We start from the raw sequence: 109,985 nt of genomic DNA on the forward strand, positions 1-109,985 counted from the left end.
CTTGGCTTCCTTGAACTCGACATGCTTGCGCACGACGGGATCGTACTTGCGGAAGCTCATCTTCTCGGTCTGGTTGCGCGGGTTCTTCTTGGTGACATAGAAGAAGCCGGTATCAGCGGTGCTGACGAGCTTGATCTTGACGGTAGTCGGCTTGGCCATCGCCCGGGTCCTGATATTATCTAAAACGAATAAAGCGGCCGCGCGCTGGCAGACCGCTGTCAGGGGTGGGCGCATGCCGCCTTGTCACGCGAATGTCAAGGCTAAGTGGCCGTTAGCCGCCTGTTAACCATCTTGCCGCACGCTGGCGCTATGACGTGATACAGGCGGCGGAGACGGACATGGCAACGGGGCGGAACTGGGTGCTGGCGGGCGAACTCAACCAGCGAATCGATTCGATCGCCGCGCGCGCCGCACGGGCAGCCACTGCCGACCTTGCCGCCGACCTCGATACGATCCGCGTCCTTGCCACGGCGAACGGCATCACCCCTGCCCTTCCCGTCGTTCATGCGCTCGAATCCGCGCTGGCGGCGGGACAGCGTGGTCCGATGATTGCCGATGGTCTCTCGCTGCTGCGCGACGCGGTCGCCTGCGGGCGCACCGATTCGCGGACCGGCGCGGCCTTTGCCGCCGCCTGTTCGATCCGACTCGCCGGCTGACCGAGTGGAAGCAGCGGTCCCAGCCTTCATCGCCGCGCTGCTGACGCAGATCGGCGACCGGTCGCCATGGCTCGTCGCCATCTTGGCGGACCGCTATGGACGACCCTTTACCGTCGCGTTCGCCGCGCTGCTTGCACAGGGTGCGGGCAATGCCATCGCCGCGGTCGGCGGCGCGCTGATCGGCCCGATCCTGACCCCCAATGCCAAACAACTATTGCTCGCGCTTGCGCTGATCTTTGCGGCGATGGGTGCGCTGTGGCGGCTCAAGGCGCCCGACCGGCTGGAGGGATGGCGCCTGGGGTCGTTCGTCACCGCGTTGTTCGGCGTATTCGTGCTCGCTCTCGGCGACACCACGCAATTCTTCACCCTCGCCTTCTCGGTCCGCGCCCCATCCCCCTGGTTCGCGTTGGTCGGAGCCTGCACTGCGGTCCTGATCGTCAACCTCGCCGCGGCGCTGATGGGCGAACTCAGTTGGCGCCAATTGCCGATCCGCAATTTTCGCATCGTCTTCGGGCTGCTCACGCTTCTGGCCGGCGTGATCGTGGGCGCCGCCGCGTTGCGGTTGATCTAGCCGCTCGATCAATCTGATCTGACAATTGCAACGACGCCGCGGGACCCCAAATGCTAGGGAGTCGTTTCATCACCGACTCAATCACCAGCAAAGGGATCCCACCATGGCCGACACCGATGCCGCCCTGAAGACTCCGACCGACCTCAGCCGCAACGACACCAAGACCGTGGCGGACGCGCTGAACGGCATCCTGGCGGACAGTTACGCGCTGTACCTCAAGACCAAGAATTTCCACTGGCACGTCTCCGGCCCGCATTTTCGCGACTATCACCTGATGCTCGACGATCAGGCGACGCAGATCCTCGCGACGACCGACGCGATCGCCGAGCGCGTGCGCAAGACCGGCAACACGACGCTGCGCTCGATCGGCGACATCGCCCGCCGCCAAACGATCAAGGACAATGACGCCGAGTTCGTCAGCCCCGACAAGATGCTGGCCGAACTGCGCGAGGACAATCTCGCGCTGGTCGAACTGCTGCGCGAGGCGAAGGACATCGTCGACGAGGCCAAGGACAATGCGACCAGCGGGATCCTCGACGACTGGACCGATCAGGCCGAGGAGCGCGCCTGGTTCCTGTTCGAGGCCAGCCGCAAGGGTTGAACGGGTCGGGACGGGATCGGACCGCGGGGTCAGTCCCCCTTGGCGATCTCGTCCCAATCCTCGTTCGCGCGCCGGACCAGATAGGCGTGGATCGCTTCGGTATCGCCCTGCGACAGCACGTCGGCGAAGCTGACCATGCCTTTTTCGATCCGCGTTCCCTTGAGCACGATGTCGTTGAACTCGGCATGCGTCGCCGCGCTCATGCGGCGCAGGTCCTTTACCCCGCCGCGCGCGCGCTCGGCGTGGCAGCCGGAGCAGTTCTGGGCATAGAGTTCTTCGCCCCGTGCAATGACCTCGGCGCTCGCGCCGGACTCGGCAGGGCGTTCGAGCTTTGGCGCGGCTTCCGCCATCGCCGGTAGCCTCGCCTTCCCGTCGAGCTTGAACACGAGCAGGCGCGGCGTCGCCAGCGGAAAGCCGAATGCCTTGGCGCTGGCGGCATGGCCGAGGCCCCCGCCCCATCCGGCATTGACTGCGATATATTGGACACCGCCGACCATATAGCTGATCGGCGCAGCGATCGGCACCTGCTGCACCGGCATGTCCCACACCTTCTCGCCGGTATCGGCACGATAGGCGGCGAAGGTGCCGTACACGGTACCCTGGAACACGAGGTTGCCCGCGGTGGCGAGGATGCCGCCGCTCCCGCGCAGCGGATAGGGCACCCGCCACCGCTCCTTCTGCGCGACCGGATCCCAGGCGGTGAGCCAGAACCTGTTGTTCTTCGCCGCGAAATCGGCGGCGGCCTTGCGCGTCAGCTCATAGCCGGTGGTCGAGATGCCGAGCTGTCCCATATTGCCGGGCGACTGTTTGAACTCCGGGTTGATCGAGAACGCCATGTACATCTCGGTCACCGGAAAATAGGCAAGGCCCGTCTGCGGGCTGTACGCCATCGGGTGCCAGTTGTGCCCGCCCCCGGGACCCGGCGTGAGCAGCACCGGCACCGCGCCATAGCGCGCCTCGGGATTGACCTTCGGCCGCCCCGTAGCCTTGTCGATCCCGCTCGCCCAGTTCATCGCGACATAGGGCTCGGCCGAGATCAGCTCGCCGGTCGCGCGGTCGAGCACGTAGAAGAAGCCGTTCTTCGGTGCCTGCATCAGCACCTTGCGCGGCTTCCCGTCGATCGTCAGGTCGGCGAGGATCATCGACTGGGTCGCGGTATAGTCCCACTGCTCGCCCGGCGTGGTCTGATAGTGCCAGACATATTCCCCGGTATCGGCGCGCAGCGCTACGATTGAGGAGAGGAACAGATTGTCGCCGCCGCCGGGGCTGCGATAGGCCTGCGGCCACGGCCCGCCATTGCCTACGCCGATATAGATCAGCTTGAACTCGGGATCGTAGACGATCGAATCCCACACCGTGCCGCCGCCGCCGCGCTTCCACCATTCGCCCGTCCAGGTCTTGGCGGCCATCTCCAGCGCCTTGTTCTCATGCGGCTTGGCGGGATCGCCAGGAACGGTGTAGAAGCGCCACAGCTTCTTCCCCGTCTGCGCGTCATAAGTCGTGACATAGCCGCGCGCCGCACCTTCGGCGCCCGAATTGCCGATGATCACCTTGCCGTCGAACACGCGCGGCGCGCCGGTGATGGTATAGGGCCAGACCGGGTCGAGCGTGTCGACGCTCCACGCCTGCCGCCCGGTCTTCGCATCGATCGCGATTAGCCGCCCGTCGAGCGTCGCGATGATCACCCGGCCCTTCCACGCCGCCAGCCCGCGCGTGACGATGTCGCAACAGGCGAGCCGCCCCTTCTCGCGATCGACCTTCGGATCGAAGCGCCACAGCTGCTTGCCGGTCACCGCGTCATAGGCCGTGGTCACGTTCCACGGCTCGATATTGTAGAGCACGCCGTCGATCATCAGCGGCGACGCTTCGACCCCGCGATCCACCGCGATATCGGCATACCAGGCCAAGCCGAGCCTGGCAGCATTATCGGCGTTGATCTGGTCGAGCGGGCTGAAACGCTGCTCGCCATAGGTGCGGCCCGGCGCCATCCACTGTCCCGGCTCGCGATCGGCAGCAGACAGTCGCGCGTGATCCACGGTCCGTGACGACTGGCCGAGCCCCTGCCCGGCCAGCGCCAGGCAGCCGAGCGCGAGCGCCCATCGCGGGAAGGTGAACGCCATATGCTACTCCTTGTCGAGCGCGCGGCGCTCGATCGTTCGGGCCGGTGATAAAGGGTTGGGCGCGGTCATCAATCGCCGGTGCAGCGCCATCAGGTCGCGGCGGTTCGCCACCCCCAGCTTGCCATAGGCGCGGCGGCGATAGGTGATGACCGTGGTCGCCGACAGTTGCTTTGCTGCGGCGATCCGGTCCTGCGTCTCGCCGAGCATCAGCGCCGCGACGATTTCCGCCTCGCGCGCACTCAAGCCGTAGTCGAGCGTCGCCAGTCGTCCCGCCAGCGATGTCTCGTCGCCGACCGGCCGCGCCGCTTGCTCCGCGCGGAGATGCTGGCGCAGCGCAGCGATCAGCAGCCCGGCATGCAGTTCGAGCCGCGCGAAATCCTGCGCGGAGAAAGGCCGGCTTCCCCTAGTGCGATAGCCGTTCACCGCGAAGCACGGATGGCCGGGCGACAGGATAGAGACCCGCTCCGCCACGCCTGCCCGGTCATAACAGGCCGCGCGATAGGCGGGGTCGGCGATGTCGCAGGCGCGGCGACGGGTCACCACCGGCACACCCGGCGGCGCATGCGCGAGCTGCGCCAGCTGCCGGTCGGATCGCCAATAGCTGCGGGCATAGGCATGCGACGCACGAAGGGGAAAGCCGGGGGCATCGGGCAATTCGCCATGTGCGAAGATCAGTTCGACATGCTCCCCCCGGTCGCGCAGGAACACCGAGCATAATTCGACCCCCGCCAGCGTCCGCAACGCATCGAGCAGGGCATTGGGAAATGCCGGGCCTCCGATCGCCGCAACCAGATCGGCCAGCGCGCGTGCGGTCAAGCGCGCGTCGTCGGTCCCGCCCGCCCCCGTCGCCGGACGATCGCGCGGGCGCACCGCATCGATCTGCCCGGCGCTGCTCACGGCGCGAGCAGGCCCTTGCGCCGGCTCCACCCGATCACCGAATCGATGCATTGGGCGAGCAGCTCGGGCTGGCCGAGATAATAATGCGTCGCGCCTTCCAGCCGGACATATTCCTTGTCCGGCGTCGCGAGCGCCGCAAAGATCGCCGGGTTATGCGTCGAGGGTACCGCTTCGTCGGCGGTGTTCTCGATCAGCAACACCGGCGTCTGGTGGATCTTCGCCGCGTTGAGCGGCCCCTTGGCGTTCGACTTGTCGTAGCTCCACTGGCTCAGCCACGAGCGCAGCGTGGTGTAGCGCGCCAGCCCGACCGGCCCGACATTCACCGCGCGCGGATCGCCCATATAGGACCAGCCGACCCGGCGGTCGGAGGGATCGACCGCCGGATCGAACCAGCGCACGTCGCACATCGTGCGGTGGACGACGAAGGCGCGCTCCTGCTCGACCCCGCCCGCCGCCTTGAGCTCGGCCAGCTTGTCGAGCGCCCATTGCGTGATGCGCCGGTTGCGCGCGACCTGCGCGGCGCGGAAACGCGCGACGAACTCGGCGCTGTAGGGCGGCTGGTTGGGGCAATCGGGCGAATAGATGTCGAGCTCGGGGTCGCGATTGTCCGGGTCCATCTCGTCGGTCACCGACGGGTCGAGCCACTCGGTCAGCGTCTCGGCGCGCGAGAGATGCGCGGCGATGAAGATCACCCCGTCCGCCGGCTGCAGCTCGGCGCCGACCAGATCGACCGGATCGCCCGCGGGGGTGTGCGTGATCGTCGGCGTCTCCGCCTGCGCCTGGTAGAAGAGCGAGAGCGATCCGCCGCCCGACCAGCCGAGCAGCACGACCTTGTCATAACCCAGCTCGGTTCGCGCATGCGCGATCCATTTGCCGAGGTCGATCGCGACCTTTTCCTGGATCAGCGCGGCGTCGTTGCGCGGATAGCGGCTCGCCGCGCACAGCACGTCGAGCCCGGCATCGGCGAGCGCGACCGGCATCGGCAACAAATGCAGCACCGACGTCGGGTGCATGAAGATATAGACGGTGCGCGCGGTCGAATCCGGGCGCCGCATCAGCTGCCCCTCGAGGTTCACATGCCCCGAATTGCCGGCAAAGCCATAGGTCTCGGTGAAGTTGGGATTGTCGGGAAAGGACAGGATCAGCGGCGTGCGCGTCCATTGCCCCTTCGCGGAACCGGCGACCATCTCGAACTCCTGCAACTCGGTCATGCGGCCTCCAGCGGGACCCGCGTGGGATCATATTCGAACAGCCAGGAATAGCGTTCGACCACCTGGTCGGGCGCCCATTGCGCGTCGACGTAACGCTGCGCGCCTTCCGGGTCCGCCAGCGTCGGGTTGTGGAAGCGCTCGGCATTGGCGTTCGCGCCTTCGACCGCGCGGGTGGTGCGCGGGATACGCATCCGCTGATAGCTCTCGAGCGCTTCGTCGATCGTATCGAATTCCTCGAACGCGCGGGCGAGGATGCACGCATCCTCCAGCGCCATCACCGCCCCCTGCGCCAGGAAGGGGAGCGAGGGGTGGCACGCGTCGCCGAGCAAAGCGACCTTGCCGTTCACCCAGTTCTGCATCGGTGGGCGCGCGATCAGCGCCCATTTGAACGGCTGCGGGATCGCCGCGATATAGGCGTGCACATCGGCGTGCCAGCCGGGATAATCGTCATGATATTCCTGGTTGGTGCCGGCCGAGGTCCAGCTTTCGGTCTTCCAGTCCTGCCGCTCGATCACGCTGGTGAAGTTGATCAGTTCGCCGCGCCGGATCGGATAATGGATCACATGCCCGCCCGGGCCGATCCAGTTGGTGCCGATCGGACGCGTCAGCCGCTCGGGCAACCGCTCGGCCGGGATCACCCCGCGCCACGCGACGATCCCCGTGAACTTGGCCGGCCCCGCCCCGAACAACAGCTCGCGCATCTTCGAATGCACGCCGTCGGCGCCGATCACCACGTCGAACGTCGCATTGGGTTTGTCGTGGAACGACAGCGTGACCTGTCCGTCGCGCTGCGCGACCCCGGTGAAGCGATGGTCGAGCCGGATCGTGCCCGGCGACGCCGCCTCGACCGCCTTGACCAGCACCTGATGCAGGTCGTTGCGGTGCACGGTGATATAGGGGACGCCATAGCGCGCCTGCGATTCGACGCCGAGGTCGAACAGCTTCCACGTGTCGCCCGTATTCCACAGGCGGATTTCCTTGCCCTCGGGCTCGAAGCAGATCGCGCGGATCTCCGCCTCCAGCCCCAGGTCGAACAGCACGCGGCAGCCATTTGGGCTGATCTGCAGCCCCGCCCCGACTTCCTGCAATTGCGCCGCCTGTTCGAACACGGTCACGTCGTGCCCCTTGCGCAGCAGCGCAAGCGCCGCCGTCAACCCGCCGATGCCCCCACCGACGATGCCGATCCCCGGATCGTGTCTCAAAGTCTTGCCCCCTTGCTGCGCGCCAGTCGACAATGATGAACGGCGTTCATCCAATTTGCCGTGTGCACGCGATTATGTGTCGTCATCGTCTCGTCCATCCGTCTGAAGTCCCGGCCGCAGCTCAGATCGCGATCGCAACCGCCTTGGTCTCGGTATAGGCGTCGATCCCCTCGCGCCCGTTCTCGCGGCCCCAGCCCGATTGCTTGAACCCGCCAAAGGGGAGGGCCGGATCGAGCCCGCCGCCATTGACGCGCACCGTCCCGGCTTTCAGCTTGCGCGCGAGCAGGTGAGCGGCGGACAGTTTGTTGGTCCACACCACCGCGCCCAGCCCATAGTCGGTCGCGTTCGCCTCCGCCGCGATCCGATCGAGGTCTTCATCGGCGAACGACATCGCGCACAGCACCGGACCGAAAATCTCCTCGCGCCGCACCGACATCTCGGCGGTCGTCCCGGTGAGTACCGACGGGGCGACGAAATAGCCCTCGCCCGCGACCTCGCGCACGCCCGCGCGCAGTGCCGCGCCAGCCTCGGTTCCCTGGCGCACATAGCCGCGCACGCGGTCGCGCTGCGCGGCGGAGATCACCGGCCCCATCTCCGTCTCGGCGTCGAAGCCCGATCCCAGCGTGATCGAGTCGGCGATCCGCGACACCCCCTCGACCACCTCGTCGAACAGCCGCTCATGCACGAACAGGCGCGAGCCGGCGTTGCACACCTGCCCGGCATTGGTGAAGATCGCGCGCGCCGCGCCCTCGATCGCTTTGGCCGGATCGGCATCGGGCAGCACGATCACCGGGGTCTTGCCCCCCAGTTCGAGCGTCACGCGTTTGAAATTGCCCGCCGCCGCGCGCAAGATCAGCCGCCCGACCTCGGTCGACCCGGTGAACGTCACCTTGTCCACCCCCGGATGCGCGGTCAGCGCCGCGCCCGCGGTCTCGCCGTCACCGGTGAGCAGATTGAACACGCCGTCGGGGAAACCGATCTCGGCGACCAGATGCGCCAGCCGCAGCGCGGTCAGCGACGTCTCTTCGGCCGGCTTCAGGATCACCGCGCATCCGGCGGCGAGCGCGGGCGCGATCTTCGCCGCCGCCATCGCCAGCGGCGCGTTCCACGGCACGATCTGCGCCACCACGCCGACCGGCTCCTTCAGCGTATAGGCGTGCCAGTCGCCCATGCCCGACAGCGCGATCGTCTCGCCATTGAGCTTGGTCGCCCAGCCGGCATTGTAGCGCAGCACCTCGATCGCATGCGGAATGTGGAAGAAGCGCGCGTCGCGCTGCGGCATGCCGTTGTCGAGCGTTTCGAGCGCCGCGAACTCATCGATATTGGCTTCCAGCGCATCGGCCAGCCGGTACAGCAGCCGCGCACGCACCGCGGGCTTCATTCCGGTCCATTCGGGGTTGTCCATCGCCCCGCGCGCGGCGCGCACCGCCGCATCGGCATCCTCGGCGCCAGCCTCGGCGATCCGGCCGAGGCTCAGCGTCGTCGCGGGGTCGAACGTCTCGAAGCTGCGCCCTTCGGCCGGGTCGATCCAGCGCCCGCCGATGAACAGCTGATGTCGCGCTCCGGCAAAGGCGCGTGCCCTGTCCACTGCCGACAGTTCCGCCGGTTCGATAATCGCCGCGCCAGCCATGCCCAAACCCCTCTCCAACCTGCCCGCGCACCCGTTTCGGTACGCCCGACAACATGCATCATAACCAACGGCATTATATCTTGTCGAATGCTATTTGACATGCGACAACGCAAGCCTTCGCAGCACGGGACGAAAAATGCGCGGAATCGGAGAGGGATCGGCGCCGCTGCCGGTCAAAGCGACGCATGGCTGACCCGATACAGGCGTTCGATTATGTGATCGTCGGCGCGGGATCGGCCGGTTGCGTGCTCGCCAACCGGCTGAGTGAGAGCGGGCGTGATTCGGTGCTGCTCATCGAAGCCGGCGGCGCGGACGACAATTGGTTGTTCCGCATGCCGCTCGGCTTCATGATGACCGCCGCCAATCCCGATTATGACTGGGGCTATGCCAGCGAGCCCGATGCCAAGCTCGCCGGCCGCTCGCTGCCGGTCCCTCGCGGCCGCGTGCTCGGCGGCTGCTCCTCAATCAACGGCATGATCTACATGCGCGGCCATTCGCGCGACTATGACGAATGGCGCCAGCTGGGCGCAGCCGGCTGGAGCCATGCCGACGTGCTCCCCTATTTCCGGCGGATGGAAACGAGCTGGCGCGGCGCCGGTCCGCATCATGGCGGCGACGGCCCGCTCGCGGTGACGCAGGTGCCCGGCGCGCATCTCCTCACCGATCCGATCCGCAGGTCCGTGCTCGCCGCCGGTTTCGCCGAAAGCGACGATCTGAGTGGCGCGGCGCAGGAGGGGTTTTCCCCCTGCGAAGTCACCGTCGACGCACGCGGTCGCCGCGCCAGCACCGCCGCCGCCTATCTCCGACCCGCGCTGCGCCGCCCCAACCTCACCGTGCTCACCCATGCCCAGGCCCGACGCGTGATCTTCGAACACGGCCATGCCGTCGGCATCGACTATCTCCGCAACGGCCAGGCGGGCGAAATCCGCGCGCGCAAGGAAGTGATCCTGAGCGGCGGGGCCTATAATTCGCCCCAGCTGCTGATGCTCTCAGGGATCGGCCCCGCCGATCATCTGACCGAGCATGGCATTCCCGTCCGCGTCGACGCCCCCGGCGTCGGCCGCGATCTTGCCGAGCATCCGCTCGTCTACATGAGCTACGACGCGCGCGCGCCGACCACCTTCCTGCGCGCGCTCCGCTCCGACCGGGCGGCGCGCTCGGTCGTGCGCTGGGCGCTGACCGGCAAAGGCGCCTTCGCCAGCCAGATCACCAGCGGCGTGCTGATGCTGCGCACCCGCCCCGAACTCGAACGCCCCGATATCCAGCTGGTGTTCCTGCCCGTCCGGCTCGACGCCAAGCTTTGGCACCCGTTCGGGCCGCAGCAGTCGCACGTCATTTCGGTGATGGTGATGCAGCTCCATCCCGAAAGCCGCGGCAGCGTCACGCTGCGCTCCGCCGATCCGCGCGACAAGCCGCGCATCGACCTCAACCTGCTCTCGACCGACCGCGACTTCGCCGACATTCGCGGCGGGATCGAAGCGGTACGCCGCATCTTCGAACAGGCACCGCTGCGCGACATGGTCAGCGGCGAGCGCGCACCGGGCAGCGCCGCCGACCTCGATACCTTCATCCGCAACAACCTCAAGATCACCCAGCACCCCGCCGGCACCTGCCGCATGGGCGAGGACCAGCACGCCGTGCTCGACAGCGAGTTGCGGGTGAAGGGCGTCACCGGCCTGCGCGTGGTCGACGCGTCAGTGATGCCGAGCGTCCCCGGCGCCAACATCAACGCTGCCGTCATCATGGTCGCCGAACGCGCGTCGGACCTGATCCGCGGGCGCGCGCCGCTGCCGCGCGCCGACTGACGCTCAGCCTTCCTGCCGGTTGACCAAGTCAAGCAGCATGCGCGACGCCGTGACCGACGCGGGCCAGGAGGAATAGAAAGCAAGGTGCAACAGCGCCTCGCCCAGCTCCTCCTGGGTCACCCCGTTCTTGAGCGCGAGCGCGAGATGCGCCTCGAGCTGCTGGTGCCGGTTCGCGGTCATCAGCGCCGCGACGGTCAGCAGCGATCGGTCGCGCTTGGACAGCCCCTCGCGCTCCCACACCTCGCCATACAGGACACGGTCGGTCATCTCGACAAAGGCGGGGACGACGCTGGCGAGCTCGTCGCCCTTGGCCGCGCTGGGTCGCTTCATCGCCTCACTCCCCGTCGCGCTTGTAGTTGCCGAGCCCCGGCTTGTAGGTCTTTTCGTCGAGGAACTGGACCATGCCCTTCTCGCGGCCCTTTTCCTTGTCGACGAAGGTCGTCTGGTCGCCCTTGGCGGTCAGATATTCGGCGGCCAGCTCCCAATTCATCTCGCGCGCATATTTATACGCCATCCGTGCCTGACGCAGCGTGGTCGGGTTCTTCTCGAGCAGCACCTTGGCCAGCTCGCGCGTGCGGTCCTTCAGACGCTCGGCGGGCACCGCTTCGTTGACGAGGCCCAGTTCCTTGGCGCGCGCGCCGTCGAACTTCTCGCCGGTCATCACATAATAGAGCGCTTCGCGATCGCCCATCAGCGTCGAGATCGCCTTCGACACCACCCCGCCCGGGATGATGCCCCAGTTGATCTCGCTGAGGCCGAACGTCGCCGCCTGGTCGGTGATCGCGAGGTCGCAGCAGATCAGCGGGGTGAACGCGCCGCCGAAGCACCAGCCATTGACCATCGCGATCGTCGGCTTGGCGTAATACATCAGCGTCCGCCACTGCCACGCGCGCGTCTCGCGATAGGCGCGGTGCCGCTCGACATCGCTCACCGCGTCCGACGCGCGGAAAAAGCCCTGCAGGTCCATGCCCGCCGAAAACGCCTCGCCGCTGCCGGTCAGCACGATCACGCCGCAGCGATCGTCCAGCTCGAGCGCGTCGAGCACCTGATTCATCTCGCGCGCCAGCTCGATGCTCATCGCATTGCGCTTGTCTGGGCGGTTGAGATGGACCCAGGCGATGCCGTCCTCGAATTCCACCAGCACGGTGTTGCCGCCCGGGATCGGCTTGTCCTGCGTCGCTGCCATCGTCTGTTCCATCCTGTGTCCTTCGATTATGCGCCGGTGACGATCAGCGCGTCGAGCGCGACCGCGCCCTCGCCTGCCGCCATCACCATCAGCGGGTTGATGTCGATTTCCGCGATGCCGAGCCCGGCGCGCATCGCGCCGCCGATGCGGACCACGACGTCCGCCACCGCCTCCACATCGCGCGCCGGCCGCCCGCGAAAGTCGCCGAGCAGCTTCGCGCCGCGCAGTCCGTGGATCCGCTCCACCGCGCGCGCATGCGAAATATCGGCGGGCAGCAATTCGGCCGCGTCCAGCGCCTCGATCAGCACGCCGCCCAGGCCGACCATCACCGATGCGCCCCATTCGGGGTGGTGGCGCGCGCCGACCACCAGCTCGAGCCCCGGCGCGGACATCTGCTCGACCAGCACGCCGTCGATCGCCGCGCCGTTCAAATTCGCCATCAGCCGCGTCCAGCCGTCGCGCAGCGCAGCCGCGTCGCGCAGGTTCAGGATCACCCCGCCGATGTCGCTCTTGTGGCTGAACGCCGCAGCCTGCACCTTGATCACCACCGGAAAGCCGATGCGGTCGGCGATCGCCAGCGCCTCGTCCACCGTCGCCGCCAGCCCGCCCTCGGGCACGCGCACGCCGATCTCGCGCAGGAACTGCTTGCCGACGAACTCGGTCTTGACCCCCGGCTCCGCCCATCCGGTCAGGCCGGTGGCGGCGGGGCTGCGGTCGGCGACGCTGGCCAGCGCATTGGCATAGCGCCGCGCCGCGCCGAACGCGCGCATCGCGCGCTCGGGCGAGCGGAACAGCGGCGTCTCGCTGTCGCGCATCGCGGCAACGAAATCCGGGTCGAGCGGCGAGGTATCGCCGGTAATCGCGACGACGACCGGCTTGTGCGAGCCCAGCGCCTCGGGGATGATCGCCTCGCCCTTCGCACGTTGTTGCGACGGCCCGCCGCCCGCCATCGGCAGCAGCACGCCGCCCACCGCCGGATCGGCGAGCATCGCCGCGGTCGACAGCCCGAAGATATCCGCCTTGGCAAACCCGGTGGTGCCGACGTCGAGCGGGTTGTCGATCTCCATCCCCGCCGGCAGCAGCGCGCCGAGCCGTTCCAGCGTCGCATCGGACACGGTCGCGATCGGCAGCCCGATATCCTCGGCAAAGTCGAACGCGGTGCCGCGCAATGCGCCCGAATTTGTGACGACGCCCAACTCGCCGGTAACCGGCTTGGGGAAACGATGGAGGATGGCAACCGCGTCGAACAGCTCGTCCATCGTATCGACCATCACAACGGCCTCGTTCTCGACCGCAACGCGCATCAGCGCATAGTCGCCGACCATGGCGCCGGTATGCGATTGCGCCGCCTCCTGCCCCCGCTTGCTGCGGCCGGGATGCAATACGACGACCGGGATGCCGGCTTCACGCGCACGGCGGGCCGCAGCGAGAAAGGCGATCGGATCGCGGATCTGCTCGATATAGAGTGCGATGGCGTTCGCCCGGCCTTCGTCGACGATGAAGTCGACCATGTCGGCGGCGCGCATCACCGCCTCGTTGCCGGTCGCCGCCTGCAGCGCCACGGAGATGCCGCGCCCCTGCATCGCCGCGCGGATGCTCGACGCCATCGCCCCGCTCTGCGCGACCACCGCGACGCTGCGCCGCGCGCCGAGCGACTGGGGATGCGCCGGTTCGAAGGTCAGTGCCATGCCGCCCGCGTAATTCACATAGCCCATGCAATTGGGCCCCATCAGCGCCATGTCCGCATCGCGGCAGATGGCAGCGATAGCCTCCTGCTCGACGCGCCCGTCCTCGCCCGCCTCGGCGAAGCCGGAGGCAAAGACGATGACCCCGCCCACGCCGCGCCGCGCCGCCGCCTCGACCGCGGGCAGGATCGCCGCGCGCGGCACGTTGAGGACCAGCGCATCGACCCCCGCGGGCAGGTCGTCCACCGATTTGACGCAGGGGCGCCCGCCGATCTCGTCGCGCGTCGGACTGATCAGGTGCAGCGCGCCGGCAAAGCCGAACCGCTCGCAATTGGCAAGGATCGTGCCGCCCATCGTCGCCGGATCGGGCGATGCCCCGGCGATCGCCACCGATCGCGGATCGAGCAGGCGCGCCAGCGCCGGACGGACTGGTTCCACGCTCGCCACGTCTTCGTCGCGCGCCTCGATGCCCTGCGCCAACCCGATCCTCCCCGCTCGACTAATATCAGCTTGCCTGCTATCTTGCCGCAGTCGGGCGGCAGGTCCAATGCCTATTTTGCCACGCTACGATAGGATCACGATATGGGTCGCTTTCGCCGCGATCGATATCCTGGCGGCATCGGTCGGCCGACGACAAGGAATTAGACGCGGGACGCGCTGCGATCCTAGACGTCGCAAAAGGCCGCGGATCGACCAGCGGCGAAGGAGAGCCGATGTACGGGCGCAACGACCTGAGAGCCAGCCTCGCCCCCAAGGCGACCAAACCGGCACCCACCGCCTTCAAGAAGGCGAGCTACGAACCCTTTTACGATGCGCCGCCCCAGCAAAGCTCCGACCTCGCGCGCACCTGGCTCGCGCGCGGCCAGACGCTGATCGTCGCCTATAGCGAGGTAGAGCCCGGCGCCGTGTTCGAACGCACCGGCCAGGTCGACGAATATGCCGTCGTGCTGCCCGAGGACGGCGCCGAGATCGAGATCGAGATCGCCGAGGGCAGCACGGTCGCGCGCGACAAGAGCGTCGCTTTCGTCCCGCCGGGCGACAGCAAGGTGACGGTGGTCAAGGGCGGCCGCATCCTGCGCCTGTTCACCGTCAGGTCCGAAGACCTCGCCGCGCAGTGCAGCAACGCCGACACCTATGCGCAGCCTGATCCCAATGTCGCGCCGTTCGAAGCCTGGCCCGACCCCGTCGGCGGGCGCAAGGTGCGCGTCTATTCGGGCAATGTCGCGCCGCAGCAGGGGCGCTTCGGCCGCATCTATCGCGGATCGACGGTGATGGTGAATTTCGGCGACGGTCGCGTCGGACCGCGCGCCGCGGACAATCTCTCGCCGCACCACCATGACGATTTCGAGCAATACTCGATCGCGCTCGACGGCGACTATATCCACCACCTGCGCTGGCCATGGATCAGCGATTCGACGCAGTGGATCGACGACGATCACGAACGCATCGCCGCTCCCTCGGTCGCAGTGATCCCGCCCCCCGCCACGCACACCTCGCAGGGCGTGGGCGAAGGGCTCAACCGCCTGCTCGACACCTTCTGCCCGCCGCGCTTCGACTTCTCGGCCAAGCCCGGCTGGGTGCTCAACGCCGACGATTACCCGATGCCCGCCCCCAAGGATGAAGCACCATGAGCGACCGGATCACGCAGCTGCTGAAAGGCGCGATCGACCTGCATTGCCATAGCGGCCCGTCGGTGATGCCGCGCCGCCTCAACCATGTCGAGGCGATCAAGGAGGGCGAACAAGCCGGCCTGCGCGCGATCCTGTTCAAGGATCACTATTATTCGGTCACCCCGGTCGCGGCGCTGCTCGACGAGATCATGCCGGGCACGGTCAAGCTGCTCACCGGCGTGCCGTGCAACAACACCACCGGCGGCATCAATCCCTATGCGGTGGAGCACGGCTTCAAACTCGGCGCGCGCCTCGTGTGGATGCCGACCTTCTCGGCGGCCAACCATATCCGCCATTCGCACCGCAAGCAGTTCCTGCCGACCAAGGACAAGATGCTCGATCCCACGATGCTGACCGTCATCGACGAGCGCGGCAAGCTGAAGGACGAGGTGTTCCAGGTGCTCGACCTGATCGCCGAATATGACGCGGTCCTGTCGGCCGGGCACCTCCACATCAGCGAGATCTGGCCGCTGTTCACCGAAGCCAAGGCGCGCGGAATCACCCGCCTGCTGGTCAACCATCCGACCTTCCTGATCGGCTGCACCCCGCCCGACATGGCCGAACTCGCAAAAATGGGCGCCTATCTCGAACATAGCTGCTGCATGTGGGCCGGCGTTCAGGGCAAGAATTACAGCCATGACAGCCTCAAAATGTGTATCGAGGCTGGCGGCGTTCCCAACACGATCATCGGTTCGGATCTCGGCCAGGTCGGCAACCCGACCCCGGTCGAGGGGCTGCGCTACGTCATCCAGATGCTCATCGACCTCGACTATAGCGACGACGACATCCGCGCGATGATCGGCGGCAATGCGACGACGCTGATGGGGCTGGACGATGCGCCGGGCGCGATGGCGATGGCGTCCGAGGCGCTGACCGTATGACCGAACGCGCCTATCACCTGCTGATCGACGGCGCGCTGCATCCCGGCGCCGCGACGTTCGACGTCATCAACCCGGCCACCGCCAAGCCCTTCGCGCAATGCCCCAAGGCGGACGTCGCGCTGCTCGAGACCGCAGTAGCGGCGGCGAAGCGCGCCTTTCCCGGCTGGGCGGTGACGCCCGCTGCCGAGCGTGCGGCGCTGGTCGGGAAGCTCGCCGACGCTCTCGACGCGCGCGCCGAGGAATTCGCCGCGCTGCTCACCGCCGAACAGGGCAAGCCGCTCGACCAGGCGGTCAAGGAAATCCGCGGCTCGGTCTTCGTGCTGCGCACCTTCGCCGGCATGACGCTCGAACCGCGCGTGTTGCGCGACGAACCCGGCAACCGGGTCGAGGAGCGGCGCATGCCGCTCGGCGTCGTCGGCGCGATCACGCCGTGGAACTTCCCGCTCATCCTGCTGGTGAACAAGGTCGGCCCCGCGCTCGTCGCGGGTAATACGATGGTGTGCAAGCCCGCGCCGACCACCCCGCTCACCACCTGCCTGTTCGGCGAGCTGTGCGCCGACATCCTGCCCCCCGGCGTGCTCAACGTGATCTGCGACGAGAACGAGCTCGGCCCCGCGCTGACCTCGCATCCCGACATCGCCAAGATCTCGTTCACCGGCTCCACCGGCACCGGCAAGCGCGTGATGGCGAGCGCCGCCGACACGCTCAAGCGCGTGACGCTCGAACTGGGGGGCAACGACGCCGCGATCGTGCTCGACGATGTCGATCCAGTGCCGATCGCGGCCAAGGTGTTCGAAGGCGCGATGCGCAACGCCGGGCAGATCTGCGTCGCGGTCAAGCGCGCCTATGTCCCCGCCGCCTTCTACGACGAATTCTGCGACGAGCTCGCCCGGCTCGCGCGCGAGATGGTGGTCGACGACGGCGCCAATCAGGGCGCGCAGATCGGCCCGGTCCAGAACCGCCAGCAATTTGAGAAGGTCGCCGCGCTGATCGCGGAGAGCGGCGCCGACGGCACCGTGATCGCGGGCGGCGCGCCGCTCGACCGTCCGGGCTATTTCATCCCGCCGACGATCGTGCGCGACATCGCCGACGACGCGGCGCTGGTGCGCGAGGAGCAGTTCGGCCCGGTGCTGCCGGTGCTGAAATATGACGATCTCGACGATCTGATCGATCGCGTGAACGGCACCGACTATGGCCTCGGCGGCACCGTCTGGGGCCGCGACCTCGACCGCGCCTCCGCCGTCGCCCGGCGCGTGGTGACCGGCACGGTCTGGGTCAACCAGCTGATGGCGATCGACCCGCGCATCCCGTTCCGCGGCCTGCGCCAGTCGGGCATGGGCACCGAAATGGGGCAGGAAGGCCTCGAGGAATATACCCAGGCCCAGGTCGTCAACGCCGTCCCGCTCGCCTGAGCCGCTTTGCGGCGCCGGTCCGTTGGGGAACGGGCCGCCGACGCAATTCTAGAAGAAGTAGAAGCGCAACGCCGCATCGGACATCGCCCGGCGCGTCGCCGCATCGGGAACGATGCGATAGAAGGTTTCCAGCGTCTGCGCATAGCTGACGCGATCCTCCGCCCCGACGAACGGCGCGTCGCTGCCCCAGAACAGCCGCTCCGCCCCCGCCTCGCCCAGCAGCCGCGTAGCATAGCCCGCCAGCTCGGCCTCGGGCAGCCGGAACCCCGCAGACACCTTGACCCAGGTTTGTCCGAGCGCGAGCGAGCGCAGCAGCGCGACAAAGCCGGGACCCGCCATGCCGCCCTCGCTGCGCAGCAATCCGAAATGATCGACCACCACCGGCACGCCGTGATCGGCGAGCGCGGGCAGCATCTGCGCCAGCTGGTCGCCGCCAAGGTTCAGCTCGAGATGCATCCCCGCGTCCGCGAGCCGCGTGACGAACCGCCGGAAGCGATAGCCGCCGAGGTCGGGCAGCTCCGCCGCGAGCGGGATCTGATACCGCACCCCGCACACCCCCTGCGCGCGCAGCGCTGCCAGCTCGGCCGGCCCGGTATCGGGATCGAGCATCACCGTCGCGCGCAACCGCTGGTGCTGCGCCAATGCCGCAAGCGTATAGTCGTTATATTCGCCGAACAGGCTCGCCGCGGTCACCACCCCGAACGAAACGCCATGCGCGTCGAGATCGGCGAGATAGGCCTCGACCGGATAGTCATAGTTCGGCCGCGTCCACGCGGTGTCGGTGAACGGCATCGCGCGGGTGAAGATATGCGCGTGCGCGTCGATCACCGGCGGCTCGGGCGCCGCGCTCATGGCTTCAATCGGTCGCCGAACAGCCGCGCGCCATTGTCGTGCAGCACCTTCATCCGGTCGGCATCGCTCAGCTGCGCGGTCGCCGCGATCGCCTGCTCGACCATCTCGGCATAGCTGTTCTGCGTGTTGCCGTAATCGGACCCCCACATCACGCGATCCGCGCCATAGGTGTCGACCAGCAGCTTGACGAACGCCGCCGCATCGAGCCCCGTCTCGGCAAAGCGGTTGAAGTTGATCTGCGTGAACTTGAAGTGGATGTTGGGCACATCGACCAGCTCGCGATGCTCCGCACCGATCGTCCCGGCGACGCCGCCCTCGACGCCCGGCCAGCCGCAATGATCGAGCGCGATCACGGTATCCGGATAGCGCTTCGCCAGCGCAACGATCCGCCGCAGCGCCGCAAAGGACGGCTTGCCCGGCGCGTACATGACGATCATGTGCAGCCCCAGCTCGGCGGCGACGTCCCAGGTCCTGAGCGCCGCCTCCGAATCGAGCCAAGGATAATTGCCGGCGTCATCGGGATAGCCGAACAGCCGCAGCCCGCTCACGTGATGTGCCGTCGCCAGCGCACGGAGCTTCGCCGGCGTCCCGGGATCGTGCGCCCGCAGGATCAGCACCGCCGACACGCGGTCGTGATGCGCGTCGGCGACATCGACCGTGTAGCTGTTATCGGTCTTGTACACCGTATTGTACTGCACCGCCGCGCCGCCGGTGACGCCGCAGTCGTCCCACAGCGCCAGCACCCGCGCCGCGGTCGAGGGATCGCGCTCCAGCCGCGCCGTCAGCGCCTCGGGCGTCTCGCGCGCGCCGGTCAGGTCGACCGGATAGCGTGCGGTATCGTTGGTGAAGAAATGGGCATGGGTATCGAACAGGCTAGCGCGCGGGTTCGGCATTCAACTCTCCAGCGGGGATTTCGCTCGCAGCGTGCGGCGTGCGCGCCGCGATGCGATAGGCATAGTACATGGTGACCACGGGAATGACCGCGATCGCCGAGAACACGAAATAGGTGTCCATCCGGCCGAGCCCGGCGCTCAACAGGAAGCCTCCGATCATCGGCCCGGCAATCGCGCCGATCCGGCCGAAGCCGACGACGAAGCCGACCCCCGAATTCTGCATTGCGGGGGGGTACATGACCACCGCGACCAGGAAGAGGCCGGTATAGGCTCCGACGACGAAGAAGGTGGTCAGCCCGGCCATCGCCAGCAGGCCGATCGGATTAGGCGGCTGAAGCCCGAAGATCACCAGCGTGACCGCGGCTGCCGCAAAGAAGATCGTCGTCAGGCGGCCTTCGCCGACCTGGCGCCCCCAGAAGCCCATTGCCAGATGACCCAGCGTCCCGCAGGCGCCTGTGATGATCCCGCTCGCCGCTGCCAGCGAAGGGCTTAGACCCGCATTGGCCAGGATCGTCGGCTTCCAGTTCATCAGAAAATATCCGACGATCGCATAGGTCGCAGACGCAACCCAGATCAGGATGGTTTGCGACCGCAATTCAGGGGCCAGCATCGACCGGATTGCCGCGCCGCGCAGCTTGGCCGCGGGTTTTGGCGGCATCGCCGACAGCTCGGGAATCTGCATACGCCGGTGCAGCCGGTTCAGTCGCTCCAGATCGCCCGGCGCCTGACGACGCACCAGGAACTCGCGCGATTCGCCCAGGAGGAACAGGCTGAGCGTAAAGGTCACGACATTCAGCACACCGGCGGCGATAAACACCACGCGCCAGCCCGATGTCTCCAGCGCAAGCGCCGCGATGCCGCTGCCCAGCATCATGCCTACGGTGAATCCGATATGCAGGATCGCAAGCGCCATGTTGCGCGCCTTGTCGCTGGCATATTCGGCAACAGTGGTATTGAGGCACACGACCAACGTGCCGAGGCCCACCCCGGTGATGGTGCGCAGCACGAACAGCTGCTGGATGTTCTGCGCAATTCCGCTCAGCAGCAGCATCGCCGCCAGCGTCGCCAGTGCGCCCAGCATGATCGGTCGGCGGCCGAACTTGTCGGCCATCGGCCCGATGACGAACGCGCCGACCACCAGCCCCACCGCCGAGGCGCTGAACATCGATCCCAGCACCGCCGGATCGAGCTGCCAGTCCTTCGACAATACGGGCGCGCTGACCGCGAGCGAGACGACATCGAATCCGTCGGCGATGTTGATGAGACAACACAGGCCAACGACGAGGAACTGGTACAAGCTCATGCCCGTCGGCGCGTCCAGCACCCGCTCCCGATCCACCGTCGCCGCCACCATCGCTCTCCTCGTACGCGTCGCCGGCGCTGACTTGCCGTCCGACGATTCGCATGCGTTTATATCTAACGTCATTCAGCGATATCTGATTTTTCGCTTGCCGCCTAGCTGCGATCTGCGCAAATTGCAGACCAGAACGACGCATTGACGTTGAAGGAGAGTCGCGTGCCCCGGATCAAATCAATCTTTGTCGCAGGTGCGATCGCGACGCCGTTGCTGGCACTGGGGGCGCATGCCGCAGGCGGTAGCCCGCCGCCCGCGACCGCGCCCGCCGCGGCGCAGCAGCCGGCCGCATTCGCTCAGTGCAAGGCGTGCCACAGCGTCGATGCGGGCGGCAAATCGGGGGTCGGCCCCAACCTGTTCGCGGTTGGCGGAAAAATCGCCGGAACGAAGCCGGGCTACACCTATTCCCCGGCGATGAAGGCATCGCGCAAACGCTGGGACCGCGCCAATCTCGACGCCTATCTCGCCAACCCCAAGGCGGTGGTACCGGGCACGAAGATGATGGTCCCTGGCGTGTCGGACGCCCAAAAGCGGAAAGAGCTGGTCGATTATCTGATGGCGCTGAACTAGGCTTTTAATAGATGATACGCCAGCTTGTGATCGCCGCGACCCTGTGCACCGCGCCCGTTGCGACCGGCCAGACCGCCCGCCCTGTGCTCGACTATGCCAGCGCCGCGACGATCCGTGACACCTGTCTCGCCTGGGCTACGAAGCGCGGCCTGAAAATCGCGGTCTTCGTTCTCGACCCGCGCGCCATGCCGGTGACGCTCGCGCATATGGACGGCGTCTCGACGGCAGGGGGCGAGATCGCGCAGTGGAAGGCTGTTTCCGCCGCGAAATTCGGTCGCGCCACGGCGGACCTCGCGGCGATGAACCCGCCGGCAGGCATGCCCAATGTCGCGGTGATGGCGGGTGGCGTGCCGATCTATACCGCCAATGGCGTGCTGCTTGGCGGGGCCGGCGTCTCTGGCGGAAAACCTGCGGAGGACGCCGCCTGCGCCGCCGCGGGGATCGAGGCGGCGGGCCTCAGGCCCGCGCGCCCCGCGCCGCCCGCTCAATAGGCGTCGATTTCCTTCAGCGCCTCGGCCGCCAGGCCCCAGCTTTCCACGCCCCCGGCCACGCCGATATACAGCGTCGTCTGCAGCAGCGTCTCGCGGATATCCTCCTTGGTCGCGCCGTTCTGCACCGCACATTTGACCAGCCGCTTGAGCGGGACGTGGCGGTTGAGCGCCGCGCAGATCGCCATGGTGATCAGGCTGCGCTCGCGCAATGTCAGGCCGGGACGCGTCCAGGTCTCGCCGAAACAGGCCGAGGTCACGTAATTCTCCAGCGGCTCGTGGAAATCGTCCGCCGCGTCGAGTCGGGCGATGCTGCCCTCGCCGAACAATTCCTTGCGCATTTCGCGGCCCGCTTCGAATGCGGGGTCGCCGGTCTTGAGTGCCATGATCTCGTCCTTGATTAGGGGTGAGTGGATTGAAGAAGCGTGCGGAATGCGGCGCCCAGCCATTGCATCTCCGCGCGCGCGGGTGCCGAGAAATGCTGGGCGCGCAGGAAACCGTGGCACATTCCGGGCGACGAACGCGTCTCGACCACCACGCCGGCGGCGCGCAAGGCGGCAGCGAACTCATCCCCCTCCGCGCGCATCGGATCATGTTCCGCCGCAAGGAGAATGGCGGGAGGAAGCCCTGCGAGCTCGGCGTTGAGCGGCGCGCGAACGATCGTCGCATCTCGCGCGGCGCAGTCCTGCCAGGTCGCGATCATCGCGTCGATCACCGCACGCGGCAGCCCCGGATCGTGCGCGCGTGCATAGGCCTCGCGCTTAGGATCGAGGGCATAGACGCCATAGCAAAGCAGCTGTCCGATCAATGCCGGACCGTCGCCGTCGCGCGCGCGCATCGCGACATGGGTCGCAAGGCACGCGCCCGCGCTGTCGCCCGCAACCGCGATCCGCGCGGGATCGATCGTCAGCCGGTCCGCCATCCGCGCGATCCAGCGCAGCACGCCATGGCATTGCGCGATCGTTGCACCCGGGGTCGATTCGGGCAGCCGCGCATAGTGCACGCTGACCACCACCGCGCCGCACGCCTTCGCGAGCGCGGCGGCAAGACAGTCATAGGTTTCGATGCTGCCGATCGTGAACCCGCCGCCGTGTAGATACAGGACGGCGGGCAGCGCCCCATCTCCGGCCGGGCGATAGATGCGAACAGCCGTCTCGATCGCGACATCGGGGACATAGCTGTCGGTCACCCGCATACCGGCGGGGCGCGGACCCGCGATCCGATGCGCATCGCGATCCGCGATCAGCCGGGCCGCCTCCAGCGAAACCGCGGCTTCGGGCGGTCGGCGGACCGCATCCAGATAGTCCGCAATCCCCTCCGCCAGCATCGGTGCGTCAGCCATGATCGGTTCCAAGGCTCCGCACCCATCCTCCTGTCGTGCCGCGTCCCGGCATTTGCTATCAATGTTTAGCTTGACGAGATCGGGTGCCATGCTGAATGGCGTTTGTAAATAGCAAGTGACGGAGAGGTGCCCGGTGTTCAATTCGGCGGTAAAGCGCAAGCTGGAAGCGGGGGAGACGGTCTTCGGCAGCTTCTTCAAGGTGGATTCCCCGGCAATCGCCGAACTCTATGGCCTAGCCGGGTTCGATTTCCTGATCGTCGACGCCGAACATGGCTGCTTCACCCATGGCCAGATCGAAAACCTGATCCGCACCTGCGAGCGGATGGGGATGAGCAGCGTGATCCGCACGCCAGATGCGGAGGAAGCGAACATCCTCCATGTGCTCGACAGCGGCGCGAGCGGCATCCAGGTCCCCTCGCTCAAGTCCGCCGCCGAAGTCCGCGACCTGATCCGCAAGGCCAAATACTGGCCGCTGGGCGAGCGCGGCTCGGCCCGCGCTTGCCGCGCCGCCGGCTATGGCACCGTCCCCGACTATGAAGCGCGCGCCAATGCCGAGACCTTGGTCAGCGTGCATGTCGAGAACAAGGAGATGGTCGCGGATATCGAGGCGCTGTGCGACATCCCCGAACTCGACGTCGTGTTCATCGGCCCGGGCGATCTCAGTGCCTCGCTCGGCCATCCCGGCAATGCGAGCCACCCCGACGTCGTCGCCGCGATCGACCGGGTGATCGAGGTCGCGGCGGGGCGCAAGCATATCGGCACCGTCGTCGGCAACGCCAAGGCGCTCGAATCCTACGTCGCGCGCGGCGTGCACTATATCGCCTGGCTGTCCGACCTCGGCATGATCCGCGGCGCGCTCAACGGCGCCGCCGCCAATTTCGCGCCCTATCGCGCAGCGGGAGACACGAAATGAAGCGCCCCTCGGGCGGCCGCGGCCGCGAACTGGCCAGCGTCGCGCCGCTGCTCGACGAACTGACCCAGGACATTCTCTACGACAAGGTGTGGGAACGCGGCGAGCTCTCGCCCCGCGACCGCAGCCTGATCACCATCACCTGCCTGATCGCGCTCGATCGCGCGCAGGCGCAGGGGCATATGGAGCTCGGCCTCGAAAACGGCCTGACCGTCGAGGAACTGGGCGAAGCGATCGCGCACATCGCCTTCTACGCCGGCTGGCCGGTCGCGGTCAGCGCCGCGCGCAAGCTCAAGACGCTGGTGGAGGCTCAGGGGACGGGCCAGCCATAAGCCCCTCCCCTTCAGGGGAGGGGTTAGGGTGGGGCTTGGCCGTCTCACCGAGACCGACATGGCCGAGACACTACCTCTTTCCTGAAGGGGGCGGCTAACCTAACCCCGCCCCAGGAACGGGATCTTGTTCTGCACCACCAGCGCCTCGTAGAAATTGAGGTGGTCGGGCAGGTCGGCCATGTGCACGATCACGTCCGCCGCATCCTCGGGCTGCGCGACCAGATCGTCGGGCAGGCTGCTGATCCCGCCGCCCAGCTCGGTCGCGACGATGCCCGGGTGGAACACCGACACCGCGACATTGTCCGCGCGGCAGTCGATCGCCAGCGACCGCGTCAGTCCGTCCAGCCCCCATTTGCTCGCGCTATAGGCCGGGCTGTTAGCACGCGGCACCTTGGCCGAGATCGACCCGACATTGATGATCCGCCCATGCCCCTGCCGCTTCATGATCGGGATCGCCGCCCGCGCGCACAGGAAGGCGGAGGTGAGGTTGGTGTCGATCACCCGCCACCACAGCTCGAGCGACGTCTCCTCGGCGGGCGTGCTGTCGGCGATGCCGGCGTTGTTGACCAGCACGTCGACCCGCCCGAACCGCGCCATCGCCGCGTCGAACAGCGCGCCGACCGCATCCGCATCGGTCACGTCGGTCGCCACCGCCAGCGCCTCGCCGCCCGCCGCGCCCAGCCGGCTCACCAGCGCATCGAGCCGCTCCGCCCGCCGTGCGGCGAGCACCACCTTCGCCCCCTTCGCGACAAAGGCCAGCGCGCTCGCCTCGCCGATGCCCGAGCTCGCGCCGGTGATCACGACGACCCGCCCCAGCAGGATGCTCATCGCGCGGCTTTCTCCGCCTGGCCCGATACCAGCGCCAGCGGATCGTCCGCGACCACCGCCAGCCCGCCGCCGCGATCGGAGCGGGTGTTCTCGAACGTTCCCGCTTCCTTCTTGCGCAGGCCATAGGAGCGCACCGGCTCGATATCCTCCTGCGCGATCGGCGCCATGCGCGGCTTCCGCGCCAGCGCCGCATCGATATAGGGGGCCAGCTCGGTCTGCTTCTTCGCCAGCCGCGAATCCTCGTCGACCTTCAGACGCGGCATCACCTTGTCCGCGAACAACTGCAGCGATTCGCAGATATGGTCGTGATTGGCGGGGCCGGTCTGCTGGACGAAGATGATTTGGTCGACGCCGACATCCGCATAGGCCTTGCAGTGTTCATAGACCTGCTCGGGCGTCCCGATGCCGCCATTGCCGTGATTGTCCTCGATCCCCGCCTCGGCCTTCTTGAAGCCCTCCCACACATTGGAATGGCCCGGCACATGCTTGCCGAACGCCGCGTAGAAGCCCAGCGAATAGCCAAAATATTTGAACCCCTCGGTCCCACGCGCGATCGCTTCCTGCTCGTCCTCGTTGACCGACAGCGCGGTGACGATCGCGAAATTGGCGTTCACCGCATGGCCGATCGGCACGCATTCGTCGGAGCGGATGATGTCGTAATATTCCTGCACCCATTTGCCCGCCTGCTCGGGCGCGGCGAAGCCGAACACCAGCGCCCCCATCCCGTTGCGCGCGGCGTGCAGGATCGTGTCGCGCCGCGAACACGCGACCCACAAGGGCGGGTGCGGTCCCTGCAGCGGCTTGGGCACGATGTTGCGCGTCGGCATCGAGAAATGCTCGCCTTCGAACCCCGGATAGGGGGTCATCGCCAGCATGTTCGCGGTCTGCTCGGTCGCTTCGCGCCACATCCCCTTCTTCTCGTCGGGATGCACGCCGAACCCTTCCAGCTCGACCGCCGTGCCGCTCTCGCCGGTGCCCCATTCGACGCGACCGTTGGACAGCAGGTCGAGCGTCGCGATCCGCTCGGCGACGCGCGCTGGGTGGTTGATCTTGGGCGGCATCACGCAAATGCCATGGCCCAGCCGCATCCGCTTGGTCCGCTGGCTCAGCGCGCCTAGGAACACTTCCGGCGCGGAGCTGTGCGAATATTCCTCGAGGAAGTGGTGCTCGACCAGCCAGGCGTAATCATAGCCGAGCCTGTCGGCGAGTTCGAGCTCGTCCAGCGCGTTGTGAAAGATCACGCGATCCTTCTCCGCAGTGAACGGGGCCGGCGACTGATGCTCATAGAACAGGCCGAACTGCATGGCGCTTTCCTCCGCTTCCTCTCCCGCCCGGACGTGCGCCGGCGCGGTCTTGAATGACAGCTAGGCTTATAACACTGCGCCGCGGAAAACGAAAGAAGAAAGCAGCCAGGCTGATAATCAGTCGGGCTATAGCGGCATCGCCCGCGCATAGCCGCCGTCGAGATAGATCAGCGGATCGACATCGCCCGCGACGTCGACGCTCAACACTTCGCCGATCACCACCGCGTGCGTGCCGTGCTCGACATGCTTTTCGTAGCGACAGAAGAAGCTCGCCTGCGCGTCGCGCAGATAGGGGGTGCCATCCTCCCCTGAACCCCAATCGCCCAGTTCGAACCGCGCCTCGCCTTTGAGCTTACCCGCGCACGCATTGGACACCTCAAGCTGATCGCAATGCAGGATGTTGACGCAAAAGCTCGCGCCCGCGGTCAGCGGCCCGTGCAAGCTCGCACTCTTGTTCACGCACACGAGCAGCGAGGGCGGATCCATGCTCAGCTCGCTCACCGCCGTCGCGGTCATCGCCCAGCGGCGCGCGTCATGCCATGCGGTGATCACCACCACCGCCTTGCCCAGCCGCCGCAATCCGTTGCGCAGCTGCTCGGCAACCGTCGGCAACGCCGTATCTGCCACCACCGTCTCAGACATCGCCGCCCAATCCTTCCCTGCCGATGATCTTCAACCCATAGCCCTCAATGCCCGACAGCCGCGCCTCGCTGTCGGTCAGCAGCACGATGTCCCGCACCCCCAGGTCGAGCAGGATCTGCGCGCCCACGCCATAGTCGCGGATGCGCTGTTCGCTGGTCGGGGTAAGCCCGTTGGCGCGCCGCTCCGAAACCGCGCTCACCGACGGGTCGCGGATGAACACGATCACGCCGGCGCCGTCATGGTCGCCGATCCGGGTGAGCGCGCGCTGCACATATTCGCGCCGGTCGGTCGGGGGGCCCAGCATGTCGGATACGAAGTCGAGCCGGTGCATCCGCACCAATGTGGGCAGGTCCGGCGCGATGCGTCCGCGCCACAATGCGACATGCTCGACCTGGTCGATCATGCTGCGGAACACCGACAGGCGAAACCCTTCGCCATAGACGGTCTCGAATGCTTCCTCGTGCACGCGCGTGACGCAGCGTTCGGTGCGGCGACGATAGGCGATCAGGTCGGCGATCGTCCCGATCTTCAGGCCATGGAGCTGCGCAAACGCAACCAGCTCCGGCAACCGCGCCATCGACCCGTCGTCGTTCATGATCTCGCAGATCACGCCCGACGGCATCAGCCCGGCGAGCCGCGACACATCCACCGCCGCCTCGGTATGCCCCGCGCGCACCAGCACCCCGCCCGGCTTCGCCACCAGCGGAAAGACATGGCCGGGGGAGACGATGTCGTCGCAATCCTTGGTCGCGTCGATCGCCACCGCGATGGTGTGCGACCGGTCCTGCGCGGAGATGCCCGTCGTCACCCCCTCGCGCGCCTCGATCGAGACGGTGAAGGCAGTGCGGTGGCCGCTATTATTGTCGGCGACCATCGGCGGCAGGCGCAGCTTCTTCGCGCGCTCCTCGGTCATCGCAAGGCAGATTAGTCCGCGTGCGTGCCGCGCCATGAAGTTGATCTGCGCGGGCGTCGCGAACTGGGCGGGGATGATGACGTCGCCCTCATTCTCCCGGTCCTCGGCATCGACCAGGATATAGGGCTGGCCGTCGCGCGCCGCCTCGATGATCTCCTCGATTGGGGAGATCGCATTGTGCAGGTCGTCCGCGTGCATCGTCGACTCAATATGCACCGGCGGCCTTCAACGCTTCGCGGGCATGGCGCCAGCTGTCCGATCCCGCGGGCAGGCCGACATAGATGGTGGCGTGGAGCAGGATCTCGCGGATCTCCTCCTTGGTCACGCCGTTCGCCAGCGCGCCGTTGATGTGATTCTTGAGCTGGTCGGGTCGCGATTGGCCGATCAGCAGGGCGATCGTCAGCATCGACCGCGTCTTGCGGTCGAGCTCCGGCCGGCTCCACACATCGCCGAAGCACAGCCGCGTCACCAGATCCTGCAACGGCTCGTTGAAATCATCGGTGTTGTCGAGCGTTGCGACCCCCGGCTCGCCGAACATCTCGAAGCGCATCGCGCGGCCCCGGTCGTAGCTGTCGTCCTTCTTCATTCGCTCAATCCTTCGATGATGGCGCGCGCCGCGTCCGCCGCGCGCGCAAGTTCGGCGCGGGCGGCGGCCGTCACGCCGATGGCCCTCAGAAATCCGTGGATCATGCCCGGCGCCACCAGAAGCTCTGTCGCGACCCCGGCGCGCACCAGCCGGTCGACCAGTTCCTCCGCCTCCTCGCGCAGCGGATCGAGCTGCGCCGCGACGACCAGTGTCGGCGGCAATCCGGCCAGGTCCGCGCGGTCGACCGGCGCGGGCTGGCGGAACAGCCCACCCCGACTTCGGAACAGCGCGATATAGCTGCGCACGCGGGCCTCGGTCAGCATCGGATCGCGGCTCCGCGCATAAGCGGGCCGCTCCGGGTCCATCGCGAAGGTGCCATAGAACAGCAGCTGGAACGCCGGGGCAACGCCGCCCGCATCGCGCAGGTTGGCGGCGCAGGCGAGCGCCAGCAGCGCGCCAGCACTGTCCCCCGCCACGCCCGCGCGGCGCGGATCGATGCGCAGTGCTTCGGCCTGCCGCACCATCCAGGCGAATGCCTTGTCGCAATCGTCCTGTGCGGCCGCGTAATCGGCCTCGGGCAGGCGGCGATAGTGGACGCTCACCACCACCGCGCCGATCGCCTCGGCCAATGCGGCACAGGCGATGTCGAAGCTCGCGACGCTGCCCATGGCAAAGCCGCCGCCATGGAAATAGCAGATCGCCGGACGCGCGCCCTCCCCGCCCGGATCGAAGACGCGCACCGGGATTTCACGGCCGACCGCCGGAATATAGCTGTCGAAGCGCGACACCTTCGGCGAGACGCTCTGTGCGAACCGCCCCGCGGTCAGGTCGCCATACAGTCGCATCGTCTCCAGGTCGGACGCCGGCGGCTGCTCGCGGCACAGCGCGACATAGTCGGCGATCCCGTCGGCGGGCACGGGCGGATGCGCGGCGACGAGACCCTCGGGCTCAGCCAACCGCCTCATAGCGCACCTCGACCGGAAGTTCGGGCAGTTCCGCCAGCCGCGGCGCGACCTCGCGCGCCACCAATGTCAGATTGTCGGCGGTGTCGCGATGATCCAGCTCGCCCGCCTGCCCCATCATCAGCAGGTTGCCGAACCCGCCGGTCTCGCCATGGAACCGGGCAAGCTGGTCATAGACCTCGTCCGGCGTGCCGACGAAGAAGAGACCTGCGTCCATATATTGCTCGATCGACCCGTCGACCGGCAGCGGCTGGCCATTGCGCATGCGCGGGCGCATCGCGGCCGGCCCCGCCTGAAGCATCCGCACATTCGCCTCGACGGCGTTGAAGCCCCACGGATTGCGGAACTGCGGATCGAGCCGCGCGGCCGTGGTGAAATAGCTCTTCATCGCCTCGGCGCGCTTGAACGCGGTCGCCGTGTCGTCGGCGCAGGCGACCAGCGCCAGATAGGCGAGCTTGTCGTTGGTGGCCTCGCGGCCATGCGCCTCGGAATAGGCCTCGCGATAGCCGGCAAACACCGAGCGCGCGACCGCACCCGACAGGAAGGTGGCGCAGGTATAGTCGCGCCGCCCATATTCGCGCGCACTCGACGCGCTCGACGCGGTGCCCCACATCGGCGGGCGCGGCTGCTGGATCGGGCGCGGCCACAGGCTGGCGGTGCGATAGTGGAAATGCTCGCCTTCCCACGAAAAATTCTCGCCTTCATTGCCGAGCGCGTCGAGGATCAGGTCGTGCGCTTCCCAGAACCGGTCCATGAATCCGGTCGGCTGGCGGTTCGACATGAACAGCTCGTACGCCGCGCCCTTGACCAGTCCGACCTCCAGCCGCCCTCCGGACAGGCAGTCGACCATCGCGATTTCCTCGGCGACGCGCAGCGGGTTGGAACGGTTGGCGAGCGGGATGCCGAGCGCGAGCAGCCGCGCCTTGCTGGTCTGCCGCGCGAGGATCGCAAGCGTCGTCATGCACGATGTCGACATGCAGGTGGCCGCGGCATGGTGCTCGTTGACCATGATATTCAGGCCAAGCTCGTCGGCGAGCAGATATTCGTCGAGATAGCGGTTGAGCAACTGCCCCGCCTCGACCGGATTGCAATGATGCTGCGGCAGCGTAACCCGCATCGACCCCGGCACCCCGAATGCGGGGTGATAGGCCTGTTCGCTGAATTGCCAGATCTTCATCTCTTGTCTCCGGGCGGGCGGTCAGCGGGCGGCGAATGCGGCGACGCGCGCGGCCAGCGCGGCCGGTTGGTCGGCATGGACGCGATGCCCCGCCTCCGCGATCGTCTCGATCTCCGCCTGCGGCAGTGCGGTCCGCCAGCGCTCGCGATAGGCGGCGCTGACGATCGCGTCGGAATCGCCCCACAGCATCAGCGTGGGCGTCGAAATGCGGTGGAGCCGGTCGGCGAGCTTGGGGTTCGACATATAGGGCGTCCAGCCATAGAGGCTCGCCGCCTCGTCGTTGCGCATCAAGCGACGGACGCGCGCCTCGGGCAATTTGGTCAGCACCGCCATGTCGCTACCCGGCTCGGGAGCGCCGACCTGCATCCGCTTGCCCATTTCCTGGCGCGACAGCATGAAGATGTCCGCGACATGCTGCTCGCGCCGGTCGGCCGTCGGCAGCCCCAGCGGCGATATCAGCACCAGCTGCGCCGCGCGTGCGGGTTCTTTGGTCAGCGTCTCCGCGGCAACCCAGCCGCCGAACGACGTACCGACCACGACCGGCCGGTCGAGCGCCAGCTTGGCGATCAGGTCGAGGTAGAAATAGCCAAGGTCGTCGACCCGATCGAGCCGCGCGGGCCGCTGCGAATTGCCGAATCCGGGGTGCGAAGGGGCATATACCGTGAAGCTCTGCGCCAGTTCGCGCAGCACTGCAGCCGAACCCTCCAGCCCGTCGATGCCGTGCAGGAACAACAGCGGCGCGCCGCTCCCGGCGGTGAACATCTCAACCCCGGTCCCCAGCAGGTCGACGGTGGACAGCGTGCCGAAGTCCAGTTCATCCAGGCAGGCCGTCTCCATCGCTCTCCACTCACACTCGCTTTTGGTGCGGCCAGAGTGTTGGCGGAGGACTGATACGTCCAATTCTTTGTTCTTGAGCGATCGATGCCCCGCAAGTATGAGTTGTGCATGGAGCTGCGCCATCTTCGCTATTTTCGAGCGATCGGCCGCGAGGAGCATTTCGGCCGCGCGGCGGTCGCGCTGCGCGTCGCGCAGCCCGCATTGACGCGCCAGATCCGCGATCTCGAAACCGAGCTCGGCGTCGAATTGTTCGAGCGCCTTCCGCGCGGCGTCCGCCTGTCCAGCGCCGGCCGCGTGTTCCTCGACGAGGTCGAGGAAATCCTGAAGCAGGTCGATCGCGCCGTCGATCGCGCGCGCCGCATGGGCAGCGGCCATCTCGGCACGATCCGCGTGGGCCTGTCCGAAATCATGGCCGCCTACGACTTCATCTCGCGCGGCTTGTTCGACTTTCGCGAAAACGAACCCTCGGTCGTGCTCGACCTGCGCTCGACCGGCTCGCTGGCACAGATCGCCGCGCTCAAGGACGGCACGCTCGACGTCGGCATGGTCTATGACGCGCATATCGACGACCGCGATCGTGAAACGCTCGACTGCGCTCCCATCGGCACCGGCGAAACGATGCTCGCCGTGCATGGAAGCCATCCCTTCGCCACGCGCACGTCGGTAACGATGGCGGAAATCGCCGAGGAACCGGTACTCGGTCCCGCGCGCACGCTGGCGCCGGGCTATTACGACCGCGTGATGGCCGCCTGCATCGCCAGTGGCAGCGCGCCGCGCTTCGTGCAGGAATGCACCACCAACTCGATCCTGTTCAGCCTGGTCGCGGTCGGCATGGGCGTCGGCATCGTTACGACCGCCGGCCCGGATTCGCCCAGCCGCAATATCCGCCTGGTTCCGATCGCCGATCTCGGCCTCAAATTCCGGGTGATGCTGGTGTGGCGCGCGCGCGACGGATCGGCGGCGCTGCGCCGCTTCCTCGACATGATGCTGGAGCACGCGGCCAAGGCTGCCTGACCCGCCCCGCTGTCCTCCCGCCGGGGGGACAAGGCGTGCGACACGCTTCTGCTATACGGTGGGCGAAGAGGAGCCTGTGATGACCGACCCGCGCCCGCTGAACGGCCTGTATCATTTCGCCTATCCCTGCCGCGACGCCGAGGAGACGCGGCATTTCTACGAGGACATTCTCGGTCTGCCGCTGGTCAACTGCATGCTGTCCGAACGCGTGCCGAGCACCGGCGAGGAACAGCCCTATGTCCATTTCTTCTTCCAGCTCGGCGACGGCTCCTACATCGCCTTTTTCGATCTCGGCGGCGACGAGAAGCCCGCGCCCTCGCCCAACACGCCGGACTGGGTGCAGCATTTCGCGATTGAGACTGATTCGGTGGAGAATGTCGAAGCGATGCGCGAGCGGCTCGCAGCACATGGCGTAAAGACGACCCCGCTGGTCGATCATGAATTCGTCCGCTCGATCTATTTCTTCGACCCCAACGGACTGCGCCTCGAAATCGCCGCGCGCACCGAAGCCCCCGGCTTCCTCGAGCAAGCGGCGAGCGAAGCGCATGCGACGCTCGCGACCTGGAACCGCCGCAAGCACGGGTAGGGCCAGACGGGACCGGACCCGCGTCAAACGCGCGTGGACAGGACGGCCCTCGCTTGGCAAGGATGAACGCCGAGAACAAACGAGGCGTTCGAGGGGCCCGATGGCAGATACAGAGCAATCCCGGCGGCGGGTCCAGTCGATCGAGGTCGGGTTTCGCGTGCTGCGCGTGCTGCGCATGGCCGAAGGGCCGCTGCCGCTGCGCGAAATCGCCGCGCGCGCCGGCATGCCGCCCAGCAAGGTGCATCTCTACCTCGTCAGCTTCGTGCGCGAGAACATGGCGTTTCAGGATCCGCAGAACGGCCATTACGGCCTAGGCTCCTTCGCGATCCAGCTCGGCCTCGCTGCGGTCCGCCAGCTCGATGTCGTCTCGCTCGCGGCCGAGGCGCTGACCGACCTTCGCGACAAGACCGATTGCGCGGTCTATCTTTCGCTATGGGGCGACCGCGGCCCGTGCATCGTCGCCAAGGCGGACGGGACGCTCCAGGGCGCCTTCTCGTTGCGTCTCGGCTATATCCTGCCGCTCACGACCAGCGCTACGGGCCTCGTCTTCCTCGCACATCTGCCGAACTACGAAACCGATCGTGCCCTCGCCGCGCTCGCCGCCTATGAGGCCGAACGCAATCCGCGCACGCCCTCCGATCCCGAGATCGCGGAGAGTGTCGAACAGGTCCACAAGCTCGGTTACGCCTCCACCGTCGGCAACCTGAACCGCAACTTCGCCGGCATCGCCGCGCCGATCTTCGATTACAGCAACCAGATCGCCGCATCGCTGACCATCCTCGGCCCGAGCGAATATATGAGCCGCACGCGCCAGAAGGAATTCGTCAAGCTGCTGCTAAAGGCGACGCACAGCGTGTCCGAACGGATGGGCGCGTTCGGCACGCACGAAGACGCGTAGCGCTTACTCGGCCACGAAGTCGGGCGCTCGCACGCCCTGGTCTGCGGCGTCGAGCCGCAACCGAAGCGCTTCGGCCCGCTTCTCGGCGTCGAGCCACGATCGCTCATGGCCCCATAGGCTGGGCCCGTGAACGCATTCGAACGGCTCCCAGCGCGCCGGATCGATCGATCGACCGCCCCAGCCATATTCGACCATGAACCCCGATGGCGTGCGCGCATAGAAGGAAGTCATATGGTCGTTCGAATGACGCCCCAGCGTCACGGCGACCCGCTGCTCCTCCAATTGCGCCAGGTCATAACCCTGGCCGACATCGTCGAGCGACTGCAACTCGACCATCAGGTGGTGGAACCCGTCCACCCCGGTCTCGATCGCGGCGAAGCTGTGGTGCCGGCTGTTGAGGTGGAAGAAAGAGGCCCTGAACGGCCGCAGCGCATAGTCGCTCAGCCGAAAGCCGAGCAGGTCAGTGTAGAAGGGAAGCAGGGTATCCAGCGACCGTGCTGTCAGCACGACATGACCGAGTCCCAGTGCGCCGGTGCGAAACCCGCTGATCGCACGGCCAGCCCTGAAGGGCGCCGGGGCATCGATCGCCCCGTGAAAGAGTTCGACCCGATTGCCTGCCGGATCGTGGGTGACGATCAGCGCGGCGACCCGGCGCTGCTCAGCTTCCAGCGCACTCCCGGCCCGCACGTCGCATCCCGCATTGACGAGCCGCTTCGCCAGCGTCGCCAGCGCCTCCCCATCGGCGACCTCCCAGCCCATCGCGCTGACCCGGTCGGCACTTCCGCGCTCGACGAACAGGCGACCCGCGCGCGCATCGGTCCGCAATGAAAAGCCGTGTGCGTGCTGATCCGCGATCTGCATACCGAGCAATCGGGTGGCGAACTCCGCCCACGCTTCATCCGCGCGGGTCGCGACCACGATATAGCCAAGCGACCGAAGCAGCATGCGCGCAATTCCACAGGAACGAATCGCGCTCAATGATAACGAATAGAAGGCCGGGTGTCAGCTACAGGCGTTGTACGCCCGCGCGGCGATATTCGGGGGTCAATTCTTCGATGTCGTCGCCGTCTGCCGGCTCGTCGCCACCAAGGCTGAGCGAATCGAGCAGCCGCACGAGATAGCCGCGCAGCTCGGCCTGCTCCGCCGCGTCGAGCGGGCTCAGCAGCTGGCGCTCCAGAGCTCGGGTATCCTTCTGCAACTGCTTGAGCGTTGCGGCGCCGGTCTCGGTCAGTCGCACCTCGAGCAAGCGCTTGTTGGCTTCGCTTACCCGCCGTTCGATCAACTCCTTGGCCTCGAGCAATGCGATCTGCTTGATCATCGTCTGCGGCTTGACGTCGTACAGCCGCGCCAGCTCTGCGGAGGACATGTCGGGCCGGGTCGATAGCGTCGTGAGGATACGAAACTGCACCGCCGTCACGTCGAACGGACTGAGCACCGCCTCCAGCCGGACATAGGCCTTGTACTGCACCTGCTTGACCAGGTGGAGGATCGAATGTGCATTGACCCCGGATGCCGGGCGAACCGCTTTCCCCATACCACTTAGTGTCCGATCCCCAACCGCCTGTCCAGCACCCCGCTCGCGGGCGGGAAATCCGGCTCCTCAAGCTCATACCGAAACTGCTCTGGACGTGTGTATGATTCTAAGCCAAGCTTACATCAAATTCATCTTGTCGTTTGCATATATCAAATGGCATATGATATTCACTATCGAGACGGGCGGCGTTGCCAGCTGCTCCACGGGGAGAGGATTGAGATGGCGACGACCGGCCGAGCGATCGACGTGGACAGCTTCCTCGACGGGCTCAAGTTCAACCGCTTTCACCTCACCATCCTGATCCTCTGCACGGTCCTCACCGCGATCGACGGCTATGAACTCTATATCGTCGGATGGGTCCTGCCCGATCTGGCGCGCGATTTCGGTGTGTCGCGCACTGCGATCACGTCCGCGATGGTCGCGCAGCAAGTGGGGATGCTGGTCGGCGCCTTCGTCATCCCGCCCCTGGCCGACCGCATTGGCCGGCCCCGGTTGTTGTTCTTCTGCTATTCGGGCATGGCGCTCAGCGCCTGCGCAATCCTGTTCACCTCCTCGCTGGTGCCGTTCGCGATCTGCCGCTTCGTCGCGGGCTTTTGCGGCACGGCGATGATCCCGATCCTCGTCTCGCTGGCCTCGGAAACCGCGCCGCAGCGGCTGCGCTCGACGATGAGCACGATTACCGTCAGCGGCACGATGATCGGCGCGCTGCTCGGCGCGCTGATGCAGGGCTTCGTGCTGGAGCCGTTCGGCTGGCGCGGGGGCTTCTGGATCGCCGTGGCACTGCCCACGATCATGCTGCCCTTCATCTATTTCCTTCTCCCCGAATCGCTCCGCTCGCTCGCCGCGCGCAACCCCGGCGATCCGAAGATCCAGACGCTCGCGCGCCGCATGGACCCGACGCGCGACGAGCCGGTGCTGCTGGTCGCCCCGCCCAAGCCCGAACGCGCGGCGGGTGCCGTGCTGTTCGCCGACGTGCTGGGCCCGGATCAGCGAGTGAAAACCTTTCTGATGTGGGCGATTACCATCTCCAGCTTCGTGTTCATTACCGCGGGCGTGTGGAAGACGACGATCTTCAAGGACGTCGTCGGTCTCCCCTGGTCGCAGGTCGCACTCATTAACGGGGTCAACACCGTCGCCGGGTTCATCGGCATGCTGACGATCGGCTTCTTCATCGACCGGTTCGGGTTCAAGCGGGTAATGGGATCGACCTTTATCCTTGCGGCCGCGTTCTCGGTGCTGATCGGCCTGACCGCGCCGACGATCGGCATGTTCGTCGCGGTCGCGCTGATGGCGATGTTCCAGCATGGCGGACAGGCGAGCATCCCCGCGCTCGCGGCCGCGCTCTATCCGCCGCGCAGTCGCGCGACCGGCATCGGCTGGGCCTATGGCGCGGCGCGCGTCGCATCGATCTTCGCGCCGCTGTTCGGCGCGTTCGTGCTGGGCGAAGGGTTCGGGGCGATCACCATCTTTGCACTGCTCGGCGTTCCGCTGGCGTCGGCCGGCATCTTCACCTTTTGGCTGATGAGCCTCAAGGGCGCACCCAAGCCGGTGCGCGCCGGTCATGGCCACTGAGGGACAGGCGCCCGCGGTCGACGCGCACGCCCATGTCTTCACCCGCGCGATGCCGTTTGCGGCGGACGCGCATTCGCGGCCCGATTACGATTATGGCGTCGATGCCTGGCTCGCCGATCTCGACCGGTACGGCATCGCGCATGGCGTGATCGCGGCGGCGAGCCTGTTCGACGACGGCAATGCCTATACGCTTGCCGCGCTTGCCGCGGACCCGCGCCGCCTGCGCGGAACGGTGATCGTCCCGCCCGAAACGGATGCCGAGACATTGCGCGCGATGGCCGATCTCGGTGTTGTCGGCGTACGTCTCGCCTGGCGTCGCGTGGACGAGCTCCCCGATCTGAAGAGCGATCCTTGGCGCGGCTTCCTGCGCCGCATCGCTGACAGCGGACTGCATGTCGAACTGCTCAGCCGCAGCGTCAGCCTGCCGCACCTGCTTCCCGCGCTCGACGCGACTGGGGTCGATCTCGTCATCGACCATTTCGGGGTGCCCGCGCGCGACCCCATGGAGCGGCATGCGGCCACCGACGCGCTGTGCCGCGCGATCGACCGCGGGCGCACTTGGGTCAAGCTGTCGGCCGGGTTTCGCATGCCGTTCGAGATCGCAGCCGAAGTCACCGGCCGCCTGCTCGCCCATGCCGGCGCACAGCGCCTGCTATGGGGCAGCGACGCGCCCTTCGTGAACCACGAGGGCGATACGCGCTTCGCCGACACGATCGTTCTGTACCGCCGGCTCGTTCCAGATCCCGCCATGCGGGCCGCGATCGATCGGACCGCACTCGCCCTGTTCTTCGATAAGGAAAGCTCCGCATGACCCGCCCGATGACACGCCGCGAGCGCGCCGCCGCCACCGCCGAACTCGAAATGGGGCTCGCCGATTTCTGGCACGACGTCGACACCAACTGGGGCCGCAACGCGGGCGACTATTATGCGCCCGAAGGTGTCTACAGCTCGGGCCGGCTCAATCTCGAGGGCCGTCAAGCGATCCAGGGCTTCTACAGCTGGCGCGAGGATCGCGGCGAGCGCGTGGCGGTCCATGCCTACAGCAATTTCCGCGCGGAGTTCGACGATCAGGGCGGCGCCGTTGCCAACTGGTACATGCTGCTCTGGGCCGCCGACGGCGCCGCGCCGCAGGAAAGCACCGCGCCCACCCGCATCAGCCGCGCCACCGAAACCTTCCGCTGGGACGAGGGCGAACAGCGCTGGCTGTGCACCCGCCGCGAACTGGTCAACCTGTTCAAGGGCGGGGCACAGCTGAACTTCAGCGGCTGATCGGGCGAGCCACGATTCAATTCGCGCGACGAAAAAGGGGCATCCGACGGACGCCCCTTCCCCCTTTTTGCGGTGACGTAGGTCAGAAGCGCACGCGGGCGCCGATCATGAAATTGCGTCCGACCTTGTCGTAATATTGTCCGTTCGTCGGGAAGTTGAGGATCGTGTAGGGGGTCGGCGGCGGATCCTTGTCGAGCAGGTTGTTGATCGCCCAGAACATCTCGTACTGCCGGTTCTCGCCCACGAAGATCTTTCCGAACAGGTTGAGATAGGCCACCGCCGGGACATCGTTATCGTTGATCGTGTTGGTCGGCAGCGTGTTGTACGTCACGTCCTGCTTGCCGGCGCTGATGAAGATCGTCTGCAGCGTCAGTTCCCAGGCGCGCGTGCCGATCGTCTGCGACAGGTTGCCGCGGAAGCGCGGGATCGAGCCCAGGTTCGACCAGCCATTCTCGCCCGCGCGATCAACCACGGCATTGGCGGCGCCGGTGCCCGAATCGACGATCGCGCTGAGGATGTAGGTCCCGCTCGCCGACATCGAATAGCGGCCGCCATCGCCCAGGAAATCGGCGCTGGTGCCGTAGTTCAGCGTGACGTCGATCCCTTCCTGTTCGAACGCGCCGACGTTCAGCGATCCTGCGACCAGCCCCGTATGGATGCGGTCGTTGGGATCGGGGGTCGACGTGTCGGGTCCATAGGTGAACAGGCTGCAGAAATAGGCGTCGCCATTGCTGCACAGATTGGCGATGTTCACCGTCGACAGGTTGGTGATCGCGTCCTTGATCTTGATATTGTAATAGTCGACCGAGATGCCGAAGCCGCGCAGCGCGCCGGTTCCGCGATAGGCGATCCCGGCGGTCAGCGTGTCGCCATATTCGGGCCCGACATCGGGATTGCCCTGGCTGGTGTTCTGCGGAATGTTTGCCGCCTTGGTCACGCCGTCGACCACCAGCGACACGCTGTTGCGCACATTGCTGCCCGGGCTGAACAATTCGTTGATCGCGGGCGCGCGGATGTCGCGCGACCGTGCGACGCGGACGTTCAGCCCCTCGACCGGTTCCCAGGTACCCCCGACCTTCCACGCCTGCTGCCCGCCGACCGTGCTGTAATCGGCGTAGCGGAACGCGCCGTTGAGGCTGAGACTGTGGAGGAAGGGCATGTCCTTGGCCAGCGGGGCGGTCGCCTCGATATAGCCCTCCTTGACGCTGAACTCGCCGCTATAGGGGACGGCGTTACCGGCGGTCAGGAACCCGTTGGCCGACCCTACCTCATCTGCCGTCAACGATGATGTTTCGCGGCGATATTCCCCGCCGAACGCGACCACGACTGGCCCTGCCCAGGTCGAGAAGGGTTCGCCGACGATGTTGGCGGCGGCCGTGAACTGGTCGTATTTCACCTTCGACCACGCCTGCCCGGTGATATAGTCGCGCGCCGCCGTGCTCGCATTGCCTTCGCCGAACAGGTTGAGCGGCTGGCAGCCTGCTGCCGCGGCATTGCCCTGCAGGACCGCTCGACATACCGGCGCGCCCGTCACCGGGTCGGCCACCGCATCGATCGCAAATGCCAGATTCGCCGACACCGGGTTATTGTACGTGATCGACGAATAGTTGTTCACGCCATAGGACGCGTGCACGTCCCATTTCCAGCCGCCCCCCAGCCGGCCTTCGAGGCCGATCGTGCCGTGCGGGGTCTCGTTGGTGATCTCGTAGTAGTTCTTGCCGAGATCATAGGCGATGCGGCTGATGTTGAACGACTGCGTCGTCGCCGGCAGCAGCGCGCGCACCGCGGTCGGGATGAACACGTTGTCGCGCCGAATCGCCTGGCTGGCGAGGCGGATCGCGATGCCGTCGAGGAAGCCGACCGAGCGCGAGAAGCCGCCCTCGATATAGCCGGTCACCGAGTCCGAAAAATCGAAGTACACGCTGCCATAGGTAGTGAAGCGGCGCACGTCGGGCATCTGCGCGACGCCCTTGATGATCGACTGACCCTCGCCGCCGATCATCACCTGCCCACCGAAAATCTCCCCCTTGTCGAACGGGCGGATCGACCCGTCGGGGTTGAAGGTCATGTTGGTCAGGCCGGGGATATTGCTGATGATCACCCCGCCCGCGCCCAGGCTGTTGTGCACATTGGGCGAAAGGATCAGCGCTGGCTGCCCGAAGCCGGGCGTGCCCGGCACGGTGCGCTGGGAGTTGCTGACGATCATATATTCGTCGCGACCCCAGTCGCGGCTGTAAATGTCACCCATCCCTTCATTGTTCGAATAATCGGCGCTGATCACGACATTGCCGCGGCCATCGGCAAAGCTGGTCCCTGCGATCGCGCCGATGCGCTGCGTGGCATAGTCCCCGCGCTGCGAGATACCGGCCTGGCCGGTGACTTCGACGCCGCTGAACTTTTTCTTCATGATGATGTTGACGACGCCCGACACGGCATCGGATCCGTACAGCGCCGATGCGCCGCCGGTCACCACTTCGACCCGCTCGATCATATTGGTCGGAAACAGGTTGAGGTCGGTCGTGGTCGGCACGCCCAGGTTGCTGGCCGGAGCGAACGGAACGACGCGCGACTGGTTGACGAGCACCAGCGTCCGCTGTCCGCCGAGCGCGCGCAGGTCTGCGGTCGCCTGCGCCGGGCTGGAGGTATTGGTCGCGTTCGCGCCGGGCGAGCGGGTCGCCTTGAACGCCGGGTTCTGGTTGAGCACTTCCATGACGGTGGTTACCGCCTGCCGCTCGAGCACCTCGACCCCCACCACCTGCGTCGGGGTCGGCGCCTGAAGTCCATTGGTCGCGGTGCGCGATGCGGTGATGATCACCTCGTCCGCGGGCCGCGCGGCGGTCTCGGTCTCGGCCTCCGGCGCGGCGGGCGCTTCCTGCGCCGTTGCCGCCTGCGCGGCGATGGCAGTTGCGGTCAGTGCCGTCGACGCCAGCATCCGATGCAGCCACGACGCGGTACGACGATCGATTGAGCCTGTCATGTTGGCCTCCCCTCTCCCAGCGGATGGGGCCGGCTTTGCGCCGCTCTCCCACCGGTTTGTTTCGTCTGGTCCGCCGATTGCGCCGTTCCTGTAGACGATTCGTCGACAGGGACGCGACCGGCAACGATTATTCTAAATTAACGAACGCCGATTGTTTATGACAGATAAGCCAGGCTGACAACCCACAATATCACAATGCCGAACGGTATTCGCTTTGATACAATCAGCTAGCGTTGGCGCGCCTCCGCCAGGACCGCCGGATCGATCAGGGTCGCCAGCGCCGCGCGAGACCGGGATGCGCGACCATCCTGTACGGCGAGCCAGCGCTCCTCAGCCTCCAGCATATCGAGCAGGTCGCCCGGAAGCGCAGCAGTGAAGGCAAGCGTCGGCCACGCCTGCGCCACCTCTTCGTCGGTGAAGCCGCCGGTCGCGGCGACCAGTTCGCGCGCCGGCCCTGCATCGCGCGCGATCGCCTCCGACGCGTCGATGATCGCGCGCACGAAGGCGACGATGCGCCCGCGCCTGACCGGATCGGCGAGATTGGCGGCGGTGGTGTTGAGGTTGAACAGCTCCCGATAGACGCCGTCGCCCGGAAACTCGATGCGGTCGTCGCCCAATGCGCGGGCGGCGTTGCCGGCATGTGGCTCCCAGATCGCGACCGCGTCGACCTCGCGCCGCGCGAGCGCATCGGCCATCCCCTCGATCGGCGAGATGCGGACCGGCACGATATCGGCAAAGTCGAGCTTCGCCTGCGCGAGCATCCGCGCGAGAAAGAACCCCGCCGAGGTATTGGCGAGCGTCGCGATCCGCTTGCCCTTGAGATCCGCCAGGCTGGCAATCCCCGCGGAGCGGCGCGCGATGATGCGATAGCGCCCCTCGGTCACCGTCAGGATGATGCGGAGTTCGGGATTGGCGACCGAGTAGCGCAACGCCTGAGTCTCCGCATGCGTCGCGACATCGGCGGGTCCCTCGTCCCCCAGTCCTGCCACCCGCGCCGCGCCGACCAGATTGCCGATGCCGCCGTTCCGCACTTCCGCGCCCGCGGGATAATGGTCGCGTGCGGCAAGCAGCACTGGCGCGATCTCCAGTGTCGCCGTGCTGCCACGCACCGCGAGCGGCCCGGGGCGTGTGCCCCGGCGCGCGCAGCCACCCAGCCATAGCGCGGGCAGCCCGAGCAATGCGGCGACCGCGTCCCGCCTATTCGCCATCCCGTCCTCCCCTATTTGTCAGCCAGGGTAATACACCGCCCGCTTGCGCCACGCCCGCCAATATGAGGGGGCGACATCGCGGCGGTCCGGTCCGGCTAGAGCGTGTCGCGGACCAGTGCAGCCCCCGCCACCATCGCCTCCATCTTCGCATAGGCGATGTCGCGTGACACATATTTGAAGCCGCAATCCGGGGCGACGATGATCTTTTCGGCCGGCACCTCGGTCATCGCGCGACGGATGCGCGCGGCGACCGTTTCTGGCGTCTCGACTGCAGGGTCGTTGAGGTCGATCGTGCCGACCATGATGTACTTGTTGCGCAGAGGGCGCAGTTCGGCGGGATCGAGATTGGGCTGGGCGGTCTCGACCGAAATCTGGTCGACCCGCGTCCCGGCGAGCTCGCCCAGATAGTCATAGCCGTGCGGCCGATCGCCATGGATGATTGCCGCATAGCCGAAGCACAGGTGCAGCGCGGTCACGCCGTCGACGTTGCGCAGCGCGCGATCGATCGCGGCGGGGCCATAGGCGCGCGCCTTGTCGGGCCGCGCCTGCAGATAGGGTTCGTCGATCTGGACGATATCCGCGCCGGCCGCGAACAGGTCGCGAATCTCGTCATTGACCGCCGCGGCATAGTCGAGTGCGAGTTCCTCCTCGCTCTCGTAGAAATCATTCTGCGCCTGCTGGGTCATTGTGAACGGGCCCGGCACGGTGATCTTGATCTTGCGATCGGTATGGCGGCGCAGAAATTCCACGTCGCGCACTTGCACGGCATGCTTGCGCCTGATCTTGCCGGTGATGCGCGGCACCGGATTGGGATGGCCGCTGCGATCGAGCGCGGTTCCGGGATTGTCCAGATCCACTCCCTCGAGCGCGGTGGCGAAGCGGTTCGAATAGCTTTCGCGCCGCATCTCGCCATCGGTGACGATGTCGATCCCCGCGCGCTCCTGCATATGGATCGCGACGATGGTCGCGTCGTCCTGCGCCTCGTCCAGAAACTCCGCCGCCGGGCGCCACAGTTCGCGCGCGCGCACCCGCGGTGGAAAGCGCCCGGCCAGCCGCGCGCGATCGATCAGCCATTCGGGCATCGCATAGGAACCCACCAACGTGGTGGGGAGCAGCTTGTCCATCGTCGTCCTCTCCCGAGCAGACCTGCGCCCGCCACACTTACACAAATACGAATGCTTTTAGATAATGACGAATATAAGCGATGCTGGGAAGGCACATTCGGCTCCAGTCGCATACCGGCCTGTTATCAAAGTCCAGCCGATAAAGAATTGGACTGTTCGTCATAAGCGAACACAATATGATAAATACAAAAGATAATGCGATGGAGGGGACTGATGGCAATCGATTCGATCCTGCAGCACAGCATGCTGCGTTCGGCGCGGGCAAAGGATCCGCTGGCGACGTTGTCGCGCCGTGCCCGCGCGCGGGCTCGTCCGCTTCACGCAACCGCCCTGGTCGCGCTGCTCGCCGGAATGCCAGCGCTGCTCGTTCCCGGTCTCGCACACGCGCAGGAGGCTGCGCCCGTCCCGGAGGAATCCGCACCGGCCCAGCAGTCCCCCGAAGATGTGGAAGCAATTACCGTCACCGGCACGCGCATCAGCGGCTTCACCGCCCCCACGCCCCTGACCACGCTGCGCAGCGAGGATATCGAGCTCAAGGCGGCGAGTACCGTCGCCGACCTGCTCGACGACGTGCCCCAGCTGCGCGTGAACCAGAATATCGGCAAGTCGAGCGAGCCGATCGGCGCTTCCAACGCCGATCTGCGTGGCCTCGGCAGCCAGCGCACGCTGGTGCTGATCGATGGCCGCCGCGTGGCCTTCACCGACCCAGCCGGCACGATCGACACCAATATCATTCCGGTTTCGCTGATCAGCACCGCCGAGATCGTCACCGGCGGCGCGTCGGCTGCCTATGGCTCGGACGCGGTCGCGGGCGTCGTCAACTTCGTGCTCGACAAGAACCTCCAGGGGCTCAAGCTCGACGTCTCCTATGGCCAGACGATCTATGACGACCATCGCCGCCCATCGGTCAGTGCCGCCTATGGGACCAAGCTCCTCGACGACCGGCTACAGCTGACCTTCGCGGGCGACTATCTGCGCAACAGCGGCCAGACCTCGCAGGCGGCGCGCCCCTGGGGCGACAATCAGACCGCTCTGCTCACCAACCCGGCCTACACCCCGACCAATGGCCAGCCGCGCCTGATCATCTCCGATAACGCCCGCTTCACACAGATGACCGCCGGCGGCGTCATTACCCGCACCAACAGCAACCCGAATGCCACCGGCCCATCGCTCGCGCAGCGGCTCGGGTTCGCACCGGGCAGCGGCGTGCAGTTCGATGCCAACGGCAACCCGATCCCCTTTACCTACGGGACCAATATCGGCGGCACCTTCATGACCGGCGGCGACGGCGCACAGGTCACCGACGACGGCAATATCATGCCGCAGATCGAACGCATCACCGGCTATGGCGGGCTCCGCTTCGACCTGAGCGACAGCGTCACCTTCTTCACCGACTTCCTGTATTCGCGCGTCGATACGCTGTCCGACCTCACGCCCAATCCGGACAATGGCGGCATCACCATCCGCAGCGACAATGCGTATCTCGCGACGTCGGTGCGCAACGCGATGACCGCGGCGGGCATCACCAGCTTCACCATGGGTCGGATGAACTATGAGGACGGCTATTCGCTGTTCGACAGCCGCACCGAAAGCCGCCGCTTCACCTTCGGGGTCGAGGGACGGTTCGGCAACGGCTGGACCTGGGACGTGTCGGGGCAGATCAGCCGCAACGATTATGAGCAGCTGAGCTACAACAACCGCATCAACGCCCGCTGGTTCCTGGGCCTGGACAGCGTGATCAACCCGGCGACCAACCAGCCGATCTGCCGTGCGCTGCTCAACAATCCCAATCCGACCGCGGCGCAGGATCCCTATGGCGATATCCGCTCCTGCGTGCCGATCGACCCGTTCGGCGCGGGGGCGGTCAGCGATGCCGCGCTCGCTTATTATCGCGGCACATCGGTCACCCGCGCGAGTCAGCATCAGGACGTGTTCGCCGCGAACCTGTCGGGCAGCCCCTTCGCCACGTGGGCGGGCGAGGTGAAGATCGCGGTCGGCGCCGAATATCGCCGGGAAAAGACCACGCTGACCTCCGACCCCGATTCATCGGCGCGGCGCTGGCGGTCGGTCAATTCCCAGCCGTTCAGCGGCGAGTTCGACGTCAAGGAAGGCTATGCCGAGATCGTCGTCCCATTGGCGAAGGACGCGCCCTTCGCCGACAATCTCGATATCAACGGCGCGATCCGCTATACCGACTACGAACTGAGCGGCGGCGTCACGACGTGGAAGGTCGGCGCCAATTATTCGCCGATCCCCGATGTCCGCTTTCGCGCAACGCTCTCCCGCGACATCCGCGCGCCGAACAACTGGGAGCTGTTCTCGCGCGGCAACCAGGTGATCAATGCGATCATCGATCCGCGCACCAACATCTCGCGCCAGACGGTTCAGATCACCAGCGGCAATCCCGCACTGGAGCCGGAGAAAGCCGATACCTTCACCGGCGGCGTGGTGTTCCAGCCCGGCTTCCTCCCCGGGTTCAGCGCTTCGGTCGATTATTACCGGATCAAGATCAACGGGGCGATCGCAACCGTGGCGCCACAGAACATCGTCAACTTCTGTGAGGAAGGGCGGACCGAATTCTGCGCGGGCGTGATCCGCGATCCGGTCACCGGCATCATCACCCAGGTCAATGTTACTCCGTTCAATGCGGATTCGCTCAAGACCAGCGGCGTCGATGTCGAACTGCAATATCGCTTCGATCTGGGTGGCGGGCGGCTCAGCCTGCGCGGCCTCGCCAACTATGTCGCCGAAATCTCGACCACGTCGAACGGCGTGACCAACGACTATGTCGGTCTTGCCGGCATTTCGCCGCCGCCGCAGGGACTGCCTGAATGGCGCGTCAATATCGACGCCAACTATTCGATCGGGGGGCTCCGGCTGGGCGCCAGCTATCGCTATGTCGACGGCGGCAAGTTCGATACGCGGTTCAACACCACCGTGCTCGACATCGCCGACAACACCGTTTCCGGACGCAGCTATGTCGATCTGTCGGCGGCGTACAAGCTGACCTCGGCGGTCGAGATTTACGGCCGGGTCGAAAACCTCTTCAACACCTACCCGCCGGTGACCCCCAACGGCATCACCCAGCCGACGATCGCCAACTCGCAATTCTTCGACCGGCGCGGCACCTTCTTCGTGGTCGGCGGTCGCCTGCGGCTCTGACCTACGTCACCTGCGTCGCGGCGTCGAAGCGATAATCCGCTCGAACGCCGCGACCTGCATGTCGGTATCGAGCACGCCGTCGAGCCCTTGCTCGACGGCGTAGCCATATCGGTCCCGTCCGCGCTCGACGATCGCCTCCTCCAGCACGTCTCCCCGTGCCCATAGCCTGTCGCGCTTGGCACGCGACAGGCGGCCCAGCGCCTTGAACATGCGAGCACAATGGAACCGCCGGCACGTCCAAGGTGCGCGGCCGTGAATCGCACAGCCGCTTTCGCGCAGATAGACGCAATGGCCTGTGCGCGGATCGCGCTTGAGCGCCGGAACGCGCTGGCCGGGATAGAGCGCGCTTTCGATATATTCGAGATCGTAAAAGGACAGATCGTCCCCGGCTTCCGGGCGCAGAATGACCTGGTCGGTCTTGCAGCATTCGGTGCAGCCGTCGCAGGGAATTGCGTTCTGGTCGGACACTTGGTCTTTCATTCTACTGCTCCGGTGTCGCGCGCATTCATGCCCGCCTGCTATCCGATCCCCTCACAATCGGCATTAGATTGTTCGCCATTGGCGAATATAGTTTGTTGATAGCTAATTTTATTGCGCACAAAAAGCGGTTCGACAAGAAATCGCGCGTTAGCGGCGAGAGCCGATCCAGGGGGAGGAACGATGACCAAGGCTCGCCGGAATTCGACTCGTCATGCCATAAGCGGCCTGACGTCCACCGCATCGCTCGCCGTTGCGCTCGCCTTTGCGGCTCCGGCAGTCGCGCAGGACGCCGCTATGCCGGAAGCCGCGGACGCGACCGAGGCGCCTGGCGAGATCACCATCACCGGCACGCGCATTTCCGGCTTCACCGCACCGACGCCGGTGACCACCGTCAGTGAGCTCGAGCTGCAGGACAAGGGCGTTCGTAACCTTGCCGACCTGATCTCCGATATCCCAGCGCTCAAGGCGAACCAGAACACGGGCACCTCCAGCCAGCCGATTGGCGCCAGCAATCTCGACCTGCGCGGACTTGGTCCGAATCGTACATTGCTGCTGGTCGACGGGCGCCGCTTCGCAGCCACCGACCCGTCGGGAGGCATCGATATCAACGTGATCCCGGTCGGGCTCATTCGGCGAATCGATATCGTCACGGGCGGCGCATCTGCCGCCTACGGGTCCGACGCGGTATCGGGGGTCGTCAACATCGTCCTCGACAACCGCTTCGAAGGGTTCAAGGGCGATGTCCAGTACGGCGTGTCGACCTATGGCGATGTCGAGACCCCCGGCGCTTCGCTCACCGCAGGGCGCGCCTTTGCCGACGGACGGCTGCACGTCGTCGCCTCCGCCGATTATTTCCGCAACAGCGGCCAACTCGCGCAGGACAGCCGCCCCTGGGCGCGGGGCGACTATGCCGTGCTCACCAACCCCGCCTATCCCGGCACGCCCGGCGCACCCCGCCAGCTGATCCTGCCCAATGCGCGCTTTTCGCAGATGACGTTCGGCGGCGTCACGGCACGCAACAGCCACCCGTCGCTGCGCGGCATCCAGTTCGGACCCGGGGGCACCGTGCTTCCGTTCAATTACGGCACGACCGTCGGCAACGTGTACATGTCCGGCGGCGACGGCGCCTCGCTCGCGGCGACGTCCAACATCCTCCCGGTGCTCGAACGCATCTCCGGCTATGGCCGCATCACCTTCGATGTCAGCGACGCGATCAGCATCTATGCCGACGCGCTGGTATCGCGCGCCGACATCTTCTCCGACGGCACGACGGCGACCGATAATGGCAATCTCGTCATTCGCCGCGACAATGCCTTCCTGCCCTCCACGATCCGCGACATCCTGATCGCCAACAATCTCACCCAGTTCAGCATCGGCCGCGTCGCCGGCGAGGACGGCGCGTTCACCAACAGCGTCGACAACACCGTGCAGCGCTACGGCTTCGGCGTCGACGGCAAGATCGGCGCGAACTGGAAGTGGAATGCCTTCGTCCAGCTCAGCCGCAACGACTATTATCGCGAGGACGGCAACAACCGCGACGAGGACCGCTTCTTTCTCGGGATCGACAGCGTCATCAACCCGGCGACCGGGCAACCGATCTGTCGCGCGTTGCTGAACAATCCCAACCCCACTGCCGCGCAGGACCCCTATGGGAACATCCGCGAATGCATCCCGGTCAATCCCTTCGGCGCGGGATCGATCAGCCAGGCGGCGCTCGATTACTATAAGGGCACCGCGGTGCTGATGGCTCGCCAGCGGCAGGATGTCTATGCGGTCAGCCTGGAAGGATCGGTCTTCGATACCTGGGCGGGTACGGTCTCGCTGGCGGTGGGCGCCGAATATCGCTCCGAAACGGTGCGCGCCGATGTCGACGAGGTTTCGGTGCGCCGTCGCTGGAAGACCGTCAACCCGCAACCGCTGAGTGGCGAACTCGACGTCAAGGAAGCCTTCGCCGAGGCGGTGGTGCCGCTGCTGCGCGACTCCGCGATCGGCAGGCACCTCGACATCAACGGGGCTGTCCGCGTCACCGACTATTCGACGAGCGGCAGCGTGACGACGTGGAAGGTCGGCGCGAACTACACGCCGTTCGACGACCTGCGGCTGCGCGCCACCTATTCGCGAGACATCCGCGCGGCGAACATCAACGAGCTGTTCTCCGGCCAGTCGCAATTCTTCAACAACATCACGAACCCCGATACAAACCTCGTCCGCAACACGCTGCAATTGACCGGCGGCAATCCTGACCTGTCGCCGGAACGGGCGAAAGCCTTCACGGCCGGCGCGGTGTATCAACCCTCCTGGGCGCCGGGCCTGCGGCTCGCGGTCGACTATTATTCGATCGATATCGACAATGCGATCGCATCGCTGACCGGACAGCAGATCGTCGATGGCTGCCTGATCCGCAATCAGACTGATCTGTGCGCCGCGATCACGTTCAACGGCAATGTTATCGAAGCGGTCGAGGCCACTCTTATCAACGCCGCAGGCGCCAGAAGCAGCGGCGTGGATGTCGAAGCCAGCTATACCATGCCCCTCGGCGCCGGTCGGCTGGAGACCCGCGCGCTGGTCAATTATGTCGCCGAACTGTCGACCACCGTAAACGGTGTCACCGTGGACTATGCGGGCCAGACCGGCAGCACCGGCACGATCGGCCCGGCGGGCGGCATCCCCGAATGGCGCGGGATCCTTTCCACCACCTATCGCGACGATCGCGCATCTGTCGGTGTCGCCCTCCGCTATGTCGGCGGCGGCATCCTCAACGTCAGCTTCGTCGAGGGGGTGGATATCGACGACAATGACGTGCCGGCGCGCGCCTATGTCGACCTCAACGCGTCCTATCGTATCACGCCGGGCGTCCAGCTTTTCGGCAGCATCGACAATCTGCTCAACCAGAAGCCGCCGCTCACGCCGAACGCGATCACCGCGCCGAGCTATGCCTCGTCGGTGTTCTACGATCGCGTCGGTCGGTTCATGACCGTGGGGGCTCGCTTCAGCTTCTGATCCCGGCCTCGACCAGAAGGGAGCGGTCGATCAGACGCTCCAGTTCCGGGCGGGTGCGCGGCGTGCGCCCGTCCTGAGCCGCCAGCCAACGCTCCTCTGCGACCATCGTGTCGAGCAGAGCGGGTGCCAGCGTCGCCGGAAAGCGATGGTGCGGCCAGCCCGCGGCCACCAAGTCCTCGGGAAACCCGCCGCTGGCGGCGACCAACGGCCATATTTCGGCCGGGCGCTCAGCACTGATCCGGCATGCGTGGGCGAGCGCGCGCATGTACCGCACCAGCGCCGCGCGCCGCGCTGGATCGGCCAGGACGGCAGTCGTGGTGTTGAGATTGTAGAACTCGCGATACACATCGGGGTCGGCAAAGGTGACGGCGTCCTCACCCAGCACGCGCACCGCCCGTTCGCTCTCCGGCTCCCAGATCGCGATCGCATCGACCCGCTGCTCGACCATCGCCTTCGCCATGTCCTGCGGCCGCAGTGGAATGCGGACGATGTCGGCGTCACCCAGTCCGGCCTGCTCGAGCATGCGGTGCAGGAAGAAGGCGGCGGAGGTCCGCTCGAAAATGCCCACGCGCCGACCTGCCAAATCGGCGATACGGGCAATTCCGGCGGACCGCCGTGCGACGATCCGGTAGATGCCCTCGGTCACCGTCATGACGATACGCAGCTCGGGATTGGCAACCGAAAGGCGCAGGAGCTGCGTCTCGGCTTGCCCGGCCGCATCCGCACGGCCGGGGAAGCGGTCGATCGCTCCCGCGACCGGTCCGGCGATCAGGTTGGGAACACCGCCGCCGGATACGATTATCCGGTTCGCTCCCAGCGCTTTGGATGCGTGAAGGATCGGACCGACTTCGAACACGTCCGGGCGTGCCGCGATCCGCAGCACTGCGTTTGCGGCGCCGCGGGATGTTCGGCCATGCGGCACGCATCCCGCGGCTAGCGCCCCCACGCCCGCCAGCGATGCGCGAGTGACCGATCTGCGCGTCCACATGCGGGGTCGCATGCCCACACCTGCCTCCATCACCCTTTATCACGTCCTGCCATGTTCATAGCACACGCTGTTCGACAATGTCGAACGAATGGGCGTGCGGCCTGAGCTTCGCTCCGGCTCGCCCAATGGGCAAACGTCGCATGATTTTTTGCTAGCGACGGGCCACATCTCTCTGAAAATCCTAGTTGGATTCACACAGACAATTATTTGAAAATTACGCTGTGCGGCCCGTATAAGCCACAAACCACGATTCGAGTTTGTGAATCGCTCGGTCAGCGCGCGTTTCGATCATTATTTCAATCCCGCAATTTTCTGGAGAGCGATTATGGAACCATTTGTTGGTCAGATCATGATGTTCGGCGGCAATTTCGCCCCGCGCGGCTGGGCGTTCTGCAACGGGCAGTTGCTGAGCATTCAGTCGAATACCGCGCTGTTCGCGATCCTCGGTACGACCTATGGGGGTAACGGCCAGACCACGTTCGGTCTCCCAAATCTTCAGGGACGCGTGCCGATGCATGCCGGAACGGGGCCGGGCCTCCCGCCGGTCGCACTGGGCCAGATGGCCGGATCGCCGACGCACACGCTCACGGTGGCCGAAATGCCCTCCCACAATCATACCATGCACGGTGAGTTGGCTCCTGCGGACAAGCCGACGCCGCAAGGCAACATGCTCGGCCTCACGCCGAACACACCGATCTACACCGCGCCCGTTCCCGCCCAGGATCGGACGTTCGCAGCAACCTCGATCGGTATGGCCGGCGGCAACCAGCCTTTCGATCTGCACAGCCCCTATCTCGCGGTGAACTTCATCATCGCGCTGGTCGGCATCTTCCCCTCGCGGAACTGATCCATGCGGACCGCCCGGTCGATCGCGGCCGGGCGGTATCGCCGGGGAAACCACCCGCTCGCGACACCACCGGGCGGCGGAGAGCGATTTCGCCGATATGGCAAGTCGGCGCACCCGGCATGAAAGCTATCGGCACGCAGATCATTGGGAAATCGAAGTGCGCGCTGCCGCTCGGCGGTTCGTGCGCCCAAGGCCATCTGGACTGACGGGTCGCCGGTCCAGCAGGCGATCGAATGACCATGCGCCCCCGCCACGACACATCAATGGCAGCAGGATCGCTGCCCAGCTGAGATGAGTCGGCCACGCATCGGGATAGACGAAGATCTGGATCGTCAGTGTCATCATGAACAGCGCGAGCGCGGAGACGCGCGTCGCCAGCCCGATGACGAGCAGGATCGGAAAGAGATGCTCCGCCCAGGTCGCCGCCACCGCCGCGATCTCGGGCGGGATCAGCGGCAGCACATATTCGGTGCGGAACAGCGCATAGGTGCCCTCGGTGATCGTCAGCCAGCCCTCGACCTTGGTCCGGGCGGACATGAAGAACACCCCCGCGATGCCGAGGCGCGCGATGAGCAGCAGGAACGCATCGGGGATCAGCGCCGAGGCGCCGTCGGCGATACGGCGACAGGTCGCGGCGATGGCAAGCATGATCGTCTCCAGAAGGGGAGCCGGAGCGCGGGCGACACGCTCCGGCACCGGGTTTAGGCCTTGGGGGTCAGCGAGCCATAGCCCTTGGGGGTCTTGATGCTCGTGCAGGTGCCGGCCTTGACCAGCTTCCAGGCATTGCCCTGATAATCGACCTTCGACGTGCCCGCGCAGCTTGTGCCCGCACCCGCCTTGCAGTCATTCTTGCCGGCAAGGCTGACGCCGTAGCATTTTTCCATCGGGGTCTCGGCCGAGGCGGCGGTGGAGAACGCCGTGCCCGCTGCGGCGAGCGCGAGGGTGGCGGCCAGTGTGGCATGAGTCGAACGCATGGGTCTTCCTTCGATTGCTGCGCCCTCTGCGCGCGGCTCCGCCAAGGGGGAGGCGGAGCCGCGCGGTGTCCCGGGGGAGAGGGCTGACGCCGGGTCACGCTGCCAGTTCGGCGCGGCCGCCCGAACGGTTACAGACAAAAACATGCGACCCTGCGTGCAGATGCTGTAACCATCTTCGCTCTCGCGACGAACCATCCTCCAGGGAGCGCGAATGCGAGCGAGCGAGGAAGAATTGCGCAGATTGATGATCGGTGGGCTCGACGGCAACGCCGTCGACCACGCCGCCTTGCTGCGCCTGCTGGCGCCGTTGCTCCGCGCCTTTTGCCGGCGCCGCTGCGGCGAGGACGATGTCGAGGATCTGGTGCAGGAAACGCTGATCGCGGTGCACACCCGCCGCGGCACCTATGACCGCGACCGGCCCTTTACGGCATGGCTGTTCTCGATCGCGCGCTACAAGATGATCGACCATTTCCGCCGCACCCGGCGGTATCGGCCGATCGAGGGACTGGAAGAGATTTTGATCGCCGAAGGATTCGAGGAGTCGTCGATCGCGCGCATGGATGTCGAGGATCTGCTCGAGACGCTGCCGCCCAAACAGGCGCGGATGATCCGCGCGACGCGGATCGAGGGCATGAGCATGGCGGAGGCTGCGAACGCGGACGGGATCAGCGAATCCGACGCGAAGGTTTCGGTCCATCGCGGGCTGAAGACATTGATGACGAAAATTCAGGGAGGCCGGCGATGAATACCGACGACCTCATCAACAGCCTCTCCGCCGATGTGGCGCCGGTACGGCGCGGCACGGTCGGTCGGCGGATCGCGCTCGGGCTCGCCGTGGGTGCCCTGATTTCAGGCGCCTGGGTCGTGCTGCGCTTCGGCGTGCGCCCCGATCTGGGCGTGGCGATGCAGGGCTTCCCGTTCTGGATGAAATGGGCCTACACGATCTCGCTGTCGCTGGCGGCGCTGTTCATGACCGCGCAGCTGGCGCGGCCGGACTCGCAAAGACTGCGCGGGCTGTGGCTGATCGCGATCCCCGCGGTGCTGCTCGCAGCGGTCGGCGCGACCGAGCTGATCCGCACGCCCCAGACCGAATGGCTGGCGATGTGGCTGGGACATAGCTGGCAACAATGCCCGTGGCGGGTGCTCGGCCTTGCGATGCCGATCTTCGCCGGGCTGCTCTGGTCGTTCCGGCGGCTGGCGCCCACCCGGTTGCGGGCGGCGGGCGCAGCGGCGGGGCTGGCGGCGGGGGCGTTCGCGGCGACGGTCTATTGCCTCCATTGTCCCGAGGTTTCGGCGATCTTCGTGCTGACCTGGTATTCGCTCGGCATCCTGCTCGCGACGGCGCTCGGCGCGCTGATCGGGCCGCGGCTGCTGCGCTGGTAATTTTTCACCGCGTGTAACCGGCGCGGCGGGCGGAGCGAACTGGGGGAGCCATTCAGGCTCATACCCAAACGGAGTTTCCCCACATGACCATCCTCAGCACCGGCGTCAGCTTCGCCTCCGCCGCCGCCGTCATCGCGATGAGCACCGCCACGCCGACCTATGCCGCTCCCGCCAAATCGACCGGCGCCAAGGTCCATTGCTATGGCGTCAACACGTGCAAGGGCACGTCGGACTGCAAGACCGCGTCGAACGACTGCCGGGGCCTGAATGACTGCAAGGGCACGGGCTTCAAGGAAATGACCGTCCGCGCCTGCAAGGCAGCCGGCGGCAGCACGACCGAGCCGAAGTGAGCCGCTCCGGCCCGGCCGCATCCGATAGCGGCCGGGCCGGACATCGATAAGGACCCAGCGATGACCGGCACCATCCGCAGCTTTGGCCTCGGCCTGCGCAAGCCGCATTATGCCGATGTCCTCGAAACCCGCATCGCGGTCGACTTCCTCGAGGTGATCTCGGAGAATTTCATGGTCGATGGCGGCCGACCGCGCCAGATTTTGCGCGACGTCCGCGATCGCTATCCGGTGGCGCTGCACGGCGTGTCGATGTCGCTCGGCTCGGCCGACGGGCTCGACGGCGCCTATCTCGCCCGGCTGCGCGCACTGGTCGATGAAATCGACCCGCTGTTCGTGTCGGATCATCTCAGCTGGTCGCGGATCGAGGGGTTCAATTCGCACGACCTGCTGCCCCTGCCCTACACGCAGGAGGCACTCGATCTGGTCTGTGCAAACATCGCGCGCGCGCAGGATGTGCTCGGCCGCACGATGCTGATCGAGAACCCTTCGACCTATATCGACTTTGCCGGTGCCGACATGACCGAGTGGCAGTTCATCGCCGCGATGTGCGAACGGACCGGCTGCGGGCTGCTGCTCGACGTCAATAACGTGTTCGTAAGCGCCGCCAATCACGGCTTCGATCCGCGCGCTTATCTCGATGGCATCCCCGCCAACCGTGTCCGCCAGATCCATCTCGCCGGGCATAGCCAGGGCGCCGAGCTGCTCATCGACACGCATGACCAGCCCGTGCCGGCATCGGTCTGGAACCTGTACGCGCACATCCTTCCCCGACTGGGCCCGGTGGCGACGATGATCGAACGCGACGACGCGATCCCGCCGCTGCACGAACTGCTCGCAGAACTGGCCACCGCGCGGGCGATCGGCGAACGGACACTCATGGCTGCGGCATGACTTTGCTCGCAATGCAGCGCGATATGCGCGCCTGGCTCACCGCCGAAAGCGAAACCGCCGCCGCGAACCTGGGCGCGGACGCCGCCCCCGGCCTGCGCATCCATCTCAACAATTACCGTGCGCAGTTGATCGCGTGCCTCGCGGAAAGCTTCGAACGCACGCGCGACTGGATCGGCGGGGCGGCGTTCGAAGCGGCGGCGGCGACGCATATCGATCGCGTGCCCCCCAGCGCCTGGACGCTCGACGCCTATCCGCGCGATTTCCCCGCGACCCTCTCCGATCTTTATCCCGCCGATCCCGAAGTTGCGGAACTGGCCTGGCTTGAATGCGCGCTGGGCGAGGCCTTTGTCGCGCCCGATGCAGCCACGATCACGCCCGCCGACATCACCGCCGTTGACTGGGACAGCGCCGTCCTGTCCTTCACCCCGACGCTCGACCTCGGCGCGCTGACCAGCAATGCGCCGGCGATCTGGTCGGCGCTGAGCGAAGGCGCAGTGCCCCCTGCTGCCGAATGCCTGACGGAGCCGGGCGCGCTGCTGGTCTGGCGACAGGGACAGCTATCCCGCTTCCGCGCGATCGATCAGCTCGAGATGCAGGCCCTGCTCCACGCGCGCGGCGGAATGGCGTTCGCCGGGCTGTGCGAGCAGTTGGTGCTGGCACTCGGCGAAGCCGAAGGGGTCGCGCGCGCCGGAGCGTATCTTGGAACATGGATCGCGGACGGGCTGATTGCGGACGCATCGGATTGATCGCCAGGCTGCGACCGGTATCGGCTATGGCCTCGTCCATTCCGTAACCGGTCTGGCGGCAATCGACCCATTTCCTGCCGCTGCTGGTAGCGGACTCTTCCTTGTCGGCTTGATTTTGGCGCACCCGACAGGATTCGAACCTGTGGCCTCTGCCTTCGGAGGGCAGCGCTCTATCCAGCTGAGCTACGGGTGCGTGGCGAACGCGCCTAGCAAAGCGCGATGCGGGACGCCAGCCTAAACGGCGGCGGCTTTCGACCCTTTTGGCGGGGGCGTCTTCGGCTTGTAGGCGCACAGATCCGCGACCGGGCAACGCCAGCATTCGGGCGTGCGCGCCTTGCAGATATAGCGGCCGTGCAGGATCAGCCAGTGGTGCGCATGCAGCCGAAACGGCTGTGGCACCACTTTTTCCAGCTTCTTCTCGACCGCGAGCGGCGTCTTGCCCCGCGCAAGGCCGGTGCGGTTGCCGACGCGGAACAGGTGCGTATCGACCGCGAACGTCTCATGCCCGAATGCGACGTTCATCACCACATTCGCAGTCTTGCGCCCGACGCCCGGCAGCTTCTCAAGCGCGTCGCGATCCTCCGGCACGTGGCTGTCATGCTGCGCGATCAGCGCTTCGCTGAGCGCGATGACGTTCTTGGCCTTGCTGTTGAACAGGCCGATCGTTTTGATGTGCTGCTTGAGGCCATCCTCGCCCAGCGCGACCATCTTCTCGGGCGTGTCCACCTCGGCGAACAGGCGGCGGGTCGCCTTGTTCACCCCCGCGTCGGTCGCCTGCGCCGACAGCACCACCGCGACGAGCAACGTGTAGTCGTTGACCGATTCGAGCTCGGTCTCGGGATGCGGATTGGCCGCGGCCAAGCGTTCGAAAAAAGCGAATATGTCCGCCTTTTTCAAAGCCCGAGTACCGCGTCCATCGTGTAGCGCCCGGCGGGCTGGTCGGCGAGCCACAGCGCCGCACGCACCGCGCCGCGCGCGAAGATCGCGCGATCCTCCGCGCGATGGGCCAGCTCGATCCGCTCGCCTTCGGTTGCCAGCATCACGCTGTGATCGCCGACGATGCTCCCGCCGCGCAGCGAGGCGAAGCCGATCGTGCCCTCCGCGCGCGCCCCGGACAGGCCCGCGCGATCGGCGACCCTTACCTCACCCAGCGACACGCCGCGTCCGGCGGCGGCGGCTTCGCCCAGCATCAGTGCCGTGCCCGACGGCGCATCGAGCTTGTGCCGGTGGTGCGCCTCGACGATTTCGATGTCCCAGTCGGCGCCGAGCCGCGTCGCCGCCTCGCGCACCAGCCGGGTGAGCAACACGACGCCGAGCGAGGTATTGCCGGTCTGGAGCACCGCGATGTCGCGCGCGGCGTCGTCGATCAGCGCATGGTCGGCGGCGGAAAGGCCAGTCGTCCCGATCACGATCGGCGTCCCGGCGTCGCGCGCAGCGGCAAGATGCGCCGGAAGCGCCGACGCGGTCGAGAAATCGACCAGCGCGTCGGCGGCGCGCGCCAGCTCCGCCGGATCGTCGCCCGCATCGGCCCCGCCGGCCAGGCGCACGCCCTGCACGGCCAGAATGTCGCGGATCGCGGTCCCCATGCGGCCGAGGCTGCCGTAGATGCCGATGCTGGTCATGCCCGGTGCTTGGCGACGGACGGCGCGGACTGCAACAGCGGATTTGACGCCCACCCGTCCGTCGCGCTCGACCCCGCTGTTTTTCGCTTGCGAACAAGGCACTTGGCGGCGACACATCAGCGATGTTCGTCCGTCTCGCGGCGCTGGCCGCCACTGCCCTGCTGGCTACCGCCGCCACCGACTCCCCGCCCTGGCCGCAATTGTTCGACGATGTTCGCATCCTCGCGGCCGACGATATGGAGGGACGGCTGGTCGGATCCCCCGGTTCCGCCCGAGCGCGCGCCTACTTGGTGCAGCGGATGCGGGCAATCGGCCTCGAACCGGCATTCGCAACCTTCGAACAGCCGTTCGCGGCCGATCATGACGGCGCGACGCTGAACGGCGTCAATCTGGTCGGCCGTATCCGCGGCTCGGGCAAGAGTGATCGCGTGCTGCTGATCGGTGCGCATTACGATCATTTCGGCGTGCGCGACGGCAAGGTGATGAACGGCGCCGACGACAATGCCTCGGGCGTCGCGGTGCTGCTGTCGATCGCTGAATCCTTCGCGCGCGATCGGCCGGACCATGACGTGATCTTCGCGCTCTGGGATGCCGAGGAGCAGGGACTTTACGGCGCCAAGGCGTTCGCCAACGCGCCCCCGATCCCGCTGTCGCGCATTGCGCTGAACCTCAATCTCGACATGATGAGCCGCGGCGACCGCAACGAACTGTGGCTGGCGGGCGCGCATCATTACCCGTTCCTGCGCACGCGCTTCGAACGCCTCGTCAGCGAGGCACCGGTGACGCTCAAGCTCGGGCATGACGGCCCGCCCTGGAAGGGCGCCGACGACTGGACCGACGGCTCGGACCACGCGGTGTTTCACGATAAGGGCATCCCCTTCGCCTATTTCGGCGTCGAGGATTATGCGGAATATCACCAGCCCGGGGACGATTTTACGGCGGTTCCGCTGGACTTTTTCGCCCGATCCGCCGCGACCGCGCTACAGGCAGCGCGGCTGTTCGACCGCGAGCTGGACGAAATTGCGCGGGAGGCCGGGCGGGCCGATTGATCGGCCGATACCTCCCGGCTCCCGTTCAGGCGCCCTGCAATGCCTTTTGCCGCCGGCGCTGGACCGAACTGCCGATCCCCATCGATTCGCGATATTTGGCAACGGTGCGCCGCGCGATGTCGAAGCCCTTGGCGTTGAGCAGTTCGACCAGCGTATCGTCGGACAGGATCTTCTTGGGGTCCTCGGCCTGGATCAGCGCGCGGATCGCGCTCTTCACCGCTTCGGCCGACACCGCATCGCCGCCTTCGGACGACTGGATCGCCGAGGTGAAGAAATATTTGAGCTCGAACAGGCCGCGCGCGCAGCTGAGATATTTGTTGCTCGTCACGCGGCTGACCGTCGATTCGTGCATCTCTATCGCGTCGGCGATCTGGCGCAGAGTCAGCGGGCGCAGATGGCTGACGCCGTGGCGGAAGAACGCCTCCTGCTGCTTCACGATCTCGCCCGCCACCTTGATGATCGTGCGCTGGCGCTGGTCTAGCGCCTTGACCAGCCAGTTGGCGCTGGCGAGCATGTCGGACAGCCACGCCTTGCTCGACTTGTCCTGCGGCCCGGTCGACACCTCCGAATAATAAGCGCGATTGACCAGCACGCGGGGCAGCGTCGCACTGTTGAGCTCGACCGCCCACCCGGCCCCGCGCTGCGCGACGAAGATGTCGGGCGTCACCGCCTGCATCGGATCGCCGCCATAGCGGCAGCCCGGCTTGGGATCGTAGCTGCGCAGTTCGCGGATCATGTCCGCCATATCCTCGTCGTCGACGCCGCAGATGCGCTTGAGCCGCCCGAGCTCGCCGCGCGCCAGCAGGTCGAGATTGGCGATCAGCGCCGCCATGCACGGGTCGTAGCGGTCCGCCTCCTTCGCCTGCAGCGCAAGGCATTCGGCCAGATCGCGCGCACCAACCCCGGTCGGGTCAAGCGTCTGGATCACCGCCAGCACCGCCTCCACCCGCGCCAGCGGCACGCCGAGCCGCGTCGCGATATCGAGCAGCGACGCGCTGAGATAGCCGCACTCGTTGATCTGATCGATCAGATGCTGCGCGATGAACAGGTCCGCGCCATCGATCACCGCGCCGATCTGCGCCGTCAGATGGTCGGCCAGATTGAGGTCGGGCGCGGAGAAGCTGTCGAAATCCGCCCCATCCTCCGATCCGCCCGCGCCGATCCCGCTCATCCCCAGCCCGCCGTCGAGCCCCCCGACCGAGTCCGACGGGCTGTCATGGTGAAAGGTTTCGGCGGTCAGGTCGACATCGAGCGCGGCCTCCCCCGTCGCGTCGCCCGCCGCGATCAATTCGCTCGAGTCCGCCGGGCTGTCGCGCTCGATGACCGGGTCGGACGGCTCGGGCGCGTCGATCTCGCCGCGCTCGTCGTCGCTCCGGCTCGCCTCGAGCAGCGGGTTCTTCTCCAGCTCCTCGGCGATGAAGGTCTCGATCTCCAGATTGGACAGCGCCAGCAGCTTGATCGCCTGCTGCAGCTGCGGCGTCATCACCAGCGATTGCGACTGGCGCAGATCGAGGCGAGGGGCGAGCGACATGGCTTAGAGCGAGAACCCCTCGCCCAGATAGAGGCGCCGGACATTGGCGTCCGCGACCAGATCGGCCGGCGATCCTGCGAACAGCACGCGCCCGTCATAGATGATCGACGCGCGATCGACGATATCGAGCGTCTCGCGCACGTTATGGTCGGTGATCAGCACGCCGATATTGCGCGTCTTCAGCTCCTTCACCAGGTCGCGGATGTCGGCGATCGAGATCGGGTCGATCCCCGCGAAGGGCTCGTCGAGCAGCATGATCGACGGGTCGGCCGCCAGCGCGCGCGCGATCTCGGCACGGCGGCGCTCACCGCCCGACAGCGCCATCGCCGGCGCATCGCGCAGCCGGGTGAGGCCGAATTCGTCGAGCAGCTTTTCCAGCTTGCCCTCACGCGCCGCCTTGTCCGGCTCGGCCAGTTCGAGCACCGCGGAAATATTCTTGGCGACCGTCAGCCCGCGAAAGATCGACGTTTCCTGCGGGAGATAGCCAAGGCCCAGGATCGCGCGGCGATACATCGGCAGCGGCGTGATATCCACGCCGTCGAGCATGATGCGCCCCGCATCGGGCTTCACCAGCCCCATCACCGAATAGAAGCAGGTCGTCTTGCCCGCGCCGTTCGGCCCCAGCAGGCCGACGACCTCGCCCCGCCCGACCGAGAGCGACACGTCGGACAGCACCACGCGCTTGTCATAGGATTTTGCGATCGAAACGACCGCAAGCCCCGACGTTGGCGGGCTGCCGACTTCAACGGCGACCGGTTCCAGCGTTTCGACGTCAGCCATGTTACCCTTTCCGTTGGCGCGCCTTATCTAGCGAATCCCGCGCCGGTCGTCACTTGGCAAGTTTCGTGCATGTATGCCGAATGCGCCGACCCGCAAGGATCGCGGGTCACGCGGTGGCGCGATCAGTTGCGGTCGGGGACCGTGAACCGCCCGGTGACGCGCCCGCCGGATTTGACGACGCTGCCGTCCGGCGCCCGGGTCGTGCCGACGCCCGATCCGTCGATCGACGCACGGCCGGTGTCGAGATCGATCGTCAGCCGTCCGCCGCTCACCGTGTTGCTCCCCTGCGTCAGCGTCACTGCGCCGAGCATCGTGATGACCCGCCGGTTGATGTCGTACACGCCATATTGCGCGCGCGCGGTCTGGTCCGGGCGCCGCACGGTCACCCCGCCCGCCGCGTCGAATCGCGACACCGATGGCGATCCGTCGATGACCTGGCCGGTATAGCTGACGGTCACGCGCGCCGCCGTCAGCGTCATGTTCGCCTGCTTGATCGTCACCCCGCCCGACAGGATCGCGCGATTCGCCCGGTCCTGAAGCTCGATGCTCTGCGCGTCGAAATCGATCGGCGCGTTCGAATCATGGCGCGACTGGCCGAGCGCGGCGCCCCCGATCGCGATGGTCGTGGCGAGCGCGGCAGTCGCGGCGATCAGGACAGGGCGGGTAGGCGCTGCGGGCATGATGTCACCTATTTGCGCGCTTGGGATCGATCCGCAAGCGTGCATTGCCTTCGATCTTCACCGTCCGCTTGTCGAGGTCGGCGGTCATCTTGTCCCCGCTGAAATTGCCGAGCGGCGTGCTGCCCGAAACGGCGCCGGTTCCGGTGAGCTGGCGCGACTTGAGGTCGAGCGTCGAATCGCGCGTGTCGAGGCGATAGCCGTCGGACGTGCGAAACCGGATCGGCCCGTCGACCGCGACCTGTTCGGTCTCCATGTCGTAGCGCCCGCGCTCCGCCTTCACCTCGGCAGGCCCCTCCGGCAGGCGGATGCCCGCGGTCAGGTCGTTGAGCTGGACCACCGGCTCGGCCGAACTCTTCTGGACGGCCGAGCCCGCCCGGAGCACGAACGGCTGGCCCTTGGCGTCGGCACCGCGATAGCGGGCCGACTGAATGCGCAACCGCTCGCTCGCGACATCGACCTTGTTCTTGTCGAGCATGAACGACACGTCGCCGCCCATGAACAGCGGCGCCATCACCAGGAACGCGCCCAACACGCCGATCCCCGCCGGAAGCACCGCGAGCAGCGTCTTGACGATCCGGTCATGGCTGCTGCCCGGACGCGCCCAGCGCTTGCGCCGCGATCGTTCCTGGACGGCGATTTCAGACATGGTTGTCACCTGCGGTGGAGCGGTACCGGCCCGCTGAACCAAACTCACGCATGCGCGAAGATATCCGTCTCCGGCCATCCGGCCAGATCGAGGTCGGCGCGGTGCGGCAGGAAGTCGAAACAGGCCTGCGCCAGCACCGTCCGCCCCTCGCGCGCCAGCCGGCGGTCCAGTTCCGCACGCATCGCGTGGAGATAGCGTACGTCCGACGCGGCATAGTCCTTCTGCGCGTCGCTCAGCACCGGCCCGCCCCAGTCGGACGATTGCTGCTGCTTGCTGATCTCCTGCCCCAGCAACTCGCGCACCAGGTCCTTCAGCCCATGGCGGTCGGTATAGGTGCGCACCAGCCGCGAGGCGATCTTGGTGCAATAGACCGGCGCCGCGACGACGCCCAGATAATGGCGGATCGCGGCCAGATCGAAGCGCGCGAAATGATAGAGCTTCACCCGGTCCGGATCGGCGAGCAGCGCGCGCAGGTTCGGCGCGGCATAGTCGCTGCCCGGCCCGAACCGCACCAGATGCTCGTCCGCGCCCCCATCCGACAGCTGGACGAGGCACAGCCGGTCGCGCGGCGTGATGAGGCCCATCGTCTCGGTGTCGACGGCGATATCGGCCCCGGGCGCGAATACGTCCGCGGGCAGGTCTTCTTCGTGCAGGTAAACGGCCATCGCCTGCGCCTAGCCGCTTATCCCTGAACTCACAATAACGCGCCGATCATTCGCCGGAGGCGGCCGCCTTCTTTTCCGCCCGGCGGCGTGCCGCCATGTTCAGCATCTCGACCGTCGCCGAGAATGCCATCGCCGCGTAGATATAGCCCTTGGGCACGTGCACGCCGAACCCGTCGGCGATCAGCACCGCGCCGATCATCAGCAGGAAGCCGAGTGCCAGCATCACGACGGTCGGGTTGCGCTTGATGAAGTTGGCCAGCGGGTCGGCGGCGAACAGCATGATGCCCACGGTGACGATCACCGCAACGAACATGATCGCGATCTCGTCGGTCATCCCCACCGCGGTCAGGATCGAATCGACCGAGAACACCATGTCGAGCAGGATGATCTGGAAGATGGCCGATCCGAAATTCATCGTCGCGACCTTCTTCTTGTCCAGCACGGCATTGTCGGTCGGCACCGGATCGATCGTGTGATGGATTTCCTTGGTCGCCTTCCACAGCAGGAACAGGCCGCCGGCGATCAGGATCAGGTCGCGCCACGAGAACGCGGTCTCGAAGCTGGGCTCGCCATGCGCCCCCGTCGCGCCCTGGATGCCGAGATCGAACACCGGCGTGGTCAGCGATACGATGACGAAGATCATCGACAGCAGGATCAGCCGCATGACCAGCGCCAGCCCGATGCCGATGCGCCGGGCCTTTTGCTGTTGGTGTTCGGGCAGCTTGTTGGTCAGAATCGAGATGAAGATCAGATTGTCGATCCCCAGCACGACCTCCATCACGATGAGGGTAATCAGCGCGGCCCAGGCGGCCGGATCGACGATCAAAGAGGCGATATCCATGGCGCGATCTGTGCCCGCGGATGATGAGGCGCGCAAGTATCTGACGGGACGATGGCTAAAACGCGACGAAATCGTTCGCGCATTGTGCCGTTCTGGTCTATGAGTCGAATCCATAGGCGTGTCGCAAACGCCGGGATACCCACGTCGTCGCCCGGCGTAGGTCTTCGAATTTGAGTTGGGCGAACCGGGAAGACGAACAGGGCAATGAGTTTCGATCGAGGGCGCCGCGGCGAGCGCGGCGGACGTGGCAGGGACAAGCGCGAAGGCTTCGGCGACGATAATTTTTACGGCGGCGGTGGCGGATTCGAGGATCGCGGCGGTTTCGGCGGTGGCGGTGATCGCTTCGGCGGCGGTGGCGGACGCGGCGGCTTCGGCGGCGGTGATCGCTTCGGCGGCGGCGGCGGTGGTGGCTTCGGTGGCGGCGGCGGCGGTGGATATCGCGGCGGCGGCGGTGGCGGCTTCGGTGGCGGCGGCGGCGGTGGTCGCGGCATGCCCCCGCAGGTCGTCGGCGAAGGCACCGGCGTGGTGAAGTTCTTCAACGCGCAAAAGGGCTTCGGCTTCGTCGTGCGCGACGATGGCGGTGAGGACGTGTTCGTCCATATCAGCGCGGTCGAGCAGGCCGGCCTGACCGGCCTGGCCGAGGGTCAGCCGCTTGGCTTCACTCTCGTCGATCGTGGCGGACGCATCAGCGCGACCGACCTGAAGATCGAGGGCGAACCGCTCCCGGTCGAGGATCGCGGTCCTCCGCGTGACCGACCCGAGCGCGGTGCAGCTGGCGGCATGGGCGGCCCGCAGCGCCAGCTGACGGGTGAGAAGGCGACCGGTACGGTCAAGTTCTTCAACGCGATGAAGGGCTTCGGCTTCATTCAGCGCGATGACGGCCAGCCCGACGCGTTCGTGCATATCAGCGCCGTCGAGCGTGCCGGCATGCCGACGCTCAACGAAGGCGACCGGCTCGAGTTCGAGCTCGAGGTGGATCGCCGCGGCAAATATGCCGCAGTGAACCTGACCCCCGGGTCGTAAGGCTTTTCCCATGCGCCGGCTGAATAGTGCCGGACGGGGGATCATCGCGGGGGCTGCCCTGGCCATTTTGGCCGCGGCAGCCCCCGTCGATTCCGGCGTTGCCCTTTCCAGCCCTGCCGCAACGCAATCGACCGACGCGGGTCCGGCCGAGGTCCCGGTTGAGGCGGTGCGCGTAATGGCGACCTATCCGCACGATTCGGACGCGTTCACCCAGGGGCTGTTCTTCAGCCATGGCGCGCTGTTCGAAAGCACCGGCCAGCACGGCAAATCCGTCATTCGCGAGGTCGATCTCGCCAGCGGCGCGGTAAAGCGCCAGGTAAAGCTGCCCGATCGCTATTTCGGTGAGGGCAGCACCGCTTGGCATGACACGATCGTCAGCCTGACCTGGAAGCACGGCAAGGCGTTCCGCTGGAGCCGCCATAATCTCAAGCAGATCGGGACATTCGACTATGTCGGTGAAGGATGGGGGCTGACCCAGGACGGCAGCAGCCTGATCCTGTCCGACGGCAGCGCCGATCTGCGCTTTCTCGATCCGAAGACCTTCGCCGAGCAGCGCCGGATCACGGTGACCTATCGCGGGCGCAGCATTCGCCGGCTCAACGAACTGGAATATGTCCGCGGCGAGATCCTCGCCAATGTCTGGCATCAGGACGTGATTCTGCGGATCGACCCGACGACGGGCGTGGTGCGCGGCGTTCTCGACCTGCGGGCGCTCGCAAACTCGGTGCCGGTCCGCAATTCCGAAGCGGTGCTGAACGGCATCGCCTACGACGCGAAGGCCGGCAAACTCTATGTCACCGGCAAGAACTGGCCCTCGCTGTTCGAGATTGCGTTGCCCGCCGCGAACTGATCCGCGCGGCACGGCCCTGGCCTGCCAGAGCGCGCAGCGCGACGATTAGCTTGACCACCATCCTAGCGGTTCGCGCGTCGAATCGATAGGAGGCCGCGAACGATATCGAGGGAGATGGCGATGAAGACGGTTGGCGTGATTGGCGCGGGTCAGATGGGTGCGGGCATCGCGCAGGTATCGGCGCAGGCCGGCTACCGCGTGCTGCTGTCCGACGTGGACGTCGAACGCGCCGAAAAGGGCAAGGCAGGGATCGCCAAGCAACTCGGCCGCGCCGTCGAGAAGGAAAAGATCAGCGCCGCCGACCGCGACGCCGCGCTCGACAATATCGAATGCGTCGGCGGCACCGACGCGTTCGCGCCGTGCGATCTGGTGATCGAGGCAGCGACCGAGCGCGAGGCGATCAAGCGCCAGATCTTCGAGTCTGTCGGCAAGGTCCTGTCCGACACCGCGATCCTCGCCAGCAACACCTCGTCGATCCCGATCACCCGGCTCGCGCAAGCGGCGCCCGATCCGGCGCGCTTCATGGGGGTGCATTTCTTCAACCCGGTGCCGGTGATGGGCCTGATCGAACTGATCCGCGGCCTCGCCACCAGCGACGCCACCGTCGCCGCCGTCGAGCGCTTCGGCAAGAGCCTGAACAAGCGCATCGTCCACGCCAACGACGCGCCCGGCTTCATCGTCAACCGCGTGCTGATGCCCTTCCTCAACGAAGCGTGCTTCGCGGTCGGCGAGGGCGTGGCGACGATCGCGGACGTCGACGCTGCCATCCAGCTCGGCCTCAACCACCCGATGGGGCCGTTCACGCTCGCCGATTTCATCGGGCTCGACACCTGCCTCGAGATCACCCGCGTGCTGTTCGAAGGCACCGGCGACCCCAAGTTCCGCCCCGCCCCGCTGCTGATCAAATATGTCGAGGCCGGCTGGTACGGCCGCAAGACCGGACGCGGCTTCTACGATTATTCGGGCGCCGAGCCGGTACCGACGCGCTGAATACAGGCGGCCGCAGCCTAGGGCAGCATCAACCCCGCCAGCGCCGCGCTGAGCAGGTTCGCCAGGCTCCCCGCCAGCAACGCCTTCACCCCCAGCTTGGCGATCATCGGCCGCTGGTTGGGGGCAAGGCTGCCGGTCGCGGCCATCTGGATCGCGATCGAGCTGAAATTGGCGAAGCCGCACAGCGCGAAGGTGATGATCGCCGTACTGCGCTCGCTCAGCCCCTGGGTCGCGCCGAGGTTGAGGAAGGCGACGAATTCGTTGAGCACCATCTTGGTGCCGAACAGGCCGCCCGCCGCCGCGGTCTCGTTCCACGGAATGCCGACCAGGAACATCACCGGCGCGAAGGCGGTGCCGATGATCCCCTGGAAGGTCAGCTCGGGATAGCCGAACAACCCGCCCACCGCGCCGAGCAGGCCGTTGGCGAGCGCGACCAGCGCCACGAACGCCAGCACCATCGCGCCGACCGCGACCGCGATCTTGACGCCGGTCTGCGCGCCCATCGCCGCGGCCATGATGATGTTGGCGGCGCGTTCCTCGTCGATCTCGTTCTCGACCGCGCGGATGACGGCCTCTTCTTCCGCCACAGGTGCCCCCTCCAGCGGCAGCTCGTCCGCTTTCGGCGCAGTCTCGTCGGGCATGATGATCTTGGCCATCAGCAGCCCACCGGGGGCTGCCATGAAACTGGCGGCGAGCAGGAACTGGATGTTGATCCCCATCGCCGCATAGGCGGCGAGGATCGTGCCCGCGACCCCCGCCATGCCGACCGACATGATCGCGAACAGCTGCGACGGGCTCAGGCTCGCCAGATAGGGCCGGATGACCAGCGGCGATTCGCTCTGCCCGACAAAGATGTTCGCCGCCGAACACAGCGATTCGACCTTGCTCACCCCGGTCACCTTCTCGATCGCGCCGCCGATCCAGCGGACCAGGAACTGCATGATCTTGAGGTGGTAGAGCACGGAGACGAGCGCGGCGAAGAAGATGATGACCGGCAGCGCGGCGATCGCAAAGCTCTGTCCGCCAACCTCCGGCCGCGCGAGCGGGCCGAAGATGAAGTTGGTACCCGCCTGCGCGTAGCCGAGCAGCGCCGAAACGCCCTTCGCCATTCCCTCGATCGCGGCGCGACCGGCCGGGACATAGAGGACCAGGAAGGCGATCCCCGCCTGCAGCGCAAAGGCCGGGCCGACGACCCGCAGCCGGATCGCGCGTCGGTTCGAGGAGAGCAGGAAGGCGATCGCGAGAATCGCGACGATACCGAGAATGCCGATCGGAAGATTATTCAACTGGAGACCCCTTCGTGCCGCGTCTGCGCGCAGCGTTCGGGGTGGCACCATAGCGTGCGTTTCAGGCACCGCTAGGGGCGGATTCAGCTGCGCCGAACGCGGTACCGGCCCGCTCCCCCACCCGGCCACCCATAGGATGCGCGCGCTGGGTGGCCGGGTGGGGGAGCAGGCCGGTACCGCCGTCGTTTCAGCTTTGCTGAAACAAAGTCTGGACGCTTCCGTAACGCGTGAAACCGCGTTAGCACACGCCATGACCACACCGGCTCCGCTGACGCGCTCGCTTTTCGTCCTCTCGATCTTCTACGGCGGCATGGTCTGCATCGCAGGCGTGCTGGGCAACAAGCAGGTGGCGTTGGGTCCGCTGGCGGTGGAGGCGGGGATCTTCGCCTTCCTCCTTCTCGTCGCCGTATCGAGCGCGGTCGCCGAACTGCATGGGCGGGTGACCGCGAACAATCTGGTACGATTCGGCTTCATCCCGCTGATCGTGTCGATGCTGTTGTCGTGGCTCGTGTGGGCGCTGCCCGCGTCGGACAAGATGAGCCCCGAGTATCGCGACGCGATCCAGCTGATCCTCGGGACCACCTGGCGCATCTGGGGCGCGGGGATCGTCGCCTATGGCGTGTCTCAGACGCTGAACGTCACCATCTTCAGCGCGATGCGCGGCGGCGAGGGCAGCAAGATGCTGTGGCTGCGCGCCGGTGTCGCGGGCATCCTCAGCCAGATCGTCGACACGCTGATCTTCATCACCCTCGCCTTCTACGGCGAATTCCCGATCGGGCCGCTGCTGATCGGACAGCTGATCTCGAAGATCACGCTGTCCGCCCTGCTGGTGCCGGTGCTGATCTACGCGTTCGTCGCGCTCGGACGCCGCCTCGACCGGGCGGGCTGAGGCCTGCCCGCGCGGGTCACGCCCGCGCCTTGGTCCGCACCAGCTGGCAATAGCCGATAGTAAGCGCGATGCCGGTCAGCACGGCCCCCGCGCCGATATAGACCGCGGTCTGGATCGGGGCGAAGAGGAACGCGCCGGCATAGATCAGGCCGCTGATCATCAGCGACCAGCCGCCCACGCGATGGACCTTGCGCGCCAGTTGGCTGGGGACGAAGCGCTTGGGCATCATGTTCCCGAACCAGGCGATCATCAGGCCGGTCGCGCCAAGAATGATGCGCGTCACCGTATCGTGATCGATCTGCCCCGCGCTGCGCGCCGAGCTCAGACCCAGCGCCAGCACGATGAGGCCCGCGCCCCAGGCAAGGCTGACTTTGGTTTCGCTGTTCATCCTGCAATCTCCCTGTCGGGGGCGGACGCGCCGCTCCCGAATGAATCGACAAAGCCCAGCAGCGCTTCTTCGAGCACCGTGAGCTTGAGGTGATAGACGACGGACTTCCCCGCCTTCTCCGCATGAACCAGGTCGGCATCCTTCAGCACCGCGAAATGCGCCGACATGGTCGGCTTGGACACGTCGAACTTGTCGGCGATGTCACCCGCAGTCATCGGGCCCTTGCGCAGCAGCTGCAGCACGCGGCGCCGCGTCGGATCGGATAGCGCTTTGAAGACCTGACTCATGATTTGTTATTTAGCTAATTATCGAATTGAGTCAAGTGACGCTCTGCTTTCGCATCGCGGCGAGTCCCGCTAAGGGCGCGCCATGACCGATCACGCTCCCGATCCTGCAATGCTGGCCAAGGCCGAAACGCTGACCGACGCGCTGCCCTATATGCAGCGCTACAAGGGCAAGACGTTCGTCGTGAAATATGGCGGACACGCGATGGGCGACCCCGAACTGGCGCGCGATTTCGCCGAGGACGTCGTGCTGTTGAAGGCCGTCGGCATCAACCCCGTGGTGGTGCATGGCGGCGGTCCGCAGATCGGCCAGATGCTCAAGCGACTCGGGGTCGAATCTCAATTTGTCGGGGGTCTGCGGGTAACCGACGCCGAAACCGCGCGGATCGCGGAGATGGTTCTGGCCGGGTCGATCAACAAGGAAATCGTCAGCTGGATCGGCGCCGCCGGCGGCAAGGCGATCGGCATTTCGGGCAAGGATTCGGGGCTGGTCACCGCAAAGAAGGTCCAGCGCAGCGAGGCCGATCCGCTGCAGGGGATCGAGCGGCATGTCGATCTGGGGTTCGTCGGCGAACCGGTGGCGGTCGATGCGTCGGTGCTGACGACGCTGTCGGAACAGGGCTTCATCCCGGTGATCGCGCCGATCGCGCTGGGGGCCGACGGGCACACCTACAATATCAACGCCGATACGATGGCGGGTGCGATCGCCGGCGCGCTCGGTGCGGCGCGCTTCTTCCTGCTGACCGACGTGCCCGGCGTGCTCGACAAGGACAAGGACCTGCTGACCGATCTCGACCCCGGGCGCATCCTGGCGCTCAAGGCCGACGGGACGATCAGCGGCGGCATGATCCCCAAGGTCGAGACCTGCGTCGCCGCGGTCGATGCCGGGGTCGACGCTGCGGTCATCCTCGACGGCCGCATCCCGCATGCGATGCTGCTCGAAATCTTCACGACGCAGGGCGCCGGGACCTTGGTCCACCGCTGAAGCGTATTATATGAGTGCGGCACCGGCCCGCTCCCCCACCCGGCCACCCATCAGAATATACTAGAGTGGGTGGCCGGGTGAGGGAGCGGGCCGGTGCAGCGCCAATAGAGAATGTTGCCGTCCCGCCGGGCTTTCCGGTAGAAGCGCGCATCAACCCCGGAGGACCCTCTTGGAAACCACGCTCGCGATCCTTTTCGACATCGTCCAGATCCTGCTGAACGTGTTGTGGTGGATCATCGTCGTCCAGGCGATCCTGTCGATCCTGATCGCGTTCAATGTGATCAACACCTACAATGATTTCGTCAGCTCGCTGTGGCGCGGTCTCAATACGCTGACCGAGCCGATCTACCGGCCGATCCGCCGCATCCTGCCCGATACCGGGCCGATGGATTTCGCGCCGTTCGTGGTGCTGATCCTCATCGCGATCATCAACTACGCGGTGATCCCGAACCTCTACGTCGCGCTGGCCGCGCCATCGGCTTGACCGCCGAAGCCCGCCCCTGGCGAGCGGTCGAGGACGGGTTGAGGATCGCGGTGCGGGCGACGCCACGCGCGTCGAAAAGCGCGCTGCTGCCGGGAACGGCCGAGTATTTCGCCGCACGGATCGCCGCGCCCCCGGTCGAGGGTGCAGCCAATGCCGCATTGATCGAACTGGTCGCAAAGGCGTTCGGCGTGCCCCGGCGCGACGTATCGCTGATCGCGGGCGACACCGCACGGGTGAAGCGGATCGCGATTGCGGGCGACCCCAAGACGCTGGCGGGAATCGCGGCGAGCCTTTATGGGGCGGGCCATGAGCGCTGAGATCATCGACGGCAAGGCATTCGCCGCCAATCTGCGTGCCCGGGTGGGCGAAGCTGCGGCAGCATTTGAAGCACGGGCGGGGCGCAAGGCGGGCCTTGCCGTGGTGCTGGTCGGCGACGATCCCGCCTCGGCCGTCTATGTGCGCAGCAAGGGCAAGGCGACCGTTGCCGCCAACATGGCGAGTTTCGAACACCGCCTGCCCGCCGACACCGATCAGGCGAGCTTGATCGCGCTGCTCGCGCAGCTCAACGCCGACGACGCCGTCGACGGCATCCTGGTCCAGCTTCCGCTCCCCGGCCATCTCGACGAACAGGCCGTGGTCGCCGCGATCGATCCCGCCAAGGATGTCGACGGATTGACCCCGGTCAGCGCCGGGCGATTGGCGCTGGGCATCGACGGACTGGTGCCGTGCACCCCGCTCGGTTCGCTGTTGCTGTTGCAGGATCAGCTCGGCGACCTGTCGGGCAAGGATGCGATCGTCATCGGCCGGTCGATCCTGGTCGGAAAGCCGATGGCCGCGCTGCTGACGGCGGCCAACTGCACCGTCACCCTCGCGCATTCGCGCACCCGCGATCTCGCGCATCACGTCGCCCGCGCCGACATCGTCGTGGCGGCGGTCGGGCGCGCCGGCTTCGTCAAGGGCGAATGGCTCAAGCCCGGCGCGACGGTGATCGATGTCGGTATCAACCGGGTCGATGGCGGTCTGGTCGGCGATGTCGAGTTCGACGGCGCGGCGTCGGTCGCCGGCGCGATCACCCCGGTCCCCGGCGGGGTGGGGCCAATGACCATTGCCTGCCTGTTGCGCAACACGCTGACCGCCGCGCACCGCCGCGCCGGCCTGAAGCTGGACGAAGCCGCACTCTGAACGCGACCGCGAAACAATATCGCACTCGCAGCAAATTTGCTATTGTGATGTTGTATCATGGCACCTAAGGGTGCGCGGAATTCCAGTGAAGGACCGCGTATCCATGAAGTTCAGCGCCGCCGCCCTGCTCGCCACCACCATCCTCGCCGCCCCCGCGCTCGCCCAGACCAGCGACCATGAGGCGCGCGATCGCAGCAGCCGCAGCGCGGTGCACGGCGACACGACCGAGGAAGTCGTGATCAGCGCACCGGGTATCGCGCAACTCGACCTGCTGGCGGGAACCTCGGTGGTTTCGGGTGATGAGCTGGTGCGCGACCTGCGCGGTCAGATCGGCGATTCGCTGACCAAGGTCCCGGGCGTTTCCGCCACCTCGTTCAGCCCCGGCGCGTCGCGCCCCGTGCTACGCGGTTTCCAGGGTGAGCGCGTGCGCGTGCTGTCGGACGGGCTCGGCACGCTCGACGTCTCGAACACCTCGTCGGACCATGCCGTGTCGATCGACCCGCTGACCGCCGAGCGGATCGAGGTGTTGCGCGGCCCGGCGGTCCTGCTGTTCGGCAGCCAGGCGATTGGCGGCGCGGTCAACGTGCTCGACCGCCGCATCCCGCGCGCGGTTCCGGAGAATCTCATCCATGTCGATGCGGTCGGCACCTATGGCTCGGCGGCCGACGAGCGCAGCGGCGGCGCGGCGGTCGATTTCCGCCTCAGCCCGCAGATCGTCGCGCATATCGACGGCAGCTATCGCAAGACCGACGATGTCCGTGTCGGCGGCTATGTGCTGAGCGCGCCGCTGCGCGCCGAGCAGCTCGCGATCGCCGATGAGGAGACCGCCGAGGGCCATCTCGACGAGGCGGCCGAAGCGACCGAGAACGCCAACCGCCGCGGCCGCCTGCCCAACAGCGCGACGCGCACCTACACGCTGGGCGCGGGCGTCGCGCTGATCAACGAGGGCGGGAATCTCGGCTTCTCGGTCGGCTATTACGACACCAATTACGGCGTCCCGGCGCGACCCGGCGCCGAGCACGATCACGGCGCGGGCGGCGGCGCGCATGAGGAAGAGGGCGACGTCACGATCGCGCTCAAGCAGTTCCGCGCCGACCTGCGCGGCGAGGTGCAGCTGGGCGGGTTCATCGACACGCTGCGGGTCCGCGCCGGCTATTCGGACTATGAGCATACCGAGTTCGAAGGCGCCGATGTCGGCACGCGCTTCTTCGCCGAGGGGTTCGAGGGCCGGTTGGAGCTGGTCCAGCAGAATCGCGGCGGCTGGCGCGGCGTGACCGGCTTCCAGGGCTTCACCCGCAAGTTCGACGCGATCGGCGAGGAAGCGTTCGTACCCAAGAACACGACCGACCAATACGGCCTGTTTACGCTCCAGGAAGTCGATTTAGGTGCCATCGGCCTAGAAGGCGCCCTCCGCTACGAACACACCAATGTCAGCACCGCAGCGGTCCGGCTGGGGCTGGACGACCCGGCGCAGTTCGCGGCGGTCAACCGCAATTTCGATGCGGTGTCGGGTGCGATCGGCGTCTCGCTGGAGGTCGCGCCGCGGGTCAAGATCGGTGTGAACGCCTCGCGCGCGGTCCGTGCGCCGGCGGCGGAAGAGCTGTTCTCCAACGGCATCCATGTCGCGACCCAGGCCTATGAGCTGGGCGACCCCAATTTCCGCACGGAAAAGAGCTGGGGCGGTGAGGTCTATGCGCGCGGCACCGCCGGCCCGGTGCGCTTCCAGCTCGCCGGCTATGCCAACTGGTTCACCGATTACATCTATGAGGCGGATACCGGACTGGAAATCGACGACGTTCCGGTGTTCCAGTATCGCCAGTCCGATGCCCGCTATGCCGGTGTCGAGGGCGAAATCTCCGCGATGTTCATCAAGGGCGCGGAAGGTGCCTTCTCGCTGGGCGGCAATCTGGTCGCGGACTATGTCGACGCACGGCTGGAGGATGGCAGCGCAGTACCGCGCATCCCGCCCTTCCGCGTGCTTGCCGGAATCGACGCCAGCCAGGGCCAGCTGGGCGCGCGCGTCGAGGTCGAACATGTCGTCCGCCAGACCCGCGTCGCGGCATTCGAAACCGAAACGCCGGCCTTCACGCTGGTCAACGCATCGGTCACCTGGCACCCATTCGGCGAGGCGCGCGAAACCTCGCTGATCCTGTCCGCCGACAACCTCTTCGACGTCGATGCACGACGCCACGCCAGCTTCACCAAGGATTTCGTGCCCCTCGCGGGCCGCGACATCCGCGTCGCGGCGCGCATCAGCTTCTAAAGCAATGCCCCCCGGCCAGGCGCTGCCGCTGCATCGAGCGGCGGCAGCGCCCAGTCGATCGCCCCCCGCCCGTGCTTTTCGAGAAATGCGTTGGCTTTCGAGAAATGGCGGCTGCCGAAAAAACCGCCATGCGCCGAAAGCGGCGAGGGGTGGACGGACTTGAGGACAAGGTGGCGCGGATCGACCGACGCGGCCTTTTTCTGGGCATGGCTACCCCACAGCATGAACACCACCGGATCGGCCAGCGCATTGACCTGAGCGATCACTGCGTCGGTGAACCGCTCCCACCCTCGCCCCTTGTGCGACGCCGCCTGCCCCATCTCGACCGTCAGCACGTTGTTGAGCAGCAGCACCCCCTGCCGCGCCCAATGCTCGAGAAAGCCATGATCGGGCGGATCGATGCCGAGATCACTCTTCAGCTCCTTGTAGATGTTCACCAGGCTCGGCGGCACCTTCACCCCCGGCTGGACCGAGAAGCACAGCCCATGCGCCTGCCCCGCGCCATGATAGGGGTCCTGCCCCAGGATCACGACGCGCACTTGCTCCGGCGGCGTGAGGTCAAGTGCGCGAAACCAGTCGCGCCCGCGCGGAAAGATGCGCTTCCCCGCAGCCTTTTCGGCCACGAGAAAGTCGCGCAGCTGCGCCATATAGGGGCTGTCGAATTCGGGCTGGAGTGCTGCCAGCCAATCGGGATGCAGGGCGGGAGCCATGAGCCATGACTGGGCGAAAGCCCAGATATCTGTCAATCGCGGCGATATAGGAGACCGGCATGCACATGAACCACGACGCAGCGGCGCCCCCAGCCCCCGAGATCGCCTTCGACCAGTTCCTCGCCGTCGATATCCGAGTCGGGACGATCATTGCGGCCGAACCTTTTCCGGAGGCGCGCAAGCCCGCCTATCGCCTGACGATCGATTTCGGCGCGACAATTGGGATCAAGCGTTCGTCGGCGCAGATCACCGAACGCTATGCGCTTGAGGATCTGGCCGGACGACAGGTCGCGGCGGTCGTCAACTTCCCCCCGCGTCAGATCGGACCGATGATGTCGGAAGTCCTCACCCTCGGCTTCCCCGGCGCGGACGGCGAAGTGGTGCTGGTGCATCCCAGCGTGCCGGTGCCCAATGGCGGCCGGCTATTCTAGACCCGGCGCTTGCCATTGCCGCCTGCTTAGGCAAATCTAGGTAATCACCCTGCGATAACAGCGGGTTTTCCCAACTGGAGGTTGAAAATTGCGCGCTTCTGCTCACACTCCCGTCCCTCTCGCCCTGGCGTTGCTCGGCGTATCGCTCGCTGCCACGCCGGCTGCGGCACAGCGGCTGGGCACGCCGACCCATTCGCAGCAGAACGAAGACGGCCTGCGCACCACCAAGGCGGTTGAGGCCGGTACCGAAGCCGGCGAAAAGGTCGAGTCCGTGGTGGTCAATGCCGGCGAGACCAAGGTGTTGCGAGTCGCGCCGGGTGCTGACGGCACGGTCGAGGCGTTCGTCCTGTCCGGCACGCCGTCCACCGTGCTGAAGGTCACGGTGTCGTTCAAGGGCGGCACGACCACGTTGAAGGCTGCCAATTCGACGGGTGGAACGGTCGGCTTCACCATCGAAGGCGACACGTCGGGGAGCGGAAGCTGGGCGCAGGCCGGCGAGGTCAAAGATCTGAAAAATCGCCAGTCTTCGAGCACCGACTATCAGGTCGAACTGAAGGCCGTGCGCCTGAGCGGATTCACCTACACCAAGAAATGAGACCGCCGCCCGCTGCCTAGCCGCGGCGGGCGGTCAGCAGATAGTTGAGGTTCTTGTCGTCGCTGAGATGGAATCCGGCGGCGGGCGAAAAGCCGAGTCCGGTGACGTCGCTGACGATCATGCCCGCGTCTTCGAGCAATGACGTAAGCTCTTCGGGAGTCAGGAACTTTGCATGATCGTGGGTTCCACGCGGGATCATGCCGAACCCCTCGCCGACCGTGATCATGGCAAGCCGCGACAGCGGCGTGCGGTTGGGCGTCGACAGGACCATGAGCCCGCCCGGGGCCAGGGCGGCGGCAAGGCCGCCAACGAATGCGGCGGGATCGGCGACATGTTCGATGACCTCCATCGAAGTCACGAGATCAAAGGTGCGACCCGCAACCTCCCGCTCGAACTCGCCCGCGCGATACTCGATGACAAGGCCCGATGCAGCAGCGTGCGCACGGGCCGCACCGATATTCTCGGGTGCCGCATCCACACCCGTCACCGCGGCGCCGAGCCGCGCCAGCGGCTCGCACAACAGCCCCGCACCGCAGCCGACATCGAGCGCGGTCTTCCCCGAAAGCGGGGTGAATGCGCGCGGGTCGACGTCCCAATGCGTGTCGATCGCCGCGCGGAGATAGCGCAAGCGCGGCGGGTTGAGCCGATGCAGCATCGCGGACGACCCCTGCGGATTCCACCAGTCCGCGGCGAGCCCGCCGAAATGCTCAGCTTCACGCGGGTCAATCGTTGCTTTGCTTGTCATCGTCATGCCCCCCTCCTATCAGCGCCCCCGCAACAGCCCAAGGGGGATGGCCGCTATGGCGCGTATCGTGATGAAGTTCGGCGGCACGTCGATGGCGGGCATCGAGCGGATTCGCAATGTCGCCGCACGCGTGAAGCGCGAATGGGATGCGGGCAATCAGGTCGCGGTGGTGGTCTCCGCGATGGCGGGCGAGACCGACCGACTGGTCGGTTTTTGCAAGGAAGCCAGCCCGCTCTACGACCTGCGCGAATATGACGTCGTCGTGGCGTCGGGCGAGCAGGTGACCAGCGGGCTGCTCGCGATCACGCTTCAGGCGCTCGGCGTTCCCGCGCGCAGCTGGCTGGGCTGGCAATTGCCGATCCACACCAGCAGCGCGCACGCCAGCGCGCGGATCGGGTCGATCGACACCGACGCGCTTAACGCCAGCCTGGCCGATGGGCAGGTCGCGGTGATCCCCGGCTTCCAAGGGCTGGCCGAGGACAATCGCGTGACCACCCTTGGCCGCGGCGGATCGGATACCAGCGCCGTGGCGGTGGCGGCGGCGATGAAGGCGGACCGGTGCGACATCTATACCGATGTCGACGGGGTCTATACGACCGATCCGCGCATCGTGCCGCGGGCGCGCAAGCTGTCCAAGGTCACCTATGAGGAGATGCTGGAGCTGGCGAGCGTCGGAGCGAAGGTGCTCCAGACGCGCTCGGTCGGGCTGGCGATGAAGGAAGGAGTGCGCGTCCGCGTGCTCTCCAGCTTCGAGGATGCGCAGGACGAGGGCGGCCATCGCGGCACGCTGATCGTCGGCGAAGAGGAGATTGACGACGTGGAACGGCAGCTGATCACCGGCATCGCGCACGACAAGAACGAGGCGAAGGTGACGCTCACCAACGTCCCCGACCGCCCCGGCGCGGTGGCGCATATCTTCGGCCCGTTGGCCGACGCCGGAATCAACGTCGACATGATCGTCCAGAATGTCGCGCACGCCACCGGATCGACCGACGTAACCTTCACCGTCCCGCGCGCCGAGCTGGCCCGTGCGCTCGACGTGCTGGGCAAGGCGAAAGGGCCGATCGGTTACGATACGCTGATCCACGACACCAAGATCGCAAAGATCAGCGTCGTCGGCGTCGGCATGCGCAGCCATGCGGGCGTCGCCGCGACGATGTTCGACACGCTCGCCGAGCGCCGCATCAACATTCTCGCCATCACCACCAGCGAGATCAAGGTGTCGGTGCTGATTCACGAGGACGAAACCGAACTGGCCGTTCGCGTCCTGCACACCGCCTATGGGCTGGACGCGCCGGAAGGCGAAGCGGCCTGAGCCGGGCCTGGGTTCACTCTCCGATCAGGTGAAGCGCGACGCGGCGGCGATGCGGGCTGTGGCGGTGTTCGAATAGAAAGACGCCCTGCCAGGTACCGAGCACCGGCACTCCGTCTACGACCGGGATCGACAAAGACGTCGCGGTGACCGCTGCCCGCAGATGCGCGGGCATGTCGTCAGGGCCCTCATCGTCATGTTCGTAGCTGCCCCTTTCGGGCGCGATTTGGGCGATCCAGCGCTCGAGGTCGCGCCGCGCGGCGGGGGCGGCGTTTTCTTGAATCAGCAGCGAGCAGCTGGTGTGCCGAACGAACAGCGTGAGCAGACCGGTGGCGATACCGCTCTCCGACACCCAGCGCCGCACCGCCGGGGTGAATTCATGCAGCCCCTGTCCCGGGCTATCGATCGCCAGTTCGTGCACCGCTTGTCGCATGTATCCCTTGTGGCGGATTGAACCTCCGCGCGTCCACGGCATTGTTGCGAAATGCGTATCGCCTTTCTCACCGCCTTTGCCGCGCTTGCCGCGTGCTCGCCAGCGCCAGCACCTCCGGCTAATCAGACCGCGAACGATCCGGCACCGATCGAATCCCCCATTCCGCCTAGCCCGACCCCCACCCCCACGCCGATCGCGCTGGAAGCGGTGACCGAGGCGGCGGTCGGCACCCTCACGGGCGAGTTGCGATGCGCGTTCCTGTCCGATGACGGCACGCTGCTGCTCGCAGGAGCGGCCAATGTCGGCGCGGACCAGCGTGCGACCGCAGTCGTCATGCGCGGCGGCAAGCCGGTGACGCTTTCCGCACGCAACGCCGGTGGCTTCGACGCACTCACCCGCGGTGGTAGCTTTACCGGTGACGGGCTGACCGTCTCGCTGACGCGCGGTGCGGAACGGCCGACCGACCATGAGGGGTCGAGCCACACCGCGACTCTATCGGTCGAGGGGCCCGGGCTCGCCCCGCGCGCGATCGACGGCGTGTGGGAATGCGGCCCCTAGCGCTGATCGCTTGCCTAAGCCCGTACCGCCCGGCTAGGCGGCAACCATGACCATTGGTGAAGAGCGCCTTCAGCGCCGCATGGCGCGCGGCATCGAATTTCTCGGCAGCGAGACCGCGATCCTGTGTGGGGCGATGTCGTGGGTGAGTGAGCGCAACCTAGTCGCCGCCATTTCCAACGCGGGCGGATTCGGACTGATCGCGTGCGGCGCGATGACGCCTGAACTGCTCGACGCAGAGATCACGGGCACCAAGGCGCTGACCGACAAGCCGTTCGGCGTGAACCTGATCACCATGCACCCGCAGCTGTTTGAGCTGATCGACGTCTGTGCGAAGCATGGCGTGACGCATATCGTGCTGGCGGGCGGCCTGCCGCCCGCTGGATCGCTCGACGCGATCAAGGGCAACGGCGCCAAGCTGATCTGCTTCGCCCCCGCGCTTAGCCTCGCCAAAAAGCTGATCCGATCGGGTGTCGACGCGCTGGTGGTCGAGGGGATGGAGGCCGGCGGGCATATCGGCCCGGTGTCGACCAGCGTGCTCGCGCAGGAAATCCTGCCCGAAGTGTCGGAGCAGGTGCCCGTATTCGTCGCGGGCGGCATCGGCCGGGGCGAGGCGATCGCCGGTTATCTCGACATGGGCGCGGCGGGCGTCCAGCTCGGCACTCGCTTCGCCTGCGCGACCGAAAGCATCGCGCACGCCAACTTCAAGAAGGCCTTCTTCCGTGCCAGCGCGCGCGATGCGATCTCGAGCGTCCAGATCGATCCGCGCCTTCCGGTGATCCCGGTCCGCGCGCTCAAAAACGCCTCGTCGGAGCTGTTCACCGCCAAGCAGCGCGAGGTCGCGCAGCTGCTCGACGAGGGCAAGGTCGAGATGATGGAGGCGCAGCTCCAGATCGAACATTATTGGGCAGGCGCACTGCGCCGCGCGGTGATCGAGGGCGATGTCGATAACGGATCGCTGATGGCGGGCCAGTCGGTCGGGATGGTGACGAAGGAGGAACCGGTCGCCGACATCATCGCACAACTGATGGCCGAAGCGGCAGCGGCGCTGGAGAAGCGGGCGGCTTAGCGCAGGCGCGCTTGCACCGCTGCAAGCGCGCGTGGTCAGTCGCGGTGCGATCCGAGCTGATCTTTGCCCTGAAGCGCAGCCCGGGCAACGTCTCCCCGATCCAGGGATGCAAGCGACCCGTCTGGGAGATCGCTATCCCAATGTTCAGGCTCGGCGTAGAATCGCAGCGCCAGTTCGAGGCGCAGTCGTTGCGAACGGGAAGCCTCCAGCGCCAGGCGCGCGACCTCGACTTCGGGAAAGTCGTCGCCCCCGCCCGAGAGTATGATGGCTGCATCCGCAGCGCGCCCGCGCGTCTTCAGGACTTGGGCAGCAAGCGCACGCACCTGTTCGGCGTTGGGCCCTGTCATACCAGTTGAGACGCGTTGGTCGGCGCATCCGCATATCCCCGAAGCCTCATAAGGCCGCTCCTGAGACGATCGGGCGATATCGAGCCGCCGAACGATACCCGGACCGCTTCAGGGCCGGCATCGCCCACCGCGAACCGCTCCGACGGGATGACCGAAAGACCGGTCGGGCGCATCAGGTCGGCGAGGTTCCTTCCGGTCAGATGAGACGGAAGACGGAGCCAGAGATGATATCCTTCCGGATGGCTCGAGACATCGAGTCCGGCCAGAAGTTCGCTTGCCAGCTGCTGACGCTTTGCGCTTTCATCGCGCATTTTGGCCAGCAACTGATCGAAGGTGCCGTTGCTTATCCAGGCGCTTACCAGCGCGACGTTCAAGGGCGGCGCCATGATCGTCGTCTCGTGCAGTATGGACGCGAGGCGCAGGCCGCCGGCCATGTTCGGCGCACGTAAGAACGCGACGCGCAGCGCCGGCGAAATGATCTTGGACGTGCTGGCGATATACCAGGTGCGATGCGGAACGTAGCTCGCCACCGGCGCAATCGGAGACGCGGCGAGCGCGCCATAGGCATCGTCCTCGATAATCTGGACGTCCTGCTCCTCCGCGACGTGGGCGATGGCCTGCCGCTCCGAGGCGGTCAGGGTCGCGGCGGTGGGATTGTCGTTGGTCGGGACGAGGTAGAGCGCCTTGATATCGCCCCGAGTGCATACGCGACGGAGCGCCTCTGCGTCGATCCGGGGCAGCGCGATCAGCCGGAGTCCAAGACGCTCGGCGATCGCGCGAAACCCGGGGTACACATGGGATCCGCAAGCGATCGCATCGCCGACGTCGAACAGCGCGCTCATGATCGCAGACAGCGCACTCTGGCCTCCGGAAGAAATCAGCACATCGTCGTCAACCGACGAAACGCCCAGGCGCGTCAGCAACTCCGCGCCCACGATCCGGTCTTCGCGCGCGCCACCGGCGGGCTGATATTGCAGGCTCGACGCAGCATTGTGCGACATCAGCTCGCTGATTGTCTGGGCGATCGTGCGACCCAGAATATCCCTGGGCAATTCGGGCGGCATGTTCATGCCGGCATCCGGGGTCTGACGCCTTGGGACTTCGGCTTTCGACGGGTCGCGTACATAGCTGCCGGATCGACCCCGCCCCTCGATGAACCCGCGCAAGCGGGCGGCTTCATAGGCGCGGGTGACCGTCGTAAGATCGACGCCCAGGCGATCGGCGAGATGCCGCTGCGGCGGCAACCGGTCGCCCGCCTTCACGACGCCCGTGTCGATCGCCTGCGCCAATGCGTCGGCGATAGCGACGTACTTCACGCCACCCAATTCAGTCGGGTCAGGAATCCAGCGGTCGTTCATCCGATTCGCTCTTTTTGGGCGCGGTTTCGTTGAGCTTAGCCCAAAGCTTCGCCGTCCCCGCCTCCTGCGAGTTGTTGGCGAATTGCGATGCGACCAGCCAACCCTTCAACGGGCGAAGCGGAAGAATACACCCGATCGCCATCATGGGAATCGTCGTCAGCATATGAACCCACATGGGCGGGTCGAACGCGACCTGGAACCAGACACCGATGAAGGTGAGCGGGAAGGCGACGAAGCATAGCGAGAAAAAGGCGGGACCATCATCCGGCGACGCCCATTCGTAGCTCAAGCCACAATTCTCGCAGCGATCGGTGATCTTCAGCCAGGACTTGAACATCGCACCCTTCCCGCATCGCGGACACAGCCCGTGCCACCCGGAATACAAGATCCATTTCCACTTCGCGTCGCCCTCGAAGGCCGGTTTCATCACTTCTCTCCATGCATAATCCATACATACGCGTATTGCATGGAATAGCAAGAACGGGGCGCGCCTAGAGTCGAACGATGGGCAAGGGATCGGCTCGTCCCTTTTCGCGACATGCTTAACCAATCTTTGACACCGGCCTGCTTGGGTAGCGGCCATGACCCGCCTCCTCCTCACCCTGCCGCTGCTCGCCCTCGCGAGCGGCTGCGCCAGGCCGGAGCGGACGACCGCTCCCGCGCCGCTTGCCGTCCCCGCGCCTCCCCCCGTTCCGACCGCGGCACCGCGCGCGCCCGATGGTGCTGCGGCCAATCTTGTCATTCCCGCTCGCCTCACAGATGGCAGCTATGCAACGCCCAACCGCGGCGTCTCCGCCGCAGCCGCGGCCTGGCATTTGCGCGCCGCATTCAACGTCGCGGCGCTCAACTGCAACGATCCGGAAGTGGCCCCTGCCTATAACCGGTTCCTCAAGGCGCATCGCACCGCGCTGAAGGCCGCGCATCAGGCACTGAGCCGCGAATTTGGCGACGCATCGGCGTTCGATCCGGCGATGACGCGGCTCTACAATTATTTCGCGCAGCCGCCGGTCATGGCCCAGTTCTGCGCGGCGGCACTTCCGCTGCTGCGGGAGGCCGCCACGGTACCGGCGGGCGATTTTGCGGCCTTCGCGCCCCGCGCACTGGCCGCGATCGACCGGCCGTTCACAGACTTCTACGCCCGCTATGACGCCTGGCGCGTCGATCTTGCCGCATGGCAACGCGGTGAGGGCGCCGCCCCCCGATTGCGCTACGACGACGCCGTGTTCGCAGCCGTGCCGACGGTAACCGGCGGTACGCAGCGACTGGCGGGCCGCTGACGATCGTTTCGGACCCGAACAGCCCGCGCTGCGTTTGATCGGGCGAACCCCGTCGGGCGGGGGAAGGGGAGTCAGGGCATGAGCGGGCAGTTCGTCATTCCGGCAGCAGCGCTGGCGGTCGCGATCGCGATCACCGCCGCGCTGATGCTCAGCCGCTTCGGCCGATCCGACCAGTGGATCGCCACCGTCACTCCGCTCGCGTCGATTATCGGATCGGGCTTTCTGGTATGCGGACCGCTACTGGCGCGCGAATTCGGCCTGTACGCGGCACCGGCGATGGCGGTGCTGTTGCTGCTCGCCTATGCGATCGGTGCGGTGATCCGGTTCAACATCGCCCATGCCGAGCCGCATCTGGCGCAGGCCGGGCGCACCGACACCGCGCACTGGATGGCACGCGTGGGCCAGGTCGTGCTGGCCATCGCCTATGCCGTCTCGGTCGCCTATTATCTGAAGCTATTGGCGATGTTCGCGCTCAAGGCGGCGGGCTCGCAGTCCGAACTGATCGGCAACATCATCGTCACCGCGATCCTGGGCGTGCTCGCGCTGCTGGCGCTGCGTGGCGGCCTGCGTCGCGTCGAACATGTCGCGCATGCCAGCGTGTCGATCAAGCTGGGGTTGATCGGAGGCATGCTCGCCGCGCTGGGTATCGGATGGGCGTGGCATGGCGGAACGGCGGGATCGTTCCCGGTCCCGGTACCGGGGCTCGACGGCCAAAGCCTGCTCCTGCTGCTCGGCCTGCTGATCACCGTGCAGGGGTTCGAGACCTCGCGCTACATGGGTGAGGAATATGATGCGCCCACCCGCATCCGCACGATGCGCCATGCGCAGTTGATCGCTGCGGGAATCTACATCGCCTTTCTCGTCCTGCTGACGCCGTGGCTGGGCGATGCCGCGCACAGCCGGGGGGTTGCGGGCGTGCTCGACGTGATGACTGGGATCGCCGCTCCGCTCGGGTCACTGGTGCTTGCCGCAGCGGTGGCGAGCCAGTTGTCCGCGGCCGTCGCCGATGCGATCGGGTCGACCGGCATCGCGATCGAACTGTCGGGTAAGCGACTGGGCGTGGCCGCCGGGTTCCTGATCGCGGCGGGACTCTCGATTTCGGTCACCTGGTTCACCAATTCGGTGATGGTGATCGCCCTCGCCTCGCGCGCGTTCGCCGCCTATTATGCGATCCAGTGCGGGATCGGCATCGCCGTGGCGCGCGCCGATGGGAAGGCGGGCCTGCTCAGGCAGTGCGGATTTGCGGCGCTGGCGGCGATCTGCGTCGCCGCCGCGCTTTTCGGTGCGCCCGCAGAGGGCGAGGGCTAGGCCAGTCCGCGACGATCTGATAGCGCCAGCATATGCCCGTTTCCGCCGCCGCCTCCGCCCGCGAAATCCTGACGCGGCTGCACGATGTGATGGCCTCGCGTTCGCTGGCGCAGGCGAAGCTCAATTCGGTGGTCGACATCATCGGCGAGTCGCTCGTCAGCGAAGTCTGCTCGATCTATCTGCTGCGCGAGGGCGTGCTGGAACTGTTCGCAACGCGCGGGCTGGCGCAGGAGGCGGTTCACGTCACCAAGCTGGCATTGGGCGAAGGCTTGGTCGGCATGATCGCGCGCAATGTCGAGACGCTGAATCTGGACGAAGCCGCGAGCCATCCCGACTTCGCCTATCGCCCGGAAACGGGTGAAGAGAAATATCACAGCTTCGCCGGAGTACCGATCATCCGCAAGGAGCGCGCCGTCGGCGTGCTAGCGGTGCAGCATTCCGATCCGCGCCGATACGAAGAGGTGGAGATCGAAGCGCTCCAGACCGTCGCGATGGTGCTGTCCGAGCTGATCGCGAATGCCGGCCTGGTCGACGAGGCCGGAGCGACCGGCGGGACGACGCGCCCGCAATCGACCGCGACCGCGCGGATTACCGGGTTCAAGCTGGTCGAGGGGATGGCTGCCGGTGCCGCGGTTTTCCACCAGCCGCGCATCACCATCGAGCATACGGTCGCCGAGGACACCGAGGCCGAGCGGCACCGCGTCTATGCCGCGTTCGACAAGATGCGCGAGCAGATCGACCGCATGACCAGCCAGGCCGATTTCGGCGCGGCGGGCGAGCATGACGAGGTCCTCGAGACCTACAAGATGTTCGCCTATGACGAGGGCTGGAGCCGCCGGATCAACGAGGCGATCGACAGCGGCCTGACCGCCGAAGCCGCGATCGAACGCGTCCAGCAGCGTACGCGGATGCGGATGCGGCAGATCGACGATCCGCTGCTGCGCGATCGCATGCACGATCTGGAAGATCTGTCGAACCGGTTGCTCCGGATCGTGTCGGGGCAGCTCGGCACCGCCGCGCAACTCGGGCTGCGGCAGGATTCGATCCTGATCGCGCGCAATCTCGGCCCCGCCGAACTGCTCGAATACGACCGCCGCCGGCTGAAGGGCGTGATCCTGGAGGAAGGGTCGCTCACCGCGCACGTCACCATCGTCGCGCGCGCGATGGGCGTTCCGGTGCTGGGCCGGGTCAAGGACATCCGCCGCCTGATCGCGGAGGGCGACCGGCTGTTGCTCGACGTCACCGAGGAGACGCTGGTCATCCGTCCGTCACTGGCGATGGAGGAAGCGTTCGACGCCAAGTTGCTGGTCACGCAGAAGCGGCGTGCCGCGTTCGCCGCGCTCAAGAACGTCGCCCCGGAAACGAAGGACGGGGCGCGGATCACGGTGATGGTCAACGCGGGGCTGCGCGACGACGTCGCCGCGCTCGACCTGACCGGCGCCGACGGGATCGGCCTGTTCCGCACCGAATTCCAATTTCTCGTTTCCGCCACCCTCCCCCAGCGCGAGGGGCAGAAGCGCCTGTATCGCGATGTCCTCGAGGCCGCAGGCGAACGGCCGGTGATCTTCCGCACCGTCGATATCGGCGGAGACAAGGCGCTTCCCTATCTCGACCATGACGAGAATGGGGACGAGGAAAACCCCGCGATGGGCTGGCGCGCGCTGCGGCTGGCGCTCGATCGCGAAGGGTTGATGAAGGTGCAGGCGCGCGCGCTGCTGGAAGCCGCCGCCGGACGCACGCTCAACGTCATGTTTCCGATGGTGTCGGAGCCATGGGAATTCGAGGAAGCGCGTGCCCTGTTCGAGGCGCAGCGGACCTGGCTGGAGGGACGCGGCCACAAATTGCCGCTGCAGATCCGCTATGGCGCGATGCTGGAAGTGCCGGCGCTGGCCGAAGTACTCGATATCCTGCTCCCCCGGCTCGATTTCCTGTCGATCGGCACGAATGACCTGACGCAGTTCCTGTTTGCCGCCGATCGCGCGCATCCCAAGCTGGCGGTGCGGTACGACTGGCTGAGCCCGTCGATCCTGCGTTTCCTGCGTCGCGTGACGCGGGAGGCGCAGGCGGCAGGCGTGCCGATCGCGGTGTGCGGCGAGATGGGCGGGCGACCGCTGGAGGCGATGGCGCTGATCGGCCTGGGCATCGACCGGCTGTCGATCACCCCGGCCGCAGTGGGGCCGATCAAGGCGATGGTCCGCTCGCTCGACCGTGCGGCCCTTGCGCCCGCACTTGACGCGCTGCTTGCGGCACCTCCGACCGACCTGCGCGCGGCGCTCGAAGCGTGGGCCGTGGAGCACGGGATCGAACTTGCCTGATCGAATCGCCCGAAAAACCGGGCATTTCAGGTGGTACCCACGTTGACATCGCCCTAAGACAAGGCGCAGGCGCGAACTTTGGCACGACACGACCGGAGGGATTGAATGGACGGCGAACCCGGCGAAACCCCCAGCCTCTTTCCGGAGAAGGTCGGGGAGAAGCTGCGCGACGCGCGGCTCGCCCAGGGGCTGGAGCTGTCCGACATCGCCGCCCGCACGCGCGTGCCGCTGCGTCACCTTCAGGCGATCGAGGCGTCGGACTATTCCGGGCTCCCCTCCCCCACCTATGCCATCGGCTTCGTCAAGGCCTATGCCCGCGCCGTCGACGCGGACGAGGTCGCACTGGCGCGGGAGCTGCGCGAGGAGACGTCGGACACCTTCGCCGCGCGCGAGATTTATGAAAGCTACGACCCCACCGATCCGGTGCGCGAACCGCCGGGCGGGATCGTGTGGGCGGGCGCGGCGATCGCGCTGCTGCTCGTCGGCGCGCTGGCACTCTGGTACGGTACCGACCTGTTCCGCGGCGGCGTCTCGGTCGCGCCGGAACCGGCCGTGACTGCGACGCCGAGCCCCACCCCCACCCCGTCTCCCACGCCGTTGATCGGCGGCCAGGTAACGCTGATTGCGACCCAACCGGTGTGGCTGCGTATTTACGACGCAACCGGCGCGCGGCTGTTCGAGAAGGAAATGGCGGCGGGCGAGCGCTACGACGTGCCGCGCGACGCCAACAATCCGATGATCAATCTGGGCCGACCAGAGGCGATCCAGGTCACGATCAACGGGTCCAATGTCGCGCCGCTGGGCGCGGCGGGGCGTGCGATCAAGGATGTCCCGGTGAGCGCGGCAGCGTTGCGCGCGCGCGGCGCACCGGGCGCGTCGTCCGCACCCCCTCCGCAACCAACCCCGGCAGCAGCATCGGCACGGCGGGCGGCGACTCCGGCCCCTACACCGACGCCCCGCGCCCGTCCGACAAATCCGGCACCGCTCCCACCGGTCGCGCTTCCTTCGCCGCCCGTTCGGATCGTCACCCCGCCACCGCAGACAACTGCGACTCCGGGCACTTAAGGCTGGCGTCAGATTCCCTCTGCCAATTATCGTGCTATAGGTAACGCAGCGTAAGGGTATTCGCGGGTGGGGAACAGAATGCGGTTTTCGATGAAAGGTGCGGCGACGGCACTGGTGCTTTCGGCCATGGCAACGATCGCGCTGCCGGTTGCGGCGCAAACGAGTCGGGACGGGATCGAAGGCCGGGTCGACCGGCTGGAGCGCGAGATGCGCGCGGTGCAACGCAAGGTGTTCCCCGGCGGTGCCGGCCAGACGGTGGAGCCGCAGATCACTGCGCCCCAGCAGGGGCCCGGCGCACCCGGCATTCCGGCGAGCGGCGTGGTCACCGACCTGACCGCGCGGGTCAACGCGCTCGAATCGCAACTGTCGGGCATGACCGGCCAGATCGAGCAGAGCCAGTATCGCCTGCGCCAGTTGGAAGATGCGTTCAACGCCTACAAACGCTCGACCGATGCCCGGCTGAAGGCGCTGGAAGATACCGCCTCGTCTGTCGGCGGCGGCGAGACGCCCGCTCCGGTCAGCGGGACGCGCCCGGCGAGCGGCGGTCCGACGACCACCACGCCGACCCGCCCCGCCAGCACGCCGGTCGCCGGGGTCGAACGACCTTCAACCGACGATCCGGCGGAAGACGGCTATATCTACGGATTCCGTCTGTGGTCCGCGAAGCAATATGACAAGGCGATCCCGGAGCTGCGCACGGTCGTGCAGAAATATCCGAAGCATCGCCGCGCCAGCTATGCCCAGAACCTGCTGGGTCGCGCGTTGCTCGACCAGGGCAAGCCGGCACTCGCCGCGACTGCGTTTTTCGAGAATTATCAGAAGATGCCCAACGGCGAGCGCGCGCCGGATTCGCTCTATTATCTCGCCCAAGCGCTCGTGAAGATGAAGAAGCCGTCGAGCGAGGTGTGCAAGGTCTATGACGAACTGACCCAGGTCTATGGCGACCGGATCAGCGAAGCGATGAAGATGGATGTCACCACCGGCCGTTCCGCCAGCAAGTGCAAGTGACCTGAATCCGCTCGGCCCCGAGTTGGTCGAGCGGTTTCGACGCGATCTGGCCGATGCGCTCGGTCGGACCGCCGCGCCGGAGGACCAGTTCGCGCTCGCCGTCTCAGGGGGCGCGGACAGCATGGCGATGCTGGCGCTGGCGCATGCGGCCTATCCCGGACGCGTGATGGCGGCTACCGTGGACCACCGGCTGCGCAGCGCTAGCTCGGACGAGGCGGAGATGGTCGCGCGCTGGTGTGCGAAAGTGGGTATCCGGCACGCAACGCTGACACCGAACCGCACCATCTCGCCGACCAATTTGCAGGCCGACGCGCGCAAGGTACGCTATGACCTGCTTGGCGCCTGGGCGATCGGGATCGGAGCCGTCGTCCTGTTGACTGCGCATCAGTGCGACGACCAGGCGGAGACCTTTCTGATGCGCGCACGGCGCGGGTCAGGGCCGGGCGGGCTGGCGGGCATCCGCACCCGCTGGACATGGGAGCGGCATCGCTGGCATCGGGGCTATCCGCAGGGCGGGGTCGTGGCGGTTGCGGACGTCGACGCGGTGACGGTGGTCCGGCCGCTGCTCGGCTGGCGGCGTAGGGAATTGCGCGGCCTGGTCGAAACCGCCAGCATCCCGTTCGTCGACGATCCCAGCAACGATGATGAGCGGTTCGATCGGGTCCGTGCCCGGCGCCTGCTCGCCGAACAGCCGTGGATCGACGCCGAAGCGCTCGCCCGATCAGCGCGAATCTGCGCGGAAGCCGACGCAGATCTCGACGCGATGATGGTCTGGCTCGGTCGCGAGCGCACGCGCGAGAGCTGCGTCGAGGAGCGGCGCATCGATGTTGCCGGACTTCCCCGCGAGTTGCGCCGGCGGCTGGCGCGCGATGCGATCGGATATGTCCGGCTGGTGAGTGCGATCAGCGAGGGCCGGTGGTCCGAAAGCGCCAATGTCGAAGCGCTGCTCGATGCGCTGGAGGGCGGCACCGGCGCCACCCAGGCGGGGGTAATGGCGGTGGCGGAGGGCGATGTGTGGACCTTTCGCGAGGCCCCGCCGCGCCGTTCGCACTGATCGGCCCAAAGCAGGCGCTGTTCCATTGCCATTAACCTGCACGCGCCTATCTTATGTGCTGAGGAAGGTACAAGCGACACATGAGCGACGACAACAAGCAGCAGGGTCCCGAGAATAACGGCAACCCGTGGATGAAGAGCCTGCTCATCTGGGTGGGTATTCTGGCCGCGCTGGCGCTGTTCGTGACCATGTTCCAGAACCCGACCGGCGGCGCCGCCGGACCGACGATTGCCTATTCGGATTTCCTGAACAAGGTCGAGGCGGGCGAGGTCAAGGATGTCAACGTCGCGGGAAGCGTGATCACCGGCACCTTCGATAACGATACCAAGTTTCGCACCAACGCGGTTCCCGACGCCCAGTTGATCCCCACGCTGCGCAAGCAGGGCGTGACGATCAGTGCGCGGCCCGAGGAGCAGCCGTCGATCTGGCAATATGTGCTGGTGCAGGCGCTCCCGTTCCTGCTGTTTCTCGGCATCGCCTTCTTCGTGCTGCGCCAGATGCAGAAGGGCTCGGGATCGGGCGCGATGGGGTTCGGCAAGTCGCGCGCCAAGCTGCTGACGCAGAAGGAAGGTAAGGTCACCTTTGACGATGTCGCGGGTATCGACGAGGCGCGCGAGGAGCTGGAAGAGGTCGTCGAGTTTCTCAAGGACCCGACCAAGTTCGCGCGGCTGGGCGGCAAGATTCCCAAGGGCGCGCTGCTGGTCGGCTCGCCCGGCACTGGCAAAACGCTGCTCGCCCGCGCGATCGCTGGCGAGGCAGGCGTGCCGTTCTTCACGATTTCGGGCTCGGACTTTGTCGAGATGTTCGTCGGCGTCGGCGCCAGCCGCGTCCGCGACATGTTCGAACAGGCCAAGAAGTCGGCCCCGTGCATCGTGTTCATCGATGAGATCGACGCGGTCGGCCGCCATCGCGGTGCGGGCCTCGGCAACGGCAATGACGAGCGCGAGCAGACGCTCAACCAGCTGCTGGTCGAGATGGACGGGTTCGAGGCGAATGAGGGGATCATCATCGTCGCGGCGACCAACCGCCCCGACGTGCTCGATCCCGCGCTCCTGCGCCCGGGCCGCTTCGACCGGCAGGTCGTCGTCCCGCGCCCGGATATCGAGGGCCGGGTGAAGATCCTGCAGGTGCATATGAAGAAGGTGCCGCTGGCGCCGGACGTCGACGCGCGCACGATCGCGCGCGGCACGCCGGGCTTCTCCGGTGCCGATCTCGCCAACCTGGTCAACGAGGCCGCGCTGATGGCCGCGCGCAAGGGCAAGCGCCTCGTTGCGATGCAGGAGTTCGAGGAAGCCAAGGACAAGGTCATGATGGGCGCCGAGCGGCGTTCGATGGTGATGACCGACGATGAGAAGCGGATGACCGCCTATCACGAGGCGGGCCATGCCATCGTTAGCCTGCACGAGCCCGCGTCGGACCCGATCCACAAGGCGACGATCATCCCGCGCGGCCGTGCCCTCGGCATGGTGATGCGTCTGCCCGAACGGGACAGCTACAGCTATCACCGCGACAAGATGTACGCGAACCTCGCCGTCGCTATGGGCGGTCGCGTCGCCGAAGAAGTGATCTTCGGCTATGACAAGGTGTCGTCGGGCGCGTCCGGCGACATCCAGTACGCCACCGGCCTCGCCCGCGACATGGTCACCAAATGGGGCATGTCGGACAAGGTCGGCCCGGTCGAATATGCACAGCCCGAGGGCGAAAGCTTCCTGGGCTATTCCTCGTCGCAGCCACGCCACATGTCGAACGAGACGCAGCAGCTGATCGACCATGAAATCCGCGCGACGGTCGAGGGTGGGCTGGAACGCGCGCGCGCGGTGCTGACCGAACATCTCGACCAGTTGCACAAGCTGGCCGGTGCGCTGCTCGAATATGAGACGCTGTCGGGCGAAGAGATCAAGAAGCTGCTCAGCGACGGCGACATCGGTCGTCCGGACCCGGCGACGCTCAAGGGTCCGGTTGCGGCTGCCGGCACCTCGATTCCCAAGACCCGGCGGCCCAAGGGTCCGTTCGGCAATCCCGCGCCACAGGGGGCATAACGCCCTCTAGTTGGTCGATGACTTGGATGCGGCCCGCGCGATGAGCGCGGGCCGCATCGTTTCGGCGATATCCGCGTCGCTGCGCGCGACCAACGCCTCCAAAATGGCGATCCGCGCCGCGCATTTTGCAGTCGGATCCGAACCCTCCATCGCGTCCTCGAGCCGCCTTGCCGCTGCGGCATCACCGTTGGCCGCGCTGCGCAAGAGATCGCCGGCGGGGATTTCGCGGCCCTTTTCTGCAGCGCTTGCCGGTGCCGGCATACTCGCCGCAACGCGCAGCGCATGGCCATAATGGCGTCGCTGCAGCGCGGGGCTGAGCGGAGCGGCGGTCCTGCCTCTGTCCTCGCCACTGCAACTCCTCGGGTCTTTGTCCTGCCACTCGCGCAGCTGCGCCAGCCGAATATCCATCTCCGCCGCGATCAGCGACGCTGGGGCGCGGGGCAGCCGCGCGCGATAGGCGGCGTTGACCAGCGCATCGATTGCGCGCGCCCCCTCCGCGTGGGCGCGGGTCCCGTCGGCTATCGCGTCGCGGATCGCCTTTACCTGTGCGTACAGCTCCGGGTTGCCCGTCCTGACCAGGCGGAAGCCGGGCTCGCGCGCCTCGAGCGCCGACATCGGGCTCGTGGGGACGACCTGAATGGGCGGGGCAAGCGCCTCCCGCTTGGTGTCGGGCGCGGACAGAACTGCGGCAAACACCAATATGATCCACAAACCCCACCCGATCAGATCCGCCACGGCGCCGGCACGGCCCTGAGGGTCGCGCGTGCGCAGTGCGCTCATCAGCAGCAGTCCGGTCCCCCCGGCGACACCCCAGGGCAGGAGCGACGATCCCGCGGGGCCCCAATCTCCCCGCAGCACCGCACCCAACAGCAGCAGCACGGTCGCGACCGTCGCGATCAGGATCGGGCGCGACGCGATCAGCTGTCCGATCGCGGTGCGCGCGGATATGCCGATCAGCCCGCAGGAGGCGACGAAGGCGAGCAGCGCCACCTGTTCCGCGGCCGTCATCGCGAGAAAGCCGGCAGCACCCAGCGCGCCGAGAATACCGAGGCCGACGGTGCGCTTCCACGGCACCTCGCCCCCGTCGCGCTCGCCCGCGTCGAGCAGCAGGATCGCGATCGCGCTGGCCACCGCGAGCAGGATCGCGCCACCGGCGAGCCACGGCGTCATCGGCGCACCGATAAAGGCAGCGGCCGCCAGCAGCCACAGGCCGAACCGCCAACCAAAGCCGGGCACCACGTCTTCGCCGGCATGCGCGCGCCGCCAGTGCATCGGCGCGACCACCCGCCAATGGAGCAGTGCAAGTCCGATACCGACCGCGCCCGCCGCGATGGCGCCGCCGATCCGCAGGGCAGACGTCGCCCCGCTCAAGGCGAACAGGACCGCCCCGAGTGCACCGAGCATCAGCAGCACGATCTCGGAGAAGCCGAAATGCGGTCGCTCGAGATACACGCGCCACCAGTCGGCAGCGCGCGGTTCGAAGCTATGGGCGATTCCTGGCAGATCATATTGCGCGAGATCGAACAGCTCCCGCACCTGGGGGACGACTCCGGGTCGCAACGCACCGATCCTGCGACGCCATCCCGGCACGCTGCCGCGCGTCAACGCCCGCCACCCGGCATTCAGTGGATGCCCGCCACCCTGAAACCCGGCAATCAGTCGCCACTCGTCCAGCCGGGTGCGAATCTGCCACACCGCGGGCGGGTGATTGCCCTCTCCCTCCCAACCGAACGCGGCCATCGCCTGTTTTAGGATCGCATCGCTGCGCGGGATGGTGTCCGCGATCAACGAGGCCAGCCAATGCTCGATCCGATCGCGACGGTCGATTTCCATCAGCGCAGGCGCGGCCATCAGTGCTTCGAACGCAGCGACGAGACCGACCCGGTCCTTGAACCATGGGCCGCGTAACCCGGCCTCCAGCGTGGCCTTCAGCTGGTCGAGTTCGGCGGCATCGGCATCTCGCGCCAACGCCGCCGGGTCGGGGGGTGGCGGTGCCACCGGCGCCTCCGGAGGAAGGGGCGTGAAGTTGAGATCGCCCCCCTCGTCTTCGGTCATGACGGGCTCGGGCGGCACTTCGACAATCGCGGGGACGCGCTCCGGATGCTCGTCGGGTGGCGCGTCCTCCACGTCGGCCGTCTCGACCTCGTCCCCCTCCTCGTCCCAACCATAGTCATACTCGACCCAGCGCAGCGCCGCCTCATAGGCTTCGCGCAACGCCATGAAGCCCTTGGGATCGTCCTCGGGATTGGTCGTCTTGAGCTTGCCGGCATAGGCACGGCGGATCGCCGCGCGCTCGCTGCCGCGCGGGATGCCCAGCACCTCCCACCAGGGCTTCACGCCGATCGCTTCACAGGAAGGTCTCGCCCTCGAGCTGGTCGAGCGCGCTGTGCAGTTCCTTGCGCGCCGTCTCGATCGTGCGCGGGTCCTGGCTCTCCAGCGCGGCGGCGAAGCGCGACATCAGCTCGCCGACCCAATAGCGCTGGTCGCCGAGGAAATTCTCGTAGCATTTCTCGCCGCGCGCGATCGCCGCCTTGTTCTCAGCCTCGTCGCGCGGATGGACCTTTAGTCCGGCCAGCGCCGCGCGCGCCTTTTCCAGCGCGGCCGGGTCCGCAACATTGCCGTCGTTGATCGTCAGGCTGACGCTCTCCCCCGTCTGCGGCACGACGATATCGACCTCGAGCAGACCGGAGATGTCGTAGGAAAAGCGGACATCGACCGCCTGCCCCTTCGGGCCGCGCGGAACGCGCACGGTGGTTTGGCCAATCTCGACATTATCCCGGACCAGCCGCGCTTCGCCTTGAAAAATCCTGAAATCGACCTTGGTCTGGTTGTCGTGCATCGTGCCGAAGGTGTGAACGCGGCTCGCCGGGATCACGGTGCCACGTTCGATGATCGGTGCGAACAACCCGTCTTCGATCCCCCCGCCGGGCAGGTGCCGCGCCGTTTCGACCCCCAGCGAATAGGGGCAGACGTCGGTGACCACGACTTCCTTCAGCGCCGAATCGCGCGATTTGAGCGCCGCCTGCACCGCCGCGCCCAGCGCCACTGCCTCGTCGGGATTGACCGTCGCATTGGGGAATCGGCCGAACATGCGCGTGACGGCACTGCGCACTACAGGCATCCGCGTCGCGCCGCCGATCAGGATGATCTCCGACAGGTCCGCGCTCTTGAGTCCCGAATCGCGCATCGATCGCAGCACCGGTTCGCGCAGCCGGTCGACCAGCGGCTTGGCGGCCTCCTCGAACATCGTCGTGGTGACGGTGTGACGATATTCGGCGTCCTTCCAGACGATCCGCATCTCCGCTTCCTGACCGGTCGAGAGCGCGCGCCGCGCCCGCTCGGCCGCCTCGCGCAATTTCTGGTGCAACGGATCGTCGCCGCGCCCGGTCTCGCCGAAGTCACTGGCGTGCGCATCGCGCATCATCGCCACGAGCAGTTCGTTGAAATCCTCGCCACCCAGATGATTGTCGCCGGTCGAGGCACGCACCTCGATAATCCCTTCGAAAATCTCGACGATCGACACGTCGAACGTGCCGCCGCCCAGGTCGAACACAAGGAAGCGCGATTCGTCGGCGAGTTGGTGGATGCCATAAGCGAGCGCGGCGGCGGTCGGCTCGTTGACCAGCCGCTCGACCTTCAGCCCGGCGAGCTCGCCCGCGCGATGCGTCGCCTTGCGCTGCTTGTCGTTGAAATAGGCGGGGACGGTGATCACCGCCTCGGTCACCTCCTGCCCCAGAAACGCCTCGGCATCGGCTTTGAGGCTGCGCAGGACCAGCGCCGACAGCTCTTCGGGTGAGAAATTGCGCTTGCCCAGCCGCGTCGTGCGCTGCGAGCCCATATAGCGTTTGAACGCGGTCGCGGTGACGTCCGGGTGGCTCGCCATCCGCTCGCGCGCGGCAAGGCCGGTGATCACCTCGCCCTGCTCGTCGATGCTCACCGCGCTGGGGGTGAGCATATGGCCGAGCCGGTTGGGGATCAGCTCCGCCGCGCCGTCGCGAAACACCGCCGCGGCACTGTTCGTGGTGCCGAGGTCGATACCGATAATCATTGCGCTGCGTCCCCCGTCGAATCGCGACGGACTGTAACGGGCAGCGCGCCGCTGTGAAGCTGACGAATTCATATGGCGTTCAAGCCGGTTGTCGTGTGTGCTCGATGATAATCGTGGGAGGTCGGAATGAAGAAGCTGATGATCGCGGCGGTAGCGGTGGCGCTGCTTCCGGCAAGCGCGCAGGCGATGAGCGTCGCCGAGTTCCTGGCCAAGGCGAATGCGCTGAAGGCGAAGGGTTTCCTCGCTATCGGCTCGCCCGACATTCAGCTGCTCAAGAGCGAGATGGAGACCGTCGCCAATGCCTATCGCACCGACATCGATGGCGCGCGCAAGGCCGGACGGACGCCGCACAGCTGCCCGCCGCCCAAGGGCAAGGCCAATATCGGCAGCAAGGAGTTGATGGCCGAGTTCGAAGCGATTCCACCCGCAAAGCGTGGAATGAGCGTCAAAGCCGCCTTTTATGCGATGATGAAGAAGCGTTTTCCTTGCAAGCGATGATGGGGCTTAGCCGAGCAGACCAAGGCCGAGCAGCAGCAACCCGAACAGCGTCACGATAAAGCTGATGAAGAACAACAGCACGATCGTTCTTATCAGCGCGCTCCACCCACGCAGGCGATAAGCGCCCTTGAGCTGGAAAAAAATGTGCGCGACCGGCGCGAAGACGGCGATGGTCGACAGCACGCTCATCGACAGGCCCAGCGCGGATCCGATCAGCAGCGCGATGAACAGCAGCGACATAAAGGCGAGCGAATAGGTGACGAACACCGCGTGATCGTACCCCTTAAATCGCGGTCGCCACAGGAACATCGCCCAGACGAACGGGATCGAGATCGGGATCAACGCCCAGCTGAATTTGTAGCTGTTGGTCTGCAGCTTGTAGAGCGCGAGGCCGGGATTTGTCTCCGCCTTGTGGATACCCTTGTCGAGCCGCGCCCATCCGGTCTTGAAGTTCGGGCGATAGCGGTTGCTGCCGTCGGCGACCGGCAGGACGTTCTTGAGGCCATCCAGCTCGGTGGTCAGCTCTTCGATCCGCTGGTCCAGCTTGGCGGCGCGCTCGCTGCCGGGCTTGGCTTCGGCCCGATCGGCCTTCGCTTCGGCGAGATTCTCGCCCGTTTCCTTGATCGCCTGTTCCATACTCAGCTTGAACTGGGCCGAGGTTCCGATCTCCGCAGGGGGCGAGATGCCCATGATCTGCAACACCGCGAACATGGTGAAGACCGAAAACAGGAACATTGCCATCGGGGACACGAAATGCGCGCGCTCGCCGAAGATGTACCGCCGCGTCAGCTCGCCCGGCCGGAAGGCGAGCAGCGGCAGCGTGTGCCACAGCTTCCCTTCGAAATGGACGACGCCGTGCAGGATCTCGTGCCAGATCGCGCCGATCGTGCGATGAACATGCCCCACCTGGCCACAGCGATGGCAATGCGGGCCGATCAGTTCGGTCCCGCAGTTGAGACAGATACCCGGGCCATGGTCGCCTGCAGTGCCATGGTCCCGCTCGACCGCCCGGCCGAACAAAGCCCCCGTGACCAGATCGCCCGCTGCCTCGAATTCCCCCATAAAGCCCCTCTACCAGCTTGGAAAAGACAGCGCGATAGGGACTTTTGCGTCGCAGCATGTTAGCGAACCGCGCCATGGAACAGGATGCCGACACACTGATCGCCGACATGGGTGCACGCGCGCGCGCCGCCGCCACGGCGCTCGCGGCCATGCCGACTGCGCGCAAGGCGGACGGGCTGCGCGCCGCTGCGGCCGCGATCTGCGCGGACGCCGAGACGATCCTTGCCGCCAATGCGCGTGACGTCGAGGCAGGGGCGGCCAATGGTTTGTCCGGCGCGCTGCTCGATCGCCTGCGGCTCGATCCGGCACGGCTGGAAGGCGCGGCCAAGGGGGTCGAAGCGGTCGCTGCGCTGGCCGATCCCGTCGGCGCCGTGATCGATTCGAGCGAGCGGCCCAACGGGCTCAGGCTCAGCCGGGTGCGTGTGCCCATCGGGGTGATCGGAATCATCTATGAAAGCCGCCCCAACGTCACAGCCGACGCGGCGGCGCTGTGCATGATGAGCGGCAATGCCGCGATCCTGCGCGGCGGATCGGAGGCGGCGCACAGCAATCGCGCGATCCATGCCGCATTCTCGCGCGGGCTGACCGACGCCGGCCTGCCCGCCGACGCAGCGCAGCTGGTGCCGACGACGGACCGGGCTGCGGTGGGGGCGATGCTGAAGGCCGACGGCGCCATCGACCTGATCGTCCCGCGCGGCGGCAAGAGCCTGGTCGCACGCGTTCAGGAAGAAGCGCGCGTCCCCGTGCTCGCGCATCTCGACGGCATCTGCCACCTGTATATCGATCGCGCCGCCGACCCCGAGATGGCGGTGAAGCTCGCGGTCAACGCCAAGATGCGACGCACCGGCATCTGCGGCGCGACCGAGACTCTGCTGGTCGACCGTGCCTTCGCTGACCCGGCAAAGATACTGGCCGCGCTGGGCGACACTGGCTGTGAATTGCGCGGCGACGCCGATATCCGCGCGATCGAACCGCGTACGGTCCCGGCCAGCGCCGAAGACTGGGACACCGAATATCTCGATTCGATCCTGTCGGTCGCGCTGGTCGACGGGGTCGAGGGGGCGATGGCGCATATCGCCCGGCATTCCAGCCATCACACCGATGCCATCGTCACCGAAGCCGCGGACACGGCCGAGCGATTCCTGAACGGCGTCGATAGCGCGATCGTCATGTGGAACGCCTCGACCCAGTTCGCCGATGGCGGCGAGTTCGGGCTGGGCGCCGAGATCGGTATCGCCACCGGCCGCCTCCATGCCCGCGGCCCGGTCGCGCTGGAGGGGCTGACGACGTATAAATGGGTGGTGCGCGGGACCGGCCAGGCGCGCCCTTGAAGCGCGTCGGCCTCCTCGGCGGATCGTTCAACCCGGCGCACAAGGGGCACCGGGCGATCTCGCTCCATGCGTTGCGCGCACTGGGGCTGGACGAAGTGTGGTGGATGGTGTCGCCGGGCAATCCGCTCAAGGATGCGAAGGGCGTGGCGCCGTTCGCCGCGCGGATGGCATCGGCCCGCGCGATGGCGCGCCATGCACCGATCCGCCCGACCGCGGTCGAGAAGCGACTCAAGACCCGCTACACCGTCGATACGCTGACCAAATTGCCGCGGCTCTATCCCCGCCATCGCTTCATCTGGCTGATGGGCGCGGACAATCTTGCCCAGTTCGATCGGTGGAAGGGGTGGCGCACGATCGCCCGACAGGTTCCGATTGCGGTGATTGCGCGGCCGGGCTATGATCGCGACGCCCATGCAAGTCCTGCCATGGGCTGGCTGCGGCGTTACAAGCGGCCCGCAAGCCAGGCGAAGAACTGGACGAAGTGGAGTTTGCCGGCCCTGGTGCTGTTGCGCTTCCGCCCCGACCCGACTTCGGCGACCCGCCTGCGCGCCGCCGACCCCGGCTGGCACCGGCGATATTCCAGCGTCCGCGCCGCCGCGACGCACCCCTTACCCTAGCCCAGGAGTCACCTTGCCCGCTTCCCCAAATACCGATGCCCCCGCCGCCACCAAGGCCGCGGTCAGCGATGGCGCCGAGGCGCTGCATCGGATGGTCCTGAGCTCGCTAGACGACGATCAGGCGGTCGAGACCGTATCGATCCCGCTCGCGGGCAAGAGCAGCATCGCCGACTATATGGTCGTCGCCAGCGGCAAATCGACGCGTCAGGTCGCGTCGATGGCGCAGAAGCTGTCCGAGAAGATCAAGGCCGAGTTCGGCCGTAGCCCGCGGGTCGAGGGGCTTCCCACCGCCGACTGGGTATTGATCGATGCGGGGGACGTGATCGTCCATCTGTTCCGGCCCGAAGTGCGGACATTCTACAACCTCGAGCGCATGTGGGCGTTCGGAGACACGCCAGCCACCGGCAACGCCTGATGCCGACGCCCGGCACCTGATCCGTGCTGCTGCATATCGTCGCGCGCGGGAAGATCGGCCGCAGTCCCGAGGCCGAATTGGTAGACCGCTATGTCAAGCGCGTCCCATGGCCCGTGCGCGTCACCGAGCTGCCGGATACCGGAGGCAAATTGCCGGCGACCGAACCCGGCACCCGCATCGTGATGTTGGACGAGAAGGGGGAGAACCTGCCTTCTCGCGTCTTCGCCGAACGACTTCAGGCGTGGCGCGAGGACGGGGTGCGCGAAGCCCGATTCCTGATCGGCGCGGCTGACGGGTTCGACGATGAGGCGCGCGCGCAGGCCGATCTGCTCATATCCTATGGCCGAGCGACCTGGCCGCACCTGATGGCGCGTGCGATGCTCGCCGAGCAATTGTGGCGCGCGACCAGCATCCTTTCCAACCATCCCTATCACCGCGAGGGATGAGGGTGCGGCGCCTCCTTCCGCTCGCGCTCGTGCTCGCGATCACCGCATCGGGCGGGATTAGCCTCGCCGCGCTTCACGCACAGGCCCCGACGCTCGCCGAGCAGCAGGACCAGCTCAAGGCAGCGAACAAGGCGGCACAGGATGCCGAGGCACGCGCCCGACGACTCCAGCGCGCTGCCGCGACCGAGCGCGACGAAGCGCGGCGGGCAAAGACGCGCGAGGCCGCGATCGCCGCGAGTATCCAGGCGGCCGAGGCGGAGATCGTCGCGGCGCGCGCGCGCATCGCGATCGTCGATCGATTGCTGGACCGTCAGCGCAGCCGACTGGCCGAACGCCAGGGCCCGATCGCCCGCCTTGTCGCCGCGCTCCAGTCCTTTGCCCGCCGCCCGGCGGCGCTGGGACTGGTCCAGCCGGGGTCGACGCGCGATATCGTCCATGTCCGCGCCGTGCTGGGCGCGGTCACCCCGGTCATGCGCGAACGTACGGCCGACATCCGCGCCGAGGTGGAGCGGACCCGCCGGTTGCGCGAAGGCGCGCAGACGGCGGTCAAGAGCCTCGCCGACGGCCGCGCGCGGCTGCAGAACGAGCGATTGGCGCTGGTGCGGGCGGAGGCCGGGCACCGGCTGCGGTCGGTCGGCTATACCCGCGATGCGATGTTCGAATCGGACCGCGCGCTGGCGCTCGGCGAACAGGCGCGCGATCTGGTCGACCTGATGGACACGCTCGGCGCCGCGGCGGAGACGCGCGCCGCGCTCGAGGCGTTGCCCGGCCCGCTTCCCCGCCCGGCGGAGGGGGACGACACCGAGCCGGTGGACGCCACACCGCCCCCGGCGCGCAGCGGACCGCCGCCCTATCGCCTGCCGGTCGCGGGCAGCGTCGTCACCGGGCTGGGAGAATTATCGGACACCGGCGTGCGCTCGCGCGGGCTAACGCTCGCGACCTGGCCGGGCGCGCAGGTCGTCGCGCCGACCGGCGGGCGCGTCATCTATGCCGGTCGCTTTCGCCGTTATGGCAACATCGTCATCCTCGATCACGGCAAGGGCTGGACCTCGCTGGTCGCCGGGCTCGACCGGGTGATGGTACGCGTCGGTGACGAGCTGATCCAGGGCGCCCCGATCGGCCGCGCGCGACCGGGCGATGCGCCGCGCATCACCGTCGAGCTACGCCGCCAGGGCCGCCCGGTCGATCTGGCGCAGCTGCTCGACTGATGCCGTATCGCCGCCGCGCGCTTGCCGCTTTGCCGCCACGCCGATCCGGTCTATTCTGCCCCAAAGCCCTGCCAGGAAAGTAATGCGTATGATCCGTCCCCTCCTCCAGGTCACCGCCGCCGTCGGCGCGCTCGCGCTGATCCCGGTCACCACCGGCGCGATGGCGAGCGTGGACACCTCCAGCTATCGCGAACTCGACGCGTTCATGGACGTCTATACTCGCGTGAAGGCCGATTATGTCGAGAAGGTCGACGATGCGACGCTGATCAAGGGCGCGATCGACGGGATGCTCGCCAGCCTCGATCCGCACAGCTCCTATGTCGACGCGCTGGCGTTCGACAATATGCGGCTCCAGACCGACGGCAATTATGGCGGCCTCGGCCTTTCCGTCACGATGGAGGACGGTGCGGTCAAGGTCATCACGCCGACCGAGGATACCCCCGCCTGGCGCGCCGGGATCAAGGCGGGCGACTATATCACGCATATCGACGGCAAGCTGATCTATGGCGGCACGCTGGACGAGGCGGTGAGCCAGATGCGCGGTGCGCCGGGCAGCAAGATCAAGCTGCGCATCGTCCGCGCCGGCCGCGAAAAGCCGCTCGAGCTCGAACTGACCCGCGAAACCATCGTGCAAAAGGCGGTGAAGTGGGAGGTGCAGGACGGCATCGGCATCCTCAACATCAACACCTTCAGCGCGTCGACCGCGTCCGACATGCGCGCCGGCATCGCGGCGATCGAGAAGCAGCTGGGCGGCAAGCCCAAGGGCTATGTCATCGACCTGCGCGGCAATGGCGGCGGGTTGCTCGACCAGGCGATCGAGGTGAGCGACGCCTTCCTGTCGCATGGCGAGATCGTGTCGCAGCGCGGCCGCGACAAATCGGATATCGAGCGCTGGTACGCCAAGGCCGACGATCTGGCGCGCGGCCTGCCGCTGGTCGTGCTGGTCGATGCGGGAACCGCCTCGGCGTCGGAGATCGTCGCGGGCGCGTTGCAGGATCATCATCGCGCGCTGGTGCTGGGCGAGAAGAGCTTCGGCAAGGGATCGGTCCAGACCCTGCTCCAGCTCGGACCGCGCACCGCGCTTCGCCTCACCACCGCGCGCTACTACACGCCGTCGGGCCGTTCGGTGCAGGAAGGCGGGATCGAGCCCGATCTGCCCGTGCCGCAGATCTCCGACCCCGACTACAAGTCGCGCCCGGTGTTCCGCGAGGCCGATCTGCGCCGTCACCTGATCAACGAGACCAAGGTCGATAACGCGGTGATCGAGGAAGATACCAAGACCGACCCACGCTTCGCCGCCACCGCGGAAGAGCTGGAGAAGAAGGGCATCAAGGACTTCCAGCTCCATTACGCGCTGCAGACCATCGGCCGCATCGGCGCACCCGCGCGCATGGCCGGCGGCGGCACGGCGAAGGCCGGGACGCGCTGAGGCCCGGCATGCCACCGCGCCGCATCGCCCAGCTGCTCGCCCTGCTCATCCCGCTCGCGCTGATCGGCGGGGCGCTGGTCAGCCAATATGGCTTCGGCCTGTTCCCGTGCGAGATGTGCATGTGGCAACGCTGGCCGCATTACACCGCGATCGTGCTCGCCGCGCTGTCGTTCGTCGTGCGCCCGGCGCGCGACGCGCTGGTGGGGCTCGCGGCGATCGCCATCGCGATCAGCGGGGCGATCGGTGCGTTTCACGCCGGGGTGGAATATGGCTGGTGGGAAGGGCTGACCCGCTGTGCCACCACCTTCTCGGCAGGCGAAGGCGGGCTGGAGGCGATCCTGAACGCACCGCTGATCCGCTGCGACGTCGCACCCTGGGATTTGTTCGGCGTCTCGCTCGCCGGATGGAATGCGATCTTTTCCCTTGGTGGTGCGTTGGTGATCGCAGGGCTGATGCTGAAAGGTCGCCGCAGATGAAGTGGAAGCCGGGAGATCCCCGCCACGATGTCGGCTCGATGATCCGGGTGGATCAGGCGGGCGAATATGGTGCGACGCGCATCTATGCGGGTCAGCTTGCGGTGATGGGCGACCGCCACGCCATGGCGCGCGCGATTTCCGGCATGGCGAATCAGGAGGAGCGGCACCGCGCCTATTTCGATGCGCTGATCGCCAAGCGCGGCGTGCGACCGACCGCGCTGCAGCCGATCTGGAACGTCGCCGGGTTCGCGATGGGCGCGGCGACGGCAGCCATCGGGCCGACTGCGGCGATGGCATGCACCGTGGCAGTCGAGACCGAAATCGACCTCCACTACCAGGAACAGCTCGACGCGCTCGGTGCGGATGACCCCGAACTCGCGGCGGCCGTCGCCGAGTTTCGTGCGGAGGAGCTCGAGCACCGCGATTCGGCGCTGGCATCCGGTGCCGAGATGGCACCCGCCTACCCCTTTCTCGCCGGAGCGATCCGGCTGGCATGCAAGGCCGCGATTGCGGTTTCGAAACGCATTTGATGGTCGCAAGGAGTCGATGACGATGAAAACGATCCTGCTCTCGATCACGGCGGCCGCCGCCGCATTCACCGTTCCCGCGCTGCCGGCTGTCGCGCAGAACGCCCCCCAGAACGGCGTGCTGGTCATCTATGGCGACGACAAATGCCCGACCAATTCCGACGGCGACGAGATCGTCGTCTGCGTGCGTCGTCCGGCGGGCGAGCGTTTCCGCATCCCGCAGGAATTGCGCGATCAGGAAGTCGCACCGTCGCAGGAGAGCTGGGCCGTGCGCCAGCGTTCGGCACTGACCGCCGGCGATACCGGGATCGGCAGCTGCACGACCGTCGGCCCGGGCGGCGGCATCGGCTGCGCCACGCGCGATATCCAGGCGGGCAAGGCGGAGGCGGATCGCCGCAAAAAGGCCGAGCAGGTTCTTCCCGACTGACCAGGACGCGACGGCGCATTGCCCTGAACGATGCAAGCCGGTAACCGGCGCGCGCCTTGTTCGTGCGGGGAGTGTCGATGAGTTCGGTTTGGTCGCGCAGGCGCTGGCACGCGCCCGCGTTGTTGTTCGCGCTGGTCTGGCTGTCCTGCGTCTGGTTCGGGTCGTGGGCGTTCAACCCCAACAGTGCGACCCGCATCCTCGCCGCCACCGCGATCGCCGAGACCGGCAGCGCCCGTATCGACGATTTCGGCGACATGACGATCGACAAGGCGCAGTTCGACGGCCACCTCTATATGGACAAGGCGCCGGGCATGACGCTGATGGCGCTGCCCTTCGTCGCCGTGACCAACTGGGCGACCGACCGTACCAGCTTCGACATCGCGCACCGGATGTTCGATCCGGGCGCGGAGGCGTTTCTGCGCCTGCGGATGCGCATCGCCATCGCCTTTACCGGCGCCGTCCTGACGGCACTCGCCGCGATCGCGTTGCTCGATCTCGGCACCGGCATCACGGGCAGCCGCACGGCGGGATTGTTCACGGCGAGCGGATTCGCCTTCGGCACGATCGTCTGGGGGTGGACTACCACCTATTTCGGGCATGCCGCGACCACCGCGCTGTTCGTCATCGCGCTATGGGCGGTGTGGAAGGGGAGCAACGGCGACAGACCCGGCCGCCATGCCCTGATCGCCAGCGTCGCGCTCGGCTGGGCGGTGGTGGTGGAGCACAGCGCCGTGCTCACCGGCGCGCCGATCGCGCTCTGGGCGCTCTGGCGCCTGCGCAGCTGGGATCGCCCTGCGCAGCTACGCACGCTCGGCCTCTCGCTCACCGGCGGCCTGATCGCTGCGATCCCGCTCTTCGCCTATAACATCGCGACCTTCGGTGATCCGTTCCAGACCGGCTATTCGGGCGTGGTCGGGTTCGAAGGGATGAAACAGGGCTTTTTCGGGCTGACCTATCCCAAGCCCGACGTGCTCTATGAAATCCTGATCGGCAAGCGACGCGGCATCATCTGGGTCGCGCCGGTGCTGGCACTCGCGCCGTTTGGGATCTGGACGCTGCTGCGCGATCCGGCGCGGCGCGACATCGGTGCGGTCGCGGCGGTCGGCGCGGTGATCTGCTTCCTCTATCACGCGGCCTATGTCTATTGGGACGGCGGCAACGCCACCGGGCCGCGCCACGCCCTTCCCGCCATCGCCTATCTCTCGATCGGCCTCGCCGGCTATTGGGGCAGCGCCAACCGCGTCGAGAAGTGGCTGGGCCTGGGCTTCCTGGTCGCCAGCATCGCGATCAACCTGATGCTCAGCGCGACCGAGATCCTCGCCCCCTTCGTCTTCCCGGCTCCCCTTACCCAATTCATCCTGCCCCGCTTCCTGGCGGGCGAGATCCGCACCATTCCCAACGAATTCTGGGGCTGGTCGCCGCTGGCCAGCATGGCGCTCTATCTCGGTCTCGCAGCGATCCTGGTGGTGCTGTTCGCGCGGGCGTGGGGCGTGAGAATGAGTCGCGGGTGAAACAACCGCGCGGGCGATCGGTTGAAGCGGCCAAAGGAGACTTCCCATGGCCGACGACCGTATTTTCGAAGACCTGAAAGCCGATCACGATCGCCAGCGCGACCTGCTCGCGCGGATCGCAGAAACGAGCGGCGACAGCGACGAACGCCGCGCCCTGTTCGAGGAGTTGCGCCAGGAACTGCAGGCGCACGCCGCAGCGGAGGAGGAATCGCTCTATGCGACGATGCTCGCCAATCCCGATCTGCGCGACGATGCGCGCCATTCGGTGAGCGAGCACAAGGAAGTCGACGACATGCTCGGCGAGCTGGTCGAGATGGACATGGCGTCGAGCGGCTGGCTCACCAAGTTCAAGTCGATGCGCGACCGCTACCTCCACCATATCGACGAGGAGGAGGAAGAGATGTTCCCCGAGGCGTCGAAGGATCTGGACGACGCCACCAAGGCAAAGCTGGCAGCGGTCTTCGAAAAGCGAAAGCCCAAGGAACTCGAACGCGCCGAGGACGAAATGCCCGGCGACGCGCGCGAGTAACTGACACAAATGTAACCGGCTGGACGGCGACGGCGAAGCGGCTAAGCTGCCTCTCAAAACAGGAGAGGCCCATGATCCGCATCGCTGCCGTCGTTGCCGCGCTGTCCGTGCTCGCCCCGATCGCGGCCGCCGAAACGCTGAAGGTCCCGGCCGGCGCCGATGCTCAGGAGCGGCTGCAACAGGCACTGTTGGACGCCAAACCGGGCGATGTGGTCGAAATCGGCAGCGGCCGGTTCGATCTGACCGATGGCCTCAGCCTCGACGTCGATCGCGTCACGGTGCGTGGCGCCGGGCCCGACAAGACCATCCTCAGCTTCAAGGGCCAGCTCGGCGCCGGCGAAGGCCTGCTCGTCACGTCCGACGATGTCGTGCTGCGCGGCTTCGCGGTGGAGGACAGCAGAGGCGACGGCATCAAGTCCAAGGGCGCCGACCGCATCGTCTACAAGGACATTCGCGTCGAATGGACCGGCGGGCCGAAGGAGACCAACGGAGCGTACGGCGTCTATCCCGTCTCCAGCAGTACGATTCTGATCGACGGCGTCACCGTGAAGGGGGCGTCCGACGCCGGCATCTATGTCGGCCAGTCGGAGCGGATCGTCGTCCGCAACTCGTTCGTCTCGCACAATGTCGCGGGGATCGAGATCGAGAACAGTAACCACGCCGACGTCTACGGCAACACCGCGACGCAGAATACCGGCGGCATCCTCGTATTCGACCTGCCCAACCTGCCGCGCATGAACGGCGGCGGGGTGCGCGTCTATGGCAACAAGGTGTTCGCCAACGACACGCCGAACTTCGCGCCCAAGGGCAATATCGTCGCGACGGTGCCGATGGGCACGGGCGTGCTGGTGATGGCGAATGATGGGGTGCATGTGTTCGACAACGACCTGTCGGAGCATGCGACCGCCAATGTGATCGTGATGTCCTATCGCGAACGCTACGACGACCCCAAGTACAACCCATATCCGCGCCATATCGTCGTGTCGGGCAACCGGCATGGGCGCGCAGGCTTTGCGCCGGGCGTCGAGGGCGGTGGCTTCCTCACCGCGGCATTCGGCGGCGCGGCACCGCCGGTCTGGTGGGACGGGAGCGGTGCGATCGACGCACTCGGCCTGCATGTCGCCGATCCGGTCCCGGTATTGAGCCTGGGCCTGGCGCCGGGCGCCCCGACGAGCTCGGCCAAGCCCGCCAAGGTCGAACTGAACGCACCCGCAGCGCCACGCCCGGCCGCCGTGACCCTGCCCGCCGCGATGGAGGCGGCGGCGCGGTGAAGCGCGCCGGACTGATCTTCCTCGCGATTGCAGGGGCACTGTTCGGCGTAGCGGCGGCGAACCAGCCCGTAAGGGTGAACGACGCTGCGATACTGCAGGACGGCTATTCGGCGAGGCTGTCGGACTATCGCTTCTTCGCCGACCTGACCGCGCGCGCCCCTTCGCCGCGGGTGATCGGGTACGATCTCGAAACCCCGCTCTTCTCGGACTATGCGCGCAAGCAGCGCTTCATCTATGTCCCTGCCGGAAAGTCCGCTGTCTATGATCCGAAGCAGGCGCTCGACTTGCCGGTCGGATCGGCGCTGATCAAGACTTTCGGCTATGGCGACGGGGCAGCGTTCCGCCCGCTCGAAACGCGCCTGCTGCTGCGCCGCGCCTCGGGATGGGTCGCCATCCCCTATGTGTGGAATGCGGAGGGCACCGACGCGATGGTGAAGCGCGCGGGCACGCGGTTGCCGGTCGCCTTCACCGACTCCGCGGGCCGCGCGCGGCAGATCAGCTATGCCGTCCCCAACCAGAACCAGTGCAAGGACTGCCACGCGCTGGCTGGCGCGATCACGCCGATCGGGGTCAAGGCACGCTATCTCAATCACGACGGCCAGCTCCAGACGCTGGTGCGGGCCGGACTGCTCGACCGCGTGCCCGCCGAGGCGCCGCGCGTCGCACGCTGGGACGATGCAAGCGCGCCGCTCGATGCGCGCGCGCGCGCCTATCTCGAGATTAACTGCGCGCATTGCCACAATCCGCAGGGGGCGGCGTCGAACTCGGGCCTGTTCCTCGAACTCGACCGCGCCGACCCGGTCGCGCTCGGCATCGGCAAGCGCCCGGTCGCGGCGGGGCGCGGGAGCGGCGGGCGCGCCGTCGCGATCCAGCCGGGCGATGCGGAGGCGTCGATCCTGATCTATCGCCTGCGCAGCACCGATCCCGGCATCGCCATGCCCGAACTGGGTCGCGCGACCGCGCATGAAGAGGGAATCGCACTGCTCTCGCAATGGATCGACTCGCTTCCGGCGCGTTGAGCGATTTTGACTCACCCGATCTTGCGGGTCATAGTCGCGTCAGGGGGATGACCGATGCGATGCAAACCCTTTGCGATTGCGCCGTGCGTGGCAGTCGCCCTGGCCGCTTTGCTGATCCCGCACACGCAGGCGGCGCAGACGATGCCGCCCCCGCCCCCGGTGATGCCTGCTCCGCCGCCGCCGCCGCCCCCACCACCACCGCCGCCGCCCGCGCCTGCCCCGGTCACAGAGAAAGAAGCCGACTCCGCCGCATGCACGCCGCGCGCCCGGACCGTCGCCGCAAGGCCGGTCGCGGGAAAGCCGAACGCCTCGACGGCGGTGCGCAGGGCGTCAGCCAAGACCGATTGCACGACCTGTCCGCCCCCATGCGACTAGCGGCGGCGCCCAGACGCGGCAGCCGCATCTGCGCGTGCGCTGTCGTGCTGGGGGTCGCCATGCTCGCCGGCTGCACGGCCCCGCCCGCGGAGCAGCCCGATGCCGACATGGTGACCTGTTCCGGCCCCGACGATTCCACCACGGAGAGCGCAAAACCGGCCAAGGGCCCCGCCGCGACGACGAAGCGATCCGACGGCACCCAATCCGATTGTCCGAC

113 protein-coding genes and 1 tRNA gene (1 of these 114 cut by a window edge) are annotated in these 109,985 nt (G+C 66.7%); 62 read left to right on the forward strand and 52 right to left on the reverse strand.

The features are described from left to right. Nucleotides 1-159, reverse strand: partial view of a 50S ribosomal protein L33 gene (gene rpmG, locus ABS767_RS01315; RefSeq protein ID WP_066483558.1) — the 5' portion only. 9 nt of this gene lie to the left of the window's left edge; the window shows 159 of its 168 coding nt (coding positions 1-159); its start codon is at nt 157-159; its stop codon lies beyond the left edge, outside the window. A gap of 179 nt (nt 160-338) precedes the next feature. Between rpmG and ABS767_RS01320 the strand changes: the two genes are divergently transcribed. The 3 genes from ABS767_RS01320 (at nt 339) to ABS767_RS01330 (ending at nt 1,828) form a co-directional block, all read left to right on the forward strand. Beyond that, nucleotides 339-656 (forward strand): hypothetical protein, encoded by a 318-nt coding sequence (locus tag ABS767_RS01320; protein ID WP_408076556.1) that lies wholly within the window; start codon nt 339-341, stop codon nt 654-656. A gap of 4 nt (nt 657-660) precedes the next feature. Further along, the gene (locus ABS767_RS01325) at nt 661-1,227 is read left to right on the forward strand and encodes a TMEM165/GDT1 family protein (protein WP_408076557.1); all 567 of its coding nucleotides are present in this window, start codon (nt 661-663) and stop codon (nt 1,225-1,227) included. Between the two features lie 103 nt (nt 1,228-1,330). Next, the gene (locus ABS767_RS01330; protein ID WP_408076558.1) at nt 1,331-1,828 is read left to right on the forward strand and encodes a Dps family protein; all 498 of its coding nucleotides are present in this window, start codon (nt 1,331-1,333) and stop codon (nt 1,826-1,828) included. Nucleotides 1,829-1,857: 29 nt separating this feature from the next. Here ABS767_RS01330 and ABS767_RS01335 read toward each other — a convergent pair whose 3' ends face one another. From ABS767_RS01335 to ABS767_RS01355, 5 genes are all read right to left on the reverse strand, one after another. Continuing rightward, nucleotides 1,858-3,948 (reverse strand): PQQ-dependent dehydrogenase, methanol/ethanol family, encoded by a 2,091-nt coding sequence (locus ABS767_RS01335; protein WP_408076559.1) that lies wholly within the window; start codon nt 3,946-3,948, stop codon nt 1,858-1,860. A 3-nt stretch (nt 3,949-3,951) separates the two neighbouring features. Beyond that, complete coding sequence (locus ABS767_RS01340; protein ID WP_408076560.1) at nt 3,952-4,845, reverse strand: helix-turn-helix transcriptional regulator; 894 nt, start codon at nt 4,843-4,845, stop codon at nt 3,952-3,954. Continuing rightward, nucleotides 4,842-6,056 carry an alpha/beta hydrolase gene (locus ABS767_RS01345; RefSeq protein ID WP_408076561.1) on the reverse strand — a complete coding sequence of 405 codons (1,215 nt, stop codon included), beginning with the start codon at nt 6,054-6,056 and terminating at the stop codon, nt 4,842-4,844. Before ABS767_RS01345 ends, ABS767_RS01340 begins: the two co-directional genes overlap by 4 nt. Beyond that, a complete protein-coding gene (locus ABS767_RS01350) occupies nt 6,053-7,258 on the reverse strand; it encodes an FAD-dependent monooxygenase (protein WP_408076562.1) in 1,206 nt (401 codons plus the stop codon). The genes ABS767_RS01345 and ABS767_RS01350 overlap by 4 nt, the downstream gene beginning before the upstream one ends. Before the next feature lie 121 nt (nt 7,259-7,379). Further along, nucleotides 7,380-8,888 carry an aldehyde dehydrogenase family protein gene (locus ABS767_RS01355; RefSeq protein ID WP_408076563.1) on the reverse strand — a complete coding sequence of 503 codons (1,509 nt, stop codon included), beginning with the start codon at nt 8,886-8,888 and terminating at the stop codon, nt 7,380-7,382. Between the two features lie 185 nt (nt 8,889-9,073). Here ABS767_RS01355 and ABS767_RS01360 point away from each other — a divergent pair, with 185 nt between their 5' ends. Next, nucleotides 9,074-10,693, forward strand: a complete 1,620-nt coding sequence (locus ABS767_RS01360; RefSeq protein WP_408076564.1) for a GMC family oxidoreductase — start codon at nt 9,074-9,076, stop codon at nt 10,691-10,693. A gap of 3 nt (nt 10,694-10,696) precedes the next feature. Here the strand turns inward: ABS767_RS01360 and ABS767_RS01365 are convergent, their stop codons facing one another. Genes ABS767_RS01365 through ABS767_RS01375 form a run of 3 tightly spaced genes read right to left on the reverse strand, consistent with a single transcriptional unit; the run spans nt 10,697 to nt 14,044 of the window. Then, nucleotides 10,697-11,023, reverse strand: a complete 327-nt coding sequence (locus ABS767_RS01365; RefSeq protein WP_408076565.1) for a carboxymuconolactone decarboxylase family protein — start codon at nt 11,021-11,023, stop codon at nt 10,697-10,699. A 4-nt stretch (nt 11,024-11,027) separates the two neighbouring features. Continuing rightward, complete coding sequence (locus ABS767_RS01370) at nt 11,028-11,891, reverse strand: p-hydroxycinnamoyl CoA hydratase/lyase (RefSeq protein WP_408076566.1); 864 nt, start codon at nt 11,889-11,891, stop codon at nt 11,028-11,030. 14 nt (nt 11,892-11,905) lie between these two features. Then, nucleotides 11,906-14,044, reverse strand: a complete 2,139-nt coding sequence (locus ABS767_RS01375) for an acetate--CoA ligase family protein (RefSeq protein ID WP_408076567.1) — start codon at nt 14,042-14,044, stop codon at nt 11,906-11,908. Between the two features lie 233 nt (nt 14,045-14,277). On the opposite strand from ABS767_RS01375, the gene ABS767_RS01380 reads away from it, so the two are divergent. Genes ABS767_RS01380 through ABS767_RS01390 form a run of 3 tightly spaced genes read left to right on the forward strand, consistent with a single transcriptional unit; the run spans nt 14,278 to nt 17,527 of the window. Continuing rightward, complete coding sequence (locus ABS767_RS01380) at nt 14,278-15,195, forward strand: cupin domain-containing protein (RefSeq protein WP_408076568.1); 918 nt, start codon at nt 14,278-14,280, stop codon at nt 15,193-15,195. Next, the gene (locus tag ABS767_RS01385; protein ID WP_408076569.1) at nt 15,192-16,115 is read left to right on the forward strand and encodes a DUF6282 family protein; all 924 of its coding nucleotides are present in this window, start codon (nt 15,192-15,194) and stop codon (nt 16,113-16,115) included. The genes ABS767_RS01380 and ABS767_RS01385 overlap by 4 nt, the downstream gene beginning before the upstream one ends. Further along, nucleotides 16,112-17,527, forward strand: coding sequence for an aldehyde dehydrogenase family protein (locus ABS767_RS01390; protein ID WP_408076570.1), 1,416 nt, complete (start codon nt 16,112-16,114; stop codon nt 17,525-17,527). Before ABS767_RS01385 ends, ABS767_RS01390 begins: the two co-directional genes overlap by 4 nt. A 48-nt stretch (nt 17,528-17,575) precedes the next feature. Here ABS767_RS01390 and ABS767_RS01395 read toward each other — a convergent pair whose 3' ends face one another. The 3 genes from ABS767_RS01395 to ABS767_RS01405 are packed head-to-tail and all read right to left on the reverse strand — an operon-like array spanning nt 17,576 to nt 20,623. After that, nucleotides 17,576-18,379 carry an amidohydrolase family protein gene (locus tag ABS767_RS01395; RefSeq protein WP_408076571.1) on the reverse strand — a complete coding sequence of 268 codons (804 nt, stop codon included), beginning with the start codon at nt 18,377-18,379 and terminating at the stop codon, nt 17,576-17,578. After that, nucleotides 18,376-19,272 carry an amidohydrolase family protein gene (locus ABS767_RS01400; protein WP_408076572.1) on the reverse strand — a complete coding sequence of 299 codons (897 nt, stop codon included), beginning with the start codon at nt 19,270-19,272 and terminating at the stop codon, nt 18,376-18,378. The genes ABS767_RS01395 and ABS767_RS01400 overlap by 4 nt, the downstream gene beginning before the upstream one ends. Then, nucleotides 19,253-20,623, reverse strand: coding sequence for an MFS transporter (locus tag ABS767_RS01405; protein WP_408076573.1), 1,371 nt, complete (start codon nt 20,621-20,623; stop codon nt 19,253-19,255). The genes ABS767_RS01400 and ABS767_RS01405 overlap by 20 nt, the downstream gene beginning before the upstream one ends. A 165-nt stretch (nt 20,624-20,788) precedes the next feature. On the opposite strand from ABS767_RS01405, the gene ABS767_RS01410 reads away from it, so the two are divergent. Continuing rightward, nucleotides 20,789-21,196 carry a c-type cytochrome gene (locus ABS767_RS01410; protein ID WP_408076574.1) on the forward strand — a complete coding sequence of 136 codons (408 nt, stop codon included), beginning with the start codon at nt 20,789-20,791 and terminating at the stop codon, nt 21,194-21,196. An 11-nt stretch (nt 21,197-21,207) separates the two neighbouring features. Next, nucleotides 21,208-21,687, forward strand: coding sequence for a heme-binding protein (locus ABS767_RS01415; RefSeq protein ID WP_408076575.1), 480 nt, complete (start codon nt 21,208-21,210; stop codon nt 21,685-21,687). Here ABS767_RS01415 and ABS767_RS01420 read toward each other — a convergent pair. After that, nucleotides 21,681-22,070: a carboxymuconolactone decarboxylase family protein gene (locus tag ABS767_RS01420; RefSeq protein ID WP_408076576.1), complete on the reverse strand. Its 390-nt coding sequence runs from the start codon at nt 22,068-22,070 to the stop codon at nt 21,681-21,683. The two genes, ABS767_RS01415 and ABS767_RS01420, sit on opposite strands and share 7 nt — an antisense overlap. A gap of 14 nt (nt 22,071-22,084) precedes the next feature. Next, complete coding sequence (locus tag ABS767_RS01425; RefSeq protein ID WP_408076577.1) at nt 22,085-23,026, reverse strand: alpha/beta hydrolase; 942 nt, start codon at nt 23,024-23,026, stop codon at nt 22,085-22,087. A 133-nt stretch (nt 23,027-23,159) separates the two neighbouring features. Here ABS767_RS01425 and ABS767_RS01430 point away from each other — a divergent pair, with 133 nt between their 5' ends. Both ABS767_RS01430 and ABS767_RS01435 read left to right on the forward strand, forming a co-directional pair. Next, nucleotides 23,160-23,939, forward strand: coding sequence for an HpcH/HpaI aldolase family protein (locus ABS767_RS01430; RefSeq protein WP_408076578.1), 780 nt, complete (start codon nt 23,160-23,162; stop codon nt 23,937-23,939). After that, the gene (locus tag ABS767_RS01435) at nt 23,936-24,268 is read left to right on the forward strand and encodes a carboxymuconolactone decarboxylase family protein (protein ID WP_408076579.1); all 333 of its coding nucleotides are present in this window, start codon (nt 23,936-23,938) and stop codon (nt 24,266-24,268) included. Before ABS767_RS01430 ends, ABS767_RS01435 begins: the two co-directional genes overlap by 4 nt. A gap of 99 nt (nt 24,269-24,367) precedes the next feature. On the opposite strand, the gene ABS767_RS01440 is transcribed toward ABS767_RS01435, so the two are convergent. The 8 genes from ABS767_RS01440 to ABS767_RS01475 all read right to left on the reverse strand — a co-directional run bounded on the left by ABS767_RS01440 (nt 24,368) and on the right by ABS767_RS01475 (nt 31,517). Then, nucleotides 24,368-25,096: an SDR family oxidoreductase gene (locus ABS767_RS01440; RefSeq protein ID WP_408076580.1), complete on the reverse strand. Its 729-nt coding sequence runs from the start codon at nt 25,094-25,096 to the stop codon at nt 24,368-24,370. Beyond that, nucleotides 25,093-26,400 carry an LLM class flavin-dependent oxidoreductase gene (locus ABS767_RS01445; protein ID WP_408076581.1) on the reverse strand — a complete coding sequence of 436 codons (1,308 nt, stop codon included), beginning with the start codon at nt 26,398-26,400 and terminating at the stop codon, nt 25,093-25,095. Before ABS767_RS01445 ends, ABS767_RS01440 begins: the two co-directional genes overlap by 4 nt. A 126-nt stretch (nt 26,401-26,526) precedes the next feature. Then, a complete protein-coding gene (locus tag ABS767_RS01450; RefSeq protein WP_408076582.1) occupies nt 26,527-27,042 on the reverse strand; it encodes a flavin reductase family protein in 516 nt (171 codons plus the stop codon). Continuing rightward, nucleotides 27,035-28,153: a 3,4-dihydroxy-2-butanone-4-phosphate synthase gene (gene ribB, locus ABS767_RS01455; protein ID WP_408076583.1), complete on the reverse strand. Its 1,119-nt coding sequence runs from the start codon at nt 28,151-28,153 to the stop codon at nt 27,035-27,037. The genes ABS767_RS01450 and ribB overlap by 8 nt, the downstream gene beginning before the upstream one ends. Before the next feature lie 7 nt (nt 28,154-28,160). After that, nucleotides 28,161-28,541 (reverse strand): carboxymuconolactone decarboxylase family protein, encoded by a 381-nt coding sequence (locus ABS767_RS01460; protein ID WP_408076584.1) that lies wholly within the window; start codon nt 28,539-28,541, stop codon nt 28,161-28,163. Next, the gene (locus tag ABS767_RS01465; RefSeq protein WP_408076585.1) at nt 28,538-29,506 is read right to left on the reverse strand and encodes an alpha/beta hydrolase; all 969 of its coding nucleotides are present in this window, start codon (nt 29,504-29,506) and stop codon (nt 28,538-28,540) included. The genes ABS767_RS01460 and ABS767_RS01465 overlap by 4 nt, the downstream gene beginning before the upstream one ends. After that, nucleotides 29,490-30,680, reverse strand: coding sequence for an LLM class flavin-dependent oxidoreductase (locus ABS767_RS01470; RefSeq protein WP_408076586.1), 1,191 nt, complete (start codon nt 30,678-30,680; stop codon nt 29,490-29,492). The genes ABS767_RS01465 and ABS767_RS01470 overlap by 17 nt, the downstream gene beginning before the upstream one ends. 21 nt (nt 30,681-30,701) lie before the next feature. Further along, a complete protein-coding gene (locus ABS767_RS01475) occupies nt 30,702-31,517 on the reverse strand; it encodes an alpha/beta fold hydrolase (protein ID WP_408076587.1) in 816 nt (271 codons plus the stop codon). Between the two features lie 84 nt (nt 31,518-31,601). Between ABS767_RS01475 and ABS767_RS01480 the strand changes: the two genes are divergently transcribed. The 3 genes from ABS767_RS01480 to ABS767_RS01490 all read left to right on the forward strand — a co-directional run bounded on the left by ABS767_RS01480 (nt 31,602) and on the right by ABS767_RS01490 (nt 34,015). Then, complete coding sequence (locus ABS767_RS01480; RefSeq protein ID WP_408076588.1) at nt 31,602-32,531, forward strand: LysR family transcriptional regulator; 930 nt, start codon at nt 31,602-31,604, stop codon at nt 32,529-32,531. Between the two features lie 79 nt (nt 32,532-32,610). Next, nucleotides 32,611-33,117, forward strand: coding sequence for a VOC family protein (locus ABS767_RS01485; protein ID WP_408076589.1), 507 nt, complete (start codon nt 32,611-32,613; stop codon nt 33,115-33,117). Between the two features lie 100 nt (nt 33,118-33,217). Continuing rightward, a complete protein-coding gene (locus ABS767_RS01490) occupies nt 33,218-34,015 on the forward strand; it encodes an IclR family transcriptional regulator (RefSeq protein ID WP_408076590.1) in 798 nt (265 codons plus the stop codon). A gap of 3 nt (nt 34,016-34,018) precedes the next feature. Here the strand turns inward: ABS767_RS01490 and ABS767_RS01495 are convergent, their stop codons facing one another. Continuing rightward, nucleotides 34,019-34,960, reverse strand: coding sequence for a VOC family protein (locus tag ABS767_RS01495; protein ID WP_408076591.1), 942 nt, complete (start codon nt 34,958-34,960; stop codon nt 34,019-34,021). Nucleotides 34,961-35,021: 61 nt separating this feature from the next. Beyond that, on the reverse strand, nt 35,022-35,549 hold the full coding sequence (locus ABS767_RS01500) for a MarR family winged helix-turn-helix transcriptional regulator (protein WP_408076592.1): 528 nt from the start codon (nt 35,547-35,549) through the stop codon (nt 35,022-35,024). 219 nt (nt 35,550-35,768) lie between these two features. On the opposite strand from ABS767_RS01500, the gene ABS767_RS01505 reads away from it, so the two are divergent. Genes ABS767_RS01505 through ABS767_RS01515 form a run of 3 tightly spaced genes read left to right on the forward strand, consistent with a single transcriptional unit; the run spans nt 35,769 to nt 38,390 of the window. Continuing rightward, nucleotides 35,769-37,121 (forward strand): MFS transporter, encoded by a 1,353-nt coding sequence (locus tag ABS767_RS01505; RefSeq protein ID WP_408076593.1) that lies wholly within the window; start codon nt 35,769-35,771, stop codon nt 37,119-37,121. After that, nucleotides 37,111-37,932, forward strand: coding sequence for an amidohydrolase family protein (locus tag ABS767_RS01510; RefSeq protein ID WP_408076594.1), 822 nt, complete (start codon nt 37,111-37,113; stop codon nt 37,930-37,932). Before ABS767_RS01505 ends, ABS767_RS01510 begins: the two co-directional genes overlap by 11 nt. Beyond that, nucleotides 37,929-38,390, forward strand: coding sequence for a hypothetical protein (locus tag ABS767_RS01515; protein WP_408076595.1), 462 nt, complete (start codon nt 37,929-37,931; stop codon nt 38,388-38,390). Before ABS767_RS01510 ends, ABS767_RS01515 begins: the two co-directional genes overlap by 4 nt. Before the next feature lie 82 nt (nt 38,391-38,472). On the opposite strand, the gene ABS767_RS01520 is transcribed toward ABS767_RS01515, so the two are convergent. From ABS767_RS01520 to ABS767_RS01530, 3 genes are all read right to left on the reverse strand, one after another. Next, nucleotides 38,473-41,367 carry a TonB-dependent receptor plug domain-containing protein gene (locus ABS767_RS01520; RefSeq protein WP_408076596.1) on the reverse strand — a complete coding sequence of 965 codons (2,895 nt, stop codon included), beginning with the start codon at nt 41,365-41,367 and terminating at the stop codon, nt 38,473-38,475. Between the two features lie 227 nt (nt 41,368-41,594). Then, entirely contained in the window at nt 41,595-42,575 is a 981-nt protein-coding gene (locus ABS767_RS01525) for an ABC transporter substrate-binding protein (RefSeq protein ID WP_408076597.1), read from the reverse strand. 95 nt (nt 42,576-42,670) lie between these two features. Next, nucleotides 42,671-43,699, reverse strand: a complete 1,029-nt coding sequence (locus ABS767_RS01530) for a 5-methyltetrahydropteroyltriglutamate--homocysteine methyltransferase (RefSeq protein WP_408076598.1) — start codon at nt 43,697-43,699, stop codon at nt 42,671-42,673. A 213-nt stretch (nt 43,700-43,912) separates the two neighbouring features. On the opposite strand from ABS767_RS01530, the gene ABS767_RS01535 reads away from it, so the two are divergent. Continuing rightward, nucleotides 43,913-46,861, forward strand: a complete 2,949-nt coding sequence (locus ABS767_RS01535; RefSeq protein ID WP_408076599.1) for a TonB-dependent receptor — start codon at nt 43,913-43,915, stop codon at nt 46,859-46,861. 6 nt (nt 46,862-46,867) lie between these two features. Here ABS767_RS01535 and ABS767_RS01540 read toward each other — a convergent pair whose 3' ends face one another. Beyond that, a complete protein-coding gene (locus ABS767_RS01540) occupies nt 46,868-47,341 on the reverse strand; it encodes a YkgJ family cysteine cluster protein (protein WP_408076600.1) in 474 nt (157 codons plus the stop codon). Between the two features lie 180 nt (nt 47,342-47,521). Between ABS767_RS01540 and ABS767_RS01545 the strand changes: the two genes are divergently transcribed. Beyond that, nucleotides 47,522-50,341: a TonB-dependent receptor gene (locus ABS767_RS01545; RefSeq protein WP_408076601.1), complete on the forward strand. Its 2,820-nt coding sequence runs from the start codon at nt 47,522-47,524 to the stop codon at nt 50,339-50,341. On the opposite strand, the gene ABS767_RS01550 is transcribed toward ABS767_RS01545, so the two are convergent. After that, nucleotides 50,331-51,224: an ABC transporter substrate-binding protein gene (locus tag ABS767_RS01550; protein ID WP_408076602.1), complete on the reverse strand. Its 894-nt coding sequence runs from the start codon at nt 51,222-51,224 to the stop codon at nt 50,331-50,333. The genes ABS767_RS01545 and ABS767_RS01550 overlap by 11 nt on opposite strands. A 430-nt stretch (nt 51,225-51,654) precedes the next feature. Here ABS767_RS01550 and ABS767_RS01555 point away from each other — a divergent pair, with 430 nt between their 5' ends. Further along, nucleotides 51,655-52,176, forward strand: a complete 522-nt coding sequence (locus tag ABS767_RS01555; protein WP_408076603.1) for a phage tail protein — start codon at nt 51,655-51,657, stop codon at nt 52,174-52,176. A gap of 141 nt (nt 52,177-52,317) precedes the next feature. On the opposite strand, the gene ABS767_RS01560 is transcribed toward ABS767_RS01555, so the two are convergent. After that, nucleotides 52,318-52,824, reverse strand: a complete 507-nt coding sequence (locus tag ABS767_RS01560) for a DoxX family protein (protein ID WP_408076604.1) — start codon at nt 52,822-52,824, stop codon at nt 52,318-52,320. Between the two features lie 53 nt (nt 52,825-52,877). Continuing rightward, on the reverse strand, nt 52,878-53,150 hold the full coding sequence (locus ABS767_RS01565; RefSeq protein ID WP_408076605.1) for a BufA1 family periplasmic bufferin-type metallophore: 273 nt from the start codon (nt 53,148-53,150) through the stop codon (nt 52,878-52,880). Nucleotides 53,151-53,361: 211 nt separating this feature from the next. Between ABS767_RS01565 and ABS767_RS01570 the strand changes: the two genes are divergently transcribed. The 5 genes from ABS767_RS01570 to ABS767_RS01590 all read left to right on the forward strand — a co-directional run bounded on the left by ABS767_RS01570 (nt 53,362) and on the right by ABS767_RS01590 (nt 56,520). Then, a complete protein-coding gene (locus ABS767_RS01570) occupies nt 53,362-53,895 on the forward strand; it encodes a sigma-70 family RNA polymerase sigma factor (RefSeq protein WP_408076606.1) in 534 nt (177 codons plus the stop codon). Beyond that, complete coding sequence (locus ABS767_RS01575; RefSeq protein ID WP_408076607.1) at nt 53,892-54,533, forward strand: DUF1109 domain-containing protein; 642 nt, start codon at nt 53,892-53,894, stop codon at nt 54,531-54,533. Before ABS767_RS01570 ends, ABS767_RS01575 begins: the two co-directional genes overlap by 4 nt. Nucleotides 54,534-54,616: 83 nt before the next feature. Next, nucleotides 54,617-54,883 carry a BufA2 family periplasmic bufferin-type metallophore gene (gene bufA2 / locus ABS767_RS01580; RefSeq protein ID WP_408076608.1) on the forward strand — a complete coding sequence of 89 codons (267 nt, stop codon included), beginning with the start codon at nt 54,617-54,619 and terminating at the stop codon, nt 54,881-54,883. A gap of 60 nt (nt 54,884-54,943) precedes the next feature. After that, nucleotides 54,944-55,774, forward strand: coding sequence for an MNIO family bufferin maturase (gene bufB / locus ABS767_RS01585; RefSeq protein ID WP_408076609.1), 831 nt, complete (start codon nt 54,944-54,946; stop codon nt 55,772-55,774). Beyond that, nucleotides 55,771-56,520, forward strand: coding sequence for an HvfC/BufC family peptide modification chaperone (locus ABS767_RS01590; protein WP_408076610.1), 750 nt, complete (start codon nt 55,771-55,773; stop codon nt 56,518-56,520). Before bufB ends, ABS767_RS01590 begins: the two co-directional genes overlap by 4 nt. 116 nt (nt 56,521-56,636) lie before the next feature. Here the strand turns inward: ABS767_RS01590 and ABS767_RS01595 are convergent. From ABS767_RS01595 to dapB, 3 genes are all read right to left on the reverse strand, one after another. Then, nucleotides 56,637-56,713: transfer RNA gene (locus ABS767_RS01595), tRNA-Arg, on the reverse strand. A gap of 41 nt (nt 56,714-56,754) precedes the next feature. Next, on the reverse strand, nt 56,755-57,417 hold the full coding sequence (gene nth, locus ABS767_RS01600) for an endonuclease III (protein WP_408076611.1): 663 nt from the start codon (nt 57,415-57,417) through the stop codon (nt 56,755-56,757). Next, a complete protein-coding gene (gene dapB, locus ABS767_RS01605) occupies nt 57,414-58,142 on the reverse strand; it encodes a 4-hydroxy-tetrahydrodipicolinate reductase (RefSeq protein ID WP_408076612.1) in 729 nt (242 codons plus the stop codon). Before dapB ends, nth begins: the two co-directional genes overlap by 4 nt. Before the next feature lie 122 nt (nt 58,143-58,264). On the opposite strand from dapB, the gene ABS767_RS01610 reads away from it, so the two are divergent. Then, the gene (locus ABS767_RS01610; RefSeq protein WP_408076613.1) at nt 58,265-59,191 is read left to right on the forward strand and encodes a M28 family peptidase; all 927 of its coding nucleotides are present in this window, start codon (nt 58,265-58,267) and stop codon (nt 59,189-59,191) included. A gap of 25 nt (nt 59,192-59,216) precedes the next feature. Here the strand turns inward: ABS767_RS01610 and rpoN are convergent, their stop codons facing one another. The 6 genes from rpoN to ABS767_RS01640 form a co-directional block, all read right to left on the reverse strand. Beyond that, a complete protein-coding gene (gene rpoN / locus ABS767_RS01615) occupies nt 59,217-60,722 on the reverse strand; it encodes an RNA polymerase factor sigma-54 (RefSeq protein WP_408076614.1) in 1,506 nt (501 codons plus the stop codon). Between the two features lie 3 nt (nt 60,723-60,725). Then, nucleotides 60,726-61,502 carry an LPS export ABC transporter ATP-binding protein gene (gene lptB / locus ABS767_RS01620; RefSeq protein WP_408076615.1) on the reverse strand — a complete coding sequence of 259 codons (777 nt, stop codon included), beginning with the start codon at nt 61,500-61,502 and terminating at the stop codon, nt 60,726-60,728. A 122-nt stretch (nt 61,503-61,624) separates the two neighbouring features. Continuing rightward, nucleotides 61,625-62,182, reverse strand: a complete 558-nt coding sequence (locus tag ABS767_RS01625; protein ID WP_408076616.1) for an LptA/OstA family protein — start codon at nt 62,180-62,182, stop codon at nt 61,625-61,627. Nucleotides 62,183-62,186: 4 nt separating this feature from the next. Beyond that, entirely contained in the window at nt 62,187-62,828 is a 642-nt protein-coding gene (gene lptC, locus ABS767_RS01630; protein ID WP_408076617.1) for an LPS export ABC transporter periplasmic protein LptC, read from the reverse strand. A gap of 44 nt (nt 62,829-62,872) precedes the next feature. After that, nucleotides 62,873-63,493, reverse strand: coding sequence for a ribonuclease D (locus ABS767_RS01635; RefSeq protein WP_408076618.1), 621 nt, complete (start codon nt 63,491-63,493; stop codon nt 62,873-62,875). 46 nt (nt 63,494-63,539) lie between these two features. After that, nucleotides 63,540-64,334 (reverse strand): TerC family protein, encoded by a 795-nt coding sequence (locus ABS767_RS01640; protein WP_408076619.1) that lies wholly within the window; start codon nt 64,332-64,334, stop codon nt 63,540-63,542. A 204-nt stretch (nt 64,335-64,538) separates the two neighbouring features. On the opposite strand from ABS767_RS01640, the gene ABS767_RS01645 reads away from it, so the two are divergent. The 3 genes from ABS767_RS01645 to ABS767_RS01655 all read left to right on the forward strand — a co-directional run bounded on the left by ABS767_RS01645 (nt 64,539) and on the right by ABS767_RS01655 (nt 67,197). After that, a complete protein-coding gene (locus ABS767_RS01645) occupies nt 64,539-65,357 on the forward strand; it encodes a cold-shock protein (RefSeq protein ID WP_408076620.1) in 819 nt (272 codons plus the stop codon). Nucleotides 65,358-65,367: 10 nt separating this feature from the next. Beyond that, complete coding sequence (locus tag ABS767_RS01650) at nt 65,368-66,207, forward strand: glutaminyl-peptide cyclotransferase (RefSeq protein WP_408076621.1); 840 nt, start codon at nt 65,368-65,370, stop codon at nt 66,205-66,207. 120 nt (nt 66,208-66,327) lie between these two features. Beyond that, nucleotides 66,328-67,197, forward strand: a complete 870-nt coding sequence (locus ABS767_RS01655; RefSeq protein ID WP_408076622.1) for a 3-hydroxybutyryl-CoA dehydrogenase — start codon at nt 66,328-66,330, stop codon at nt 67,195-67,197. Nucleotides 67,198-67,214: 17 nt separating this feature from the next. Here the strand turns inward: ABS767_RS01655 and ABS767_RS01660 are convergent, their stop codons facing one another. Continuing rightward, on the reverse strand, nt 67,215-68,483 hold the full coding sequence (locus tag ABS767_RS01660) for a NupC/NupG family nucleoside CNT transporter (RefSeq protein ID WP_408076623.1): 1,269 nt from the start codon (nt 68,481-68,483) through the stop codon (nt 67,215-67,217). 250 nt (nt 68,484-68,733) lie between these two features. Between ABS767_RS01660 and ABS767_RS01665 the strand changes: the two genes are divergently transcribed. Beyond that, the gene (locus ABS767_RS01665) at nt 68,734-69,372 is read left to right on the forward strand and encodes a queuosine precursor transporter (protein ID WP_408076624.1); all 639 of its coding nucleotides are present in this window, start codon (nt 68,734-68,736) and stop codon (nt 69,370-69,372) included. 16 nt (nt 69,373-69,388) lie between these two features. On the opposite strand, the gene ABS767_RS01670 is transcribed toward ABS767_RS01665, so the two are convergent. After that, a complete protein-coding gene (locus tag ABS767_RS01670; RefSeq protein WP_408076625.1) occupies nt 69,389-69,760 on the reverse strand; it encodes an SdpI family protein in 372 nt (123 codons plus the stop codon). Further along, the gene (locus ABS767_RS01675; protein WP_408076626.1) at nt 69,757-70,047 is read right to left on the reverse strand and encodes an autorepressor SdpR family transcription factor; all 291 of its coding nucleotides are present in this window, start codon (nt 70,045-70,047) and stop codon (nt 69,757-69,759) included. The genes ABS767_RS01670 and ABS767_RS01675 overlap by 4 nt, the downstream gene beginning before the upstream one ends. An 82-nt stretch (nt 70,048-70,129) precedes the next feature. On the opposite strand from ABS767_RS01675, the gene argB reads away from it, so the two are divergent. From argB to ABS767_RS01700, 5 genes are all read left to right on the forward strand, one after another. Next, a complete protein-coding gene (gene argB, locus ABS767_RS01680; protein ID WP_408076627.1) occupies nt 70,130-71,029 on the forward strand; it encodes an acetylglutamate kinase in 900 nt (299 codons plus the stop codon). A 169-nt stretch (nt 71,030-71,198) separates the two neighbouring features. Continuing rightward, entirely contained in the window at nt 71,199-71,513 is a 315-nt protein-coding gene (locus ABS767_RS01685) for a YggT family protein (protein ID WP_408076628.1), read from the forward strand. Then, nucleotides 71,510-71,830, forward strand: coding sequence for a DUF167 domain-containing protein (locus ABS767_RS01690; RefSeq protein WP_408076629.1), 321 nt, complete (start codon nt 71,510-71,512; stop codon nt 71,828-71,830). Before ABS767_RS01685 ends, ABS767_RS01690 begins: the two co-directional genes overlap by 4 nt. Beyond that, nucleotides 71,820-72,695 (forward strand): bifunctional methylenetetrahydrofolate dehydrogenase/methenyltetrahydrofolate cyclohydrolase FolD, encoded by an 876-nt coding sequence (gene folD / locus ABS767_RS01695; protein WP_408076630.1) that lies wholly within the window; start codon nt 71,820-71,822, stop codon nt 72,693-72,695. Before ABS767_RS01690 ends, folD begins: the two co-directional genes overlap by 11 nt. A gap of 103 nt (nt 72,696-72,798) precedes the next feature. Then, nucleotides 72,799-74,958 (forward strand): TonB-dependent receptor, encoded by a 2,160-nt coding sequence (locus ABS767_RS01700; RefSeq protein WP_408076631.1) that lies wholly within the window; start codon nt 72,799-72,801, stop codon nt 74,956-74,958. Here ABS767_RS01700 and ung read toward each other — a convergent pair. Next, complete coding sequence (ung, locus tag ABS767_RS01705; RefSeq protein WP_408076632.1) at nt 74,955-75,668, reverse strand: uracil-DNA glycosylase; 714 nt, start codon at nt 75,666-75,668, stop codon at nt 74,955-74,957. The two genes, ABS767_RS01700 and ung, sit on opposite strands and share 4 nt — an antisense overlap. A gap of 59 nt (nt 75,669-75,727) precedes the next feature. Here ung and ABS767_RS01710 point away from each other — a divergent pair, with 59 nt between their 5' ends. After that, a complete protein-coding gene (locus ABS767_RS01710) occupies nt 75,728-76,099 on the forward strand; it encodes a tRNA-binding protein (protein WP_408076633.1) in 372 nt (123 codons plus the stop codon). A gap of 88 nt (nt 76,100-76,187) precedes the next feature. Next, nucleotides 76,188-76,694 carry a hypothetical protein gene (locus ABS767_RS01715; RefSeq protein WP_408076634.1) on the forward strand — a complete coding sequence of 169 codons (507 nt, stop codon included), beginning with the start codon at nt 76,188-76,190 and terminating at the stop codon, nt 76,692-76,694. Between the two features lie 16 nt (nt 76,695-76,710). Here the strand turns inward: ABS767_RS01715 and ubiG are convergent, their stop codons facing one another. Further along, nucleotides 76,711-77,445 carry a bifunctional 2-polyprenyl-6-hydroxyphenol methylase/3-demethylubiquinol 3-O-methyltransferase UbiG gene (ubiG, locus tag ABS767_RS01720; RefSeq protein ID WP_408076635.1) on the reverse strand — a complete coding sequence of 245 codons (735 nt, stop codon included), beginning with the start codon at nt 77,443-77,445 and terminating at the stop codon, nt 76,711-76,713. Between the two features lie 49 nt (nt 77,446-77,494). On the opposite strand from ubiG, the gene ABS767_RS01725 reads away from it, so the two are divergent. After that, nucleotides 77,495-78,754: an aspartate kinase gene (locus ABS767_RS01725; protein ID WP_408076636.1), complete on the forward strand. Its 1,260-nt coding sequence runs from the start codon at nt 77,495-77,497 to the stop codon at nt 78,752-78,754. A 13-nt stretch (nt 78,755-78,767) separates the two neighbouring features. Here ABS767_RS01725 and ABS767_RS01730 read toward each other — a convergent pair whose 3' ends face one another. Next, a complete protein-coding gene (locus tag ABS767_RS01730; RefSeq protein WP_408076637.1) occupies nt 78,768-79,184 on the reverse strand; it encodes a secondary thiamine-phosphate synthase enzyme YjbQ in 417 nt (138 codons plus the stop codon). Between the two features lie 51 nt (nt 79,185-79,235). Here ABS767_RS01730 and ABS767_RS01735 point away from each other — a divergent pair, with 51 nt between their 5' ends. From ABS767_RS01735 to ABS767_RS01745, 3 genes are read left to right on the forward strand one after another with little or no spacing between them, the layout of a single operon-like run. Next, nucleotides 79,236-79,742: a hypothetical protein gene (locus ABS767_RS01735; RefSeq protein WP_408076638.1), complete on the forward strand. Its 507-nt coding sequence runs from the start codon at nt 79,236-79,238 to the stop codon at nt 79,740-79,742. 46 nt (nt 79,743-79,788) lie between these two features. After that, entirely contained in the window at nt 79,789-80,808 is a 1,020-nt protein-coding gene (locus tag ABS767_RS01740) for an NAD(P)H-dependent flavin oxidoreductase (protein WP_408076639.1), read from the forward strand. A 44-nt stretch (nt 80,809-80,852) separates the two neighbouring features. Further along, nucleotides 80,853-81,164 carry a hypothetical protein gene (locus ABS767_RS01745; RefSeq protein ID WP_408076640.1) on the forward strand — a complete coding sequence of 104 codons (312 nt, stop codon included), beginning with the start codon at nt 80,853-80,855 and terminating at the stop codon, nt 81,162-81,164. Here ABS767_RS01745 and ABS767_RS01750 read toward each other — a convergent pair. Beyond that, on the reverse strand, nt 81,152-82,513 hold the full coding sequence (locus ABS767_RS01750; RefSeq protein ID WP_408076641.1) for an aminotransferase-like domain-containing protein: 1,362 nt from the start codon (nt 82,511-82,513) through the stop codon (nt 81,152-81,154). The two genes, ABS767_RS01745 and ABS767_RS01750, sit on opposite strands and share 13 nt — an antisense overlap. Beyond that, complete coding sequence (locus ABS767_RS01755; RefSeq protein ID WP_408076642.1) at nt 82,491-82,940, reverse strand: DUF983 domain-containing protein; 450 nt, start codon at nt 82,938-82,940, stop codon at nt 82,491-82,493. Before ABS767_RS01755 ends, ABS767_RS01750 begins: the two co-directional genes overlap by 23 nt. A gap of 154 nt (nt 82,941-83,094) precedes the next feature. Here ABS767_RS01755 and ABS767_RS01760 point away from each other — a divergent pair, with 154 nt between their 5' ends. The 7 genes from ABS767_RS01760 (at nt 83,095) to ftsH (ending at nt 92,579) form a co-directional block, all read left to right on the forward strand. Next, a complete protein-coding gene (locus ABS767_RS01760; protein WP_408076643.1) occupies nt 83,095-83,790 on the forward strand; it encodes a hypothetical protein in 696 nt (231 codons plus the stop codon). A 78-nt stretch (nt 83,791-83,868) separates the two neighbouring features. Next, the gene (locus ABS767_RS01765; RefSeq protein WP_408076644.1) at nt 83,869-85,098 is read left to right on the forward strand and encodes a hypothetical protein; all 1,230 of its coding nucleotides are present in this window, start codon (nt 83,869-83,871) and stop codon (nt 85,096-85,098) included. 32 nt (nt 85,099-85,130) lie between these two features. After that, complete coding sequence (gene ptsP, locus ABS767_RS01770) at nt 85,131-87,413, forward strand: phosphoenolpyruvate--protein phosphotransferase (RefSeq protein ID WP_408076645.1); 2,283 nt, start codon at nt 85,131-85,133, stop codon at nt 87,411-87,413. Nucleotides 87,414-87,518: 105 nt separating this feature from the next. Next, nucleotides 87,519-88,478 (forward strand): helix-turn-helix domain-containing protein, encoded by a 960-nt coding sequence (locus tag ABS767_RS01775; RefSeq protein WP_408076646.1) that lies wholly within the window; start codon nt 87,519-87,521, stop codon nt 88,476-88,478. A gap of 126 nt (nt 88,479-88,604) precedes the next feature. Beyond that, nucleotides 88,605-89,486 carry a tetratricopeptide repeat protein gene (locus ABS767_RS01780; RefSeq protein ID WP_408076647.1) on the forward strand — a complete coding sequence of 294 codons (882 nt, stop codon included), beginning with the start codon at nt 88,605-88,607 and terminating at the stop codon, nt 89,484-89,486. Beyond that, entirely contained in the window at nt 89,449-90,540 is a 1,092-nt protein-coding gene (gene tilS / locus ABS767_RS01785; RefSeq protein ID WP_408076648.1) for a tRNA lysidine(34) synthetase TilS, read from the forward strand. The genes ABS767_RS01780 and tilS overlap by 38 nt, the downstream gene beginning before the upstream one ends. An 80-nt stretch (nt 90,541-90,620) precedes the next feature. Further along, nucleotides 90,621-92,579 carry an ATP-dependent zinc metalloprotease FtsH gene (ftsH, locus tag ABS767_RS01790; RefSeq protein WP_408076649.1) on the forward strand — a complete coding sequence of 653 codons (1,959 nt, stop codon included), beginning with the start codon at nt 90,621-90,623 and terminating at the stop codon, nt 92,577-92,579. A gap of 6 nt (nt 92,580-92,585) precedes the next feature. On the opposite strand, the gene ABS767_RS01795 is transcribed toward ftsH, so the two are convergent. Further along, nucleotides 92,586-94,916, reverse strand: a complete 2,331-nt coding sequence (locus ABS767_RS01795; protein WP_408076650.1) for a hypothetical protein — start codon at nt 94,914-94,916, stop codon at nt 92,586-92,588. Nucleotides 94,917-94,926: 10 nt separating this feature from the next. Further along, complete coding sequence (locus ABS767_RS01800; protein WP_408076651.1) at nt 94,927-96,627, reverse strand: Hsp70 family protein; 1,701 nt, start codon at nt 96,625-96,627, stop codon at nt 94,927-94,929. A gap of 126 nt (nt 96,628-96,753) precedes the next feature. Here ABS767_RS01800 and ABS767_RS01805 point away from each other — a divergent pair, with 126 nt between their 5' ends. Next, entirely contained in the window at nt 96,754-97,125 is a 372-nt protein-coding gene (locus ABS767_RS01805; RefSeq protein ID WP_408076652.1) for a hypothetical protein, read from the forward strand. A gap of 6 nt (nt 97,126-97,131) precedes the next feature. Here the strand turns inward: ABS767_RS01805 and ABS767_RS01810 are convergent, their stop codons facing one another. Further along, the gene (locus ABS767_RS01810; protein WP_408076653.1) at nt 97,132-98,187 is read right to left on the reverse strand and encodes a DUF3667 domain-containing protein; all 1,056 of its coding nucleotides are present in this window, start codon (nt 98,185-98,187) and stop codon (nt 97,132-97,134) included. Nucleotides 98,188-98,261: 74 nt separating this feature from the next. Between ABS767_RS01810 and ABS767_RS01815 the strand changes: the two genes are divergently transcribed. The 13 genes from ABS767_RS01815 to ABS767_RS01875 all read left to right on the forward strand — a co-directional run bounded on the left by ABS767_RS01815 (nt 98,262) and on the right by ABS767_RS01875 (nt 109,393). Continuing rightward, entirely contained in the window at nt 98,262-99,518 is a 1,257-nt protein-coding gene (locus tag ABS767_RS01815; RefSeq protein ID WP_408076654.1) for a glutamate-5-semialdehyde dehydrogenase, read from the forward strand. Continuing rightward, nucleotides 99,515-100,135, forward strand: coding sequence for a nicotinate-nucleotide adenylyltransferase (locus ABS767_RS01820; protein ID WP_408076655.1), 621 nt, complete (start codon nt 99,515-99,517; stop codon nt 100,133-100,135). Before ABS767_RS01815 ends, ABS767_RS01820 begins: the two co-directional genes overlap by 4 nt. Before the next feature lie 91 nt (nt 100,136-100,226). Further along, nucleotides 100,227-100,550: a ribosome silencing factor gene (gene rsfS, locus ABS767_RS01825; protein ID WP_408078635.1), complete on the forward strand. Its 324-nt coding sequence runs from the start codon at nt 100,227-100,229 to the stop codon at nt 100,548-100,550. 23 nt (nt 100,551-100,573) lie between these two features. Next, the gene (locus ABS767_RS01830; RefSeq protein ID WP_408076656.1) at nt 100,574-100,996 is read left to right on the forward strand and encodes a 23S rRNA (pseudouridine(1915)-N(3))-methyltransferase RlmH; all 423 of its coding nucleotides are present in this window, start codon (nt 100,574-100,576) and stop codon (nt 100,994-100,996) included. Beyond that, entirely contained in the window at nt 100,993-102,204 is a 1,212-nt protein-coding gene (locus ABS767_RS01835; RefSeq protein WP_408076657.1) for a murein hydrolase activator EnvC family protein, read from the forward strand. The genes ABS767_RS01830 and ABS767_RS01835 overlap by 4 nt, the downstream gene beginning before the upstream one ends. 88 nt (nt 102,205-102,292) lie before the next feature. After that, entirely contained in the window at nt 102,293-103,633 is a 1,341-nt protein-coding gene (locus ABS767_RS01840; protein ID WP_408076658.1) for a S41 family peptidase, read from the forward strand. A gap of 8 nt (nt 103,634-103,641) precedes the next feature. Next, nucleotides 103,642-104,109, forward strand: coding sequence for a disulfide bond formation protein B (locus tag ABS767_RS01845; protein ID WP_408076659.1), 468 nt, complete (start codon nt 103,642-103,644; stop codon nt 104,107-104,109). Further along, nucleotides 104,106-104,639, forward strand: a complete 534-nt coding sequence (locus ABS767_RS01850; protein ID WP_408076660.1) for a demethoxyubiquinone hydroxylase family protein — start codon at nt 104,106-104,108, stop codon at nt 104,637-104,639. The genes ABS767_RS01845 and ABS767_RS01850 overlap by 4 nt, the downstream gene beginning before the upstream one ends. Nucleotides 104,640-104,661: 22 nt before the next feature. Beyond that, nucleotides 104,662-105,063, forward strand: a complete 402-nt coding sequence (locus tag ABS767_RS01855; protein WP_408076661.1) for a hypothetical protein — start codon at nt 104,662-104,664, stop codon at nt 105,061-105,063. A 77-nt stretch (nt 105,064-105,140) separates the two neighbouring features. After that, nucleotides 105,141-106,574, forward strand: coding sequence for a hypothetical protein (locus tag ABS767_RS01860; RefSeq protein ID WP_408076662.1), 1,434 nt, complete (start codon nt 105,141-105,143; stop codon nt 106,572-106,574). 46 nt (nt 106,575-106,620) lie between these two features. Next, nucleotides 106,621-107,103, forward strand: a complete 483-nt coding sequence (locus tag ABS767_RS01865; protein ID WP_408076663.1) for a hemerythrin domain-containing protein — start codon at nt 106,621-106,623, stop codon at nt 107,101-107,103. 71 nt (nt 107,104-107,174) lie between these two features. Then, nucleotides 107,175-108,374, forward strand: a complete 1,200-nt coding sequence (locus tag ABS767_RS01870; RefSeq protein ID WP_408076664.1) for a parallel beta-helix domain-containing protein — start codon at nt 107,175-107,177, stop codon at nt 108,372-108,374. Continuing rightward, nucleotides 108,371-109,393, forward strand: a complete 1,023-nt coding sequence (locus ABS767_RS01875; RefSeq protein ID WP_408076665.1) for an SO2930 family diheme c-type cytochrome — start codon at nt 108,371-108,373, stop codon at nt 109,391-109,393. Before ABS767_RS01870 ends, ABS767_RS01875 begins: the two co-directional genes overlap by 4 nt. An 11-nt stretch (nt 109,394-109,404) precedes the next feature. Here ABS767_RS01875 and ABS767_RS01880 read toward each other — a convergent pair whose 3' ends face one another. After that, nucleotides 109,405-109,731 (reverse strand): hypothetical protein, encoded by a 327-nt coding sequence (locus ABS767_RS01880; RefSeq protein WP_408076666.1) that lies wholly within the window; start codon nt 109,729-109,731, stop codon nt 109,405-109,407. Between the last annotated feature and the right edge of the window lie 254 nt (nt 109,732-109,985).

The organism is Sphingomonas plantiphila, from assembly GCF_046000505.1.
In the GTDB taxonomy this organism is placed as follows: Bacteria; Pseudomonadota; Alphaproteobacteria; order Sphingomonadales; family Sphingomonadaceae; genus Sphingomonas; species Sphingomonas plantiphila.

Excerpts from the sequence above, each read along its gene's own strand:
- ABS767_RS01390 (WP_408076570.1), top strand. The coding sequence starts at position 16,112 with ATGACCGAACGCGCCTATCACCTGCTGATCGACGGCGCGCTGCATCCC.
- ptsP (WP_408076645.1), top strand. The coding sequence starts at position 85,131 with ATGCCCGTTTCCGCCGCCGCCTCCGCCCGCGAAATCCTGACGCGGCTG.
- ABS767_RS01775 (WP_408076646.1), top strand. The coding sequence starts at position 87,519 with ATGGACGGCGAACCCGGCGAAACCCCCAGCCTCTTTCCGGAGAAGGTC.
- ABS767_RS01500 (WP_408076592.1), bottom strand. The coding sequence starts at position 35,549 with ATGGGGAAAGCGGTTCGCCCGGCATCCGGGGTCAATGCACATTCGATC.
- ABS767_RS01635 (WP_408076618.1), bottom strand. The coding sequence starts at position 63,493 with ATGGCCGTTTACCTGCACGAAGAAGACCTGCCCGCGGACGTATTCGCG.
- ABS767_RS01710 (WP_408076633.1), top strand. The coding sequence starts at position 75,728 with ATGCACATGAACCACGACGCAGCGGCGCCCCCAGCCCCCGAGATCGCC.
- ubiG (WP_408076635.1), bottom strand. The coding sequence starts at position 77,445 with ATGACGATGACAAGCAAAGCAACGATTGACCCGCGTGAAGCTGAGCAT.
- ABS767_RS01505 (WP_408076593.1), top strand. The coding sequence starts at position 35,769 with ATGGCGACGACCGGCCGAGCGATCGACGTGGACAGCTTCCTCGACGGG.
- ABS767_RS01865 (WP_408076663.1), top strand. The coding sequence starts at position 106,621 with ATGGCCGACGACCGTATTTTCGAAGACCTGAAAGCCGATCACGATCGC.
- ABS767_RS01755 (WP_408076642.1), bottom strand. The coding sequence starts at position 82,940 with ATGAAACCGGCCTTCGAGGGCGACGCGAAGTGGAAATGGATCTTGTAT.
- ABS767_RS01560 (WP_408076604.1), bottom strand. The coding sequence starts at position 52,824 with ATGCTTGCCATCGCCGCGACCTGTCGCCGTATCGCCGACGGCGCCTCG.
- ABS767_RS01870 (WP_408076664.1), top strand. The coding sequence starts at position 107,175 with ATGATCCGCATCGCTGCCGTCGTTGCCGCGCTGTCCGTGCTCGCCCCG.
- ABS767_RS01420 (WP_408076576.1), bottom strand. The coding sequence starts at position 22,070 with ATGGCACTCAAGACCGGCGACCCCGCATTCGAAGCGGGCCGCGAAATG.
- ABS767_RS01365 (WP_408076565.1), bottom strand. The coding sequence starts at position 11,023 with ATGAAGCGACCCAGCGCGGCCAAGGGCGACGAGCTCGCCAGCGTCGTC.
- ABS767_RS01330 (WP_408076558.1), top strand. The coding sequence starts at position 1,331 with ATGGCCGACACCGATGCCGCCCTGAAGACTCCGACCGACCTCAGCCGC.
- ABS767_RS01465 (WP_408076585.1), bottom strand. The coding sequence starts at position 29,506 with ATGAGGCGGTTGGCTGAGCCCGAGGGTCTCGTCGCCGCGCATCCGCCC.
- ABS767_RS01360 (WP_408076564.1), top strand. The coding sequence starts at position 9,074 with ATGGCTGACCCGATACAGGCGTTCGATTATGTGATCGTCGGCGCGGGA.
- ABS767_RS01570 (WP_408076606.1), top strand. The coding sequence starts at position 53,362 with ATGCGAGCGAGCGAGGAAGAATTGCGCAGATTGATGATCGGTGGGCTC.
- ABS767_RS01840 (WP_408076658.1), top strand. The coding sequence starts at position 102,293 with ATGATCCGTCCCCTCCTCCAGGTCACCGCCGCCGTCGGCGCGCTCGCG.
- ABS767_RS01700 (WP_408076631.1), top strand. The coding sequence starts at position 72,799 with ATGAAGTTCAGCGCCGCCGCCCTGCTCGCCACCACCATCCTCGCCGCC.
- ABS767_RS01510 (WP_408076594.1), top strand. The coding sequence starts at position 37,111 with ATGGCCACTGAGGGACAGGCGCCCGCGGTCGACGCGCACGCCCATGTC.
- ABS767_RS01815 (WP_408076654.1), top strand. The coding sequence starts at position 98,262 with ATGGAACAGGATGCCGACACACTGATCGCCGACATGGGTGCACGCGCG.
- ABS767_RS01675 (WP_408076626.1), bottom strand. The coding sequence starts at position 70,047 with ATGAGTCAGGTCTTCAAAGCGCTATCCGATCCGACGCGGCGCCGCGTG.
- ABS767_RS01860 (WP_408076662.1), top strand. The coding sequence starts at position 105,141 with ATGAGTTCGGTTTGGTCGCGCAGGCGCTGGCACGCGCCCGCGTTGTTG.
- ABS767_RS01495 (WP_408076591.1), bottom strand. The coding sequence starts at position 34,960 with ATGCTGCTTCGGTCGCTTGGCTATATCGTGGTCGCGACCCGCGCGGAT.
- ABS767_RS01590 (WP_408076610.1), top strand. The coding sequence starts at position 55,771 with ATGACTTTGCTCGCAATGCAGCGCGATATGCGCGCCTGGCTCACCGCC.
- ABS767_RS01780 (WP_408076647.1), top strand. The coding sequence starts at position 88,605 with ATGGCAACGATCGCGCTGCCGGTTGCGGCGCAAACGAGTCGGGACGGG.
- ABS767_RS01475 (WP_408076587.1), bottom strand. The coding sequence starts at position 31,517 with ATGGAGACGGCCTGCCTGGATGAACTGGACTTCGGCACGCTGTCCACC.
- ABS767_RS01445 (WP_408076581.1), bottom strand. The coding sequence starts at position 26,400 with ATGCAGTTCGGCCTGTTCTATGAGCATCAGTCGCCGGCCCCGTTCACT.
- ABS767_RS01395 (WP_408076571.1), bottom strand. The coding sequence starts at position 18,379 with ATGAGCGCGGCGCCCGAGCCGCCGGTGATCGACGCGCACGCGCATATC.
- ABS767_RS01480 (WP_408076588.1), top strand. The coding sequence starts at position 31,602 with ATGCCCCGCAAGTATGAGTTGTGCATGGAGCTGCGCCATCTTCGCTAT.
- ABS767_RS01320 (WP_408076556.1), top strand. The coding sequence starts at position 339 with ATGGCAACGGGGCGGAACTGGGTGCTGGCGGGCGAACTCAACCAGCGA.
- ABS767_RS01370 (WP_408076566.1), bottom strand. The coding sequence starts at position 11,891 with ATGGAACAGACGATGGCAGCGACGCAGGACAAGCCGATCCCGGGCGGC.
- ABS767_RS01655 (WP_408076622.1), top strand. The coding sequence starts at position 66,328 with ATGAAGACGGTTGGCGTGATTGGCGCGGGTCAGATGGGTGCGGGCATC.
- ABS767_RS01555 (WP_408076603.1), top strand. The coding sequence starts at position 51,655 with ATGGAACCATTTGTTGGTCAGATCATGATGTTCGGCGGCAATTTCGCC.
- ABS767_RS01760 (WP_408076643.1), top strand. The coding sequence starts at position 83,095 with ATGACCCGCCTCCTCCTCACCCTGCCGCTGCTCGCCCTCGCGAGCGGC.
- ftsH (WP_408076649.1), top strand. The coding sequence starts at position 90,621 with ATGAGCGACGACAACAAGCAGCAGGGTCCCGAGAATAACGGCAACCCG.
- rpoN (WP_408076614.1), bottom strand. The coding sequence starts at position 60,722 with ATGTCGCTCGCCCCTCGCCTCGATCTGCGCCAGTCGCAATCGCTGGTG.
- ABS767_RS01740 (WP_408076639.1), top strand. The coding sequence starts at position 79,789 with ATGACCATTGGTGAAGAGCGCCTTCAGCGCCGCATGGCGCGCGGCATC.
- tilS (WP_408076648.1), top strand. The coding sequence starts at position 89,449 with ATGTCACCACCGGCCGTTCCGCCAGCAAGTGCAAGTGACCTGAATCCG.
- ABS767_RS01525 (WP_408076597.1), bottom strand. The coding sequence starts at position 42,575 with ATGGCGAATAGGCGGGACGCGGTCGCCGCATTGCTCGGGCTGCCCGCG.
- ABS767_RS01645 (WP_408076620.1), top strand. The coding sequence starts at position 64,539 with ATGAGTTTCGATCGAGGGCGCCGCGGCGAGCGCGGCGGACGTGGCAGG.
- lptB (WP_408076615.1), bottom strand. The coding sequence starts at position 61,502 with ATGGCTGACGTCGAAACGCTGGAACCGGTCGCCGTTGAAGTCGGCAGC.
- ABS767_RS01750 (WP_408076641.1), bottom strand. The coding sequence starts at position 82,513 with ATGAACGACCGCTGGATTCCTGACCCGACTGAATTGGGTGGCGTGAAG.
- ABS767_RS01850 (WP_408076660.1), top strand. The coding sequence starts at position 104,106 with ATGAAGTGGAAGCCGGGAGATCCCCGCCACGATGTCGGCTCGATGATC.
- ABS767_RS01440 (WP_408076580.1), bottom strand. The coding sequence starts at position 25,096 with ATGAGCATCCTGCTGGGGCGGGTCGTCGTGATCACCGGCGCGAGCTCG.
- lptC (WP_408076617.1), bottom strand. The coding sequence starts at position 62,828 with ATGTCTGAAATCGCCGTCCAGGAACGATCGCGGCGCAAGCGCTGGGCG.
- ABS767_RS01490 (WP_408076590.1), top strand. The coding sequence starts at position 33,218 with ATGGCAGATACAGAGCAATCCCGGCGGCGGGTCCAGTCGATCGAGGTC.
- argB (WP_408076627.1), top strand. The coding sequence starts at position 70,130 with ATGACCGATCACGCTCCCGATCCTGCAATGCTGGCCAAGGCCGAAACG.
- ABS767_RS01515 (WP_408076595.1), top strand. The coding sequence starts at position 37,929 with ATGACCCGCCCGATGACACGCCGCGAGCGCGCCGCCGCCACCGCCGAA.
- ABS767_RS01425 (WP_408076577.1), bottom strand. The coding sequence starts at position 23,026 with ATGGCTGACGCACCGATGCTGGCGGAGGGGATTGCGGACTATCTGGAT.
- ABS767_RS01535 (WP_408076599.1), top strand. The coding sequence starts at position 43,913 with ATGGCAATCGATTCGATCCTGCAGCACAGCATGCTGCGTTCGGCGCGG.
- ABS767_RS01625 (WP_408076616.1), bottom strand. The coding sequence starts at position 62,182 with ATGCCCGCAGCGCCTACCCGCCCTGTCCTGATCGCCGCGACTGCCGCG.
- ribB (WP_408076583.1), bottom strand. The coding sequence starts at position 28,153 with ATGCACGCGGACGACCTGCACAATGCGATCTCCCCAATCGAGGAGATC.
- ABS767_RS01735 (WP_408076638.1), top strand. The coding sequence starts at position 79,236 with ATGCGTATCGCCTTTCTCACCGCCTTTGCCGCGCTTGCCGCGTGCTCG.
- rsfS (WP_408078635.1), top strand. The coding sequence starts at position 100,227 with ATGGTCCTGAGCTCGCTAGACGACGATCAGGCGGTCGAGACCGTATCG.
- ABS767_RS01355 (WP_408076563.1), bottom strand. The coding sequence starts at position 8,888 with ATGGCTGGCGCGGCGATTATCGAACCGGCGGAACTGTCGGCAGTGGAC.
- dapB (WP_408076612.1), bottom strand. The coding sequence starts at position 58,142 with ATGACCAGCATCGGCATCTACGGCAGCCTCGGCCGCATGGGGACCGCG.
- ABS767_RS01520 (WP_408076596.1), bottom strand. The coding sequence starts at position 41,367 with ATGACAGGCTCAATCGATCGTCGTACCGCGTCGTGGCTGCATCGGATG.
- ABS767_RS01725 (WP_408076636.1), top strand. The coding sequence starts at position 77,495 with ATGGCGCGTATCGTGATGAAGTTCGGCGGCACGTCGATGGCGGGCATC.
- bufA2 (WP_408076608.1), top strand. The coding sequence starts at position 54,617 with ATGACCATCCTCAGCACCGGCGTCAGCTTCGCCTCCGCCGCCGCCGTC.
- ABS767_RS01610 (WP_408076613.1), top strand. The coding sequence starts at position 58,265 with ATGTTCGTCCGTCTCGCGGCGCTGGCCGCCACTGCCCTGCTGGCTACC.
- ABS767_RS01545 (WP_408076601.1), top strand. The coding sequence starts at position 47,522 with ATGACCAAGGCTCGCCGGAATTCGACTCGTCATGCCATAAGCGGCCTG.
- ABS767_RS01835 (WP_408076657.1), top strand. The coding sequence starts at position 100,993 with ATGAGGGTGCGGCGCCTCCTTCCGCTCGCGCTCGTGCTCGCGATCACC.
- ABS767_RS01345 (WP_408076561.1), bottom strand. The coding sequence starts at position 6,056 with ATGACCGAGTTGCAGGAGTTCGAGATGGTCGCCGGTTCCGCGAAGGGG.
- ABS767_RS01810 (WP_408076653.1), bottom strand. The coding sequence starts at position 98,187 with ATGGGGGAATTCGAGGCAGCGGGCGATCTGGTCACGGGGGCTTTGTTC.
- folD (WP_408076630.1), top strand. The coding sequence starts at position 71,820 with ATGAGCGCTGAGATCATCGACGGCAAGGCATTCGCCGCCAATCTGCGT.
- ABS767_RS01470 (WP_408076586.1), bottom strand. The coding sequence starts at position 30,680 with ATGAAGATCTGGCAATTCAGCGAACAGGCCTATCACCCCGCATTCGGG.
- ABS767_RS01855 (WP_408076661.1), top strand. The coding sequence starts at position 104,662 with ATGAAAACGATCCTGCTCTCGATCACGGCGGCCGCCGCCGCATTCACC.
- ABS767_RS01845 (WP_408076659.1), top strand. The coding sequence starts at position 103,642 with ATGCCACCGCGCCGCATCGCCCAGCTGCTCGCCCTGCTCATCCCGCTC.
- ABS767_RS01575 (WP_408076607.1), top strand. The coding sequence starts at position 53,892 with ATGAATACCGACGACCTCATCAACAGCCTCTCCGCCGATGTGGCGCCG.
- ABS767_RS01765 (WP_408076644.1), top strand. The coding sequence starts at position 83,869 with ATGAGCGGGCAGTTCGTCATTCCGGCAGCAGCGCTGGCGGTCGCGATC.
- ABS767_RS01530 (WP_408076598.1), bottom strand. The coding sequence starts at position 43,699 with ATGGACAAGCTGCTCCCCACCACGTTGGTGGGTTCCTATGCGATGCCC.
- ABS767_RS01385 (WP_408076569.1), top strand. The coding sequence starts at position 15,192 with ATGAGCGACCGGATCACGCAGCTGCTGAAAGGCGCGATCGACCTGCAT.
- ABS767_RS01485 (WP_408076589.1), top strand. The coding sequence starts at position 32,611 with ATGACCGACCCGCGCCCGCTGAACGGCCTGTATCATTTCGCCTATCCC.
- ABS767_RS01400 (WP_408076572.1), bottom strand. The coding sequence starts at position 19,272 with ATGCCGAACCCGCGCGCTAGCCTGTTCGATACCCATGCCCATTTCTTC.
- ABS767_RS01460 (WP_408076584.1), bottom strand. The coding sequence starts at position 28,541 with ATGAAGAAGGACGACAGCTACGACCGGGGCCGCGCGATGCGCTTCGAG.
- ABS767_RS01415 (WP_408076575.1), top strand. The coding sequence starts at position 21,208 with ATGATACGCCAGCTTGTGATCGCCGCGACCCTGTGCACCGCGCCCGTT.
- ABS767_RS01435 (WP_408076579.1), top strand. The coding sequence starts at position 23,936 with ATGAAGCGCCCCTCGGGCGGCCGCGGCCGCGAACTGGCCAGCGTCGCG.
- ABS767_RS01335 (WP_408076559.1), bottom strand. The coding sequence starts at position 3,948 with ATGGCGTTCACCTTCCCGCGATGGGCGCTCGCGCTCGGCTGCCTGGCG.
- ABS767_RS01665 (WP_408076624.1), top strand. The coding sequence starts at position 68,734 with ATGACCACACCGGCTCCGCTGACGCGCTCGCTTTTCGTCCTCTCGATC.
- ABS767_RS01450 (WP_408076582.1), bottom strand. The coding sequence starts at position 27,042 with ATGTCTGAGACGGTGGTGGCAGATACGGCGTTGCCGACGGTTGCCGAG.
- ABS767_RS01730 (WP_408076637.1), bottom strand. The coding sequence starts at position 79,184 with ATGCGACAAGCGGTGCACGAACTGGCGATCGATAGCCCGGGACAGGGG.
- ABS767_RS01540 (WP_408076600.1), bottom strand. The coding sequence starts at position 47,341 with ATGAAAGACCAAGTGTCCGACCAGAACGCAATTCCCTGCGACGGCTGC.
- ung (WP_408076632.1), bottom strand. The coding sequence starts at position 75,668 with ATGGCTCCCGCCCTGCATCCCGATTGGCTGGCAGCACTCCAGCCCGAA.
- ABS767_RS01380 (WP_408076568.1), top strand. The coding sequence starts at position 14,278 with ATGTACGGGCGCAACGACCTGAGAGCCAGCCTCGCCCCCAAGGCGACC.
- bufB (WP_408076609.1), top strand. The coding sequence starts at position 54,944 with ATGACCGGCACCATCCGCAGCTTTGGCCTCGGCCTGCGCAAGCCGCAT.
- ABS767_RS01805 (WP_408076652.1), top strand. The coding sequence starts at position 96,754 with ATGAAGAAGCTGATGATCGCGGCGGTAGCGGTGGCGCTGCTTCCGGCA.
- ABS767_RS01640 (WP_408076619.1), bottom strand. The coding sequence starts at position 64,334 with ATGGATATCGCCTCTTTGATCGTCGATCCGGCCGCCTGGGCCGCGCTG.
- ABS767_RS01670 (WP_408076625.1), bottom strand. The coding sequence starts at position 69,760 with ATGAACAGCGAAACCAAAGTCAGCCTTGCCTGGGGCGCGGGCCTCATC.
- ABS767_RS01800 (WP_408076651.1), bottom strand. The coding sequence starts at position 96,627 with ATGATTATCGGTATCGACCTCGGCACCACGAACAGTGCCGCGGCGGTG.
- ABS767_RS01650 (WP_408076621.1), top strand. The coding sequence starts at position 65,368 with ATGCGCCGGCTGAATAGTGCCGGACGGGGGATCATCGCGGGGGCTGCC.
- ABS767_RS01565 (WP_408076605.1), bottom strand. The coding sequence starts at position 53,150 with ATGCGTTCGACTCATGCCACACTGGCCGCCACCCTCGCGCTCGCCGCA.